The sequence below is a fragment of the Pseudomonas sp. JC1203 genome (assembly GCF_056175065.1).
In genome coordinates this window covers 167,648-280,191 of the sequence record NZ_JBWCAM010000005.1, presented here as the reverse complement: position 1 = coordinate 280,191, position 112,544 = coordinate 167,648, and the positions used below count along the sequence as shown (strand labels likewise).

Here is a 112,544-nt window from a genome sequence, read left to right as displayed (position 1 = left end):
CCAGCGGGTAGGTGCCCGCCACGCGGATGTCGGCGACCGCGCTGGAACAGCCCAGGTGCCCCGGGCGGTAGCGCCCCAGTTCCGCCAGGAAGTCCGCCAGGCGCTGATCGTTGGCAATGATGATGCCATCGGTCCAGGCCCCTTCAGCCTCGGTAACCGCGCGCACCGGGCCCAGCGTCTGTGCGGTGAACAGCACCTGCTGCCCAGCCTGCAGCGTCAGCGCCGGGTTGGTACCGGCGTGCACGCTGACCTGCCCGGCACTGACAGCCACGCGGCTGGTGCCTGCCGCCTGGCGCAACAGGAAACGGCTGTCGAGGGTGTGGATGCGGCCTTGTTCGGTCTGCGCCCAGAAGGGCCGGGCCTGCGGGTCGACGCCGGTGTGGATCTGCACTTCGCCGCGCAACAGGCGCAGCAGCCTGGCGCCGCTGTCGAACCGCACATCGATGGCAGAGTCAGTGTTCAACAGCACGCGGGTGCCGTCGGCCAGGGTCACGCGGCGCTGCTCGCCCACCGCGCTGTGGTAATCGGCGCTGAGGTTCTGCCACGCCGCCGTGTCACGGCCCGCCCACACGCCGGCACCCAGGCTTACCAGCAGCGCCAGCGCCTTGAGGGCCTGGCGGCGCTCCAGCGTGCCTGCACGCGCCATGGCGGCCAGTGTGGGTTGGGCAATGTGGGCATGGTCGGCCACCGCAGCGAAACGCACGCCGAAGGCCTCTATCCGCTGCCAGGCGCGCTCGTGGTCGGGGTGTTCAGCGCGCCATTGCTGCCAACTGGCCAGCGTTGCCGGCGGCACGGGCGGGCTCTGCAGTTCCACCATCCACTCCACGGCGCGCTCGGCGATGTGCGGCGCGACAATGCTCATGACCGCCCCCCGCTCACGCCGCAAAGAAGCATTGCACGCCCGCCTTGACGATGTAGCGCTTCACCGTGGTGACCGAAACGCCCAGCCTGGCGGCGATATCGGCGTGGCTCAAGCCATCGAGCTGCGACCAGAGGAACGCCTGGCGCACTTCCGGCGCCAGGCCATCAAGCAGGCGGTCCAGCTCCAATAGGGTTTCCAGCAGAATGGCCTGGTCTTCAAGGGACGGCATCACCTGCTCGGGCAAGCTGGCCAGCACTTCCAGGTAGGCGCGCTCCAGCTTCTGGCGGCGGAAGTGATTGCTCAGCACGCTGCGCGCCACCGTCACCAGCAAGGCCCGCGACTCGCGAACCTCGATGGGGTCAGGCTTGGCCAACAGCCGCAGGAAGGTATCGTGGGCCAGGTCGGCAGCGCTGCTGCCACAGCCCAGTTTGCGCCGCAGCCAGCCATGCAGCCAGCCGTGGTGGTCGGTGTACAGCGCCTGGATGTCGAGGGGCGGGAGGCGGTCAGTGGATGACATTGAGCAGATCCGCATATGGTAATGGTTATCATATGCGATCGTATGATGATTGCTCAAGGCCATCCCTTGGTTTGAGGTGAACCGCGTGGGTGAGGACGCAGCCTGCGGCAGCTGCTACGGGGCGGGTTTTTCGACGTTGACCATCCATGGCACACCGAACTTGTCGGTGAGCATGCCGAACCCCTGCGCCCAGAAGGTTTCGCCCCATGGCATGCGCACGGTGCCGCCCGCGCTCAGGCCATCGAACCAGGCCTTGCCCTGGCCCAGGTCATCGGTGGCGATGGACAGGGCGTAGCCGGCGTGGGGCTTTTGCTCGGGGGTGGGGTCGTCGCTCATCATCAACTGCGTGCTGCCCACCAACAGGTTGGCGTGCATGATGCCATCCGGCGGCGCAGCGGGGCAGTCGGCGCTGGTGGAGTCCTGCGGCGCTTCGCCGAAGGTCATCTTGAACTGCAGCGTGGCACCGAGCACGGCGCAGTAGAAGTCGATCGCCTGCTGGCACGTGCCCGGCAGGAATATATAGGGTTGCACGTTCATCACATGGCTCCCAGGCAGTGGCGGCGCGAGATGCGCCGCCCCGTTCAATAGTCTAGTGCCAACCTGGCCCATGGGCGGAAGATCAACGCGCTGGCGGCGGCGGCCACGCCGACGCTGGCGGCGCCGTACAGCAGCACCCAGCTGAAGCCGAGGTCGAGGGCGGCCTGGTAGGCGGCCGCCGGTACCGCCTGCCTGCCGGCAGCCACCGCCTGGGCCGCGGCCTGCAGGGTCGCCGCGTCACCCACGGCAGGCAGTGCCTGGCGCAGGCCCGCGCTGATGCCTTGCAGCAGAACCCAGCCCATCACCGCGATGTTGATGGCCAGCGAGGTCATGCGCGCGCTCATGTCCATGGCCGAGGCCATGCCCGCCTGCGCCGCAGGCACGGCGCCGGTGCTGGTGTTGGTGGCCGGGGTGTTGGTCAGGCCCAGCCCGGTGCCGGCCAGCAGGCAACCCGCGGTCATGCCGGGTACCAGCCATGCGGCATGGCCGATGGCCGCGCACATCACCAGCAGGCCTGCGCCGATCACCAGCAACCCGGAAGGGATCATCACCCCCGGGTGCAGCTTCAGCGCCAGGCGTTCAGCCAGCGGTGGCACGAACAGTGTCGGCAGGGTGTACGCCAACACCAGCAAGCCCGCCCCGCCCTGCCCCAACCCCATGCCGCCCTGGGCGTAGAGCGGCAGGTAGATCATCAGCGGCCAGAAGCTGAAGTTCATGCCGGCCGAGCCCAGCAACGCCCCCGAGAAACCGCGTATGCGGAACACCGCGAAATCCATCATCGGCTGGCGGTGGAGCTGCTGCCACACCACGAAAGCCGCGAACGCCAGCAGGCTCAACAGCAGGATCACCCCGGCCGTCACACGCGACATCTCGGGTTGCGGGCCCTGGATGATGACGTAGGTAAAACCGAACACCGCTGACGCCAGCAGCACGATGCCCAGGCTGTCCAGCTTGCCGCCCGGCACCGCCCGGCACGCTTGCACCCCTGCCCCGGCCAAGGCGCAGGCGGCTGCGGCCAGCGGCACGTGAACCAGAAACACCCACTGCCAACTGGCCAGCGCGACGATGCCGGTGCCGATGATCGGCCCCAGCCCCAGGCCTGCGCCGAACACCACGCCCCACAGGGCAAACGCCTTGCCGCGTGCGCGCGCCTGGGTGAATTGGCCCGACAAAATGGCGATCTGGCAGACCAGCATGGCACCACCGCTGGCGCCCTGCACTGCCCGCGCAGTGATCAACTGCGTAGCGCTGCCGGCCAGGCCGCAGGCCAGCGAGGCCAGCCCGAACAGGGCGACGCTGAGGATAAACAGGGTTTTGCGCCCATAGCGATCCACCAGCGCACCCACCGCCATCAGCACGGTGGTGCAGGCCAGCGTGTAGGCGTTCATGATCCATTGCAGGTCACTGAAGCGGGCGTCGAGCAGGTTTTCAAGGGTGGGCAGGATCACCGGGATACTGGAGATCTCCAGGCCAAACATCATGGCCGCCAGGCACACGGCCGCCAGCGCCTTTGTCGAATCCTTCATGCAGTAGCTTTCCATAGGCTGAACGAGTGCGGCGATGATCAGGGCCCCAAGGTTTTGTGGAAATCGGCGCGCAGGCCAGATATCGTCAACTTCATGCCAAAACACCGTCCCAGCCCACAACCCTTCAACCGCTGCCTCGTCGTGCTGGCGTACGACCAGCTGTGCACGTTCGAATTCGGCACCGCCATCGAGGCGTTCGGGCGCGACGACCCGCTGCTGAAAATGCCGCTGTATGACCTGCGCGTGGCCGCCGCCGAGCCCGGCCCGCTGCGGGCCTTCGGCGGCGTGCAGATCAGCGTCGAGGGCGGCCTGGAGCTGCTGGAGCAGGCCGGCACCATTGTCATTCCCGGCTGGCGCGACCTGGCCGAGCATGTCTGCCCCCACCTGCTGGAGGCGCTGGCGCGGGCCAGCCAACGGGGCTGCCGCATCATCACCATCTGCGCCGGCACCTTTGTGCTGGCGGCCACCGGCCTGCTGGCAGGCAAGCGCGCCACCACCCACTGGCACCATAACGAGGCGCTGGCCAAGGCTTACCCGGACGTGCTGGTGGAGCCGTCGGTGCTGTACGTGGACGAGGGTAATATTCTGACGTCGGCGGGGGCTGCGTCCGGGCTCGATGCCTGCTTGCACCTGATCCGTCGCGACTTCGGCCCGGAAGTGGCCAACCGCGCGGCGCAGCGGATGGTCACCCCGCTGCACCGGCAGGGCTGCCAGGCGCAGTACCTGGAGCAGCCGGTAGCGCCACGGCCAGCCACTAGCCTGGCGCCGCTGCTGGACCGGCTGCGCGCCAGCCCTGCCGGTGACATCAATATCGAGCACATGGCGCGCGCTGCCCACATGAGCCGCCGCACGTTCCTGCGGCGCTTTCACGATGCCACCGGTACCACGCCGGCCAACTGGCTGCTGGGCGTAAGGCTGGAGCACGCCAAGGCACTGCTGGAAACCAGCACCCTGCCCATGCCGCTGATTGCCGAACAGTGCGGCTTCGGCACCGCCGCCACCTTGCGCCACCACTTCCGCAAGCAGTTGGCCAGCAGCCCCAGCACCTACCGCAAGCAAGCCAGGCGCAACACGCCGAACCCGTAGCGGCAACTGTCTTGAAACGGCGTCGTCTGCATCGCGACTAAAGTCGGCTCCTATGCCGTACGTGGTAGGAGCCGGACGCAGCCTGCGGCAGCTGCTACGGGAGGTGTGTTTGTAGCAGCAACTGTCTTGAATTGGCGTCGTCTGCATCGCGACTAAAGTCGGCTCCTACACCGTTCATGGTAGGAGCCGGCCTTGGCCGCGATGCAGGCGATGCCCCTTCCCGTAGGGGTGTGGGGGGGGGGGCCGCCCCCCGCCGTTTCAGGCCCCCACCGGCGGGGGGCCACCCCAGCTCCCACAAGATGTAGCGGCGGCGGGGCGGCCATCCGCCGCAGGCCGCGTTCAGGTGCTGGTCAGAACGCCCAGCGGGCGTTGACCACCAGGTTGCGCGGTTCGCCGTAGGAGCCGGAGTTGAAGGTGCCCAGGCCGTCGTAGTACTTCTTGTCGAACAGGTTGTTGAGGTTCGCGCCCACGGTCAGGTGGTTGTCGACCTTGTAGTTGGCCAACAGGCCCACCACCCCGTAGTCACGCTGATGGGCCTTGGTGCCGAAGTCTTCGTTCACCGCGTAGATATCGCTCTGCCACGCCCAGTTGCCGCCCACGGTCAGGCGCTCCCAGGCGCCAGGCAGGCGGTAGGTGGTGCCCAGCTTGACCTGGTTCATCGGCTGGTTGGTCTCTACCCGGTTGCCTTGCTTGTCATGGGACTCGCGGTAGGTGTAGCCGCCAATCACGTTCCAGGCGGGCGTCAGCGCGCCGGATATTTCGGTCTCGATGCCGCGCGTGGTGGTGCCGGGAATGGCGCGGTAGATCTCGTCGCCATTGTCGGCCTCGCCCACGAACTGCGGGGTGTTTTTCTGCTTCACCTCGAACAGCGCAATGCTGGTGTTGAGCGCGCCGCCGAAGTATTCGCCCTTCAGGCCAATCTCGTAGTTGTCGCCCTGCAGCGGTTTGAGCGAGGTGCCGGCGGCAGTCTTGTAGTAGGTCTGCGGCAGGAAGATGTTGGTGTAGCTGGCGTACACCGAGTAAGTGTCGTTGAGGTCCAGCACCACGCCGGCGTACGGGGTGACCACACCGCTCTTCTGCACCCGCGCGGTGCTCTGCTCGCCGCTGGCGAAGTCGCTGGTGAAGTCGGTCTGCTTCCACCAGCTGACCCGGGTGCCCAGCAGAATCGACAACGGATCATAGGGTTTGAGCCGCACGGCGGTGTAGAAGCCGGTCTGGCTCAGGCGCGTGATGTTGTCCTGGGTGCGGTCGAGGCTGGGCTTGCCACCGGGGTTGCCGTCCCATTCGTAGATGTTGTCCACGGCTGGGGTGGCCAGTTGGTAGGTGGGGTAGTTGAGGTGGGTGTAGGCGACGCTGCTGCCCACCACCAGTTCATGCTCGCGGCCGCCCAGGGTGAAGGGCCCGGTGGCGAACACGTCGAGGTTGTCCTGGGTCTGGTAGCTGTCCAGCCGGTTTACGTACATGGACACGCCGGCGCCGGTCTGCACGTCGGGCGTGCCGCGGCTGGCCGAGCCGGAGGTGGCGTCGCGGTAGGCGTACTGGTGGCTGTACGAAGCCTTAAGGCTCCAGTCGTTGGCCAGCGCGTGCTCCACCAGGGCGGTGAAGTTGTAGTGGCTGTTGTCCAGGGTGCTCCAGCGCGCGCCGGGGTTGAACGAACGCGAGAAGTTCGTGGCCGAGCCGTCGCTGTTGAACAGTGGAATATGCCCGAAGCTGGCGCCGTCACTGTTGTTGTTCTGGTAGTCCATGCTCAGGCGCAGCAGGGTGTCTTCGCTCAGGTCCATGTCCACGGCGCCGTACAGCACGCGCTTGTCGGTCTTGTACCAGTCGATGAACGAATTGGATTTCTCGTACACGCCCACCAGCCGGCCGCGGATGTTGCCGCTGTCGGTCAGCGGCCCGGACACGTCGGCCTCGGTGCGGTAATGGTCCCAGGCCCCCGCCTCACCGTACACGTAGCCCTGGGCCTCGGCGGTGGGCCGCTTGCGCACCAGGTTCAGCGTGGCAGAGGGCGTACCGGCGCCGCTGAGCAGGCCGGTGGCCCCGCGCACCACTTCCACGCGGTCGTAGATGGCCAGGTCCAGCAGCGTGCTGGTGTATTGCTGGGACTCGTTGGCGATTTGCGTGGGAATACCGTCGTACTGGAAATTCTGGATCTGGAAGCCGCGCGAGTAGAAGGTGTAGCGCTCACTGTCGCGGTGGTTGCTGGACAGCCCGGGGGTGAACTTGACCACATCGTTCAGCGACTGCAAGTGTTGGTCGTTCATGACCTGGCGCGGTATCACCGTGACCGACTGCGGCGTCTCGCGCAGCGACAGCGCGAACTTGGTAGCGGTGTTGGTGCTGCCGGTGGTGTAGGCCCCAGTGTTTTCCGTGGTGGCGCCCAGGCCCTGGCCGTCGATGTTGGTAGCGCCCAGCTCCACCGCGTCGCCGGGCGCCGCCGGTTGCACGGTGTAACTGCCCGCCGCCGTTACCCGCAGCACCAGGCCGCTGCCGCGCAGTGCCTGCTGCATGGCCTGGTCGGCGGTCAGCTCGCCCTGGATGGCCGGCGCCGCCTTGCCGCGCACCAGCGCCGGTTCCAGCATCACGATGCGGCCACTCTGGCGGGCGATGGCGTTCAGGGTGTTGGCCAGGCTGTCGGCGCCCAGGTTGAAATGCAGCACCTGTTCGCGGCTGGCGGCAACGCTGGGGGTGGCCAGCAGCGGCAGCACTAGGGTCATGGACATGGCAGCGGCAAGGGCGTGGGGGCGGAATGTGGACACAAGGTGCTCCTGAAAAAGTCATCGTCAGGAAGGAGGTGTAACGAGCGAAAAAAACCGGACAGCCGCGGTGAATTATTTTTCAGGCGCGCCGGCTGATCAGCACCAGCCAGGGGCTGTAGCGCTCGATGCGCAACGGCAGCGACTGCGCCATGGCCGCCAGCGCCTGGTCGGGATGGTCGAGGGCAAACACGCCCTGCACGCGCAGTTGCCGCACCTGGGGGCTGACGCGGATAAAGCCCGGGCGGTAGGCGCGCAACGCCTCCACCAGGGTTTCCAGCGGCTCGTCGACGGCGCTGAAAATGCCCTCGTTCCAGTCGGCGCGGTGCGGTTGCGCGCCCAGGCCAACGATGCCGCTGGCACTGATGCGCACCGCCTGGTCGCGGGCCAACCCCTGTGACAGCGCAGCGCCCAGGCGCTGTACCTGCACCTGCGGCCCCAGGTTGACCGCCACCGTGGCCTGTTGCTCCTGGCTGACCAGCCAGCGCCCGGCCGCCGCGCTGCTGACCAGCGCCTGTGCACTGCGCACCTGCAGGGGCCGGGCTTCGCCGCGCGCCTCCACGATCAGTTCGCCACGGCGCAGCAGCACGCAGCGTTCATGCGCGTTGAAGCGCAGGTCCACGGCGCTGCAGGCGTTGAGGCGCAATTGGCTGCCGTCGGGCAGCGCGATGGTGCGCCGCTCGCCCACCCCGGTGCTGAAATCCGCCAGCCAGGTCTGGCCTTGGGGGCTGCGCGCGGCCAGCCAGCCGGCGCCACCCAACAGGCCCAGCGCGGCCACGCCACGCAGCACCGCACGGCGCGACAGCGGCGGCTCCAGCAACACTTCCAGCGCCTGGCGCGCGTGCCCCGGTGCCTGTTGATCAAGCCTGCGCAAGCGCTCGTAGGGCGCGCCGGCGCGCTCCTGCAAGCGGGCCCACGCCTGCGCGTGCGCCGGGTCGGCCGCCAGCCAGTGCTCGAAGCGGTGGCGGCGCGCGGCGTCGCCGGGCTTGGCGCGCAGGTCCACCATCCAGTCGATGGCCTGCTCGGCCGCAGGCTCCAGGCGCAGGCTCACAGCGCCAGCTCCGCCAGGTAGCACTGGCGCAGGGCCTGCTTGATGTAGCGCGTCACCGTGCGCTCGCTGACGCCCAGGCGCTGGCCGATTTCGGCATAGCCCAGGTCGTCCAGCTGGCTGTACAGAAAAGCCGCCTTCACCACTGCCGGCAGGCCGCCCAGGCTCAGTTCTATGGCCTCCAGCGCCTGCAGCAGCGCCAGGGTTTCCTCCGGCGAAGGCGCCAGCGCTTCGGGCAGCAGGCTGAGGCGCTCCAGGTAAGCCGCCTCCAGCTGCTTGCGCCGGTAGCGGTGGAAAATCAGCCGGCGGGCGATGGTGGACAGGTAGGCGCGCGGCTGCGCGATGCTGTCGGGGTCGGTGCGTGCCGCCAGCAGCTCGACGAAGGTATCGGCAGCCGTGTCCCGGGCATCCTCATGGTGGCGCAGGCGCTGGTGGATATGGCGCAACAGCCAGCGGTGGTGTTCGCTGAAGAAGCCGCTGAGGTTGGGGGCCGGGAGAATAGACACGCGTGGGCTGCCTGTTAACGATAACTATTCTCGAATACTACCTAAGCGGCCGGTGCTCCACAACAGCCGCTTCACCCTCGATTGAATAGGCCGCACGCGCCGTCACAGGGAAAGGTTGAGCTCCTGCCCCAGGTACGTCACGCGAATGGCATGCCCTGCCCCCTCCACGTCGAACGGCGCGCACATGGCACCGGTCGAGACGATGTCGCCAGCACGCAGCGTCAGCCCCTGTTCGGCTGCATGGTCGAACAGCGCCTGCAGCGAGTTCAGCGGGTCGGTGGCGGAGTCGCCGAACAGGCCCTCGGCCTTGGGCTGGCCATCGAGGTACACCACAGTTTGCTCGGGCAACGCGCGCAACACCGCAAGGTCCAGCCCCGGGCACGCCGTGGCGCCGACCACCAACGCTTCGAAGCCAACGTTGTCGGCGACGAAGCTGGGCCAGCCCACCGCCTTGCGATCCACGAACCGCGAGCGCACCAGCTCCACGGTGACGCAAGTGGCGCGGATATCCTGGGCGTCGAAGCGCTGGCCCGGTTGTGGCGCTATATCGCGGGCCAGCACGAAGGCCACCTCGCATTCCACCGTCACCGCGCCGGCGCCCGGCATGCGCAGCTGCACGCCGCTTGCGTGCAGGCGCGAACGTGCCAACTGCCCCACCAGCGGCCGCGCCAGCTGGGCGCCGCGCATGGCCGCCGGGCTGCCGACCCCCAGCTTCCAGCCGGCCCGCTCGCCGCCCGCCTGCTGGAACAGTGCTGCTTGGGCGGCATAGCCCTGGGCAAGGTCGTGGGGCCGCAATGCCGGCGGCAGGCAGGCCAGCAACGCCCCCGTGTGCCAGGCCGAAAGCAGCGTGTGCGCGGTTGCGTCGGGGTTGAACGGGGCGGTGTGCATGGCGGACTCTGTGGGTGGCTGGGTGGAAGGGCAATGGTGGCAGGCGACGACCTTACACCATTTGCCAGGGCCTTACGCCAACCGCAGCAACGCCTCCAGCACCGCGAGCACCGCGCGGCTACCCTTGGCCGCCGGCAGCGTCCAGGCGGTGATGTTCATGCCCAGTGGCACTGCCGGGTCGAGCGGCGCCACCAACTCGCCGCTGTCCAGATACCGCTGCACCAGGCTCTTGCGCCCAATCAGCACCCCTGCCCCCAGCAACGCCTGCTGCACGGCAATGGAGTACAGCGAAAAGCCCGGCCCATGGGCCACGAAGGGCGCGCCCGGCATGGCCGCGCCAGACCACACCGCCCAGTCATTCCAGCCCACGTCGGCAATGCAGCGCACGCTATTGAGGTCTGCGGGCGTGTTGATCTGCCGTGCCAGCGCCGGCACGCACACCGGCAGCAACTGCTCGGCCACCAACAGGCGCTGGCCGCGCTTGGGCCTGGCGGTATAGAACAGGCACAGGTCGAACGGGCTGCGCTTGAGGTTGGGCGCCTCGTCCACCGCCGTGACCGATATCTCGATAGGCGCCAGCAGCTCGGTCAGCAGCGGCAGCCGCGGGCTGAGCCACAGCTGCGCGACGGCCGGCGAGGTGACGATATGCACGCGCTGCGGCGCCGCCAGCCGCCGCAGGCTGCGTGCCGCTTCCTCGACGGCGTCGAACGCTTCGATGAAGCGCGCCTTCACGCTTTCGCCCAAGGCCGTGAGCCTGACCCCCTTGGCATGGCGCTCGAACAAGGCGGCGCCGCACTGGCGCTCCAACGTCTTCACCAGGGCGGCGATGGCCCCGGGCGTGACCATCAGCTCATCGGCGGCGCGGGCAAAGCCCCCCAACCGGGCGGCTGCCTCGAAGGCACGCAACGCATTGAGGGGCAGCGAGTGCTTGATCGGTGAGTGCAGTGGCATATCACGAGCCCTAGTTTTTATAGGCCTAATATTCCAGAAATCTGGCGTTGATACCAACCCCCGCGCGCATTAACGTGAAAGCAAGCCAACCCCCGTGCCTACCCTGCCAAGGAGCCCCAAATGGCCTTTAGAAGCGCGATGCATGCCCTGCGCAGGGGCGCCCAGGATGCCCTGCCACTGACCACCGGCGTGGTGCCGTTCGGGCTGATCACCGGCGTGACCGCTATCGGCCTGGGCATGACGCCCACCCATGCCATGGGCATGACGTTGCTGTTCTATTCGGGGTCGGCGCAGATGGTGGTGCTGCAGTTGCTGCAGCATGGCGCGCTGCCCATCACCATGGTGGTGACGGCGCTGGTCATCAACCTGCGCTTCCTGATGTACAGCGCCGCCATTGCCGAGCACCTGCACACCCTGCCGCGCCGGCACAAATGGCCGCTGGCCTACCTGCTGTCGGACCAGACCTTTGCCCTGTGCAGCCTGCACCTGACCACCCCCGAGGCCAGGCGGTTCGCCGCCCCTTACTACGCCGGCACCGCCCTCACCCTGTGGGCCGGCTGGAACCTGGCCGTGCTGGCGGGCGTGCTGCTGGGCACCGGCATCCCCGACACCTGGTCGCTGGGCTTCGCCATACCGCTGTCGTTCCTGGCGCTGCTGGTGCCGGGCCTTCGCAACCGTGCCTTGCTGTGGGCAGCGATGGTCGCCGGCGTGCTGGCCGTACTGGCCATTCAGTTGCCCTACAACCTCGGGCTGCTGGTGGCGTCCATCGGCGGCATTGCCGCCGGCTTGACCGTGGAGCACCTGCGCAAGCCTGCGCGCCCTTCCCTGAGAGACGACCTGGAGCAGGAAGCATCATGAGCGAACTGGCGCAGTGGACCACCTTCCTGCTGGTTGCCCTGGGGACGTTCGCCGTTCGCGTATCGTTCATCGAGTTCTACAGCAGCCTGCGGATACCGCCGCTGTTCACCCGCGCACTCACCTACGTGCCCGCAAGCGTGCTGGCTGCCCTGGTGTTGCCGGCGGTGGTGTACCAGGACAAACAGGCAGTGCTGGACTGGAGCAACCCGCAAATTCCGGCGGCCGTGGTGGCCGCGCTGGTGGCCTGGCGCACGCGCAGTACGCTGCTGACGTTGGGGGCCGGCATGGCGGCCTTGTGGCTGTTCAAGCAATTCGCCAGCTGACCGGCGGTCACGATGGCGATGCATCCACTTCGCCCCCGCCTCCGTACATTCATCACCTTCAACCGAAGGACCGAAGAATCAAGGAGACACACCATGTTTGCCTTTGCCCAACGCCTGACCGCTGCCTGCTTCGCCGTGCTGTGCCTGGTGGCTGCCCCTGTGTTCGCCGCCGACACGGTCATGGTCGGTGGCGCCGCCATGTACCCCACCAAGACTATCGTCGAGAATGCCGTCAACTCCAATGACCACACCACCCTGGTTGCCGCGGTGAAAGCTGCGGGCCTGGTGGACACCCTGAACGGCAAGGGCCCGTTCACCGTCTTCGCGCCCACCAACGAAGCCTTCGCCAAACTGCCCGCCGGCACGGTGGACACCCTGGTAAAACCTGAGCACAAGGCCGACCTGACCAAGGTTTTGACCTACCACGTGGTGGCCGGTACCCACACCGCCAGCCAATTGATGGCTGACGCCAAGAAGCATGGCGGCAAGACAATGCTGACAACCGTGCAGGGCGAACCGCTGACCGTGATGGCGCACGATGGCAAGCTGTGGGTAATGGACGCCAAGGGCGGCAAGGCCATGGTGACGATTGCCGATGTGATGCAATCGAATGGCGTGATTCACGTGGTCGATACCGTGCTGATGCCCAAATAGTGTCTGGCCGGGGGCGCCAACTGCGCGCCCCCGGTTTCCGGCGTTATTCAGCGTCGATCAAGCTGTCGGTTTTGCCGCTGCCTTTTTCCCGATCAACCTGGGCGTCCTGGTCAGAGCCAGGGTTGCCGGGCGGCGGGTCCCAGTCCACTGGGCGCTCGCCGTTGCCCTGCCTGGGCTCTGAACTGGTTTGTTCCAGGCCTGAACCATGGCCCTCGTCCGTTTCGGGCGTGTTGTCATCCGGCCCGGGGTAGGCTGCTTCTGGTCCGTTGGTGGTGTTCACCATAACGTTTACTCCCGTCTGGGGCGCAGGGTATCTGCGCATATAGGTGGGAGGGTGCGGGAACGAGGCAAGTGCCCAGGCGCCGACGGGTGGAGCACAAAATGAGGACTTGATTCATGGCGCTGGGCGTTATGAAATCTGTCGCCTACAGGCACTCGACTTCATGGAGGAAGAATTGCGCATCTACATTACCGGTGCTTCGTGTGCGGGCGTGACAACCCTGGGGCAGAACCTGGCCCCGTTGCTGGGGTTGCGCCACGTCGATGTTGATGACTACTACTGGATGCCCACGGACCCCGCCTTTACCACTAAACGGCCGATCAATGCGCGGGTGGCATTGCTGCAGCAGCACCTGGGAGGCAACGATTGGGTGCTGACTGGTTCCTGCATGAACTGGGGCGACGTGCTGATCAGCCATGCCGAGCTGATTGTATTCGTAGTCACGCCTACGCCGGTTCGCCTTGAACGCCTGGCTACCCGCGAACATCAGCGCTTTGGCGAGCGGATAGCCCCGGGGGGCGACATGCATGAAATACACGTGGCATTTCGCGAATGGGCCTCGGAGTACGACAACCCGGCCTTCTCAGGCCGCAACCGCGCGTGGCACGAGGCGTGGTTGGCCAGGCAAACGGCTCCGGTGTTACGGGTGGATGGGGCTGGGAGCGCCGAGGGTATGGCGACGGATGTGGTTCAGGCGCTAGCGAGTTTGGCCCAATAGCGTGGAGGCCGGCATGAGGTCAACAGAATCGAACCAGCCACACCTCCACTTCATCACAAGCCTGCCAGAGGGGATCGTGGATTTGGAGGCGGCAGCCATTGGTGAGGGGTTCAGGTTTCTCACGCGGCTGATCCGTGAGTGGGAGTCTGGAGCAAACCGTTTCGATGGCCCCGGCGAATGCCTGATGGCGGCGTTCGTTGGCGAACGTCTGGTCGGCATCGGTGGGCTTACCTGCGACCCGTTTGCAAGGCCTGGCATCGGCCGGCTCCGGCGGTTGTTCGTAGACGGGCCGTGCAGAGGCCAGCATATTGGCAGGTCGCTGGTTAACCAGCTGGTTGCTCATGCCGCCCAACACTTCAGCGCGGTGCGCTTGAGTACCGATACCGTCAGCGGCGCCGAATTCTATGCCGCTTGCGGCTTTCGGGCGGTATTGGATAAGCACGCCACCCACATCAAGGTGTTCGCAGCCCCCTCCACCGCTCCCCCAACCCGGTAGCAGCAACTATCTGTCGGGTTGAACACTGTGGGCATCGGGGTTCAGCCTGGCACCTGTAGGAGCGGGCCGTGCCCGCGAAGCAGGCGCCGCAGGATTTCAGGCACTGCGCGGTGAGGCCTTCGCGGCCACAGGCCGCTCCTACAAAGGGCCAGGTAGACCTGAGCGTTTGCCTGGAACCATAGAACCTCTCACAGCGGGTACCGCGATGACGTAGCAGCCGCCAGGCGGGGTCACGTCCCCCCGCACATCTCCAGAAACAAATACCATCAGAAAAGTCCTAGGAAATTTCCCACAACTTCCGTGATAATCGAATAATTAGCTTACATTTCCACGCTTGCGTCCGATTGCCCCGGTAACTAACCTCCCCCTCGCCGCTGACTGATAGCGGCCGGGTTTGGTCACCCGATGGTCAACAGACGCAACAGCGTCGCCATGTTCCTGCCCGCGCATTCGCCGGCATGATGCTTTATGGCAGCTGTGCGCGGGGCATCCTCGGATGCGCCGGGATCCTGTTGCCCCGGTTGACCAACCCTCGTATAGCTGCCACCCCTTTGTTTGGTCACATTGACTGGCGGCTCCGTTAACTCAACAGGAGCTTCATCATGGTCAAGCCAACACCCGATCCACCCTTCAGCAAAAAGCCCTCTACTGATCACCCTCTCCAATTCTGGCGTAACGCCTGATAGTTGAATCGCCGTGCACGTGGCCGCCCTGCCCCACCTACGCGCCGGGCCGCCACGCTGGTTTTTACAAAAGGATATTGAACATGAGCGAATTTCTGGAAACCGCCGCAGTGCCATTCGGCATGCGCGACTCACGGCAGCAGCCGTTTTTTAGCGTCAACGCGGGGATCAGCCTGGAGGATGCGCTGTGCCATTTGGCGCACCTGTTGCGCTGCGCATACGACTCCGCCTACGAGCTCACCGACGGCGAAGGTGTTGAAAAAGGCCTGGTGTGGTCGACGCTGCACCATATCGAGGGTGCCAAGGGGCTGGTTGATGCGCTGATTGCTGCAAGGTAAAAGAGGCACCTAGCCTGGCCTGGGGAAAGCTCGGTACAAACCCAGTGCATTTCGTGGGTCGGGTCGGGTCAGGTTGGCCTAACCCACCCGCGATTTACGAGCGAGCATATCCTGACTCGCCAACGCTACCCCCATGAACCCAACCGCCGCCCTCTGATTCCAGCCACCGCAACAGCCGAAAAAAGCCCTGCCAGTACCGACGGTGCGCAATTCACAACTTTTCGCCGTGCCTGCCGATAGCCTGAAACCACAGCCACCCAGGAAGCGGCCATGATTCCAGGATACCGTCTACGCATTTACTGCTTCATCGGCGCGGTGTTCTGCCTGGGTACCTGCTGGGCGGTGCTACCGTCCTTGGGCGACGCCTTGGCCTTGGGCCAATTCGATACCGTGACCGGACGGCGCGCCTTCAGAACCTGGGAGCACCTTGTGGCCCACGACCAGCCATGGCGCTTTACCTTGTACCTGCTGAGAGACGTTGCGCTGAGTTTGGCGAGCGGCAGCGCTGGCCTGGCCATGGCTTGGGTGGTACTGCGCGGGCGACGAGCATTCCGGCGTTGGCCGCGGGGCTTCTGAAGCCCGGTTGCGGTGTACAGGAAGGATCACTCCACGCCCGTATCAACCCCTGCCAGTATCTCCGCCAGGTTATGGAAATGCCCCTTGCCACCGTTCGCCGCTGAACTGTCAGCCGCACTGCCCGTCTGCGCCGTCAGCTCAGTGACGCAGTACCTGGCCAAGGCATCCCACGGTATTCGGACGCGCCACACATCGGCGGCTTCAGGCCACTGGCAGCCCTCTCCCCCTCAAACACCGCTCCTCAGCCACGCCCGTAGCCGCAGCCAGCGGCAGCGCCGCGCGGTAGTCGGCCTTTTAACGCCATAAGCGCCTTTCCCAAGCAACAGCTCGTAAAAAAGGCTCAGGCCTGCGCAGCGTTACTGGCTTTGCTTTGGAACATGGCGGTATCGGCCTTGAACATCAGTTCGTCGAGCAGCTCGCCATCTTCCGGATACCAGGCCACACCCAGGCTGGCGCTGACCTTGATCTGGTGGCCTTTCCAAAGCAGGGGCAGCTCGACAGCCGTGCAGATTGCCTGGGTGATTCGCTGGATATCGTGTTTGTGATGCGCGCCGTCGAGCAACAAGACAAATTCATCGCCGCCCATGCGCGCGGCGATTTCAAATTCGCGAATATGGGATCTGATGGCCGAGGCTACATGGATCAAAACGGCATCGCCCGCCTGGTGGCCAAAACGATCATTGATCTGTTTGAAGTTGTTCAAGTCGATGTAACAAAGGGCCAAATGCTCTCCACGACTCTTGGCGTCGAGCAGCTTCTGGCTGACGAAGGGAATAAAACTATTGCGATTGGGCCAGCCGCTCAGGCTGTCATAGAAGGCCAGCTTGCGGACTTCCTCCTCAGCGAGTTTGCGTAACTTGATTTCTTTGCGCAGATGGCGCTGGGCGTTCAACAGCACCAGCGTGAACAACAGGGCAAGCCCGCCGCCAATACTGATCAGGACAATCGTCTTGCGCAGCCGCTCGACGAGCTGTGGCGGGTTGGGGTCGTAAATGAAGTGTTCCAGTCCGTCGATGTTGTTGACCATGCCCAGTTCGAGGAAAGTTTCAGCCATACGTTGCCAGCGCCCCGGGTTCATATGACCAATCTCGATCAAGTCCGATTGCACCAGTGGCCGCATGGCGTGGGCTTCGAACTCCAAGTGCGCGCGGCTTTTCTCCACCGAATACTGATTGAGCAGCAGGTCGATGATTTCCTCGGGGTTATCCATCGCGTAGCGCCAGCCACGCAGCGTGGCGCGGCGGAACGCCTCGACCCGTTGGGGATGCTCATCAATCTCCGCTTGCGTGGTAAACAGGATGTCGCTGTAGAAGTCGATCCCGTAGGTGACGGGCGAGATAACGTTGTAATCCACACCGCGCTGTTTCAGGTAGAAGGGCTCGTTGGTCAGGTACGAGTTGAAGGCCGTCACTTTGCCGTTGGCCAGATCCTCAATCTGATAACTGCTGGGCAACAGCTGCAGTTTTTCGAGGGGTATACCCTCGCTGCGGAACATCGCCAGAAAATCGGCGTCGGTCTGGGCATCCATCAACATCACCGGCTTGTCGATCAGGTCGTGCACGGTGCGAACCCCTTTGTCCGTGCGAGCCAGAAGCACAGAGGGGGAATGCTGAAAAATCACCGCAAGCGCAACCAGGGGCTTTCCATGCAAGCGCGCGTAAAGCAATTCGCTGTTGGCTTCGGCATATTGCGCGCGCCCGGAAAGCACTTCTTCAACCGGAGTGATGTTGGGCCCCCCCTCGTGCAAGTGCACCTCCAACCCTTCTTCGCGGTAATAGCCCTGTGCGATGGCGGCATAATAGCCCGCGAACTGAAACTGGTGCTTCCAACGCAGCTGTACATCAATTACCTGTACGCCGTCATTGTGTTGGGTGACCGGGCTCGCCCACGCAGCCTGGGCCGAGAACAGCACCAAACACAGCAGTCGACGCAACTGCCCCGGCAGACGTCCCTGCGGCTGACTTGGGGTGTTGGAGCAGCTACGGAGGCTGGGCATAGTGGAGGGTCCGTGAATCGCGCTTATCGTTTAGCGTGCAAGGCGTGGCGCGGCATTGTGGCATCACTGATGCGGTGCCAGCAATCGCGAGCCATGGCTTTGGTCAGCAGAGCGCAATCGGCCGGAACACGCCCTTCCCGACTGATTAAAATACCCTCCCTGTAGCTGCCTCCATGCTGCCGTGCCCCATGAGCAGGCTTACCATCCAAGACACCTGCAAATATCCTCGACACTTACCAAGCGAGCCTTAACGATGCCCACGCCGCCATTCTCGCCCTATCACAGCTTGGCCAGCGATCTGCTTTCCTGTTTACCCGACCACACAAGCGATGGTTCCCATGATCTATCTCATGTTCACCGGGTGTGGTCTAACGTAAGACGCATACAAACGTGCGAGGGTGGCGATCTTGAGGTGCTGCTTGCCGCGACCCTGCTGCACGATTGCGTGGCGGTCGAGAAAGACTCGCCAATGAGGGCGAAGGCCTCGACGCTCTCGGCTGAAAAGGCAGCTTCAATCTTGACGAATCGTGGCTGGTGTTCGAGCCGAGTCGAAATGGTTGCACATGCCGTAAAAACCCACAGCTTCTCGGCAGGCTTCGAGCCTGAGACCCTGGAAGCAAAGATCCTCCAGGACAGTGACCGTCTGGACGCCATTGGCATGGCGGGCGTGGCGCGCTGCTTCTATGTTGCCGGACGCATGGGTTCGGCGCTGTATGACATCACCAATCCGACTGCTGCAGACCGAGGCTACCAAGACAAACAGTTCGCCATCGAACATTTCCACACCAAGCTGCTGACACTTGCGCACGGCTTCAAGACAGCAGAAGGCGCCCGCTTGGCCGCAATCCGCCACGCGCGACTTGAGTCGTTCCTCGCGGATTTCATGGATGAGATCGGCGGGTAATTTGCGTGGCTACTGTGCTCCGATTTTGCGTGCCTGTATGTGTGTGAATACCGAGCACCCTCTGCAGGCACAAGACTCGTACAGTCCGCATTTGTTGAAGGAGAAACCACCTATGCGTGAGCGCAACGCAGCGCGATTAATCGTTATCAGCCCGTCTCGAATGGTGGTCCGTGGAAGAATTGAGGTCCACTGAGGAGAGGATATTTCCGGAAGGGCTTATCGACATGTTCGTTCGCGCGGGTATCTGACAAGGCTGGGCATGCCGACCAGTAGCGACAACTCCGCACGTTGAACTGCATCAGCGTGAGGTCAGGCATGTGAGCGTCCCTTGCGTTGAAGCAGCCAACGGTCGCCGCTTCCGGCTGCGGATTCAACCGGTGAGCGCGGCCACTGCATCAATTTCAATCAACATTCCGTCAAGGGCCAAGCGCGGGACTGGAATCAAAGTGCAGACAGGCTTTTGCCCTTCTTTCCAAATGAGTTTTGCCTCCTTGGCCCAAGCGTGCAAGCGCTCCTCGCAATGATCGACAATCAACAGCGTGAGCTTGAATACCTGTGCAAAGCTTGCACCTCGGGACCTCAACGCCGTATCCAGGTTGGCCAGCGCCTGCCTGGTCTGTTCCGTGAAGTCTTGGGATAGCGTTCCCTGGAGGTCTTCGCCGCCTTGCCCGGCGATGTAAAGCAGCCTGGCACCTGTTGCCACTTCCGCTACGTGGGAGTAGCCATTGCAGCCAGGGTCGTACAAACCATGAGGATTGAACAGGGTAAACGCTACACGAGGTGCTTCCGGCATGGGACTTCTCCAGATAAGGTCATGGTAGTCTGCAACCTAAAGCCAAGTTGAGGTCAAGGATGCCCTTCATGAGTGAGCACAGTCGCCTGTTAAGTCCCTCCCAGGTCGCCAAGGCAGCCCGTGTAGCAGTCTCCACGCTGCATTATTACGAGCGTCAAGAGTTGATCACTGCCCAGCGCAACGCAGGCAATCAACGGGTATACCGAAATGACGTGATACGGCGAATTGCGGTGATCAAGATCGCGCAGCAAGTCGGAATCCCCCTGAAAGATATCAAGGAAAAGCTCGGGGAACTGCCATCCGATCGCGCTCCAAACGCCAGGGAGTGGGCCCGGCTTTCGACTCAATGGCGCAGCGATCTGGATAGCCGCATAGCTTCGTTAATGATGTTGCGGGACAAATTGGGTAGCTGCATAGACTGTGGGTGCCTATCCCTGGCTGCTTGCCCGCTTCGAAAAGATTGCTGATCTGGTATTCGACTGCGGTCGGCCAGAAGCTGCCAGTCAGATCATCCGATTTTCGGCACCCTGTGGCGGTAAGGAGTAAATCACCGAGTCGTATTTAGCCGCTGTACGTGTCCCTGTTACGATCCCGCCAAAGGCTTCGGCGATTAACCGACTAGCCTTATTTTCCCTTGCAACAGGATAGATGAAACCGGATGGGGCCACGTGTTCAGAGGCCCATTGCACCACCGCGCCAACAGCTTCCTTGCCAAAGCCTCGCCGATGTTTGTCCTCCCTTATCCATATCCCTAACTCCGGCGTTCGATCATTAACATTGTGCAGCCCGACCAGCCCTAAAAAGCTCGCATCGTCCAGCTGCCGAATCGCGAAAATAATATCGCTGCCATCGGCTATAGACCGTAACCACTGTGCCCACACTTGCGCGTACTCCTCGCGGGACGCCGGGGGCTCCCAGGACATGTAGCGTGTTAACGAGGTCGTGAGGCTATCGAAGGACTCGATAGCGTCCGTTTCACGGAAAGGCTGGATCGAAAGGCGTGATGTCTGGATTATGAGTGTGCGCGAATCAATGGACATAAAGCCAAACTCCCTGGCAGTGGTGCTCCGATTGGAGATAACAGTAACTTATTGCTCGTTGCTGCGGTATATCGACCAAATACTGCCTTTCCACCCCCACGTCTACGGCCCAGCCACGCGCCGTGGGGCGAAAGCAGCCCCTTGAGGCCGACCGCGACGTCCAGGTCACGGCCGAAATATCAGGTTCCGCTTCGTGGTCAAGCGCCCATGAGTACACCGGGGTCGCCTGTCCGCCAGACATTATCGACCGTCACCCGCTGAATGCCCCATTCCGTGCCGAGCCTGACCAGCTCGACGGCATAGCGGTTCTTCATGAGGTAGTGGCGAGAGGGGTCATTCTTCAGCACATGCTGCGCCTCCACCAGCGCATCCAGATGTGCCGTGTCACCCTCGAAGGCCACACGAGGATTGCTGACCGAATGGGTGGTATCGACATGCCCCAGGGCACCGAATAACGTTGCAACAATGACCTCTCGGCCTTCCAGTACAGGGAATTCAAAACCTGCCTTTGCTGCGGCAGGGCCGAAGTCGGAAACAGCATTTTCCATGAAAGCGCTGGACAGCAGTGCTGCGTCACGCAGGTCAATGCCAGCGGCAAAGCGGTAGAGAGCGTCAATGGCCGCAAGCTGGTCGGCGGTGTGTGTCTGGTAGGTAGATGGCATGAGAAACTCCGGGTAGGTAATTCGACCCACGAAAGATCGACGCAGTGCAAGCCAGGCCCTATGGCCTCAGAAGTTCGTGATCAGTGTCCCCTCAATACTCTCGGCAAACCCATCGCCGAAAACCCTGAAGGGTGTAGCGAAGCCCAACACGCGCTCGCCCTTCACCACCCGACGCGCTGCCTCCACTGCCGCCAATGGCGTGTAGGAATAGCCGTTCACGGTCTCGATCACAGACCGGGCGATTGCTCCGTCAACGCCAATGACCTCAACCACTGCACGGGCCCGATGCGCCTCCCTTTCCCCAGGCGTCGGACCATCAGGCAGTTGCGCCAGATCGCCTTCTGGAAACGCCTCACCCGAGATGTGCACGAACATCGCGATGTTCGGGATGCCGGTCGAATGCCACCCCGTCACCAGATCACCAAACGACAGCGGCACGCACAGCACCGGGCCGTCACCGAAATCGAAATGACGCGGCGTTGCATCAGGCGTAGAGACCAGTTCGCCATCCACCCTCGCAAGCACCCCTGCCCCGATGATTTCACTGACGCTCATGGCCGAGCCACGGGACATCGAACCTGGCACTTGCAGCGCGATGCTCAGCGCAAAAGGCTGTTCGACACGCCTGGCCACATGCACCGCCAGCGAATCGGTCGGTACAACGTCCCAACCCACACCGGGCAATAGCATGACCTGATGCGAAGCGGCTTCTGCGCCGAGCCGCTCGGCCAGCCGATAGACGTTGATCTCGGCCGTGATGTCCAGATAGTCGACCCTAGCCTTGATACAGGCGCGCATCAACGGCTCTGCGGTGTGCGCGAAGGGGCCGGCGAAATTGAGCAGGACAGAGATGCCGGACAACCCGCTCGCCGCATTCGCGTCGGCATCGAATACCCGAAACGGCACATCCAGTTGGGCAGCGAGTGCCGCCAGACGCACGTGATTGCGCCCAGCGAGTTCGAACTGCAGGCCCAGCGCTTTCGCCCGTTCAGCGGCCATGCGCCCGGTGTAGCCGGTGGCGCCGTAGATCAGAAGAGTGCTCATTGGACGTGCTGCCATTTCTTGTAAACGAATTCGAGGCTGTACCCGTCCGGGTCCAGCACATTGGCGGCGTAGTAGTCCGGGTCGTAGTGCAGGCGCGCACCCGGCGCGCCGTTATCGACGGCGCCCTCATCCATTGCCGCAGCGTAGGCGGCGTCCACTTCTGCCTTGCTGTTGGCGACGAAACCCACATGGGCGGCGCGCCCCGCAGTGAGCCCTTCACGTAGCCAGAAAAACATCCGGCCATGGGCGCCGAAGCCTTTGAGGTCGGGATGCCCCGGCGGGCCGTCCTTGCCGTCATAGTCCAGGCGCGCGGTGATGCCCAGCGGGGTCAAGGCCGCTTCGTAGAAACGGATGGAGCGGGTGATGTCGCTGACCGACAAAAAGACATGGTCCAGCATGGGGTAATCCTCAGATGGTGTAGCCGCCAGCGACTTCGATGGTCTGGGCATTGACCCAGGCGCCGTCCTGCGACAGCAACATGGCAATCACCCGGGCGACGTCCTGCGGTTCACCTACCCTGCCCAGCGCGGTCTGCCCCGCCAGCAAGGCCTCGAATTCATCGTTCAAGCCGCCGCCAAGCTCGGTACGGATCGCGCCGGGTGACACGGCATTGGCCCGAATCCGTCGTTCGCCAAACTCCTTGGCCATGTAACGAGTGAGCACTTCGAGCCCGCCCTTGAACGCGGCGTAAGGCGCCACGCCCGCCGTGGCGACGCGGGTGGTCGCGCTGGTGAGGTTGACGATGCTCGCGCCGTCCGCCAGCAGCGGCAGCAATGTTTGCGTGAGGAAGAACGGGCCTTTGAGATGAACATTGAACAGGCCGTCGAATTGCGCTTCGCTGACGCTGCCCAAGGGGTTGAACAGGCCATATCCGGCATTGTTGACCAAGCCACTGAGGGTGGTGAGGCCCCAGGTCTCGCGCAAGGCCAGTGCCACTGAGTCGCGGAAGCCGGCGAAGGTGGCAACATCAGACACATCAAGCTTGAGCGCAACCGCCTTGCCTCCGGCGTGCTCGATGCGCTCGACGACCGAAGCGGCTGCTTCTGGATGACTGTTATAGGTCAGGATGACGCCCATGCCCCGTTGAGCAATATGCTCGGCGGCGCTGGCCCCGATGCCGCGACTCCCTCCCGTAATGACGATAACGCTCATGTGCTGTTCCTCTGGTGTTCGAATGTGGGCCCAGCGTACTGAGCTCCCCACCCCGGAGCGCACCCGTTCCTGCTCGAAACCTGCCTGTTTCTGCTTTTTACTTGCAGCGCACCCGCATCTGCCGTCAGCATGCCCGCCATGGACAATCAACTGAACGAACTCAGATCACTTGCGGCCAAGGCTGAAAATCGGCGTACCGAAACCGGCATTCCTCGCGTGGCCATGGTCAAGGGCAAGATCCCCGAGCATATGCTGGCGGCGGTCTACGACCCGATGATCAACGTGATTCTGCAAGGCAGCAAAAGCATGACCGTGGGCGACCGCACGTTGCGGTATGACCCCGCGACCTACTTCGTCATGTCCATCGACCTGCCTGCCGTGGGCTCGGTGCACCCCGCCGAAACCGGCGAGCCGTACCTGGCCGTGAGCCTGACACTCGACCCAGCAGTGTTGTCCACGCTGTTCGCCGACCTGCCCAAACCTGCCAATCGCGTTGACGCCCACCCTGGTTTTTCAGTCGCATCAATGACCGCTGATCTCATGGACGCCTGGGTGCGGATGTTGCGGCTCATGGGTGACGCCGATGCCATCGCAGCACTTGCGCCGGTGTACGAGCGTGAAATCATCTTCCGCGTGCTTCAAGGCCCCCTTGGCTGGATGCTGCGAGAGATCGCGGCGCCCGACAGCGCGATGGCCCGTGTGAACCTCGCGGTGCAGTGGATTCGTCGCGACTTCGCCCAGACCATCGGCGTCGAGCGCCTGGCCGAGCGAGCGTCGATGAGCGTCTCGGCGTTTCATCGCCACTTCAAGGCCGTCACCAACCTGAGCCCGTTGCAGTATCAGAAACGCGTGCGCCTGCTCCAGGCCAGAACACTGATGGTGGCCAATGCGAAAAGTGTCATGGCGGCTGCTTTCGAGGTTGGCTACGAAAGCGCGACGCAGTTCAGCCGGGACTATGCGAAGGTGTTTGGGCTTCCTCCCTCGCAGGATGCGAGCAGAATCCATGGGCAAGCGCGGGTGATGGCAGGCGATTGAGCGGTATGCCGCAGTTGGTTGTGACTGACAGCTCTCGGCCAGAAGCGGCCCCCGCGAAAACATTAATGTGCAGTGGTGAACAGCACGGCAGCCCTATAATCGTCGTAACTCGCTACGGTGTCAGGGTTTTAGGGCCGTAGTGCGCAATGGGCTTATCCCCAAGCCGCCCGCGATGCGGTCAAGTTCGGTGCTGGGCAGGTGTGGCGCAGCAGACGCGACCTGTTCACTCGGTGGCCATCGCAGATCTGCCTTTATCGGATCACCGCCAAGCCGTACGAGCCTCGCCTTCCGTGGAAAGAGGGAGCTATCCAGGCAGGCTTCACGATCGGCAGAGGAGGAAAGCTGACGGCATCCGCCGCCGTTTGATACAGCGCGTGCTTCGCACACACGTTGACTACCCACATCGTTAATATCAACACAGTCCAGCGAGCCGAGCGCGCCTCCCAGTACTTGTGCGACTGAGTCCGCGTGGGCCTGGTATGTGAAAACCAAAGCCGGCAATACTAGAGCTAACTTCCAGTCCATGGGGTATCCCTCCTCCGGTAATACCCAGCATGATCCATGAGTGAGGTTCCACTTTCATGACCACAGCTCGCGGATTACAACAGTCTTTTTTCGGATAACGTCATTACAAAACCAGCTACACGCGTTTCGCGGGAATTAAGGTCCACTGAGGAGAGGGTCTTTCCGGAAGGGCTTATCGACATGCTCGTTCGCGCGGGTATCTGACTTCCGGCTGTAGATGCCTATCCCTGGCTGGCTGCCCGCGTCGAAAGGAGTGCTGATCTGGTATTCGACCGCAAGCTGTTCCAGATCAGCAGCGCCAGCCACTTCCAGATAGGTACAATTCCCACTCTAGCCTGATGAGATGGAATTCATGGATTTGTACGTGGTGCGGCATGGAGAAACCTGGGCGAATGCCGAGCAACGTTACCTGGGTTCGCTCGATCCCTCGCTTACAGAACGAGGACGTGAACAAGCTAAAGCGCTGGCCGCGAATATGCCCGCTGAACTGGACGTGCTTGTCGTGTCCCCACGGCTACGGGCAATGGAAACCGCCAGTATTCTGAACGAGAGACTCGCTCTTCCGGTGCAGATAATGGACTGCTTTCGCGAGCGTCATGTGGGGGTTTTCGAGGGGTTGACGCAGGCAGACGCAAAGGAGCGACATCCGCAGCTTTGGTCGCGGAATATAACGCGCCAATGGGCGCTTGCCCCCACTGGCGGGGAGACGATTGTTGACGTTGTGGAACGGGTCAGAGGCGGGTTGATCGAGCTGGAGTCGAGATATTCATCGAAGCGTATTCTTCTCGTTGCGCATGGCTTCGTTGCGAAGACAATCCGCGCACTGGCCAGGGGCGACTTTTCCGACTTCTACACTTGGCAGCTCTCCAACGGCAGCATGCTCGCCTTGGAAAACTTCGAACTTCCGGCAGTCGAACTGGCGACGTTACGGGCCTCGCTGCCACTGGGATGATGATGGGGGATGCTGGGGAACTCGCAGCTGGTGAGCAGGCCGCTCTCGGCCAGAAGCAACCCTACTCCGTAGCCGCTGCCGCCAGGCTGCGCTGGCCCCTGAGTACGCCAAAAATATTTCCAGCGCGGTCGAGGGCCAGCGCAGCCTGCGGCAGCGGCTACAGTGCAGAAGTTGGCCGAGCGCGTCGGGTCGCAAGAGCCCTATGGGTCGAGTCTCAATCCACCACAAACAACTTTGCACCCGTGGCAGTTGAGGAACGGTGAGCCTCAGCGTTGTCGGCAACCTGGTAGCTCATCCCGGGCGTCAGGGTGAAGGTGCGTCCGTCTTCAAGTTGGGTTTCCAGGCGGCCGTCCAGGCAGAGCAGAATGTGCCCCTTGCTACACCAGTGATCGGCCAGATAGCCAGGGCTGTACTCAACCATTCGCACTCTTGCATTGCCGAACTGGCAGGTACGCCAGAGCGCCATGCCAGTTTCGCCAGGATGAACAGTTGGTTCTATCTCCGACCAATCGGTAGTGCCAAACGGGATGTCGGTGAGTTGCATGATTATCTCAAACGAAGACTGGAGCTGAATCGTAACGAACACATGGGGCGGCGGACAGGTACAGATCAGGCTGATTTCCGAGCATTGCCTTGGCGCGCTCGAATGCCATAGCCTCTGGCTCTTGACCACCCACCATCGACGAGGCAGTGATGAACGAAGCACAAGGACGTATCGAGCTTTCCGGGCTGACATGCCGACCTGTCGGGCCAGCTGACGCCGACATGATCGCCAGGCACCGGCATACGATGTTTCTTGAAGCTGGCGGGGCCCCTGACACGTTGCGCGTCATGACTGAACACTTTCGCCCATGGCTGCAGGAGCGGCTGGATGACGGCCGGTACTACGGGTTCGCGCTCTGTGATGCTGAGCAGGCCGTTGCGAGCATTGGTCTGATGACCATCGACTGGCCGCCCCATCCATCGCACCCCACCATGGACCGGCGTGGGTACGTGCTCAATGTATTTGTCGAGCCCGCCTACCGCCGCTGCGGCTTGGCTTCAGCCTTGATGCAACTCGCCGAGGCCGAGTTTGCTGGGCGAGGCATCACCTTCGCCGTGCTGCACGCAACCGCGGTTGGCAAGCCCGTGTATGAGCAAATAGGCTGGATGGGCACCTCGGAAATGGCCAAAACCATCGGTTGACCAGGACCGTTTTCGGCCAAAAGCTGCCGAAGGCACGCGCTGCTTCCAGATGTACCGCAGCGCTAGGACGCGGCCTGGGGGCCGCTGCTGCACACGGTTTGTAGCCGCTGCCGTTAGGCTACAGGCCGTGCGCTTTGGGTTGTGGATTCACCCGACCAAACGCTTGTGCATGGGCGTGCAAGCCAGTTCAAGCCCCGAAGGCGAGGTATAGATACCGCCAACCTCCCCCTGGTAACCACACCGTCGGTAGAACGCAGTGGCATTCGGGGTCGCGTCCAGATGAATTTCAGCAAGTCCAGCCGCAAGCGCCAGTTGTTCCAGGTGCTGGAGCATGGCCTTGCCAATGCCCTGCCCCATGTACGCGGGCAGCACAAAGAGAGCGCCCAGCTCCCGGGACTGGAAATCGATCAGCCCGGTGGCGACCGCCACTTCGCCCCACCATGCAATGTGGTACTGGCGCTCCACACTAGCCCGGTACCGGTCCGTCAGCGGCACCTGCGTCCAGGCTTGAACCTGCTCTGGCGTGTAGACGGTAATACACTGGTGTCGTATGGCCTGAAGCCGGATTTCGAAAGCGACCTCGGCGTCGCTGTACCTGGCTGGGCGGATCTGCAACATGCTCGCTCTCCTTGTCATGGATGTTCATGACCGGAGCATGAAAAAGCCCCGACCATTGATGGCGGGGCTTCGGGGATGCGTGGAATTTACGCGCGCAACGCCCTATGGCCCGCCGAAGGCGGTCATCATGGGACGCATCATGGTTACGCGGCTGCAAGTAGTCATGAAAGCATCATCTGATGTTTCGGAAAGGAGTGTCAAATTTCGTGGCGCACAATAGCACCACGTCTCAGCCACATGCAGCAGCTGCCGCCAGGCTGCGCTGGCCTCGGGACATGCTGAAACTCTCCGGTGCATTCAAGGTTCAGCCCAGCGCCCGGCAGTGGCTAGCGAGCCTGTGTATGAGCAGATTGGCTGAATGGACACCTCGGAAATGGCCAAGACTATCGGCTGCCAAGGCCCGCTCTCGGCCAGAAGTCGCCATTTGGAATCAAGAGGCCATATTCAAAAAGCGTCAAGTCATCTGAGTCACGGCCGATGCTGGCGCACTGTTGGAAGCGCCCCACAGATGGCTGTCTTCCCATATCTCTGTATACCGGCACGCCTTTTGCCACACAGGCGGTTACACCAGGCACAAGGAAGCGACATGAGAGAGTGGCGTACCAACGACGATATTCACGAGATGCACCGTGAGGCAATCTGCGAAGGGGTTATTCAACATGGCCAGGCTTTATCACGTGCGCATGGCGGCTACGCGGAGCCTTTAGCGTGCATGCTGATGGATGATGACGTGCTGATTGCCGGCGTCACGGGCCGAACTGAGTTTGGCCGCCTCTTTATCAACTACCTCTGGGTAGATACCCGGTGCCGTAAACAGGGACTCGGAACCGAACTATTGCACAAGATTGAGGCGCTCGCACTGCAACGTGGTTGCCTGGAAGCACTTATCGAAACCCTTGATGAGCATGTGGCTCGGTGGTACGAGCGATGCGGCTACCAGGTGATCGCACATTTACCACAGTACTGCGGCCCCTGGGGGCGTCACACGCTGTTGAAGCCGTTGACTTCAAGTGGTTCAGCAACTCAACACCAATAGGAACTATTTGTCATGGACGGTGAAAAAAGCAGGCAATGAGCATCAGGCGTTACGCTTCTATGAAATTGCGTGGGCCCCTGAGGAATGTGGGGCGCGCTCAAGAGTCACTGGGCTGGCTTCAAAAGCTGAGTAAAGAGCATCCACACAATGCGGCACTAGCAGCCTTGGCTGCCTTTCCACCTTGATCGCTGCGGCCCAGCCACGGGGTGCTGCCGAAGGCAGGCGCTGCCCATATGTACTGCAGCGCCAGCGAACGCGGCCTGCGGCCGCTGCTACAACCCTTCAGCGGACGCTGGGGGTGCGCGGCAGCGGCGCTTTTGGCAAGCCGTTCCCCGCCGATTTCGGTCATCATGCAAGGCAGCGCCTAGCCCCTACCGAGAACAGGCAAAGAACGGTTGACCCCTCACATGACACTGCAGCAACTGACCTATTTTCTGGCAGCAATCGAGCACGGGACTTTTTCCAAGGCCGCCGAAAGCCTGCACATCGCCCAGCCCTCGCTGTCCGAGCAGATTCTGCGCCTGGAAGAGCACCTGGGCACTCACGTATTCATCCGCACCAACCGGCGCCTGGTGCTTACCGAGGCCGGGCGGCGCCTGCAGCCTTTCGCGCAGGGCATGGTCACCGCCGCCCGCCAGGGCTACGAGGCCGTGCAAGCGGTGCGTGAACTCAGTGGCGGGGTTGCCAGTTTCGGCACCTTCGGCACGGCGCACCATTATTTCCTCACCGACCTGATCGAACAATTCCGCACCCAGCACCCCGACATGCGCATCAAGATCGTGGGCTACAACTCGTCCGAGATCGCTGAGTTGGTCAGCCACGGCGAGATCGAGGCGGGCCTGGTGATGCTGCCCATCAAGCAGCAGAACCTGACCGTCAGCGAGCCGGTCTGGTCGGCGCAGGTGGGCTATATCAGCGCCAACCCCGAGCATCTGCAGGGCCCGAAAACCATCAGCGACCTGGCCACGGCGCCGCTGATCCTGACCGAGGCACGCTGGAAAACCGCCGACCCAATCCGCCGCCTGCTCGCCCAGTTGGCCGCCAAGGGCGGCGAGGTGCTGGACCCGATCATCGAGGTGGAGCACCAGGTCACCGGCTTCGAACTGGCCGCACGGGGGCTTGGGGACGTCATTGCCACCCGCCCTATCCTGCATCAGCTGGGCTTCAACGACCGCCTGGGCTGGGTGCCGATCAACCCGCCCATCTTCGAGGTATTCGGCTTCATCCACCGCCATGACACGCCCATCTCCCCGCCCACACGGGTGCTGATGAACCTGATGCGCAGCCACCTGAGTCGTATCCAGGCGTTGTATGCCCACCTGGAGTCGCAGTAGGCATAGGCTTTGCCTATACGAAGCACTTTATTTTGCCCATTCATCCGAACGCGGGCCGGTTGGATACTGACCCCACGGACGCCGACAACAGGCGCTTCCAACGTTCGATGAATGGGGAGTCAACCATGTCCACTCAATTGCAGTACTGCATCATTGGCGCGGGGGCCGCAGGCTTGGCAGCGCTGAAGACCATGACCGACGCCGGCTTCCAGGTGGACTGTTACGAGAAATCGGCGAACATCGGCGGCCACTGGAATACCGACTACGACGCACTGCACCTGATTACCCCAAAAAGCAGCTCGTGCTTCGACGGTTTCCCGATGCCCGCGGACTACCCGGTGTACCCCAGCCGCGACCAGGTCAAGGCGTACATGAACGCCTACACCGACACCTTCGGCCTGCGCGAGAAGATCACTTTCAACACCGAAGTGCGCACCATGGTACCCCTGGGCGACAACGGCGAAGCAGGCTGGCAGGTCACCCTGGCCGACGGCACCAGCAAGCGCTACGCCGGGGTGCTGGTTGCCAACGGCCATTTGTGGGACTGCAAGATCCCCGAGGTGGGTAAAGGCTTCACCGGCGTGTCCATTCACTCGGGTGAATACCGCAACGTCAAACAGGTGGAAGGCAAGGTCCTGGTGGTGGGCTTCGGCAACTCCGGTTGCGACCTGGCGGTGGACGCCGCCCAGGCGCGCCTGGACACCACCATCGTGATCCGCCGCGGCCAGCTGTTCCAGCCCAAGACCATCTTCGGCGTGCCCCGTGGCGAGCTGCCCTTCCTTGGCCAATTGCCGCCCGAACAGCAGAACATGGTCATGAACATGCTGATCATGGCCACCGTCGGCTCGCACACCAACTACCCCGGCCTGCCCGCCCCGGAAAGCTATGACCTGGACGAACAGCCGCCGGTGGTCAACACCCTGCTGCTGTACTGGATTCAGCACGGCCGCATCAAGGTGGCCCCGGGCATCGAGCACATTGAAGGCAAGACCGTCACCTTCAGCGATGGCAGCCAGGGTGACTACGACACCATCGTATGGGCGACCGGCTTCAACACCCGCCTGCCGTTCATGGACGAGAACCTGCTGCAATGGCGCGACGGTGCGCCCTTGCGCACCGCCGCCATGACCCTGCCGACCAACGTCGAAGGCCTGTTCTACATCGGCCTGGGCGCCCCGCGCGGCCCGCAATGGCCGGTGTACTGCGACCAGACCAAATTGGTTATGCGCTTCCTGAAACTGCGCGCCGCCGGCATGAATGGCCTGGCTGCCAAGTTCGCCAGGCTGCAACCGGCAGACTCGCGCATCGACATCATCAAGCGCGAATGGCTGGCCAGCTACAAGGACACCCAGAGCCAACTGGATGTCATGGAACTGTCCCTGCAACCCGCCGCCCCTATCGCTCAACTGGCCTGACTGGATTACTCATCATGACTACTGCACCTACCGCCAGCGTCATCATCACCGGCACGTCTTCCGGCATGGGCCAGGCTGTCGCCCAACGTTTCCAGGCCGAAGGCTGGCACGTGGTGGCCGTCGACGTCGCACCCAGCACCCAGGCGCCCAGCGCCCTGTTCTCCCCCGTGGTGGGTGACATCACCCGCGAAGCAGAGCTGACCAGTGCCATCGACGCCGCCCTTGATGGCAAGGCACCCTTGAAAGCCGTCATCAACGCGGCCGGGATCTTCCCGACCTCGTCGCTGGAAAGCTACAGCGACGCGCTGTACCGCAAGATCTTCGACATCAACGTGCTGGGCTCGCTGAACATCGCCCGCATCGGCACCCGGCACTTGAAGGCCGCCGGTGGCGGCGCCATCGTGTTCTTCGCTTCGGTGGATGCCTTCACGGTGTCCAAGAACCAACTGCTGTACAGCGCCTCGAAAGCCGCCGTGGTGTCCATGACCCGCTCGCTGGCGATTGAACTGGCCGACCACAACATCGTGGTCAACGCCCTGGCGCCGGGCTGGGTTGACACCGAAGGCACCCGTGCCGGTGGCCGCATCGAAGCGGCCATTGCGTCGATCCCACTCAAGCGCGCCGCCCGCGTTGACGAAATCGCCGACTGGGTGTGGCAGCTCAGCGCCAAGCCGTCCTACGTCACGGGCGAATCGCTGTGCATCGCCGGCGGTGTGTTCATGCGCTAACCCGATCGCAGGCCCCACGCGCCAAGACGTGGGCCTGCCCTTCCTCCTGACTGCTGCCTCATTACAATTATTCCAGAGGGCAAGATCATGGGCGAACTCTACGTTTCCTCAACCTCGCACGACATGTCCACCCCGCGCGCCAAGGCATCGACCTCGCGCAAACCAATGACCAAGGCCGTGGTCGGCGTGACCCTGGGCAACATGGTCGAATGGTTTGACTTTGCGTTGTACTCATCACTGGCCGGCATCATCGGCAAGACTTTCTTCCACAACGACAACCCCACCACGCAACTGCTGGCGATTTACGCAACCTTCGCCGCCGGTTTCCTCATCCGCCCCCTGGGCAGCCTGGTGTTCGGCCCCATCGGCGACAAGTACGGGCGACGCATGGCGCTGTCGCTGAGCATCTCGCTGATGGCGGTGGCCACGTTCGCCATTGCGCTGATACCCAGCTACGCCAGCATCGGCGCGTTCGCCCCGATATTGCTGATCCTGATGCGCCTGCTGCAAGGCCTGTCAACGGGCGGCGAGTACGGCGGTTCGTGCACCTTCATCGCCGAGCACGCGCCGGACAAGCGCCGCAGTTTCCTCACCAGCTGGCTGGAGTTCGGCAATATCTCCGGTTTCCTGCTGGGTGGCGCGGTGGTCAGCCTGTTCACCCTGACGCTGGGCGAAGCCACCATGGCTGACTGGGGCTGGCGCGTGCCTTTTGCCGTCGGCGGCCTGTTGGGCATGATCGCCCTGTACTTGCGCCTCGGCCTGGAAGAAACCCCGGTTTTCCAGCAAATGCAGGAAAACGAAGCCGCGCAGAAAGCCAGCGCCGGTGCCAAGGCCAGCCTCTTCACCTTGCTGTTGAATGAGTGGCCGCAACTGCTCAAGTGCATGGGCCTGGTGACGGTGTTCAACGTGACCTACTACATCATCCTGGGGTACATCCCCGGCTACCTGGAGAACGTGCTGGGCTACAGCAACAGCTTCAGCCTGAGCGTGGGCATGACCGCCACGCTGTTCATGCTGGTGCTGATCCCGGTATCCGGCCTGCTGGCGGACCGCATCGGCCGCAAGACCATGATCATCGCCGGCTGCGCCCTGCTGATCGTGCTGACCATTCCCTGCTTCATGCTGCTGCACAGCAAGTCGCTGCCGCTGTTGCTGGCTGCCTTGCTGACCTTGACCCTGGCGCAACTGTTCTTCGAAGGCGCCATGCCGGCCACGCTGACGTCGCTGTTCGGCTCACGGGTACGCTTCAGCGCCCTGGCCATCAGCTACAACATCGCCGTGTCGCTGTTTGGCGGCACCGCCCCACTGATCAATACCTGGCTGATCAACGCCACGGGCAACCAGATGATACCGGCCTGGTACCTGATCGCCGGCGCCGTGGTCGGCCTGATTTCCGTCCTGTTCGTCAAGGACTCCACCGGCAAACCTCTCCCACAATGAGACCCATGATGACTACTCCAACCTCGCGTCAAAACATTTCCTCGGGCGGCCAGTACGAATCGGTGTTCGGCTACTCACGTGCCGTGCGCGTCGGCAACCACCTGCACATCTCCGGCACCTGCGCCTCGCCGGACCACGAACACAGCAATGCCGGCGAACAGGCCAAGGCCATCCTGGCCACCGTGCGCAACGTGCTGGCCGAGGCTGGCATGAGCGTGGAAGACGTGGTGCGCACCGTGGTCTACCTGCGTGACATCAACGATGCCGCCCAGGTGGCCAAGGCCCACAGCGAAGTGTTCGACGGCATCCGCCCGGCCAGCAGCCTGATTCAGGTCGACTCCATGCTGCGCCCCTGGCAGAAGGTCGAAATCGAGACCTACGCCATCGTCGCCGACTGACCACTGCATTGCACCAGCGGCCGCGACCCCTGTCGCGGCTTTTTTTTGCCCCGTCCCTTCCCTTGAGAACGATTGAGCCGCCATGATCAAAGCTTCTGAACTCGTTGTGCAGTGCCTGGAAAACGAAGGCGTGGAGTATGTGTTCGGTATCCCCGGCGAGGAAAACCTCGACTTGCTGGACTCCCTGTCACGCTCCTCCATCCAGCTGATATTGACCCGCCACGAGCAACCCGCCGGTTTCATGGCGGCCACCTATGGGCGCCTCACCGGCAAGACCGGCGTGTGCCTGTCGACGCTGGGGCCAGGCGCCACCAACCTGGTCACAGCCGGGGCCTATGCCTACCTGGGGGGCATGCCGATGCTGATGATCACCGGGCAAAAGCCGATCAAGAAGTCCAAGCAGGGCCGGTTCCAGATACTCGACGTCTGCGGGATGATGGCGCCACTGACCAAGTACACGCACCAACTGGCCTCGGCCGACAACATCCCTTCGCGCATTCGCGAGGCCATCCGCTTGGCCGAGGACGAAAAACCTGGCTCGGTGCACCTGGAACTGCCCGAGGATATCGCCGCCGAATTCACCGACAGTACGCCCATTGCGCCAAGCCTGTGCCGCCGCCCCATTGCCGAAGAGAAAGCCGTGCGCGCGGCCGTGGCCAAGCTTGAGGCCGCACGCAGCCCGGTGCTGGTGATAGGCGCGGGCGCCAACCGCAAGATGACTGCACGCATGTTGCGTCAGCTGATCGAAAAAACCGGCATCCCCTTCATCACCACGCAAATGGGCAAAGGCGTGGTCGACGAGCGTCACCCGCGCTTCCTGGGCAACACCGCACTGTCAGCCGGTGACTTCGTGCACCGGGCGCTGGAGTCGGCGGACCTGATCGTCAACATTGGCCATGACGTGATGGAGAAGCCGCCCTTCTTCATGGTGCGTGGCGGCACCGAGGTGGTTCACATCAGCTTCCGCTCGGCCGAGGTGGACCCGGTGTACTTTCCGCAAGTAGAGGTGGTGGGTGACATCGCCAACGCCATCTGGCAGATCAAGGACAGCATCACCGTGCAGTCGACCTGGGACTTCGAGCGTCTGCTGCACATCCGCGAAGCCAACGAGGCGCACGTGGCTGAAGGCGCCGATGACCCGCGCTTCCCGGTCTACCCGCAGCGCCTGGTGGCCGACCTGCGCAGCGTGCTGCCATCCGACGGCATCGTGGCGCTGGACAATGGCGTGTACAAGATCTGGTTTGCCCGCAACTACAAGGCCTACATGCCCAACACCGTGCTGCTGGACAACGCCCTGGCCACCATGGGCGCCGGCCTGCCCTCGGCCATGGCCGCGCGCCTGGTACACCCCCATACTCCCATCGTGGCCGTGTGCGGGGATGGCGGCTTCATGATGAACAGCCAGGAAATCGAGACTGCCGTGCGGCTCAAGATGAACCTGGTGGTGGTCATTCTGCGTGACGATGGCTATGGCATGATCCGGTGGAAGCAGCAGCAGATGGGTTTCAACGACTATGGCCTGGACTACGGCAACCCGGACTTCGTGCGCTATGCCCAAAGCTACGGCGCACACGGGCACCGAGTGGCAAGCGCCGAGGCGTTCGCACCCTTGGTGCGCGAATGCCTGGGCACTCCAGGGGTGCACGTGATTGACTGCCTGGTGGATTATTCGGACAACGACCGCATTCTGCACCATGACATCAAGGTACTGAGCCGGGAGGTATAGCGCACTCCCGCCTGACGCGGCCTGGCGGCCGCTGCTACAGGGCCTATCGCAAAAACCCCGTAGCAGCTGCCGCAGGCTGCGTCAGCGGCACTCAATGCCGCTGCAGGCGGAATGCCTTGGGCGACACCCCGGCATGGCGCTTGAAGAAGCGGGTGAAGTACGCCGGGTCTTCAAAACCCAGGTCATCCGCCACCTGGCCGATGGTCAAGGGCGTGTAGATCAGCAACCGCCTGGCTTCCAGCATGATTCGCGCATGCAACACCTGCAGCGCGCTGCATCCGGTCAGCCGCTGGCACAGCAGGTTGAGGTAGGTGCCGGTAATCCCCAGTTCGCTCGCCACGGTCTCGATGCCCGGGTGCTGCCGGAAGCACTGTTCCACACGCCGCTGGAACCGCGCGAGGTAATGCTGCCCCTTGCGATTGGGCACCTGTTGCCCAGCGCCGTCAAACACCCGGCGCATCACCTGCACGAACAGGGCTTGCAGCAAGCCCCGCAGCGCGCAGTCCTTACCGTCGTCGTCAGTGACGTATTCATTGTGCAGCAACCCGAACAAGGCCTCCAGGGCGCCTGCTTGCGGCGTCCCTGCCAAGGGGTAGGCCCCACCCGGCACCTGGCGTCCACCTTGTGGGTCGAGCTGCTCCAGCACCGACTGCACCACCGCCAACGAATAGCCGTCCGCCCCGGCCTGCAGCTGGAAACCATGGATGGCCATGGCCGGTATGAACATCACGCAGGGGCCTTCGACGTGATAGTCCGCGCCCTCCAGGTGCAGGTTCAGCGAACCGCTGCGCAGGTACACAATGTGCACCAGGTCGCCGTGCCGGTGGTTAGCTATGTGCCAGCCATGCAAGCTGCTGCGCTCGCAGATGAGCTCGCAGTGCAGCACGGCATGACCGGCCCACGGTGTGGTCTCGCCGTACAGCTTGAACGTTGGAATAGCCCGCAGCAACGCTTGCGTCATGGTTGATCCGCCCCTCTTCCGTGAAGTTAGAAATTGTCCTGTTCCGTGCCGTCTTCGTCCCTTACCTGCGCCCGGCCCCGGCACAACAATGGCACCGCTAGCCTCTTCCGCCATCAGGAGCTCGACGATGACTACCCCTTCAGCAGCCTCTCCCATCAACAATGACTGGCTCGGCCTCGCCGGCAAGGTCTGCGTCGTCAACGGCGCCGCCAGCGGCATCGGCGCGGCGATCGCCACGGCGCTGGCCGAAGCCGGCGCCCATGTCGCCCTGCTGGACCGCAATGTGCAGGGCTGCGAAACACTGCAGGCAAAGCTGGCGCACTTTCCGGGCCTGCGCCTTAGCCTGGGCTGCGATATTGCCGACGAAAGCCAGGTCAGGACGGCCGCCGAAGCGGTGGCAAACGAGCTGGGCGCTTGCGGGGCGTTGGTCAACGCAGCCGGCATCCTGCGCTCGGTGAACCTGGCCGACATCGAACTGGCCGACTGGAATGCCCTGCTGGCGGTCAACCTCAACGGTTACCTGTTGTGCGCCCGCGAGTTCGGCCGTCAGATGCGCGCCCAGCACCATGGCAGCATCGTGCATATCAGCTCGATTGCGGCCCACCACCCCCAGCCTTACAGCGGTGCGTACACCCCCAGCAAGGCTGCGGTGTCGGCACTGTCCCAGCAATTGGCCGTTGAGTGGGGCCCACACGGTGTGCGCAGCAATTGCGTGGCGCCGGGGATGATTCGCACGGCCCTGACGGCGGCCTACTACGAGTACCCCGGCATCACCGAGGCCCGCGAAGGCTTTACCGCCACGCGCCGCATCGGCACCCCCGAGGACATCGCCAATGCCGTGCTGTTCCTGCTCAGCGACCGCGCCTCGTACATCAGCGGCAGCGAGGTGGCGGTCAATGGCGGCCTGGATTGCATGCTGATGGGCAAGATCCCTCGGCCCGGCTTCGCCGCCACCACCGCGTAAATCGCTACAGCAAACCCAGGGCCTTGCGGCCCTGGGCAATGGACTCAGGCGCAATGCCGGCGAACAGGTTCGCCTGGCTTTTCACCAGCCCGGTACACCGGGCAACCCCCACCATTGCCTCCAGGTATTTGAGGCCCACGGTGGAGGAGTCCACCACGGGCACCCGCGTGCCCTGCACATGGCTGTAGCCTGCGCGACGCAGCAGTGGCCCGTAATAGGCGCACCCCACCAGAATCACATCCGCACCCTCGCTGATGCACGCGTGTGCCGCTGCCTCGAAGCGGGGAATGAACTGCTGCGCAGGCGCATGGACGGCTTCGAGCAATAACTGCGCGTCGGAATAGGGCGTGATGGACCGTGCCGGCCTAGCGATGCAGCGCTCTTGCAGGCCGTAGGCGATGATGTCGCGCTCGATGGCCACGGCGGTCTTGTCCGAGACCGTGACCACCGCAAACCGTTGGCCCATGGCCAGGGCAGCCAGCATCGACTGCTCGCCCACCGAGGCTACTGGAATGTCGAGCATCTCGCGCGCTTCCCACAAGGGGTCGTTCCAGCACCCCAGGTAAACGCCGTCATACCCATCGGCCTGGGCTTGCAGCGCCGCTTCCACCATCAACACCGAGTTCAGGTGCTCGGCATACTGCGAGCGAGTGAAACCACCGCTGGTGGCCAGGAAGCGGAAGTCCAGTTGCACGTCCGCGGCAACCACAGCGCCCACACGCTCATGAATGGTCGCCCACAGGGGCTCCAGGGCCGGGTTTCGGGCCGTGGGGTGAATCCAGCACAGTTTCATCGGGCATTTCCTTTTGGCCAATAAAAACCGGCGGGCCAGCCGCCGGTCAGGGGGCGAGCCGGCTCAGGGCATGGGTTTGCCAGTGCGATCCTCCACCAGCAGTATCGCGATCAGCCCCACCACCGCGGCCGCCATCAAGTAGTAGGCCGGAATCATGGTGTCGCCGATGCGCCCGATCAGCCAGGTGTTGATCAACGGCGCAGTACCACCGAACAGCGACACCGACAGGTTGTAACTCAGCGCCAGCGCACTGAAGCGCACGGGGGCCTTGAACAGCGAGACCAGGGTGGCCCCCATGGCGCCTTCGAACAGCAGTTGCGCCAACAGCAGGCTCAGTACCGCGCCGTACACCAGCACCACGTTATGGGTTTGCAGCAACTTGAAAGCGGGGATGGCAAACACGATCAACAGCATGCAGCCCAAGGCCACCAGGCGCTTGCGCCCAACACGGTCCGCCAGCAGCCCCGAGAACGGCACCAGCACCAACATGCACAACGTACCCACCATGCCGAGCACGCTGCCAAAGCTGCTGGAGTAGGCCAGTTCATTGGTCAGATAGCCCGGGATGTAGCCCAGCACCACGTAGTAGCAGACGTTGTAAATGGCCACCAAGCCGACGCTCTTGAGCAGTTGTGGCCACTCCTCCACCAGCATCGACGCCAGGCTGCGCTTGTTGGCAGCGAGCGTGCGCTCGTTTTCCTGCATTTCCTTGAAGATCGGAGTTTCTTCAAGGTTGAGCCGCAGGTAGAGCGCGATCACCCCCAACAGCCCGCCGATCACGAAGGGAATACGCCAGCCCCAGGCACGCATGGTGTCCTCGCCCAGCGCCAGCATCAGCGCACTGACTACCGCGCCCCCCAGCAAAAAACCTGAGAGGATGCCCACCTCCAACCAACTGGTGAGGAAACTGCGGCTTTTATCCGGTGCATGCTCGGCAATGAAAATCACCGAGCCACCGTACTCCCCTCCCGTCGACAGCCCCTGCAGCATGCGCATGGCTACCAACAGGATCGGCGCCAGGATGCCGATGCTTTCGTAAGAGGGGATCAGCGCAATGCAGAAGGTGGCAACGGCCATCAGGGCGATGCTCAGGGTCAATGCCGTGCGCCGACCGAAACGGTCGCCAATGGGCCCAAACACCAGGCTGCCCAATGGCCGCATCAGGAAGCCGGCGGCGAACGTCGCATAGATGGCGATCAGTTGCGTGGTACGGCTTTCACTGTGGAAGAAGATGTCGCCAATCAGCACGGCCATTGACGAGTAGAGAGCGAAGTCGAACCACTCCACCATGTTACCGAGGGTCACGCCCAGCACGGCCTTGTTCAAGGGTTTGCTCCTGGCCTGCTGACCCTGCCGCCGGGCCAGGCCGGCGCCACTGTCCTGAGCGCCGGGTACTGCTGTATTGATACCGTTCATGGTGCACGCCTCTGAAATTATTGTAGTTCGTGGCAGTGTGAGAATCGGGTGCAAGCAAGCGATGCATCCCTGCGGCCGGAACAGCAGGATCGAGTCGTGGCTACGATCTTCTGCAAAGACGTTTCGGGCCGATAAAGCGCGCGGCATCGGTAAGCCGATTGCCCATTGTTGCGCTCTTTTTACGGTGAGATGAACGGTGTGTTTCCAGTGCCATACATAGGCGCGGCCTATAGCTGGCCGGAAGGTCAACTGGAGTGTTCTGGAGCGGTAAGCAGCCTTGAGCTGCTGCGCTTGCGGGGAGGAGTGATGAGGCTAATGGTGAGCGGCATCCCACAGGGTGCGGTTTCAAGCGGCATTGGCGGAATTCAATAAGTTGACCGAGCATGCATAGGTTTGAGCATGAGGATGGCGCGGTTCCCCGCGCCACGCTACCTATACCCAACCGGCGCTACCCCTTGCTCAAATCCACCAACGGCGTCTGCCGCACCTCGGTTTCGCGCCCACCCTGAATATCACTGACCTGCTTCAAGGCCTTGTCCACTGCCACTTTATCGGCCAACAAGCTGTAGCTGATGTGGAACTGCTTGTGTTCTTTCGGCCCAATGGTGGGTACCAGGTTCAGGGGCCGCTGGTAACGGCGGTTGTAGGAAAAACTGGTGCCCGGTTCCAGCCCCGTGACATAGCCCTGGCCCTGGGTATCGGTGTTTTTCCACAGGGAAAACACCGGCAGCGTCCGGGTGTTGAAACCGACCGCCACACCCAGGCTGCCAGCCTTGTTATGCAACACGGTCAACGTATCGCCCTTGGCATCGGCATAGGGCACCACGTTGTAAACCGTTTCGTCATAATCCTTGGTGGGGGCGCGGTAGGTTTGCCAATCGGGCAGGTCGCCCTTGGCCTTGTCGTTGAACGGCGACACCTGTTTCACCGGCGCGGCGAAACGGGCGCCCTGCTCCAGGAACGGGGTGCTGAAGTTACTGTGGTACAGCGCCTGGTACTCCTTCGCATAGTCGCCGTTGTTGGTCAGGGTATCGTTGAGGGCGAACACCACGCTGCCCGGCTCGGTGACCAGTTCGGTGGCCACCGAGAAGTCGACCTTCTTGAACGCCTGTTCCTTGAGTTCGCCACGCAGGGTGATGGCGTACGGCGGTTGCTCATCGATGTGCAGGGTGACTTTGCTTGCAGGAATATTGGCGGCGCGGCCGTGCAGGGTCAACAGCTCGCCGTTGTCGACGCCGGGGTGGCCCACCCATTCGTAGCCGCAGCGGGCGACCAGCTCATTGAAGCCTTCCAGCCAGCCCAGGCCGTCGCGGCCGTTGAGTTCGATGAAGGACGGGTTGACCACTTCCTTGACCGGCGAATCCCAGCCCATGCGCACATCGCCCACCGCGGCCTGCAACACGTTCATTCCGCGAGTCGGCACTACCGAGAGTTTCATCGTACCGTTATCGATGTCGACGATGCTGACACCCTCCTGCCGCCCGCCATGCAAGGTGCGCAGGGTGACGCTGAAGGGTTTGGCGGCTTTTACCCCCAGTTGCTGGCTGGTGACGTGCCAGTTCTGAGCGGCTTTGTCGGTGTCCAGCAGTACGTAATCCCAGGCCATGGCGTGGGGGGCAGCGGCCAGGGCGCTGAGGGCGGCAAAGAGTTTAAGCGGGGTCATGACGGGAGCCTTTCTTGGAGTTGTCCCTTTTTATAGCCTCGCAGAAACGTTTCAGCAAGCTTGGCCCCGCCAAAACCATTCAAGGCAACGGCAGTGGCCTGTCCGTAATAACGTGCTTCATCACCAAGGTCGAAGTCAGCCGCTGCACGTTCGGCAACCGGGACAACTCTTCGTCATACAAGCGCTGAAACGCCGGCAAGTCTTGCGTCACCACCATCAGCAGGTAATCGGGGTCACCAAACAAACGCTGGGCCTGCACGATGGCGGCCAGGCGCGGCAGTGCAGCCTCGAAATCCGCTACTGCCTGCTGGTGCCCTTCGCGCAAGGTGACGAACACCAACGATGAAAAGTTGAGGCCCAGCGCGGGCCCGGACAGGTGCGCCCGGTACCCCTGAATCACCCCCGCCTCTTCCAGCGCCCGCACGCGGCGGTGGCAGGGCGACAGGCTCAACCCCACCCGCTCGGCCAGCTCGGTGCTGTGCATCAGCGGCCTGAACCCCAAGGTGCTGTTGCTGTTCCTGGCCCTGCTGCCGCAGTTCACCAACCCCCTGGCCGCCTGGCCGGTGCCGGCGCAGATCGTGGCGCTGGGGCTGCTGCATGCGCTCAGCTGTGGGGTGGTGTACCTTGCGGTCGGCTTCAGCGCCCGCGCCGTGCTCGCCTCGCGGCCAGGGGTTGCCATGATGGTCAGCCGGGTGTCGGGCGCGGCCATGGTTGTGATTGCGGTGTTGCTCGCGGCTGAGCGGCTGCTGGCCTTTTCGTGACAACCAAGGGGCGTATCACCCCCTGTCCAACACCCGCGCCAGCACAAACGTCGCCACCACCGCCAACACTACCCCAGCGCCAATGGCCGGCAGCCCGCCCCACGGCACCATCGCCATTTCCAACGCAAGGTAGAACCCCAGCACCCCGACGCCGCCAATGGCGTTGCCACGGATGATCTTGCCCATTTCCTGGCGGCCGCCCTGCACGTGCGCGAACACCGCCAACGGCCAGGCGATTACCGGGATCGGTGCGAGCATGCCGCTGGCCACCGGGCCCAGCCAGGTGGCGCTGGCGGTAATGGCCAGCAACAGCAAGGTCGCCGTCAGCATGCGCATGGGGATCACCCAGCGTGGCACCTGCACCAGGCGTGCAGCGGCCGGCTGTGACGGGTTTGAGGTGACGACGATGATCGAGGCCAGCAGTATCAGCGTAACGATAACCGACACCGGCAGGCTGCCCACATGGCTCATCAGCGTGGCCATGACGCCGTAGGTGGCCAGGGCCGCCACGCAGGCCGTCGGCACGCGAACACGTTGCGCAACCAGCACGTAGGCGAGGTAGGTGGCCTGCACCGCGGCCAGCCCGGCCAATGCACCCGGAATGGCCTGCAGGGCGAAGCCATTGCCTTGTTCCAGGGTGAGGAACAACATGATCAACGCGGAGGTGACCGGCAACCCCGAGAGCAGGCCGGCGAGGCGCGTGCCCCAGCGGTTGCCGGCCAGGGAGATGGCCAGCATCAGGGTGGGGGTGACGAGCAGTTTCAGGTAGAAGGCAGTCATTGGCAGGCAGGGCAGATTCTTGGTTTTGGAGGGGGCGCCTGCCAAAAGGTGGGAGCTGGCTTTCCAGCGAGCTTTGAAGGCCCGAAAAGCTCGCTGGCAAGCCAGCTCCCACTTGTTTTGTGCAGCGCTACCGTATTGTTCATAAAACGCCAAAACACGGCGTATTGTTCATACAGCGCCTAAGCTCGGCGTGGCCATGCTAATGGAACCGCGCGGGGTGCCGACAGGTTTTTATTGCCGGCCAGGGCGTTTTATCAACGGCACTGATGTTTACTATCGAACGGGCCGCCTGTCGGGTTGCCCGGCCCGCCCCCTATAATCGCCGTCACTTTCCCCCCGCTCCTCCCGCCTGCACAGGCGGCATTCTCCCCTTGGAACCCAGTACCATGCCAAGCGCAAGCCAGGCCCCCAGCGGCCTCCCCGAACATAACCAGCAAAGCGTCGCCCAGCAGTGGCTGGCGATTCTTTCCGTCGCCGTGGGCGCCTTCGCCCTGGTGACCAGCGAATTCCTGCCGGTGGGCGTGCTCAACGACGTCGCCAGTGACCTGGGCATCAGCGCCGGCCACGCCGGCCTGATGGTGACCCTGCCCGGCATCATGGCCGCCCTCGCCGCCCCGTTGCTGTCGATCGGCATTGGTGCCATGGACCGCCGCTACCTGCTGATCGGCCTGACGCTGATCATGATCATCGCCAACGCGGTGGTGGCCTACGCCAGCGACTTCAACCTGCTGCTGTTCGGCCGCGTGCTGCTGGGCGTGAGTATCGGCGGCTTCTGGGCCACGGCCATTGCCCTCAGCGGGCGCCTGGCGCCCAAGGGCGTCGGCGTGGCGCAGGCGACGTCGATCATCATGGTGGGCGTAACCCTGGCCACCGTGCTGGGCGTGCCGGTGGGCACCTGGCTGAGTGGCCTGATGGGCTGGCGCATGACGTTCCTGGTGACCGCGCTGGTGGGCGTGCCGGTACTGTTGGCGCAGGTGTTCCTGCTGCCGCGGCTTAACCCCGACAAGGCCATCCGCGTCAGTGACCTGCCGGCGCTGTTCATCAACCCGCAAGCCCGGGTGGGCCTGATCGCCGTGTTGCTGATTGGCCTGGCACACTTTGCCGCGTACACCTACGTCGCGCCGTTCTTCAAGCAAAGCTCGGGCTTCGATGGCCCGACCATTGGCTCGCTTCTGCTGCTTTACGGCGTGGCCGGGGTGTTGGGCAATATCTTTGCCGGCTTCGCTGCCAACCGCAGCGTGCGCCACACCTTGTTGCTGGTGGCGCTGATGATCGGCGTCAGCACCGCGCTGTTCCCGCACTTCGCCACCGGCATGACCGGCGCTGCCATGCTGATTGCGCTGTGGGGCTTCGCCTTCGGCGCCTTCCCGGCGTGCGCCAGCATCTGGATGTTCGTGGTGGCGCCCAAGGATGTCGAGCGCGGCATGCCGCTGTTCGTGGCGATGTTCCAGGTGATCATTGCCGTGGGCTCGTTCTTCGGCGGGCAGATCGTCGACCAGATGGGCACTTCAGTGCTGCTCAGCCTGGCCACCGCCCTGGTGGGCGCAGGCTTTGCCACGGTGCTGGTGCTGGGGCGCAACGTCAGCAATAGCCTGGCGGCGCAGCCCGGCTGACGTGTGGCAGCAACTGTCTTGAAACCGCGTTGCAAACGACGCGATCGGAGGGCTCCGCACGCCCACGTAGCAGCTGCCGAAGGCTGCGTCCGGCGGCGGTCCTGCGTTGCTCCAGGACGCGGCCTTCGGCGGATGGCCGCCCCGCCGCTGCTACAGGTGCGATGTGCGCAGGAATTCGCGTAGCCGCTGCCGCCAGGCTGCGCTGGCCCCTGAGTTCACTGAAGGTCTCCAGCGAGGCTGAAGGCCAGCGCAGCCTGAGGCAGCGGCTACAGAGACGGATGCCGTAATCTCCGTCAAGACAGGTGCCGCTACGGGGAGTGCCGGGCCATCAATAGCCGTGAAACTCGCGAAACTTCTGTTCCTTGTGGTACTCCACCCACTCCACCACGTCGAAGGGGATGTACAGCTGCTGCCGGGCGCGTGAAATGGCGATGTACACCGCGCAGATGCGCTCGTCAAAGGCGTAGGCATCCTTGAACTTCACCGTGGTCAGCAGCTCGGGCGTCAGCAGCACACGGTTGAACTCCATGCCGCCCGCCTCCTGCGCCATCATCAGCAGGCAACCCTTGCCCGCTTGGCCCTGCAGGCGGTTCAGGCGGGTGATGTCGGCCAGGTTGAAGCCCTTTTGCAGCGCCGCTTCCACCCACAGGAATGACTCATCGTACTGGTTGGCCTCGCGCACCTGCCGCCAGTCCAGCAGCTCGCTGAAGTCTTCGTGGGCGCCCTTGTCGGTGTGGTCGAGGCTGTAGTAACCGGGCTTGAAGCGGGCGATGGCGGTGGTCATGAACAGGTGCAGGTCTTCTTGCGCTTTCTTGTCCGGCAGGCCAAAGCCACAGCGGGCCTCGTCCAGCTGCATCGCCCACTTCATGGTGTCCCAGCGCGACGCGGTCAGCACCGCACAACCTTCGGGCGGCACGAAGCCTTGCGGGTAGTGCTCCACGCCCACGTCGGCGTTGCGGGCACCCTCGAAATACACCTTGCTCTTGGCCGAGTGCCGGGAAATGAGCGGGTTCACCAGCCGCTCGACGTTGCGCCCCGAACGTACCGAATAACTGAGGTCACTGCGGCGCACTTCGCGGGTGCGCCGCACGGTCGCGCCCTTCACCTGCTGGTATTCGTCGCCAAGGGTGATGAGCACCTGCTTGCCGCGCTCGATGATTTGCAGCAGCGACGCCGGAATGTCCTGGCTTTCGTCGATCAGCACGTGGGTAAAGCGCGCCGGCACCAGGCAGTCCGCCAGGCTGGCGCGCTTGATCATCAACAGCGTGGCGAAGTCCCCCTGCCCCGCCCACGCAGGCGTGGTGTCGAGGTAGCCCCACAGGCGGCTGGAGTATTCGAGCAGCACGTTGGTGTCGACACTGCTCAGCGCCAACTGGAAATGCGGCAGGTGCGCGGCGCCCAGGCTGTAGTCCCGGGAGCTGCAATAGCGCTCCAGCACCTTGAGGCAAAGGTTGAGGGTGGCCTGGGCGTCGTAGCCACGAAACCCGAGGATGTTCAGCTCCACCGCCAGTGCCTGTTTGGTCGGCAACCGGGCGGGCTTGGCCGGCGCAGCAAACCGTGAGCGCTTCAACAGCGCATAGGCGAAGCCCTCGAACGTGGCGCCGGCTTTCCGGTCGCGCTCGCCGCCCATGTGCTGGCGCAGCACTTCGAGTTTGCTTTTGGTGCGCGCCAGCACCAGAGTGGCCTCGGGGCGCAGAAATTCCAGCAAGGCGCCCAGCAGGTGGCTCTTGCCGACGCCGGCGTAACCCTGCACATGCAGGTCTTCATCAAGGTTGGCGCGGAAGGTGCGCACCAGCTTGTCCTGGGCGTCGCTGAGCCAGCGTTCGCGGTGCCGCGGGGTGACCACGTGCTCGCGGTAAGGGTTGTTGGCCTTGTGATGGCGCACGCAGAAGCCGGCGTCCCATTCGCCGCCTGGCAACAGGTACGCCTGCGCCGCTACCTCGTCGGCCTCCAGAAAGCGCAGTGGCAGGTGCTTGATGGCATCAAGGCCGAAATACAGCTTGCCCTGGTCGAACAGCCGCTGCGCCTCGGCCAACAGCCCTGCCGGCGCCTTTGCAACGGCTGCCCAGCCGATCAGCCGGGCCAGCACCTTCTCTGCCGCCACGGGGTTGAGGTCCTTTTCCGCGGCCTGGGCCAGGTTCTGGATGACCAGCACCGCGGCCAGCTCCGGGTTGCTGAGGGACGCAAGCCCGGCCGCACCGTCGTCGGACAGCAGGCGTGCGCAGGTCTCCTCGGTGACGGGCAGGAACAGGGGGCTGGACAGGTCAAGATGTTCGGGGTGCATACACGCTCATTGCTGACAGGACGGCTTACCGCGCCAGTATGCCACTTCCCTCCGTGGCAGCTGCGGAACCGGGGAGGAAATTATCTCGACAGCGCGTTTCAACGGCACCCGCGTGTATGACGGCTATGGTGTAGGGATGAATTGATTGCTTGCGGTCACGGGCGGTCAGGGAATGACCAGGGGCACCTTACGCATGACAACGCAAACACTCACCGTCAACGGCTTGCAATTGAACGTTTCCATACGCGGCCAAGGCGCACCGCTGCTGTTGCTCAATGGCCTGGGCGGCTTGATGCCGACCTTCGACCCCCTGCGCGACGCGCTGCCGGACCACACCACCATCACCCTCGACGTGCCAGGGGTCGGCCAGTCGCAGGCGCCGCGCTGGCCGTTGCGCCTGCCCGGCCATGCCGACGTGATAGCCGAGATGCTCCGGCAGCTGGGTTTTGAACAGGTCGATGTGTTCGGCGTGAGCTGGGGCGGCGCGTTGGCCCAGGAATTCGCCCTGCGCTACCCCGGCAAGGTGCGCCGGCTGATTCTGGCGGCCACTTCGGCCGGGCCGGCGATGTTGGTGAAGCCGGCCGACATCCTCGGCTTTCTTGGCGTGAACAACGGCGGCGCACAGGGGCGTTCACGCAATTCACTGCAAACCCTGATGCGCGTCGGCGTGGCGAAAGGCATGCTCACCGCCAACCCGCGCGCCTATTACTACCAGCTAGCCGCCTTGACGGGCTGGACCAGCCTGCTGCGCTTGCACCGCCTGCGCCAGCGCACGCTGATACTGGCTGGCGACAGCGACACCCTGGTGCGGCCTTACAACGCAACGGTCCTGCGACGCGCCATTGGCGATGCGCAGGTGCATATGCTGCGGGGTGAGGGGCATTTTTTCGTGGCCACCAGCGCGGGGGAAACGGCTGAGGCCATGCGCAGGTTTCTGTACCAGGAGGGTGAGGCGTAACCCCAATGACTTCGCTTGCGCAATCGTCCGCCACCGCCCGGAATGCCCATTGGCGGCTTAGCCAAGACCATCACCCGGCGCGCCTGGGAACGGGTAGTTCGGCAACTCGATGGCGTCTGCCTTCGGCGAAAGAACTTTGCCGAAGAGGCGTTTGAAGCCCGGCAAGGTCGCCAGCCGCAGCACCGCGTGCCCTGCTGCAATGCCGAGGCGCGAATGCGGCGATGCCAGCCGGGGGGCGAATGCGGGCACGCTTTGCGCTTGCGCAACGTAGGGCCGCATCAATGCTTCGTACGCCGCAAATGCCTGGGCGTGGCGGGCGTGGCGCCCCAGTTCGCCGGCCAGCACGTAGGCACCGCTCAGGCCCAGGCTGGTGCCCATGCCACTGATGGGCGATGCACAGTAGGCGGCGTCACCCACCAGCGCTATACGCCCCTTGCTCCAGCGCGGCATTTGCACCTGGCCCACGCTTTCCAAGTAGAGGTCGGGCGTATCCGCCAACGCGGCAAGCACGCGGGGCGTCTCCCAGCCGGCGCCGGCGAACAGTTGTTCGAGCAGGGCCTTCTGTTCGCCCGGCGCAAGCTTCTCGTAGCCACTGGGCGCCTGCTGGAACGACAGGAAGGCGCGCGTGGTGCCCAGGTTGTCCGGGCGCAGGCACACGCAGCGGCCGCCTGGGATGTTGTACCAACGCATTACCTGGCCATCGCTGGGCTGCCACGGCACGGTGAAATAGGCGGTGTAGAGATTCAACGGCCGGCGCTGCACTTCGTCGCCAAACACCTGGTTGCGGGTTGTCGAACCAATGCCTTCGGCCACCAGCACCAGATCGTAGGCCTGCTCGGCCCCCTGGGCGAAACGCACATGCACCTTTTCGCCGTCATCCAACAGGCGTTCAATGCTGTCGCCAAAGCGGTAGGCGACGCGCGCCTGGCTGTGCTGGATCAACAGCTTGGCCAGCTCGCCGCGCAGAATCTCCAACTCGGCAATGGGCCCCTTGCCGTCGAAGGCATCCACGCCGATGAACGCTTTGGTGTGGTTGGCCTGGTCAACGAAGGCGATGCCCTGCTCTGCAGTGGTGTTCGCGCGGATCAGCGCCTCCAGCCCCATGCACTGCACCACCGTGCGCCCTGCGCCGCGCACGTCGATGGTTTGCCCGCCATCGCGGAACGCAGGCGCCCTCTCCACCACCGTCACGTCCATGCCTTGCCGCGCCAGCCAGTACGCCAGCGCCGGCCCGGCGATGCTTGCCCCGGTGACGAGTATTTTCTGCGTTTTCATCATGCGTCCTGGTGTTCAGGGGTGGCAGGCGCCTGGCCTGGCAGCGTGCTGCGGTAGACGCCGATCACCTGGCCAAGGAAGGCCTCGATCACCGTGCGGTCGCGGCCATCGAGCCCGCCCAGCAAGGTACTCAAGCCGGTGAGCATGGGCGAGATGTGCCGATACGCTTGCGCCACCGACGCGTGTACCGGGCACACCAGCACCCGACGCTTGTCGTCGAGCTGCCGCTGGCGCACCACGTGCCCGGCGCGCACCAGCCGGTCGATGACCTGGGTGATGCCGGCGGTGGTCACTGACAGGCGCGCGGCAAGCTCGGTGGGCGCCAGGGCGCCGTCGGTGATCATGTGCTCCAGGGCTGCCATGTCTGTCTGGTTGATGCCCAGCGTGGCGGCCAAGTGGCTGGCGGCTGCACGGGTGAGGATGGCGATCTCCTGCAGTTGCTGGCCCAGGGGGTCATGGGCGATTTGCAGGGTGCGGGGATCTTCGTTCGGGGGATGCTGCATGCGTGGGGCTGTCCGGATTCGGCGAGGGCTACGTTGCAGCAAGCTACCATATAACTAACTTGCTTAGCTAGTTGTTGCTGCCGTCGCAGCGCAACCCCTGTAGCAGTGGCCGCCAGGCCGCGTCATGGGCAGCGCAAGAAGCAATCACGACGCATGACACCAACGCATCAACCACCGCCAAATTGCCCGCGGTACGTCATGGGCGCCAACCCCACGGCCTTGCGAAACGCCGCACGAAAACTCTCTGCCGAGGCGAAACCACAACGCCCGGCGATTTGTTCGTTGCTCAGGGCACTGCTTTCCAGCAAGTCGCGCGCAAGGTTCATGCGCACTTGCAGCAGCCAGGCCTTCGGCGCCACGCCAGTGACTTGCTTGAAGCGGCGCAGAAAGGTGCGCTCGCTCATCAGCGCCTTGTCCGCCAGGTCCTTCACCGCCAACGACCGATCCAGATGCCGGCGCGCCCACTCCAGCACCGCTGCCAGTTCGTCGCGGGGCTTGAGGGCGACGGGCGCGGGTATGAACTGCATCTGCCCGCCCGGGCGCTGCGGCGCCATCACCAGGCGCCTGGCAACGGTGTTGGCGACATGGGTGCCATAGTCCCGGCCCACCAGGTGCAGGCAAGCGTCGATACCTGCGGCGCTGCCGGCGGAGGTGATCAATTGGCCGCTGTCGACGTACAGCACCTCCGGGTCCACCTCCACCTCGGGGTAGCGCGTGGCGAGTTCATCCGTGTACCGCCAGTGGGTGGTCGCACGCTTGCCGTCCAGCAGCCCAGCGGCGGCCAGCACGAACACACCAGAGCAGATCGACAGCAGCCGGGCGCCACGTTGATAGGCGCTGCACAAGGCGTCCAGCAATGCCTGCGGAGGGCGTTCGTGCCGATCACGCCAGCCCGGGATAATAATGGTGCGGGCATCCACGAGGGACGCCAGGCCGAAATCGGCCACCACCTGCATGCCGCCAGACGCGCGCATGGGGCCGGGGTCCACACCGACGATGCGATGCTGGTACCAGGGAAATTCGAACTCGGGCCGCGGCAGACCGAAGATCTCCACCGCAATGCCGAATTCGAAGGTGCACAGCCCGTCGTAGGCCAGCACGGCGACTAAACCAGGGGAATCTAACATTGGCGGAAAACTACCGTTCACTGTCGAATACGCCACTGTAGCGGCACCGGGCGGCTTCCTACAATGGGCCCACTTTCACACCAGGAGCGTTGCCCATGACCAGCTTGATCACGCAAATTCCCGCCGCCAGCCCTGCGCAGGCGCTGCTGCACTTCAGCCGGCGCATGGCCTTCGAGACCGATTGCTCCGATGTGCACCAAAGCCAGCAGCTTCGCAACCCGGGCTATGTGCTGGTCGATGTCAGGGGCAACAAAGTATTCGCCCAGGCCCACGTGCCCGGGGCGATCAATATCCCCACCCGCACCATCACTGCTGCCCGCATGGCGGAGTACCCGCCTGACACCCTCTTCGTCGTATATTGCGCCGGCCCCCACTGCAATGGCGTTCACCGGGCGGCCATTCGCCTGGCGGGCCTGGGCTACCCGGTAAAGGAAATGCTGGGGGGCGTTACCGGCTGGCTCGACGAAGGGCTGGCGTTGCACGGCACCAACGTTTCGGCCGCCGCCGATGGCGTTGCCTGCGCATGTTGAGCCGGTGCGGCGGGCACGTGCGGCGATGACATATCGCCACCCACCGAGCCCAGTGCGTAGAATTGCGGCTTTTTACGCGTATTGAACGGATGCCCAATGAGCACTGGCAAAGCCGCAGGACTTTTATTTCTCACCTCATGCCTGGCCGCGTGCAGCGTCTCGCCGCCGCGCACACCGGACGACATCTGCGGCATCTTCCGTGAAAAGGACAGCTGGTACGACGCCGCCAAGACCACCCAGCAGCGCTGGGGCGTGCCTATCCAGGTGCCGTTCGCCATCATGTACCAGGAGTCGGGGTTCCGGCAGGACGCCAGGGCGCCGCGCAAATACCTGTTGTGGATTATCCCCTGGGGCCGCGTGAGCACCGCCGCCGGCTACGCCCAGGCCAAGGACGAAGGCTGGAACGACTACCGCAAAAGCACCGGCCACAGCGGCGCCAGCCGCAAGGACTTCGACGACGCCATCGACTTCGTGGGCTGGTACATGGACAAGACCTACACCATCAATGGCGTGGCCAAGTACGACGCGTACGACCAGTACCTGAATTACCACGAGGGCTGGGGCGGCTACCGCCAGCGCACCTATGCCAGCAAGGCCTGGCTGCCGGCGGTAGCGGGCAAGGTGCAGGCCCGTTCGCAGATGTATGCGCAGCAGTATGCGGGGTGCAAGAATGATCTGGAGCGGGGGTTCTGGAGCCGGTTGTGGCGTTGGTTGTGATGGGGTGACGCGATGTGGCGGCAGCTCACTGACACCACTGGGATTCGCACGGGATACCGTCGTTATCACCGTCCATTTTGGTGCCTGGACAGTGGGTGAGGAAGAACTTTGATTCCGCGCAAGAGCTCATCTGCGAGCAGTAGGTGCGCCCATCGCAACTGAAAAGCGTCTGGGGCTGAACATGGCTACTCGCTGGGTACGAGACCGGTTGAGTCGCATTGCCAGACGCTGACGATGCAGGGGCTAACCACCCTTGAATATGCGGCGTGGCCTTCCAGGCCACGATAACCAGAATCAACGACCAGACGAATTTATGCACTGTCTCATCCTTTAACGTGCTTGTTGGCAAACCATCATCGCAAGCGAATATCTACGCTCCCAGAATGCGGCCAAGGCGCTCGCGCGCGGGTGCCGTCAACCTTTTAACCCCCATCAACCGCGCTACCTCCAGCGCAGGGTCCCCACCATCAATAAGCGCCGCGGCGATACGAAGCTCTTCAGCCGCGATCTCCTCTATCGAGCGGCTGTCTGCGTCTGAAGCGGGCACGCGGCAAGTCGACCAGGTGGCGATATCCGACTGCGAACACCAGATGAATGCTTCTTCCGCTCCCGTGACCTGCACATGATGGTGCTGCTCCGCGAGATCAAGGACACGGTCGCGGATAAGCCGCCCAGACCGTTGGAAACCATGGGCGCGAGCAACACGTTGCACCAGCACTGCATCGAGCATCGGCGCTTCCTGACGCAGTACCTCCGCAATGATCTGCTTCAAGACGGTGACATACGCCGGTTGATGAAACTGATCGGCCTCGATCAGCGCGACAAGCGAGGAAAGGTCCGCAACCCGATACTCGCCGCGTTGTGGCGTCATTGCACCGCCCGCGTTGGCTGCGCGAGCAATGCGAAGCTCGGAGGCCGCGAGGGGCTGGGCGGCAGGCTCATTCACCGCCTGCTCCGAAAGCGCCTCGTCCGTTTCACAGGCGACGGGGAAATCTATCAATACCTCGAGCGGTAGCTGATCAGCGGCCGCAACAACCCCAGGCGTCACGCGCGATGCATCCAACAGTTGGTTCAGCGAGGTATGCAGGCGTTGCAACGCCCCTTCCTTATCGACCCACCAGTCAGTGGACCACAGACGGACCAGGCTCCAGCCCAACCCGCGCAGGATGGCCGCCCGCACCTTGTCCCGGTCCCTGGCGGTTGCGGCGCTGTGGTAGGTGGCGCCATCGCACTCAATGCCTGCCAGATAATCTCCGGGACGGTCCGGGTGAACGATGCCCAGGTCAATTCGGAACCGGGACACACCAATCTGAGGGACAACCTGCCAGCCCAAACGCCTCAAACCTTGTGCCACCGCCTCCTCGAAAGGTGAGTCGTAACTACCAACCGAACCCTGCACGGCCTCGGCAAGCGCCTTGGGCCCGCGCTGGGCAAACTCGATGAAATGCTTGAGGTCCCGAACTGCGCGGGCGTTGGTGCGGTTGAGGTCGATCATGGATGGATCAAACGAGGAGAACACCAGCATCTCGCGGCGCGAGCGGGTGATTGCCACATTCAAACGCCGCCATCCACCGTCTTTGTTGAGCGGGCCAAAATTCATCGACATGGTCAGCGCACCTGCCTCCGTGGGACCATAGCCGATGCCGAGCATGATCACGTCACGCTCGTCACCTTGAACGGTCTCCAGGTTTTTGACCACCACCGGTTCCGTCCGGGTTTCCTGGAAGAACGGTTCGATTTGCGGGTATTGCGCCCGGGCGGCATCAAGCAAATCGTTGATCAGCCTTTGCTGGTCCGAGTTGAGCGTGATGATGCCGATCGTATGCCCAGCTGCGACGAACGCTGGGTCGGTCAACCGTTTTACCGTCTCTTTCACGATCGCTTCTGCTTCGGCCTGGTTATACCGGCCTTTACCCTTGGCGTAGGTGCCATCCACTCGACGCCACTCCACCGCGCTCGCGCGTGTTTCCGCTGCCGGGAAGGTGATGAGGTTGCTGTCGTAGTAGCGATGGTTGGAAAACGCAATCAGGCTTTCGTGGCGGCTGCGGTAGTGCCAACTGAGGCTGTGGCTCGGCACCCCTGCCCCCAGGCACTCGTCAAGGATGCTTTCCATGTCCTCTGCAGTATCGTCATCCGCAGCGTTCGCGCCACGGTTGAAAAAGTTGGTAGGCGGCATTTGCCGGGGGTCACCAGCAATGATGACCTGTTTGCCGCGAGCAATGGAGCCGATGGCGTCCCACGGCGCTATTTGCGAAGCCTCATCGAAGATGACGAGGTCAAACGGCGGCAGGTCTGCCGGCAGGAATTGCGCGATCGACAGCGGGCTCATCAGCATGCAAGGCGCCAGCCGGTTCAGCGCATCGCCCATCTCGATCGCCAACTGCCGAACAGGCTTGTGGCGACGGGATTTCTGTAATTCATGCTTGAGCGTCCCGAAGCCGCTGCTTTTTGCCACGTCATTCTTGGAGGGGATCTGCCCACACAATTTAGCGCGGATGTAGCGCACGGTGAGCTTGCCCAGTTCGTCATCAAGCTGACTGAACGTGGCAATGTCACTCATGTGCTCGGCAGCAACGAAGGTGCGCAACAGGGGCTCACTGTCGATACCCTGTGTTGCAAACCAATGGGCATAGGCTGTCTGGAAGGCGTCAATCGCAGCAGAAGGTGCCAAGCTGCCCTGCTCCAGTGCACTGGCGATGGAGCCCAGCCCTGCTTCGTTGGCCTGCTCTTTAACACGACACCAGTCACACCAGGCCTTCAGTTGACCTTCCTGGCTCGCGACCTTGATGGACGTATCCCGAAGGTGGCTGATGGTCGAAACAGCTTCGGTTTTTGCCACTGCCAAAGCACTGAACTGACCCGATACCTCTTCGTACCGGCTATGCGCACGCTGCAACGCGGCAGTAGCAATGCCGATCTGGGTATCCGGCCCCAAGAGTTCGTTGGCGTCCACGACCACCCGTTGGATGGCCCCACGCAACGAGATCAGCGCGTCTGGTGATTCGGCCAGCGTGCTGATGCTGCTTCGCAACTGCTCCGCCAACGTCGCGGCCTGAGCCAACCGGCCGCTGTCGCTCTTGACGCCCTGCCAGCCGGGGAGGGACTGCAGGTCAGCACCGAGGCCGTCCAGCTCGGCCAAAAGCGCCCGCTGCTGCTTGAACAACCCAAGGTCCTGGAGAGTATCCGGGAACTCGGTTGTACCGCCGAGCGCCGCCAGGCGCTTGGCAACTTTCTTTTTAGCGAGCGAAGCAAAGAACCAGAACTTGCCCGATGCCTCTTGCCAGGCTGCCTCAACCTCCTCAATCGGGACACGACGGCAAGCCTCCTCGGCGTAGCCGACCGACAGGGCTTGCTCCAACGCTTTGTATTGATCAATCAGCCCACAAGCACGACGTGCAGCACCAATACGTGCCTGAGCATCCGGCGCGAATGCGAACGCCAGATTTACTCCGTGGCATTTGACCAGCAGCGAAGCCAGCGCCGCTATGTGCTGGAAATGAACGGCCTCAGTGCGTGCCACCGATACATTGGTGAGCGCCAGCAATCGATCGCAGGCCTCGTTGAGAGCATCCAGAGCCACAGGCACATCACGCGCGCACGCTGCTATCTGTGACTGCCAGGCGTTGGACCACTGTGTTTGCGCCAGGCCCGCAAAAGCTGGGGCCAAGTCCCTGGCTGCGCCGCCATTCAGGCCGAGGCGACGCGCGAGGTCTTGCAACGTTTCATAGTGCGCCGCGTCATGCTCAGTCCCCTCCGGCCATTGCAGTCTTGGCGTGGTAGTGTCGTGGTCGCGCACCACCCGGCCAATGGCCTGGTGTAGAGAAAGGCCGTTGGCATGCCGCCGGTGCAACACTTCGACCACCTGATTCAGGCGAGAACGAAGCGTCTGTAAGCGCCCGGCTTCACGCGCCCACTCTTCAGCGGTCAATGTATCGCGAACGTCCCAGGCACGATCGAGCTGCTTGAGCACTTCAACCTTCGAGGCCTTGCTCGAATGAAGCTCAAGACAGAACTCTCCCAAGCCCTTTTCCGCCAAACGTCGATACACCACTTCCAACGCCGCGCGCTTTTCTGCCACGAACAGAACTCGGCGCCCCACCGCCAGATTTTGCGCAATCATGTTGGCGATAGTCTGCGACTTGCCTGTACCGGGAGGGCCATCGAGAACAAAACTATGGTTGCCTGCCGATGCAACAACCGCCGCCAGCTGCGATGAGTCCGCAGGCAGCGGCGTGAACAACTGCGCGGGCGTCACAGTACTATCCAGCTGCTCGGGGCGGGGAAACTCATCGCTTCCCCCCAAGCCCCCGCCACCCGCAACACGCTCCAGCAAGTGTTTGACCATGGGGCTTTGCATCAGCTGGGCGGAGTGTGCGGCGAGGTCTTTCCACATCAGGTATTTGGCAAACGAAAAGGTCCCCAACACTACGTCGGCAACCACCTCGAAACCCGGTACATCACGCACGGCGCGGCGCACCATGTTCCAGATAGCAGCAACGTCGATCCCGCTTTCATCAGCGGGTAACTCACCGTCAAGCCCTGGAATCACCAATTCAAAGTCGTGCCTCAGGAGTTCGAGCAGCGTCAGGTTGAAACGTGGTTCTTCGTCGAGCATGCTCAGCGTCACGCCCGACAGCGCACTTTTGCGCTCCAGCTTTACCGGTAACAGCACCAGCGGCGCAGAATAAGTCTTGGGATCATCTGCACTTTTCTTCCATTTCAAGAAGCCGATGGCAAGAAACAATGTGTTGGCACCACCCTCTTCGAGGTCGGTACGCGCCTTTCGATAGAGTTCGACCAAGGTGGCATCCAGTTTGGTCTTTTCCAGGCTCGCGAGCACCTCGCCACGGTCCAGGGCTTGGCGGGCTACCTCCTCCAGCAGGCTCTCCCGGTTTTGCTGTTCATACAAAGCGGCATCACGACCACCGACACCCAGATCCGGCACCGGCACCACTCTGATACGCTTGCCACCGGCCAACAGATCTTCAAGCGTTGCCGGGTCGGCACACACCAGCCGAATCCCCTTCGCACTGTCCGGAAGGTGCAAGAGGCGGTTACGCGTAGTGAGGTCGAGCAACTTGCGTTGCCACAGAACGAGCTTGCCTGCAGTGCCGACGGGTTGCACATCGACCTCGACGTCGAAGCCCGGCAGTGCTGGGGCGTCTTCCAATGTTTCGGTTTGCCGAGGCGCCTGCCCTGGGGCAACCGAAGTATCCTGCACCGGCACACTGGCAGCCAAAGGGCGAATCTTTTGCATGCGCGCGCGGTGGATATCGATCGCCATGATGAATTGTTCATCATCAAGCTGGCCTTGGGCCGTCGAAACCGCATGGCTGAAGCCCGCAAACGGCGACTGCGTCGCCAGGGTGGTTTCGAATGCGACGAGCTCCTTTAGATCGATGCGTTTACGGACCGCCGAAGCCTCATCCGTCAACAGCTGCGAGAATTCCTGGGGCTGAAGCCAGACGCCAGTGAAGGCATGCCCCTTGGTCATGATCAGCAGCGGGTTCAGCCCCGCTTGCTCCAGTGCTGCAGCAAACAGCAACGCGCTGTCCAGGCACGTGGCTACGCCGTTCTCCAAAATCTGGCTGGGCGAACGAATCTTCTGTCCTTGCTGCTCGAAGCTGGCTGGTGGAAGCGCATAGCTGAGCCTGAAGCTGCACACACCTGACCAGATTGCTGAAGCCAGCTCCCAGACCCGGGTGCGTGATTTGCCTTCATAACCATCGATGCCGTCTTTCTTGCCAGCCCTTCGCAACACCTCGGAAGCAGCCTTCAGCACACGGTCCACGGCCGGGTCGTTAGGCAGGCAGAATGCAGGCAGCAGCTCCGGCATGGCGCTCAGGCCACCCCACTCCGCCCGCGCCAGCAACTCCGTCGGCATACGCACTTCAGTGATCAATTCATCACCTTGGCATAACCGAAGGACGACTTCGGCGCCCAGACTCTCGCTCAACCCTGCCAGGTAACCGGCATTGAGTTTGATATCGCGGTCGCTGACCGTCAGGCGATCACCGGGATTAATGCGGTCAATATGCCAGGTGCGGGGTTCGACAAACTCGGGATCGGTCGTGAGGCTGAGTACAAGACCTTGTCGAGGGGCATCGCCCCCACTGCTCATATTCAGCTCGCGCAACAGAGGTACTGCGTTTTGGTGCGAGGCAAAGCCAATTTTACGGGCGATCACCGCCTCGATTTTGATGCTCATCAACGTCTCCTTGAGCTGAACGCCTGCATTCCTGGCAAAAGGAGGCGGCTCGATAACGCTGCCGAGGATACAGGGCCTGTGCGGTATTGGCACGGCTGTCGCGGGTGGCAATGCGTGGGTGAACGACCAATCCGACAGAAAACATGACAGATTTAATCGAAAGCCAATACTGTATAGACATACAGATAGCAACCAACTACATTTCTGCTCAACGATTTCCGCCCAAGCTTCATCCTTGGGCACCCCAGACGAAAAAATGGAATCCCCCGAAGCTCGGCAGGTCAATCAAGGAGAGCACATGACGACGAGAAACCAGAGGAGGCAGGCATGAGCCTTTCAATGACTATCTTCAGCATGATCGCAGCCTGGCTGGCGATTGCCTTGGCAATGCTTTGGGGCATGCTGCGTATTATCCGCCGGCGCGTACCCGTCACACGCCAGGCCGTGCAGCCAACCCGAGTGCTGCAATTTTTGGGAGCATCGCATTAACGGGCGCCGCTGCCATGCACCCCATCACACCTGATGGCCGCTATTTCGTGGTTCGGCAACAACTGTGGCGTTGCAGCAACCCCACCCTGGACGACGCAACGCGCAGCCGCCTTGTAGCCGACCTCATGACGGCCAGGCGAGCCGTTAAGGCTGCGAAAAAGGCAGGTGCGGCAAGTGACTTGTCAGCAGCGCGGGCTGCCGTGAACAAGGCAAAAATTGCGCTGGGCGAGCGAGGGCCGGTGTGGTGAAGCGACGGCAGCCCGGACTTCAACCGCCGACAGGTCGCCAACAGCCCCTATGCGCAGTGGTACGAATCGCTTGAGGTGTAGCAGCCCTAGTCATCCGTCAAACGTCGGAGAACCTTCTCACTCGCGGCTAGCCACGCGCCGCTTGACTGCTGTTGCCTGAGCACTTCCAGCCCTGCTGCCGTATAGGTGCCAGGCGTGGCAATCGCAGTGCCCAGCGCCTCAACGCTGTGCCCCGGATTGGCCTGAATAACGGCAAGGCAATCCTGCATGTTGCCCGTCACCAGTTGCAGCGCCTGTTCCGGTGCAATGCCTTGCGTCACGAGCCACTGCTGCAGGTCGTGCAAGAAGAAATAGAACCAGCCATTCATGCAGGCAGTCACCGTGGCGAGCTCGAAGTGCGCCTCGCTGTCCAGCACCACCAATGTGCCCAGACGCTTCAGCAGCGGTTCGGCCTCGGGGTTGGCGGGGGTCAATACCACGGTGGACTGATTGATCTGGGCGGCATACGAGAGCATCGCCCGCACCACCACTGCCCCATCGAACAGCGGCGCCAGCGCTGCGGTTTTCATGCCGGCAACGAGGGACACCAGCAGCACACCCGGCGGCACGCGCACCTCTTGCGCAACAAGCGCTACCGCATCCGGCCTGACACCCAGGATAAGGATATCGGCCTCATCGACAACCGACTGATTGGACGCCATGACCTGGCAGCCCCACGAGGCCGCCAGCATGGCGGCCCGCGCCTGATTACGAGGGGAAAGCCTGATTTCACCCTGGAAGCCACTGCGGCGCAGACCAATGACGAACTTCTCTGTCAACTCGCCCACGCCTAGCACGCCAATCCGCTGCATCCGCTCCTCCGTACGACAAGATTTTCGAGGTGGACCTGGCTGATCCCCCCCTCGACCATCCCCGGTATGAACGCAGCGGTCAAGCCGGCCCTAGCGGCGATGGTGGTGATGACGCTCCCACTGGCGGCGACGCTCGGCTTCCCGGCGGGCCTGCTCGCGACGCCACTCGGCTCGGCGCGCTTCTTCGCGGCGCGAATGCCAGCGGCCGTCATGGCGGTAGTGGTCGTCGTAGGCCAGCAGTGGGGCTTGCTGTTGAGCGCCCAGGCTGGCAAGGCTTGGCCAGGGGTTGGCTGGTGCTTGGGCTGGCGTTGTGTGCGCAGGTGGATGGGACTGCGGTTGGGCCAGGGGAGCCGTCATTTGGGTTGCGGAAGCACCACACGTAGTGATCAGTGCCAGCAGCGCTGCGAACATCATCGGGGGGCTGTAACATTTCATCGTTCAGGCATGCCTCTGATAAGAACTGAAATTTGGGATGGCCTTGTGACGACACACCTCCAAATGTGTCGACTACGACACGAACCTCATCAGATAGACCAGAATGAAAATAAAAGTTCTGCGCACGCCCAATAATTATCAAATTTTTCAAAGGGTTGTGCGCCTTTCCGTACCTTTAGGCCTTACCCCCTCAGCGCCGTCACGTGCTCCACATTTCCCCCTGGCGACTTAGCCATGGTTGTACAAATTAAAAGCTCGATCGATCCAAATCACATGGAAAATCCTGCCATTTTTGTATCCGACCATCGCAACTTTATCGTAGGCCCTGAAGGCGATCAGGTTCACGTCAGCTGTAAGGAAGCCAGGAAGTGCCGCCTTGATGCTCCCTTGGGCGATCTTCTCCGTACCCAATGCATGCCGACCCTGCTGACGGATCTCCTGCCAGGATAGACGGCTCAACCTTCGAAGCTTGTCCAGCATTTTGGACCGCTCCTCTTGTTGGCAATCCTGGATACACCAGCCTGGCTGCAGGAATTCGAAAGAGAAGACAGGTGGCTTCGAATCAGTATCTTGTGGCTCGGGAGGGGGGTTGCGCGGCTTTATCTTCGGAGCTTGCGGCGATCTAACCTTGATCCTCGCCATGGATCAGTTGACGAGATTTTGCTTGAAGTACTCTTGCATTTCATCGAGAGGAATCTCTCGACTCAGCGCGCCTTCCAGGTAGTTGTTCCTCCACGGATCCTCATCATGCGTTAACTGACGAAGTTGCCATGCTGAATAATGGCCGTAATTGTCGAACACCTCGTCCAGCAACTGCATTTGCTCAGGGGAAAAAACCGATGGGTCGAAGTCTCCCGCCAATGGAATTGGCTGGGCACCAAATTTGCTGAATTCGCGATAAAGGGCGGGGGCCACCGGCCCATGCATCCAGGCTTCAATTCGCTCGTCGAAAATCGGGCGCCCGAGCAACGCGAGACTAAATCCCTGAGCGTAATAGACCAGCTTTTGAACTTTCAGGTTGGACATGCCCTCACCATCCCCCGAGAGGGAAAGAAAGTAGTCAGCCACGTCTACGCATTTTGGCATTCCAAGCCCTCCTCGGTCTTCCAGACCAGAACACTGCCGGGGATAAAAATGAGGCGCGAGTCTGTCGAAGTCAAGGAGGATTGTCAAATTCACCTTGACAACTTCCTCACACAATGCATAGCAAGCTAATCGATCAGTTTAACGGGACTGGTTGCGCTATTTATTGCGCCACATCGGAGGCAACCGTACCCATATGGACAGCCTTCGTATAACGGCAAGAGAAGCGTCAGGAGGAATTGAAAAACCACGGCTAGGCAACAGGATATCGTCGCGAGCCAGAAACGAAAAAGCCCTGAATAATCAGGGCTCTAACGAAGAATGTGTGGCGGAAGCGTAGAGATTCGAACTCTAGGATAGTTGCCCATCGACGGTTTTCAAGACCGTTGCCTTAAACCACTCGGCCACGCTTCCAGCTTGTTGCGGCGTGCATAATACCCGATTGAAACACACTGTCAAACTCTCTTCATGGGCCATTGCAGCAGGTCTGTTATGATCTTTGCATCTGAACGTTTCAAACGCGGTTTTCAACCCAAAGGAGTCTCGCCATGCGCGAACAGGATTACGCAGTCAATAGCAGGCAGCAGGCCGACCAGCTAGAGGTCAGCAAGGTCCTGCGCAACACTTACGGTTTGCTCGCCATGACCCTGGCCTTCAGCGCCGTGACCGCTTACGTGTCGCAGCAGATGCACGTGGGCTACCCGAACATTTTCGTGGTGCTGATCGGCTTCTACGGCCTGTTCTTCCTCACCACCAAGCTGCGTGACTCGGCCTGGGGCCTGGTGTCCACCTTCGCCCTGACCGGTTTCATGGGTTACCTGCTGGGCCCTATCCTCAACCGTTACCTGCACATGCAGGGCGGTGCCGAGGTGGTCAGCTCGGCGTTTGCCATGACGGCGCTGGTGTTTGGCGGCCTGTCGGCCTACGTGTTGATCACCCGCAAGGACATGAGCTTCCTGGGTGGTTTCATCACCGCAGGCTTCTTCGTGCTGCTGGGTGCGACCGTTGCCGGCATGTTCTTCCAGATCAGCGGGCTGCAGCTGGCCATCAGCGCAGGCTTCGTGCTGTTCTCGTCGGCGTGCATCCTGTTCCAGACCAGCGCGATCATCCAGGGCGGTGAGCGGAACTACATCATGGCGACCATCAGCCTGTATGTTTCGATCTACAACCTGTTTGTCAGCCTGCTGCAACTGTTCGGCCTGATGAGCCGTGACGACTGATTGAGTGGTTGTGTTGAAAAAGCCCGCTTCGGCGGGCTTTTTCGTGCCCTTCAACAGCAGCGGCCGCCAGGCCGCGTCATGGCGCCGCAGGGCGGCAAAAGGGGCTGCGCAACGGTAGTGGCCTTGTGGGGTGCTTATCCGTAGAATTGCGCTCTTTTTTCGCCAAGGCCCTGCCATGACTGTTCATCAACAGCCCTCCCCGCCCCCTAGCCAAGACCTGGTGCTGGGGCTGGAAGATCGCCCCCGCCCGTTGATTGCCCTGCTGGCTGCGCTGCAGCATTTGCTGGCGATCATTGTTCCGATCGTGACGCCGGGGCTGTTGATTTGCCAGGCGCTGGGGGTGTCGCCCCATGACACCAACCTGATCGTGTCGATGTCGCTGGTCATTTCCGGTATCGCCACCTTTGTGCAGTGCAAACGCTTCGGGCCGTTTGGCGCGGGGTTGTTGATTGTGCAGGGCACCAGCTTCAACTTTGTCGGGCCGCTGATTGCCGGTGGCGCGCTGATGGTGAAGCAGGGCACGCCGGTTGAAGGCGTGATGGCAGCGATTTTCGGCGTGGTGATTGCCGGCTCGTTCGTGGAGATGGGCATTTCGCGCATCCTGCCGTTCGTGAAGCGGCTGATCACCCCGCTGGTGACCGGCATCGTGGTGCTGATGATTGGCCTGACGCTGATCAAGGTCGGCCTGATCAGCATGGGCGGTGGTTTCTCGGCCATGGCCGATGGCACGTTCGCCAACGGCGACAACCTGCTGCTGTCGGGTGTGGTACTGGCGATTATCGTGGTGCTGAACCGTGTGCCGGTGGTGTGGATGCGCAGCTGCGCCATCGTCATTGCCTTGGCGGTGGGTTACGCCCTGGCGGGTTACATGGGCCGCTTGAACTTCACTGGCATGCATGAAGCCGCGGTGTTCCAGGTGCCGGTGCCGCTGCACTTCGGCCTGGGCTTCTCGTGGGCGTTGTTCATCCCCATGCTGGTGATTTACCTGGTGACCTCGCTGGAGTCCATCGGTGACGTGACGGCCACCAGCAAGGTGTCGAAACAGCCGGTGGAAGGCCCGGTGTGGATGCAACGCATCAAGGGCGGCGTGCTGGTGAACGGCGCGAACTCGCTGCTGGCCGGCGTGTTCAACACCTTCCCAAGCTCGATCTTTGCCCAGAACAACGGCGTGATTCAGCTGACCGGCATTGCCAGCCGCCACATTGGCGTGTGGATCGCCGGCATGCTGGTGATTCTGGGGCTGTTCCCGTCGGTGGCCGGTGTGATCCAGGCCGTACCGGAGCCAGTGCTGGGTGGCGCGGCCATGGTGATGTTTGGTGCCGTGGCGGCTTCGGGCATCAATATTCTGGCGAGCATTCACCTGGACCGTCGTGCGCTGCTGATCATTGCCGTGTCCCTGGCCTTGGGCCTGGGCGTGGCGCAGGTGCCGGAGTTCCTGGCGCACATGCCGTCGGCACTGCGCAACGTGCTGGAGTCGGGCGTGGCCACCGGTGGCATCTGCGCCCTGGTGCTGAACTGGTTCCTGCCGGAACTGCGTGACAACAGCGCCCGCTGAGGCGGGTGCGGCGGGCTTTTTTCGCGTGCAGGCTTTATCATTCCGGCAGATTTGCTGATAGAGCCGCGCCATGAAGTTCGCCATCGCTGTATTTTCCCCCGCCCATGCGCCCTCCTCGCGCCGCGCCCTGCGGTTTGCCGAGGCGGCGCTGGCGGGCGGCCATGAAATCGTCCGCCTGTTCTTCTATCAGGACGGGGTACACAGCGCCTCGGGCAACGTCGTTGCCCCGCAGGATGAGCTGGACGTGGCCGCCCAATGGCGTGCCTTCATTACCGAGCGCCAGTTGGACGCGGTGGTGTGCATTGCTGCCGCCCTGCGCCGTGGCGTGCTCAACGAGGCCGAAGCCAAACGCTGGAACCGCCCCGCAGCCAACCTGCCGGCGCCGTGGGATTTGTCCGGGCTGGGGCAACTGCATGAAGCGGCCCAGCTGGCCGACCGCCTCGTGACCTTTGGAGGGCAGTGACATGGCCAAGTCCTTGTTGATTATCAGCCGCCAGGCGCCGTGGTCGGGCCCGGGCCCGCGCGAGGCGCTGGACATCGCTTTGGCTGGCGGCGCGTTCGATCTGCCGTTGGCCATGCTGTTTCTCGACGACGGCGTGTTTCAGTTGCTGCCAGGCCAGCAGCCGGCGCAGGTGCAGCAGAAAGACCTGACCGCCAACCTGCAGGCGCTGCCCATGTTTGGCGTGGACGAGCTGTTCGTGGCGGGCAGCAGCCTGCGCGAACGCGGCCTGGCCGCCGACGGCTTGAGCCTTGCCGCCGAGGTGCTGGAAGACGCCGCCGTGGCCGCCCTTGTCGACCGTTTTGATCAGGTGATTACCCTCTGATGGCTACTTTGCATGTGTTGTCCCACTCGCCTTTCGGCGACAACCGCCTGGCCAGCTGCCTGCGCCTGCTGGGTGCTGATGATGCCCTGCTGCTGACCGGCGACGCGGTGTACGCGTTGCTCAATGACAGCCTGGCGCACCTGCCAGGCCGCGTGTACGCCCTGGACGAGGATGTGCAGGCGCGCGCCATCATTAATGGCGCGGCGCAGGTGGTGGATTACCCGGGCTTTGTGCAGCTCACCCTCGATTTTGACAAGGTCAACACCTGGCTATGAGTGAACTGATTGTAGAAGGCCGTGCGATTGCGCTGGACCAGAACGGCTTTCTGGAAGATTTGACCGAGTGGTCGAAACCCGTTGCCGAAGCCTTGGCCGCGCGGGAAGACATTGCCCTGACGGCCGAACACTGGGAGGTGCTGGAGGTATTGCGCCAGTTCTACCAGGAGTACCAGCTGTCCCCGGCCACGCGGCCGCTGATCAAATATACGGCGCTGAAGCTGGGCGCCGAGAAAGGCAACAGCCCGCACCTGAACCGCCTGTTCAACGGCACTCCCGCCAAACTTGCCGCCAAGCTGGCGGGCCTGCCCAAGCCGACCAATTGCATATGACCGACTACCCCGCCCTGCTGCTGGAAACCCCTGCCGAACACCCGTTCGCCCAATTCGTTCGCGCCTTGGGCAAGGGCAAGCGCGGCGCGCGCAACCTGACCCGCGAGGAAGCCCGCGAGGCCATGGGCATGCTGCTAGATGAACAGGTGGAAGAAGCCCAGCTGGGCGCCTTCCTGATGTTGCTGCGGCATAAAGAGGAAAGCGCTGAAGAGCTGGCCGGTTTCACCGAGGCCCTGCGCGCACGCCTCAAGGCCCCCGCCCTGGCCGTGGATATCGACTGGCCCAGCTACGCCGGCAAGAAACGCCACCTGCCCTGGTACCTGCTGGCGGCCAAATGCCTGGCCGGCAACGGCGTGCGCATCCTGATGCATGGCGGTGGCGCGCACACCGCAGGCCGGCTGTACACCGAGCAACTGCTGGGCACGCTGGGCATTCCCCTGGCGCGCGGCTGGGACGCAGTGGGCACGGCGCTGGACAGCCACGGCCTGGCGTTCGCGCCGCTGGTGGACTGGGCGCCACAGCTGCAGCGCATGATCGACCTGCGCAACACCTTGGGCCTGCGCTCGCCGATCCATTCGCTGGCGCGCATTCTCAACCCGCTGGGCGCGCGCTGCGGCCTGCAGAGCATTTTCCACCCCGGCTACCAGGCGGTGCACCGCGATGCCAGCGGGCTGCTGGGCGACCACGCCATCGTGATCAAGGGCGATGGCGGCGAGATCGAGGTCAACCCCGACAGCCCCAGCCACTTGTACGGCACCACCGGCGGCCAGAGCTGGGATGAAGAGTGGCCGCAGCTGGCGGCGCAACGCCACGTGAAACCGGCCACCCTGGAGCCTGCGCACCTGCTGGCGGTGTGGCGCGGCGAGGCCGAGGACAGCTATGGCGAGATGGCGCTGATATCGACCATGGCCCTAGCCCTGCGTGGCTTGGGCCAGACCCGCGATGAAGCCTTCGCCAAGGCCCGTGAGTACTGGGCCGCCCGCGACAGATCGATTTAACCGATAGGTTCGTCGGGTTTTTTGCGCTATTTATTCGAACTGACGGCCGTACACTGGGCTCCAACGCTTATAGAGTTTGCGAGGAGTCCAGCACATGGGCCTGTTGATCGAAGGACGCTGGCATGACCAGTGGTACGAAAGCGCCAAAGATGGCGCCTTCCAGCGTGAAGCGGCCAAGCGCCGCAACTGGGTGACCGCCGACGGCCGCCCCGGCCCCAGCGGCGAAGGTGGCTTCAAGGCCGAAGCTGGCCGCTACCACTTGTACGTGTCGCTGGCCTGCCCTTGGGCGCACCGCACACTCATCGTGCGGCAGCTCAAGGGCCTGGAAAGCCTGATCGACGTGTCGGTGGTCAGCTGGCTGATGCGCGAGAACGGCTGGACCTTCGACAAAGCGCTGGGCTCCACCGGCGACAAGCTCGACGACCTGCAATACATGCACCAACGCTATACGGCCGAGACGCCGGACTACACCGGGCGCGTGACTGTGCCGGTGCTGTGGGACAAAAAGCTGGGGCGCATCGTCAGCAACGAATCGGCGGAGATCATCCGCATGTTTAACAGCGCGTTCAACGACCTGACCGGCAACACCCTGGACCTGTACTCCGAGGCGCTGCGAGGCACTATCGACGCGCTGAACGAGGCGATTTACCCGGCGGTGAACAATGGCGTGTATCGCGCAGGCTTTGCCACGTCGCAGTCAGCCTATGAGGCGGCGTTCGATGATGTGTTCGCGGAATTGGACCGGCTTGAGCGGTTGCTGGCCGAGAAGCGCTATTTGGCCGGTGAGTACCTGACCGAAGCGGATGTGCGCCTGTTTACCACGATCATTCGGTTTGACGCGGTGTACCACGGGCACTTCAAGTGCAACCTGCGGCGCATTGCCGATTACCCGAACCTGTCGAACTGGTTGCGCGAGCTGTACCAGTGGCCGGGAGTGGCGCAGACGGTGGATTTCCAGCACATCAAGCATCATTACTACGCAAGCCACGCCACCATAAACCCGACGGGGGTGGTGCCGAAGGGCCCGGCGCAGGATTTCACCGTGCCCCATGACCGCGCGCGCCTGCCCGGCAAAGGCATCGCCTGAAACCCGTAGCAGCGGCCGCAGGCCGCGTCAGGGCCCTACGCAGTGCCTCTGACGCGGCCTTCGGCCGCTGCTACAGGTGCGATGTGCGCAGGATTTCGCGTAGCAGCTGCTGAAGGCTGCGTCCGGCGGCGGTCCTGCGTTGCTCCAGGACGCGGCCTTCGGCCGCTGCTACAGATGCGATGTGCGCAGGATTTCGCGCAGCAGCTGCCGCCAGGCGGCGTCCGGCCTATGCGCGGTCCGCCCGCCCATGCGCGGCGGCTGCGGACGCGGCCTACGGCGGATGGCCGCCCCGCCGCTGAGACGGAGCCCCGTGTACCTCGTCTATCGCGTCGCCTGCATCGCGGCCAAGGCCGGCTCCTACCATGTACAGCGTAGGAGCCGACTTTAGTCGCGATGCAGACGACGCCGTTTCAAGACAGTTGCTGCTACGGGGTTAGACGGTTTGCTGGGCGCCTTCGAACCAGGCCAGCTTTTCACGCAGCTGCACCACTTCACCCACAATGACCAGCGTCGGCGCATGCACTTCATGCTCCGCCACCAACCGTGGCAGGTCAGCCAGGGTGCCGGTGAACACCCGCTGGTTGACCGTGGTGCCCTGCTGCACCAGCGCTGCCGGGGTATCGGCGGCGCGGCCGTGCTTGATCAGCTGTTCGCAGATACTCGGCAAGCCCACCAGGCCCATGTAGAACACCAGGGTCTGGGCCGGCGCCACCAGGTCTGCCCAGGGCAGGTCGCTGGTGCCGTCCTTGAGGTGGCCGGTGATGAAGCGCACCGACTGGGCGTAGTCGCGGTGGGTCAGCGGGATGCCGGCGTAGGCCGCGCAACCGCTGGCCGCGGTAATGCCCGGCACCACCTGGAACGGGATGCCATGGGCCGCCAGTTCCTCGATTTCCTCGCCACCACGGCCAAAGATGAACGGATCGCCACCCTTGAGCCGCACCACACGCTTGCCTTGCTTGGCCAGGTTCACCAGTTGCTGGTTGATCTGGTCCTGCGGCACGGCGTGGTCGGCGCGGCGCTTGCCGACGTAGATGCGCTCGGCATCGCGGCGGCACAGCTCGATGATGGCCGGGGCCACCAGGCGGTCATACAGCACCACGTCGGCCTGCTGCATCAGGCGCAAGGCCTTGAAGGTCAGGAGGTCGGGGTCGCCAGGGCCGGCACCCACCAGGTAAACCTCACCCGGCGCGTGGGGCGGCTGACCGTTGATTTTCTCTACCAGCATCTTCTCGGCTTCGGCGCCCTGCCCGGCCAGTTGGCGGTCGGCGATAGGCCCCTGGAACACCTCTTCCCAGAACGCGCGGCGCTGCTGCACGTCCGGGTAAAGGCTTTTCACCTGGGCACGAAAACGCGCGGCCAAGCCGGCCAGCTCGCCGTAGGCGGCCGGAATCCAGGCCTCCATCTTGGCGCGGATCAGGCGTGCCAGCACCGGCGCGTCGCCGCCGCTGGACACCGCCACCACCAAGGGGGAGCGGTCGACAATGGCCGGGAAGATCACGCTGCACAAGGCTGGCGCATCCACCACATTGACCGGCACGCAGCGGCGCTTGGCGTCGGCCGAGACCTGGGCGTTGAGGGCTTCGTCGTCGGTGGCGGCGATGATCAGCTGGCAACCGTCCAGGTCGCTTTCCTGATAACCGCGGCGCACCGCTTCACCGCCGCTGCCCTGGATCAGCTCATCCAGTTGCACCTCGATCTGTGGGGCGACCACGCGCAGCAGCGCGCCAGCGTCGGCCAGCAGACGCGACTTGCGCAGGGCGATCTCGCCTCCGCCCACGACCAGCACGCGGCTGCCCTTGAGCTTGTGGAACAGCGGCAGGAACTCCATTTAGCCGATGACCTCGATGCCGCCCATGTAAGGCTTCAGCACTTCCGGCACACGGATGGAACCGTCGGCCTGCTGGTAGTTTTCCAGCACGGCCACCAGGGTACGGCCCACGGCCAGGCCCGAACCGTTGAGGGTGTGTACCAGCTCCGGCTTGCCGGTTTCCGGGTTACGGAAACGCGCCTGCATGCGGCGGGCCTGGAAATCACCGGTATTGGAGCACGAGGAGATTTCGCGGTACTTGTCCTGGCTAGGGATCCACACTTCCAGGTCGTAGGTCTTCACGGCGCTGAAGCCCATGTCGCCGGTGCACAGGGCCAGCACGCGGTATGGCAGTTCCAGGGCCTGCAGCACGCGCTCGGCGTTGGCGGTCAGGCTTTCCAGGGCTTCCATGGATTTCGACGGCTCGACCACTTGCACCATCTCGACCTTGTCGAACTGGTGCTGGCGGATCATGCCGCGGGTGTCACGGCCCGATGCGCCGGCTTCGCTGCGGAAGCACGGGGTGTGCGCGACCAGCTTCAGCGGCAGTTGCTTGGCGTCGAGGATCTCGCCCGCCACGATGTTGGTCAGCGACACTTCGGCAGTCGGGATAAGGTACAGGTCGGCCTCGCCTTCGCGGCTGATCTTGAACAGGTCTTCCTCGAACTTGGGCAGCTGGCCGGTGCCCTTCAGCGCCGGGGCCTGGACCAGGTACGGGGTGTAGGCCTCTTCGTAACCGTGCTCGGTGACGTGCAGGTTGATCATGAACTGCGCCAGGGCGCGGTGCAGGCGGGCGATAGGGCCGCGCAGCAAGGCGAAACGTGCACCGGACAGCTTGGCAGCGGTCTCGAAGTCCAGCCAGCCGAACTTCTCGCCCAGGGCCACGTGGTCTTTCACTTCAAAGCCGAAGTCGGCCGGGGTGCCCCAGCGGCGCACTTCGACGTTGCCTTCTTCGTCTTCGCCGACCGGTACCGACTCGTGCGGCAGGTTGGGAATGCCCAGCACGATGGCGTCCAGTTCGGATTGCAGCTTGTCCAGCTCGGCCTTGCCTTCGGCCAGCTCGCCGGCCATGCGGTCGACGTCCGCCATCAGCGGGGCGATGTCTTCGCCGCGCTGCTTGGCCTGGCCGATGGATTTGGAGCGGGCGTTGCGCTCGGCCTGCAGTTGCTCGGTGCGGGTCTGTACGGTCTTGCGCTGGGCTTCCAGCGCTTCCAGGCGCGCCACGTCCAGGCTGAAGCCACGGGCTGCGAGGCGATCCGCGGTTTCGTGGAGCTTGGTACGCAAAATCAGGGGATCGAGCATGTCGGTCTCTCGTTATCAAATTAAGTCTTGGTCAGCCCTTGTTGCGGGCAGGACACCGGGCAGCCGACCATATTAACGGCCAGCGTACCGGGATAGAAGGGCTGTTTCCAGTTGCGTGTTGCAGAACCGGGCAAACGAGGCTGGCAGCGGGCGATCTCGGCAACACCCTGACAATCAAGACATGCGCGTAGCCTGGGGCAATGTTGAGATCGAGCGCCGCTTGCGCGGCGCGACGCAGCCTGGCGGCAGCTGCTACGCATACCCCCTGTAGCAGCGGCCGAAGCCGCGTCATGGGTGCCGCAGCCTGTTGCAACGTGCCAGCCCTTCAGGGCTTGCGACGCTGGCGCGGGCTCAGGCGGTCCAGCTGGGCCAGGTGCCTGAGCTTTTCGCCGATTTTCAGTTCCAGGCCGCGGGGCACCGGCTGGTAGTAGGCGCGCGGCTCCAGCTGTTCGGGGAAGTAGTCTTCGCCGGCAGCGTAGGCATCCGGCTCGTCGTGGGCGTAGCGGTATTCCTCGCCGTAGCCCAGTTGCTTCATCAGCTTGGTAGGAGCATTGCGCAGGTGCAGCGGCACTTCCAGCGAGCCGTACTCGGTGGCTTCGCGCATGGCCTGCTTGAAGCCCATGTACACGGCGTTGCTTTTCGGCGCGCAAGCCAGGTAGACGATGGCCTGGGCCACCGCCAGCTCGCCTTCGGGGCTGCCCAGTCGTTCCTGCACGTCCCACGCCGACAGGCACAGGCCCAAGGCCCGCGGGTCGGCGTTGCCGATGTCCTCGCTGGCCATGCGCACCACGCGCCGGGCCAGGTACAGCGGGTCGCAGCCGCCGTCGATCATGCGCGCATACCAGTACAGCGCGGCGTCGGGGTTGGAGCCGCGCACCGACTTGTGCAGCGCCGAGATCTGGTCGTAGAAGGCCTCGCCGCCCTTGTCGAAACGCCGGCGGGTGTCACCCAGCAGGCTTTGCAGCAGCTCGGTGGCGATTTCCTCGCCGTCTTCCGCCAGGTCCGAAGCGTTTTCCAGCAGGTTGAGCATGCGCCGGCCGTCACCGTCGGCGGCCGCCAGCAGCATACCGAAGGCCTCGTCGCCCAGGCGCAGTTGGCGCTTGCCCAGGCCGCGCTCTTCGGTAAGTGCGCGGTCTACCAGGCGGCGCAGCGCCGCCTCGTCCAGGCTCTTGAGCACATACACCCGGGCGCGCGACAGCAGTGCGTTGTTGAGTTCGAACGAAGGGTTTTCGGTGGTGGCGCCGATAAATATCAGCGTGCCATCTTCAACGTAGGGCAGGAAAGCGTCCTGCTGGGACTTGTTGAAACGGTGCACTTCGTCGACGAACAGAATGGTACGGCGGCCGTACTGGCCTGCCTGCTGCTTGGCCACTTCAACGGCCTGGCGAATCTCCTTGACCCCAGCCAGCACCGCCGAGACGGTCTCGAAATGGGCGTCGGAGACCTCCGCCAGCAGCCGCGCCAAGGTGGTTTTACCCACGCCGGGCGGCCCCCAGAAGATCATCGAATGCAGCGCGCCCTGCTCCAGGGCCTCGCGCAGCGGCTTGCCGCGGGCCAGCAGGTGCTCCTGGCCAACGTATTCGTCCAGGTTGCGCGCCCGCAGGCGGGCGGCCAGGGGCTGGGCGATGGGCTCACTGCGGAACAGGTCCATGACGGGCGAGGCTACCTCTTATTCCTGGATGATGTCGGTGCCCTTGGGCGCGACGAAGGTAAATTTGCTCTTGTCCACCGGGTCATTGGCTTTCACGCCGGTGAACAGGATGTTGGTGCGCTGGCCGACGCTGTCGATCAGCTGCATGTCATTGATCAGGCCCTTGCGGAACGACAGGCGCAGCGAGTCGAACAAGGTGTCCTTGGTCTTGGGCTTGAGCATGAAGTCGATCACGTCGCCCGCTTCCTTGGCGCTGATGTCGAAGCTCTGGCTGATCTTCGAGATGTCACCGGACAGCAGCAGGGCTGGGGTCTGGGTCAGGCGCTGGTCGAGCTTCTTGACGGTCAGTTGTTGCAGGTCCGGGTCGTACAGGCTGACCTTCTGGCCATCGGAGACCATGGTCTGCTCGTTTGGCGCAGCGGTGTGCCAGTAGAACAGGCCCGGGCGCTGCAGGGTCATTTCACCGGAGGTTTCCTGCAGCTGGGTGCCGCTGCCATCCAGGGTCAGTTGCGAGAAGTGCGCGGCCAGGGTCTGGGACTTTTCCAGCAACTGGGTCAGGCTTTTCACGGCGGCGTCGTCGGCGTGGGCCGGCAGCGTGGAGAAGGCCAGGGCAGAAACCAACAGCATGCGAATCAGGCGCATGGGAATCCTCGTACAAAGAATAGGACCGGCCACCGACAATTCGGCGGCCGGCAGTTCAATCAGTCGCGCATCGGCCCGGGCGCGATGACTTCGCGCGAGCCGTTGGTGTTCATCGGGGTGACCACGCCGGCCATTTCCATGGCCTCGATCATGCGCGCGGCACGGTTGTAGCCGATCTTCAGCTTGCGCTGCACCGCCGAAATGGACGCGCGGCGGCTTTCCAGGACGAAATTGACGGCTTCGTCGTACAGCGCGTCGGACTCGCTGTCTTCGTCGCCACCACCGCCACCGCCGCCATCGAAGCCGCTGCCGGCCTCTTCGACGCCGGCCAGGATGTCTTCGTTGTAGTCGGGCACGCCACGCAGCTTCCAGGCCTCCACCACGCGGTGCACTTCCTCGTCGGACACGAACGCGCCGTGCACGCGGATCGGCAGGCTGGTACCGGGCGGCATGTACAGCATGTCACCGTGGCCCAGCAGCTGTTCGGCGCCGCCCTGGTCGATGATGGTGCGGGAGTCGATCTTGCTCGACACCTGGAACGCCATGCGGGTGGGGATGTTGGCCTTGATCAGGCCGGTGATGACGTCCACCGACGGCCGCTGGGTGGCCAGGATCAGGTGGATACCGGCGGCACGGGCCTTCTGGGCGATACGGGCGATCAGTTCTTCGACCTTCTTGCCGACGATCATCATCATGTCGGCGAACTCGTCGACGATGACCACGATGGTGGGCAGAGTTTTCAGCAGCGGGGCTTCGTCGTCCATGCTCTCGCGGCGGTACAGCGGGTCAGTGAGCGGCGTGCCCTCCTCCTGCGCGTCCTTCACCTTGCGGTTGAAACCGGCCAGGTTACGCACGCCCATGGCCGCCATCAGCTTGTAGCGGCGCTCCATCTCGGCCACGCTCCAGCGCAGGGCGTTGGCGGCATCCTTCATGTCGGTGACCACTGGGCACAGCAGGTGCGGGATACCTTCGTAGATCGACAGCTCGAGCATTTTCGGGTCGATCATGATCAGCTTGGCGTCTTCGGGGCTGGACTTGAACAGGATCGACAGGATCATGGCGTTCACGCCCACCGACTTACCGGAACCGGTGGTACCGGCCACCAGCAGGTGCGGCATTTTCGCAAGGTCGGTGATGACCGGCTTGCCACCGATGTCGTGGCCCAGGGCCATGGTGACCGGCGACTTGGCCTCGTCATATTGCGGCGACGACAACACTTCGGAGAACCGCACGATCTGGCGGTCCTCATTGGGAATCTCGATGCCCACGGTGGTCTTGCCCGGAATGACCTCCACCACGCGTACGCTGGTCACGGCCAGCGAACGCGCCAGGTCCTTGGCCAGGTTGGAGATGCGGCTGACCTTGACGCCAGCGGCCGGCTGAATTTCGTAACGGGTAATGACCGGGCCGGGGTGGATGGAGTCCACCGACACCTCTACGCCGAACTCCTTCAGCTTGATTTCCAGCAGGTGGCCTACGCCCGCCAGGGATTCCGGCGAGTAGTTGACCTTCTTCTTTTCCGCAGGATCAAGGATGGAAATGGGTGGCAACGTGCCTTCCACGGCGCTGTCGACGAACAGCGGCGCCTGTTTTTCCTTCTGCACGCGCTTGCTCGGCTCTGGCGGCTTGGTCATGGCCGGGGCCGGCATGATCACCGGCGGTGCCTGCTTCTCACGCTCGGTGACGTGCTTGGCCAGCGACTGGTCGCGCTCGATGATGCGCTCGCGGGCCTTGGCTTGCTCGCGGCGGTCCGGGGTGATGGGCGCGACCACGTCGTGCACGCGCACGTCCACCTCGCGCAGCTGCGCCACCAATTGGCGACGCTCGTTGCGCGCGGCCCACCAGCGGCCGGCGGCGCCTTGCACCAGCTCCAGCAGGTCGAGGACGATCTTGCCGGTAAGGTCCATGACCTTGAACCACGACAGGTCGGTGAATACGGTCAGGCCAAAAAGGAACAGGGCGATGAACAGCAAGGTGCTGCCCTGGGCATTGAGTGCGTGATAGGCCAGGTCGCCCAGGCTTTCGCCCAGCGCGCCCCCCGCCGAGGCTGGCAGGCTGGTGGTCTTGAAATGAATGTGTGCCAGGGCTGCGCCCGACAGCACCAGGAACACCAGGCCAATCAGGCGCCAGCTGAACAGCCAGCCGCTCCACTGCCAGGGCTCATGACGCTGGCGGAAAATCTGCCAGGTCTTGACCGCCAGCAGCAACGGGAAGATGTAGGCAAAGTAGCCCAGCACCATGAACAGGATGTCGGCAGCGTAGGCACCGACGCGGCCGGCGGCGTTCTGCACGTCGTGGGCGGTGCTGGTATGGCTCCAGCCCGGGTCGGCCTGGTCGTAGGTGAGCAGCGCCATCCACAGGTACAGGCACAGGGCACCCATGGCAATCAGGGCACCTTCCTTGAGCCGGTAGTGCATTTGCTGACGCCACAGGGGCACTACGGGATTGGGTGTCGCGGTGGATTTCTTCAAAACAAGTCTTTTCCTGCGCCCTTGGGCGCCAACAACAGATGATTGACCAAACAATAAAAAATCATGCAAATGAACGGTGCATTGTACGGCTTCGGCACAGCATAGCCCAGCGCGTCCGGTGCTAAACAATTGGAGCACGCATTGCCTTTTGTGACAAAGGCTTATGCAGGGTTTTCAATTACATTCCCGAAGGTTTACGACCGCAGCATGACCGTAGAGTTGCAGGCCGGGGTTTTTATCCTGAATACTGACCTCAGCGGCTTCAAGCGCCCTCCCCTCCCCTGCCAGAAAGAACCCATGCTGACCTGGTTAAAGAAGAACGAGCTCACCTTCCCCCCGCTGGCCAAAGCCCTGCGCGAGCCCAACGGCCTGCTGGCCGCCGGTGGCGACCTGAGCGCCGAGCGGCTGGTGCAGGCGTACCGCCATGGTTGCTTCCCCTGGTACCAGGACGGCCAGCCGATACTGTGGTGGTCGCCAGACCCGCGCACCGTGCTGTTCCCCGCCGAGCTGCACGTGTCACGCAGCCTGGCCAAGGTAATTCGCCAGCAGCGCTACCGCGTCACCTTCGATACCGACTTTGCGGCGGTGATCCGCGCCTGCGCAGGCCCGCGCGCCTACGCCGACGGCACCTGGATCACCGGCAGCATGCAGGCCGCCTACATTCGCCTGCACGAGCAGGGCCTGGCGCATTCGGTAGAGGTATGGGAAGGCGAGCAACTGGTGGGCGGCCTGTATGGCCTGGCCATGGGCCGGCTGTTTTTCGGCGAATCGATGTTCAGCCATGCCGACAACGCCTCCAAGGTGGGCTTCGCCGCACTGGTACGGCACCTGCAGGCGGCCGGCTTTGCCCTGATCGACTGCCAGATGCCCACCGACCACCTGATCAGCCTGGGCGCCCGCTCCATCAGCCGCGAAGACTTCGCCTGGCACCTGCGCACCTACCTCGACCAACCCAGCATGGCGACCTGGCTTTGCTAGGCGAGTTTGTCGCGGCTGGCTTACACTTATCCAAAGGTTTCGATCCGAGGGTTGATCATGACTGAGTTGGCGCGGTTGAAGTTCTATGCCACTCAACCCCATTCGTGCAGCTACCTGCCCGAAGAGCAGGCCACCACCCTGTTCCTCGACCCCAGCCAGCCGATGGACGTGCACGTGTACGCCGACCTTTCGGAAATGGGTTTTCGGCGCAGCGGCGATCACCTGTACCGGCCGCACTGCCAGCGCTGCAACGCCTGCGTGCCGGCGCGCATCCCGGCGGCCAGCTTCAGCCCCAACCGCCAGCAGAAACGCATTCTCAAGCGCAACGCCGACATCCAGGTGACCTCGACCAAGCCTGCGTTCAGCGAGGAATATTTCGACCTGTACCAGCGCTACATCGAACAGCGCCACGCCGACGGCGACATGTACCCGCCCAGCCGTGACCAGTTTTCCACCTTCCTGGTGCGCGACCTGCCCTTCTCGCGCTTCTACGAATTCCGCCGCGACGGCCAGTTGCTTGCCGTGGCCGTCACCGACCTGCTGCCCAACGGCCTGTCGGCGGTGTACACCTTCTACGAGCCAGCCGAGGAGCGCCGCAGCCTAGGGCGCTTCGCCATCCTGTGGCAAATTGGCGAGGCGCTGCGCCTGGAGTTGGGCGCGGTGTACCTGGGCTACTGGATCAAGAACTGCAAAAAGATGAATTACAAGACCCAGTATCGCCCCATAGAACTGCTGATCAACCAGCGCTGGGTGACTCTTAACTGAAGAGTCTTGGCGTAACGCCCCTTTTTCAGGCACAATGCACGCCGCTTTTGCCTGGCGCAGTTGCACCGGGCCATTAACTGGACACCGAGGGCTTTACTGCATGTCGAAAGAAGACAGCTTCGAAATGGAAGGCACTGTCGTCGACACCCTGCCAAACACCATGTTTCGCGTGGAGTTGGAAAATGGGCACGTCGTAACCGCGCATATCTCCGGTAAGATGCGCAAGAACTACATTCGTATTCTGACCGGCGACAAGGTGCGTGTTGAATTGACGCCCTACGATTTGAGCAAAGGGCGCATCACCTACCGCGCTCGCTAAGCGACACAAACGAAAACGCCCGGCATGTGCCGGGCGTTTTTGTGTGGGCGCTGGTTTTATCCGAAATCTCGTCGCTCCCATCGCGGCCAAGGCCGGCTCCTACGACGAATGTATGTTCCCGCCGTGGCCGCGCGGGGGGTGCGGGCCGGTGCGGCCGGGGTTCGAAGTCGAAGGTCATCTCGCCGTCCTTCACATCGATGTGCACCACGCCGCCGTGCTCGGCCAGCTCGCCGAACAGGATCTCCTCGGCCAACGGCCGCTTGATCTTGTCCTGGATAAGCCGGGCCATTGGCCGGGCACCCATGGTGGCGTCGTAGCCACCGGCCGCCAGCCAGCTGCGCGCCGCATCCGACACTTCCAGCAGCACACGCTTGTCTTCGAGCTGGGCCTGCAGTTCGGTGAGGAACTTGTCGACCACGCTCTTGATGGTTTCGTGGCTGAGGCGACCGAACTGGATGATGGTATCCAGGCGGTTGCGGAACTCTGGCGTGAAGCTCTTCTTGATGACTTCCATGGCATCGGACGAATGGTCCTGGTGCGTGAAGCCAATCGAAGCGCGCGCCGCAGTCTCGGCACCGGCGTTGGTGGTCATGATCAGAATGACGTTGCGGAAGTCCGCCTTGCGCCCGTTGTTGTCGGTCAGGGTGCCGTGGTCCATCACCTGCAGCAGCAGGTTGAAGACTTCCGGGTGGGCCTTCTCGATTTCATCCAGCAGCAGCACGCAATGCGGTTGCTTGGTGATGGCCTCGGTCAGCAGGCCGCCCTGGTCGAAACCGACGTAGCCCGGAGGCGCGCCGATCAGACGGGACACGGTGTGCCGCTCCATGTATTCCGACATGTCGAAACGCACCAGCTCCACGCCCAGGGCCTTGGCCAACTGGCGCGCAGCCTCGGTCTTGCCGACGCCGGTGGGGCCTGCGAACAGGAACGAACCCACTGGCTTGTCCGGCGATTTCAGGCCTGCGCGCGACAACTTGATGGCGGTGGCCAGCGAGTCGATGGCAGCATCCTGGCCGAATACGGTCAGCTTCAGGTCGCGCTCCAGGTTGCGCAGCAGCTCCTTGTCGGAACTGGTGACGTGTTTTGGCGGAATGCGCGCGATCTTCGCGACAATGTCCTCGACCTGCGGCACTTCGATGCGTTTGACCCGGTTTTCCACCGGTTGCAGGCGCTGGTAGGCACCGGCCTCGTCGATCACGTCGATGGCCTTGTCCGGCATGTGCCGATCATTGATGTAGCGCGAGGCCAGCTCGGCAGCGGCGCGCAGGGCTTCGTCGCTGTACTCGATATTGTGGTGCTGCTCGAAACGCCCTTTCAGGCCGCGCAGGATGCCGATGGTGTCTTCCACCGAAGGCTCGCTGACGTCGACTTTCTGGAAGCGCCGCGCAAGCGCCCGGTCTTTCTCGAAGATGCCGCGGAATTCCTGGAACGTGGTGCTACCGATGCAACGGATATCACCCGAGGACAGCAGCGGCTTGAGCAGGTTGGAGGCGTCCATCACCCCGCCCGACGCTGCACCCGCACCGATGATGGTGTGGATCTCGTCGATGAACAGGATGGCCTGCGGGCGTTTTTTCAGCTCGCCGAGCAACGCCTTGAAGCGCTTCTCGAAGTCGCCGCGGTATTTGGTACCGGCCAGCAAGGCGCCCAGGTCCAGCGAATAGACGACACTGTTGGCCAGCAGGTCCGGCACCTGGTTGTCGACGATGCGCTTGGCCAGGCCTTCGGCGATGGCGGTCTTGCCCACGCCGGCCTCACCCACCAGCAGCGGGTTGTTCTTGCGGCGCCGGGCCAGGATCTGCGCGACGCGCTCCACCTCGTTCTCGCGACCGACCAGCGGGTCGATGCGGCCCTGGCGGGCGAGTTCGTTGAGATTGCTGGCATAGGCATCCAGCGGGTTGCCAGAGGAAGAAGACTCACCGCCCTCGTCGTCCTGCATATCCTGCTCACCCTCGGAATGATCACCGTGCCCAGGCACCTTGGAGATACCGTGGGCGATGTAATTGACCACATCGATGCGGGCCACGCTCTGCTGTTTAAGCAGGAACACGGCCTGGCTTTCCTGTTCGCTGAAGATGGCGACCAACACGTTGGCGCCGGTGACTTCACGCTTGCCCGAGCTCTGCACGTGGAAGACAGCACGTTGCAGCACACGCTGGAAGCCCAGGGTTGGCTGGGTTTCGCGGTCCTCGTCGTGGACGGGGATCAGCGGCGTGGTGGAGTCGATGAACTCCTGCAAGTCGTGCTTGAGTTTGTCGAGGTTTGCGCCACAAGCACGCAAAACGGTGGCGGCGGCCTCATTATCCAATAATGCCAGCAGGAGGTGCTCGACGGTCATGAACTCATGACGTTTGGAGCGTGCCTCCTTGAAGGCGAGATTGAGGGTGACTTCGAGCTCGCGGTTTAACATAGCTTCACCTCATACCCAAGTGGTCGGCGATTAACCGTCCTTCTCGATTTCACAGAGTAGCGGATGCTGGCTTTCCCTGGCGTACTGATTGACCTGCATGGCCTTTGTCTCGGCGATGTCGCGGGTGAACAATCCACATACGGCTCGCCCTTCCGTGTGGACGGCGAGCATGACCTTGGTCGCCAGCTCGCGATTAAGGTTGAAAAACACCTCGAGCACTTCGACGACGAAATCCATCGGTGTGTAGTCATCGTTAAACAAAACCACCTTATACATGGGTGGCGCCTTCAACGCCGGCTTGGCCTCTTCTACGGCCAGGCCTGCGCCTGCGGAATCGTCCTCATGCGATTCCGGGCGATCCTGATTGAATGTTAGTCGAATCTGGCTGAATGCATGCATGGAAAGAAGGTTCATGGTTGAGCGAATAGGGTTGTGTGTTGACCTTGTGACCGACTGTAAGCTCGGCCGCCGCATGACCTTGACTATCGGCAAAACGGTGTTACAAACAATAGAACCCACATTGGGGAATAAAGGTCCGCGCAGTCAACCAAATTTTTTGATCGGTCCGAATGCCGGATGAAGTGGATGATACTCCAGAGATGGAGTCCTTTGCAGAGGGATATGAGCATGGCAAACGGTAAGGTCAAGTGGTTCAACAACGCCAAGGGCTATGGCTTCATCGTTGAAGAGGGCAAAAGCGAAGACCTGTTCGCCCACTACTCGGCCATCAAGATGGATGGCTACAAGACCCTCAAGGCCGGCCAGCCTGTCAAATTCGAAATCATCCAGGGCCCCAAGGGCCTGCACGCCGTCGACATTTCCGCTGCCACCGACAGCCCCGCCCAGCACGCCGCCCCGCAGGCTGTGCAGCAGACCATCACTGCCTGACTGACACCTGTGGGAGCTGGCTTGCCAGCGAGCTTTGGGGGGCCCCCAAAAGCGCGCAGGCAAGGCAGCACCCACACGGGGGTTTTCTATTGAGGGCGAGAAAAACCGGCCAGGACGGCCGGTTTTTTTGTTGCCTGCAGTTACATATGCTTGATCAGCGCCTCGCCGAAGCCTGAACTGGACACCAGCGTGGCGCCGTCCATCAGCCGCTCGAAGTCATAGGTCACGGTCTTGGCGCCGATGGCGCCGTTGGTGCCCTTGATGATCAGGTCTGCCGCCTCGGTCCAGCCCAGGTGGCGCAGCATCATTTCCGCCGACAGAATCACCGAACCCGGGTTGACCTGGTCCTTGCCCGCGTACTTGGGCGCGGTACCGTGGGTAGCCTCGAACATGGCCACGGTGTCGGACAGGTTGGCGCCGGGGGCAATGCCGATGCCGCCCACTTCCGCCGCCAGGGCGTCGGACAGGTAGTCACCGTTGAGGTTGAGGGTGGCGATCACGTCGTATTCGGCCGGCCGCAGCAGGATCTGCTGCAACATGGCGTCGGCAATGGCGTCCTTGACGACGACGTTGCGCCCGGTTTTCGGGTTCTTGAACTGCATCCAGGGGCCACCGTTGAGCAAGGTGGCGCCGAACTCGTCGCGGGCAATTTCGTAGCCCCAGTCCTTGAAGGCGCCCTCGGTGAATTTCATGATATTGCCCTTGTGCACCAGGGTCAGCGACTTGCGGTCGTTATCCACTACATACTGCAGGGCCTTGCGCACCAGGCGCTGGGTGCCTTCCTTGGACACCGGCTTGATGCCGATGCCGCAGTCCTGGTCGAAGCGGATCTTGGTGACACCCATCTCCTCCTTGAGGAACTTGATGACTTTCTGCGCTTCCGGCGAGCCGGCCTTCCACTCGATGCCAGCGTAGATGTCCTCGGAGTTCTCGCGGAAGATCACCATGTCCACGTCGCCAGGCTTTTTCACCGGGCTGGGCACGCCTTCGAACCACACCACGGGGCGCAGGCATACATAAAGGTCGAGTTGCTGGCGCAGGGCCACGTTCAGCGAGCGGATGCCCCCCCCCACCGGCGTGGTCAGCGGGCCCTTGATGGACACCACGTAGTCTTTCACGGCGTCCAGGGTCTCCTGGGGCAGCCAGGTGTCCTGGTCATAGACCTGGGTGGCCTTCTCACCCGCGTACACTTCCATCCACGAAATCTTGCGCTTGCCGCCGTAGGCCTTGGCCACTGCGGCGTCCACCACCTTGATCATGACGGGCGTGACGTCCACGCCGATGCCATCGCCTTCAATGTACGGAATGATCGGTTGGTCAGGAACGTTGAGAGAATGGTCTGCATTGACGGTAATCTTTTCGCCAACGCCTGGTACCTGAATCTTCTGGTATCCCATGCTGGACTCCGTTTTTGTGGGTTGAACATCCTGGCTATCCCTGAGCGTAACCCACCTGCCCTAGACCGCAACCACCTGTTTGCGAGGTGAATCTGCCGAAGAGCATCATTTATCGCCCATCACCAGTGGTATACTGTCGCAGTGACCATCGAGTCACCGGGGGCCGAGGCGTCTGCAACCAGACACCAAGCCTTTGAAAACGCTTGAAAAGACCTGGTTGTACCGCAACTCGGTCGCTTGACGCTCTACTGATGCACCCCACATCATCGCGACGAATCCTCGACTTTCGGCTCATTGATCACATTGGACGAAAGCGCCTACCCTGCGCATCTCGAGATTCTGTGCACGCTTAGCAAAGAAGAGAGTTAATCCGAATATGCCCACCCGCTCAAAGATCATCTACACCTTCACCGACGAAGCTCCGGCCCTCGCCACCTATTCCCTGCTCCCTATCGTAGAGGCCTTCACCGCCTCGGCTGATATTGCCGTGGAAACCCGGGACATCTCCCTGGCCGGCCGCATCCTGTCGAGCTTCCCTGAGCAACTGAAAGCCGACCAGGTCATCGCTGACGACCTCGCCGAGCTGGGCACCCTGGCCACCACGCCGGAAGCCAACATCATCAAGCTGCCGAACATCAGCGCCTCGGTTCCCCAGCTGAAAGCCGCGATCGTCGAGCTGCAGGCTCAGGGCTTCAACATTCCGGACTACCCGGAAAACCCGGCCACCGACGCCGAGAAAGAAGCCAAGTCGCGTTACGACAAAATCAAGGGCAGCGCCGTGAACCCGGTACTGCGCGAAGGCAACTCCGACCGCCGCGCGCCGCTGTCGGTGAAGAACTACGCTCGCAAGCACCCGCACAAGATGGGCGCCTGGGCTGCCGACTCCAAGTCCCACGTGGCCCACATGAGCAACGGCGACTTCTACGGCAGCGAAAAAGCCGCACTGATCGAAACCGCTGACGCCGTGCGCATCGAACTGCTGGCCGCCGACGGTTCCACCACCGTCCTGAAGGAAAAGACTTCGGTAAAAGCCGGCGAGATCATCGACTGCGCCGTGATGAGCAAAAAGGCCCTGCGCGCCTTCATCGCCGCTGAAATCGAAGACGCCAAGGCCAAGGGCGTGCTGCTGTCGCTGCACCTGAAAGCCACCATGATGAAGGTTTCCGACCCGATCATGTTCGGCCAGGTAGTCGCCGAGTTCTATAAAGAAGCACTGGCCAAGCACGCCACCGTGCTTGAGCAGGTTGGTTTCAACCTGAACAACGGCATCGGCGACCTGTACGCCCGCATCCAGTCGCTGCCTGCCGAGCAGAAAGCGCAGATCGAAGCCGACGTGCAAGCCGTATACGCCACCCGTCCGGCGCTGGCCATGGTCAACTCCGACAAGGGCATCACCAACCTGCACGTGCCGAGCGACGTGATCGTCGACGCCTCGATGCCGGCCATGATCCGTGACTCGGGCAAGATGTGGAACGCCGAAGGCAACCTGCAGGACACCAAGGCGGTGATCCCGGACCGTTGCTACGCCACCATCTACCAGGCCACCATCGAAGACTGCAAGAAGCACGGCGCCTTCGATCCGACCACCATGGGCAGCGTGCCAAACGTTGGCCTGATGGCGCAGAAAGCCGAAGAGTACGGTTCGCACGACAAGACCTTCCACATCAAGACCGACGGCACCGTGCGCGTGGTCGATGGCAAGGGCCGCACCCTGCTGGAACAGAAAGTCGAAGCGGGCGACATCTTCCGCATGTGCCAGACCAAGGACGCGCCGATCCAGGATTGGGTCAAACTGGCCGTCAACCGTGCCCGCGCCTCCAACACCCCGGCCATCTTCTGGCTGGACCCGGCGCGCGCCCACGACGGCGTGATGATCGAGAAAGTCCAGGTCTACCTGAAAGACCACGACACCTCGGGCCTGGACATCCGCATCATGTCCCCGGTCGACGCCATGAAGTTCTCCCTGGAGCGCATCCGCAAGGGCCAGGACACCATCTCGGTGACCGGCAACGTGCTGCGCGACTACCTGACCGACCTGTTCCCGATCATGGAACTGGGCACCAGCGCCAAGATGCTGTCCATCGTGCCACTGATGAACGGCGGTGGCCTGTTCGAAACCGGCGCCGGCGGTTCGGCTCCGAAACACGTGCAGCAACTGGTGGAAGAGAACTTCCTGCGCTGGGACTCGCTGGGTGAATTCCTGGCCCTGGCCGCTTCCCTGGAACACCTGGGCGTGACCACCGACAACGCCAAGGCCAAGGTCCTGGCTGCCACCCTGGACCAGGCCACCGGCCAGTTCCTGGACAACAACAAGTCGCCATCGCGCAAAGTCGGCAACATCGACAACCGCGGCAGCCACTTCTACCTGGCGCTGTACTGGGCACAAGCCCTGGCCGCCCAGACCGAAGACGCTACCCTGCAAGCGCGCTTCGCCCCGCTGGCCGCCGCACTGACCGAACAGGAAGCGACCATCGTCGCCGAACTGAACGCCGTGCAAGGCAAGCCGGTCGACATCGCTGGCTACTACCACGCCAACGCCGAGCTGGCTGCCAAGGTCATGCGCCCAAGCGCTACCTTGAACGCCGCAATCGCGTCGCTGAAGTAAGCTAGCCCGCAGTACACGAAGCCCCGGTCATGTGCCGGGGCTTCGTGCTTTCTACAGGAGAACAATGATGCGCCCCTGGATCCCCCACGTCACCGTCGCCACCGTCATCGAGGACAACGGCCGTTTCCTGCTGGTCGAAGAACTCAAGGGCGGCCGCGCCGTGCTCAACCAGCCCGCCGGCCACCTGGAACCCGATGAAAGCCTGATAGAGGCGGCCATCCGCGAAACCCTGGAAGAAACCGGCTACGACGTCGAGTTGACCGGCGTCATTGGCATTTATTTGTATACGGCGCCCAGCAACGGCGTGACCTACCAGCGGGTGTGCTTTGCCGGCAAGCCGCTGCACCACGACCCGGAGCGCAAGCTGGACCACGGCATCATCGGGCCGCAGTGGTTGACCCGCGATGAAATCATCGAGCAGAAGCCGCGCTGGCGCAGCGAGTTGTTGTTGCAGTGCATTGATGATTACCTGGATCAGCCGCTGCACAGCCTGTCCCTGATCCGCAACTGAGCTGTCGTCATGGCACCCATACCTGTAGCAGCGGCCGCCAGGCCGCGTCCGGGCCACCACGTATCACCTTGAACAGCGCGATCGCATCACTGAAGCAAGCTGCCCCTCAACAAGGAAGCCCCGGTCATGTGCCGGGGCTTCGTTGTTGAGGGCGGTACCCAGGAAGGGTTATTGCCCCGCCAGCACGCCCAGAATACCCATACCCGACTCCCCCGTCGGATCAGTCCCATCACCCAGGAACACAATACTTCGATCTGACCTCACGATGAGCTTATCGGCGGCTGTTTGCGAAGGCAACTCATCAATCAGACGCCAGCCGGCGCCGTCTGCAAACTCAAGGTCCAGCTGACCGTCAAGCAGGAAACGTCCGACAAAACCCCAGCGGTCCCCAGCCACATACTTGGCGCCAATAGCAGTTATGGCGTGCCCATCGACCGCGACATTGTGCCACTGCCAATCTCCACCCTCTATCACCAATGGGCTCCCATTATTGAAGCTGGAATTGAGCTCACCTTCCTTGTCATAGCTCAACAGCATCGGACCATCCTCGCGCCAGCCGGCCGCCACAAAAAAATCATCCGAGAGCTTGGTCACGCCATCGAGAATGCTTGAGAGGGTTCCCATATCAAAATCCTTGAAACCTCCCACCCCATAGGACGGGTCCAACTCGCCGTCATGCCCCAGCCGCGCAGAAGTGGATCGAGTTGTAGTGCCCGCCCGTTGCGTATCTCCCGTCAGATAAATACCGTCGGCATTCACCAGAATATTTGCGGGATAAAAGTCGAGTCCCTCCCGCTTGACCACCTGGACACCGTCCGTGCCAAAATTCCAGTCGATGACACCCTGACGATCAATCACCATGAGCAAAATCTTACGGTCGTAAGACATTCCCTGAATATAAAAACGCCCCTCAAACTGCGTCCAGCGCTGGGAATAGTAGGAATGCGGCAGTTCCCGGCTATCACTACCCCTGGCTTGGGGCAACATTGACTCATCCAAGGCAAGGGAAGGTTCGCTATCACGCCCAAGCCCGGAAAAAATGCAAATGCCTTCGGTACCAAACGCTACATCCAGCTCCCCATTCATCAGATGGCACGCCACGGCAGGATAAGCGGCTGCCGGGCCCTCACCCTGCTTGTAGGTATAGCGGCCGAACACGTAAAGCCGATCTTCTGCAGGGCTGTCTCCCTCCCAATAGTGCAATGCGCTGCCCGTGCTACTCACGAACACGTCCGGCTCGTAAGATTTGAAGAAGGCTCCGCCTATCAAGCCATTGTTGCCGAAACTGGCATGCCGACCACCCTGGGCATTCAATGCCACGATGAAGTACTGCGACATCCAAATTTGATCTTTAGTGGGGTATCGGCTTCCCGACACGTAGATGATTTCATTGCGATCTGTCACCAGCCCGCCGCTTTGAACACCCTCGAAGCCTGGAAATTGCAGGTCGAGCAACTTGCCCTCGTTGAACGACGGATCCAGGTGACCTGCTCGGGTTTGATTACTCATGGTGTTTCTCCTTATCGTTGAACCGTGAGTAAATATCCGCGCGTGCTTGCCTGGATACTGACAGAAATACAACTAGCCATAAGCCACCACCCCCATAACCTAGGGCAACAGCCTGTTCCTGTTCCGCAACTGAGGTGTCGTCATGGACGCCGCCTTCGGCAGCTGCTACAGGGCCGATGGTTGTAGCAGCGGCCGCCAGGCCGCGTCCGGGCCGCCACGTATTCCCAGACATACCGGGCGCTTGGTGGTAGAATCCCGTGCTTTTCCCAGACACACACTCAATTCCTATGCGTGATTCAGCTGCTGCCCCTGAAACCCAGCGCGTCATCGTCGGCATGTCCGGCGGCGTTGATTCTTCCGTGTCCGCCCTCCTGCTGCTCGAACAGGGGTACCAGGTGGAAGGCCTGTTCATGAAGAACTGGGAAGAAGACGACGGCACCGAATACTGCACCGCCCGCGAAGACCTGGCCGACGCCCAGGCCGTGTGCGACCGTATCGGCATCAAGCTGCATACGGCCAACTTCGCCGCCGAATACTGGGACAACGTCTTCGAACATTTCCTGGAAGAGTACAAGGCCGGCCGCACGCCGAACCCCGACATCCTCTGCAACCGCGAAATCAAGTTCAAGGCTTTCCTGGACTACGCGCTGTCGCTGGGTGCCGACCTGATCGCCACCGGCCACTACGTGCGCCGTCGTGACATCGATGGCCGTACCGAGCTGCTCAAGGGCCTGGACCCGAACAAGGACCAGAGCTACTTCCTGCACGCGGTGGGCGGCGAACAGATCGCCCGCACCCTGTTCCCGGTGGGCGAGCTGGAAAAACCGGAAGTGCGCGCCATCGCCGAGAAACACGGCCTGGCCACCGCCAAGAAGAAGGATTCCACCGGTATCTGCTTCATTGGCGAGCGCCGCTTCAGCGACTTCCTCAAGCAGTACCTGCCGGCGCAGCCAGGCGAGATCCAGAACACCGAAGGTGAAGTGATCGGCCGTCACCACGGCCTGATGTACCACACCATTGGCCAGCGCCAGGGCCTGGGCATTGGCGGCCTGAAGGACGCCAGCGACGAGCCGTGGTACGTGCTGGAAAAGGACCTGGAACGCAACGTGCTGGTAGTCGGCCAGGGCAACGACCACCCGTGGCTGTTCTCCCGCGCCCTGCTGGCTTCGGAAATCTGGTGGGTGAACCCCATCGACCTGAGCAGCCCGCGCCGCCTGACCGCCAAGGTGCGCTACCGCCAGTGCGACCAGCCCTGCACGTTGGAAAAGACCGCCAGCGGCTACCGCGCGGTGTTCGACGACCCGCAGCGCGCCGTTACCCCCGGCCAGTCCGTGGTGTTCTACGACGGCGAGATCTGCCTGGGTGGCGGCGTCATTGAAGTGGCCCAGCCGTGGACCAGCAAAGGCGCCGCTGCATGAACCCCATTCAGGAGCAATTGATTGCCCTGGGCGCGGTCTTCCAGGCCGCCGTGCTGGTAGACCGCATCGCCAAGACCGGCCAGAGCACCGAGGCCGCCATGGGCTGCATGCTCGGCAGCCTGCTGATTCGCGACCCCAAGGACACCCTGGAGGTGTTCGGCGGCGACGACCTGAACCTGCGCGACGGCTACCGCGCCCTGGTCAGCGCGCTTGAGCGCGACCCGGCCAGCCTGCAACGTGAACCGCTGCGCTACGCCCTGTCGATGCTCAACCTGGAGCGTCAACTGGGCAAGCGTGACGACCTGCTGGACGTGATTGGCCGGCGGTTGCCGCAGATCCAGTCGCAGGTAGAACATTTTGGCATTACCCACGAGAACGTTATCGCCGCCAGTGGTGCGCTGTATCAGGACACCCTGAGCACCCTGCGCCAGCGGATCCAGGTGCAGGGCGACATGCGCAACCTGCAGCAGCCCAACAATGCCGCGAAAATACGCGCATTGCTGCTGGCCGGCATCCGTTCGGCGCGTTTATGGCGGCAATTGGGCGGCCACCGCTGGCAACTGGTATTCAGCCGGCGCAAGCTGCTCAAAGAACTGTATCCGATGATGCGCGGTTAACGCTCGTCACCTCACGGGCGCGGTCGGCGCTGGGCTGCCGACCTGCAATGAATTTTCATGTATGATACGCGCCCCATTTCGTTGCCCGACTGTCCGAGAACACCCCATGCAGCTTTCTTCGCTCACTGCGGTTTCCCCTGTTGACGGCCGCTACGCCGGCAAAACCCAGGCCCTGCGCCCTATTTTCAGCGAATACGGCCTGATCCGTTTCCGCGCCCTGGTTGAGGTGCGCTGGCTCCAGCGCCTGGCCGCCCACCCGCAAATCAGCGAAGTGCCGGCGTTCTCCGCCGAAGCCAACGCTATCCTCGACGCCCTGGCCGATGATTTCGCCCTCGAACACGCCGAGCGCGTGAAAGAGATCGAACGCACCACCAACCACGACGTCAAGGCCATCGAGTACCTGTTGAAAGAACAGGCTGCCAAGCTGCCGGAACTGGCCAAGGTCAGCGAGTTCATCCACTTTGCCTGCACCAGCGAGGACATCAACAACCTGTCCCACGCCCTGATGCTGCGCGAAGGCCGTGACACCGTGCTGCTGCCGCTGATGCGCCAGATCGCCGAGAACATCCGCGAACTGGCCCACCGCTTCGCCGACGTGCCGATGCTGTCGCGCACCCACGGCCAGCCGGCATCCCCGACCACCCTGGGCAAGGAACTGGCAAACGTCGTCTACCGTCTGGAGCGCCAGATCGCCCAGGTAGCCGCCGTGCCGCTGCTGGGCAAGATCAACGGCGCCGTGGGCAACTACAACGCCCACCTGTCGGCCTACGCCGACATCGACTGGGAAGCCAACGCGCGCGCCTTCATCGAAGACGAACTGGGCCTGGGCTTCAACCCCTACACCACCCAGATCGAGCCGCACGACTACATCGCCGAGCTGTTCGACGCCATCGCGCGCTTCAACACCATCCTGATCGACTTCGACCGCGATATCTGGGGCTACATCTCCCTGGGTTACTTCAAGCAGCGCACCATCGCTGGCGAAATCGGCTCTTCGACCATGCCGCACAAGGTCAACCCGATCGACTTCGAAAACTCCGAAGGCAACCTGGGTATCGCCAACGCCCTGTTCCAGCACCTGGCCAGCAAACTGCCAGTTTCGCGCTGGCAGCGTGACCTGACCGACTCCACCGTGCTGCGCAACCTGGGCGTCGGTTTCGCCCACAGCGTCATCGCCTACGAGGCGACCCTGAAGGGCATCAGCAAGCTGGAACTGAACGAAGTCCGCATCGCACAAGACCTGGACGCCTGCTGGGAAGTCCTGGCCGAGCCGATCCAGACCGTGATGCGCCGCTACAACATCGAAAACCCGTATGAAAAACTGAAAGAGTTGACCCGCGGCAAGGGCATCACCCCTGACGCGCTGCAAACTTTCATCGACGGCCTGGACATGCCAGCCGAAGCCCGCGCTGAACTGAAGAAGCTGACTCCAGCTTCCTACATCGGTAACGCCGCGGCCCAGGCCAAGCGCATCTGACGCTCCGCCCCGTCGCTACGACGCCCGGCTCAGCCGGGCGTTTTTATTCGTGACTTAAAAGCGCTCTCATTCAATAGGTTACACATGAATCCTGATACTCCTCTGCAACTGCTGGGTGGCCTGACTGCACGTGAATTCCTGCGTGATTACTGGCAGAAAAAGCCCCTGCTGATCCGTCAGGCGTTCACCGATTTCGAAAACCCGATCAGCCCCGATGAGCTGGCTGGCCTGGCCCTGGAAGAAGAAGTCGAGTCGCGCATCGTCATCGAAAACGGCGAACGCCCGTGGGAAATGCGCCGCGGCCCGTTCGAGGATGACGCCTTCAGCCAACTGCCCGAGCGCGACTGGACCCTGCTGGTGCAGGCCGTCGACCAGTTCGTGCCGGAAGTGGCCGAACTGCTGCAGCCGTTCCGCTTCCTGCCAAGCTGGCGCATCGACGACGTGATGATCAGCTACGCCGCCCCCGGTGGCAGCGTGGGCGCGCACTTCGACAACTACGACGTGTTCCTGCTGCAGGGCCATGGCAAGCGCAACTGGAAAATCGGCCAGATGTGCGATTCCGACAGCCCGCTGATCGACCACGCCGACCTGCGCATCCTGGCCGATTTCCAGCAGACCGACGAATGGGTGCTGGAGCCCGGCGACATGCTCTACCTGCCGCCGCGCCTGGCCCACTACGGCATCGCCGTGGACGACTGCATGACCTACTCGGTCGGTTTCCGCGCGCCGAGCGCCGCCGAAGTGCTGACCCACTTCACCGACTTCCTCACCCAGTTCATGCCGGACGAAGAGCGCTACACCGACGCCGACGCGACACCTGTCAACGACCCGACGCAAATCCAGCACGACGCCCTGGACCGTTTGAAGAAGCTGCTCAACGAGCACATGAACGACGAGCGCCTGCTGCTGACCTGGTTCGGCCAGTTCATGACCGAGCCACGCTACCCGGAGCTGGTTGCCGGTGAAGAGCTTGCCGAAGACGACCTGCTGGGCGGCCTGGAAGACGGCGCCATCCTGATCCGCAACCCGAGCGCGCGCCTGGCCTGGTCGGAAGTGGGCGACGACCTGCTGCTGTTCGCCAGCGGCCAGAGCCGCCTGCTGCCGGGCGAGATGCGCGAGCTGCTGAAGCTGATCTGCGCGGCCGACGCCCTGCACATCGAAAACCTGGGCCCATGGATGATTGACGAGCAAGGTCGTACACTGATCTGCGAGCTGGTCAAACAAGGAAGTCTGGGGTTTGCCGATGAATAAGATTCGCGTACGCGTGGCTGATTGGCACAAGGACATCGCCGACATTCGACGTATCCGCGAGGCCGTGTTCATTGCCGAGCAATCGGTACCACCGGAGCTGGAGTTCGACGCCGATGACGTCGACGCCGTGCACTTCCTGGCCTGCGAGGGCGACTACCCTATCGGTACCGCCCGCCTGCTGCCCGATGGCCAGATTGGCCGGGTGTCGGTGCTCAAGGACTGGCGCGGGCTGAAAGTGGGCGACGCCCTGCTGCAGGCCGCCATTACCCAGGCCGAGAACCTCGACCTCAAGCAGCAAAGCCTGAGCGCCCAGGTGCACGCCACGGCGTTCTACGAGCGCCACGGCTTCAAGGTGGTAAGCGAAGAGTTCCTCGAAGCGGGCATCCCGCACGTGGATATGGTTCGCTATAGCTAAGACACCTCCCGTAGCAGCTGCCGAAGGCTGCGTCCGGCCGCAACGCCTGTGACGCGGCCTTTCGGCCGCTGCTACGGGACCTGCGTCGCGTCACGGATTTGCGTTCCGCCCTTCTGCCATAATGTCCTCTCCAATGATGGAGACTCCGGACATGCCGTTACGCCCCCTGCTTGCCACCTGCGCCCTGCTCGCCTCGTTCACTGCCAGCGCCGCCACCGAAATCGTCCAGCTGAACAACCGCACCAGCGGTGACCTGCTGCCCGTGGCGCAGAACTTCATCGGCCATGACGGCAAGGTCAGCGCCTACGGCAACCAATTGATCGTCAACGCCGACCCGGACAAGATCCAGCAGCTGCGCGCACTCATCACCCAATTGGACGTGGCCGCCCGGCGGCTACTGATCAGCGTCGACACCAGCGACAGCAACGAAGGCGACCGCGGCGGCTATACGGTCAATAACAACAACACCCGCATCATCAACTACGGCACCACCAACCGCACCGGCGGCACCCAGCAGGTGCAGGCCACCGAAGGCACGCCGGCGCTGATCCAGGTAGGCCAGAGCGTACCCTTCACCACCGCCCAGAGCGACAGCTACGGCGGCCTGCAGACCCAGACCCAATACCGCAACGTCACCCAGGGTTTCTACGTGACCGCTAGCGTCACCGGCGAGACCGTGCACCTGAGCATCAGCACCAATAATGACCGCATGAGCCAGGAGCGTCAGGATGTAGTGAACGTGCAAAGCACCGACACACAGGTCAGCGGGCGCCTGGGCGAATGGATCACCTTGGCCGGTACCAATGAGCAAAGTACCGCGAATAACAGTGGCTACACGCGAAATTGGTCCACACAGGGCCGCAGTGACATGACCTTGCGGGTAAAAGTGGATCCACTGGACTGAAATCATGACTTGCGGGTCGTAAAATCGCCCCACCGGTCGTCGACCCACCCCTCGAAAACTGACTGCCAAGTCGCCTACGACCAAAGATGTAGTGATAGAAAAAAACCACTACAAAACATTTGACGACACAATTTGCTCTTGGCATGATGGCCTCGCTCCCGCTAATCAGGGGCCCTGGAAAGGGCCTTCGGATCGGTCTCTAACCTACCCACCTGAGCCGATTCGTGTCTGGAACGCCCACAAGGCAGCCTGACGAGATTGCGACTGGAACGAAGAAGTTGTCCCGAGGGACGGAAGCGCAATCGGCATCACGGCAAGACCTGCACGTTCGCACAACGGCAACCACGAGCCACGTGCGCCCGGGCAATCTTGGCCTGCCACCTGTCTTCCCCTCCTTCGAACGACCGTTCGATCGTCGCCTTCTCCGTCAAGCCCGTCCCAGACCTTCTAAGCTTCTGATCTGCGAGCGCCACAATGGTGTTTCTGTAAGGACAGCGCCGGCGGAGCGAGAATTTTCATTCAAACCTATGCGACGAGGTTTATCTCCATGGCACTGACACGCGAACAACAAATAGCTGCCCTCGAAAAAGACTGGGCAGAAAACCCGCGCTGGAAAGGTGTAACCCGGACCTACTCTGCTGCCGACGTTGTGCGTCTGCGCGGTTCGATCCAGCCCGAGCACACATTGGCCCGCCTGGGCGCCGAGAAGCTCTGGAACCTGGTGACCCAGGGCGCCAAGCCGTCCTTCCGTCCGGACAAGGACTTCGTCAACTGCATGGGCGCCCTCACCGGCGGCCAGGCCGTGCAACAGGTCAAGGCTGGCATCCAGGCCATCTACCTGTCCGGCTGGCAAGTGGCCGCCGACAACAACTCGGCCGAATCGATGTACCCCGACCAGTCGCTGTACCCGGTGGACTCCGTGCCGACCGTGGTCAAGCGCATCAACAACTCGTTCCGCCGCGCCGACCAGATCCAGTGGAAAGCCGGCAAGAACCCGGGCGATGACGGCTACATCGACTACTTCGCCCCGATCGTGGCCGACGCCGAAGCCGGTTTCGGCGGCGTGCTGAACGCCTACGAGCTGATGAAAAGCATGATCGAGGCAGGCGCCGCCGGCGTGCACTTCGAAGACCAGCTGGCCTCGGTGAAGAAATGTGGCCACATGGGTGGCAAGGTACTGGTGCCTACCCAGGAAGCCGTGCAGAAGCTGACCGCAGCGCGCCTGGCCGCTGACGTTGCCGGTGTGCCGACCATCATCCTGGCCCGCACCGACGCCAACGCCGCCGACCTGCTGACCTCGGACTGCGACCCGTACGACCAGCCATTCGTGACTGGCACCCGCACCCAGGAAGGCTTCTACAAGGTGCGCGCCGGCCTCGACCAGGCCATTGCCCGCGGCCTGGCCTACGCCCCGTACGCCGACCTGATCTGGTGCGAGACCGCCAAGCCGGACCTGGACGAAGCCCGTCGCTTCGCCGAGGCCATCAAGAAGGAATACCCGGACCAACTGCTGTCGTACAACTGCTCGCCGTCGTTCAACTGGAAGAAGAACCTCGACGACGCGACCATCGCCAAGTTCCAGCGCGAACTGTCGGCCATGGGCTACAAGCACCAGTTCATCACCCTGGCGGGCATCCACAACATGTGGCACAGCATGTTCAACCTGGCGCACGACTACGCCCGCAACGACATGACCGCCTACGTGAAACTGCAGGAACAGGAGTTCGCCGACGCCGCCAAGGGCTACACCTTCGTGGCGCACCAACAGGAAGTGGGCACCGGCTACTTCGACGACATGACCACCGTTATCCAGGGCGGCACCTCGTCGGTGACCGCGCTGACCGGCTCTACCGAAGAAGAGCAGTTCCATTGATGTAACGCACACGCCGTAACGAAAAAGGCCACCCCACGCAGGTGGCCTTTTTCGTTGATCCAAAGGGCACCCCTTCCCCCCGTAGCAGCTGCCGAAGGCTGCGTCATGGCCGCTGCAATGCGTGGCACCGTGACGCGGCCTGGCGGCCGCTGCTACAGGGAGCGAAGTGCGCCACCCTCATTCACTCCTTCGCCCTGCCCCACATCGACTACGCTTCTACAACCAAAGTCTTGATCCACGCCAACTTATATAGAGGGAAAATAGCGTAGAACGTACGAGTTGGTTAACGCGGACGTCAGGCTTGACATGATTTTAAGCTCTTTAAATGATATCGATTATCATTACATATAAAAAACCCATCCAGACGGGTGTAACAACGTTATAAATAAAACACCCTGCAACCCCCGGCCCGTGGGCCCCGCAGGCACTTGCAAGGTGTGTATGTGCTTAATCCTACGAATAAATTTGCTGGAGAAAATTTACTTGCCACCGCTTTACCCATAAAATCAGCGCGATAGATTCAGCTGCGACATATCGTCACTGCTTTACTACTTTTCAAGCCCAGAGATTTTTGCTCTCTGTTAAGGATTCCAGCATGCCCGATTCGACAGGACTCATGGCCCACAACTGGGGCTTTGCCATCTTCCTTTTGGGTGTCGCCGGGCTATGCGCCTTCATGCTGGGGCTCTCCGCCCTGCTGGGCAGCAAGGCCTGGGGCCGCAGCAAGAACGAACCATTCGAATCCGGCATGCTGCCGGTCGGTAGCGCCCGCCTGCGCCTTTCCGCCAAATTCTATCTGGTCGCGATGCTGTTCGTGATCTTCGATATCGAAGCCCTCTTTCTCTTTGCATGGTCTGTGTCGGTACGCGAAAGCGGCTGGGCCGGATTCGTCGAAGCACTCGTTTTCATAGCAATTCTGTTGGCAGGTCTTGTCTACCTTTGGCGAGTGGGGGCGCTCGATTGGGCTCCCGAAGGTCGCCGTAAGCGGCAAGCGAAGCTGAAACAATGAGGCTTTGGCAATGCAATACAATCTCACCAGAATCGACCCGGATGCACCCAATGACCAGTATCCGATCGGCGAACGGGAAACCGTAGCCGATCCGCTAGAGGATCAGGTCCACAAGAACATTTTCATGGGCAAGCTCTCGGACGTCCTGAGCGGTGCGGTCAACTGGGGGCGTAAAAACTCCCTGTGGCCGTACAACTTCGGTCTCTCGTGCTGCTACGTGGAAATGACCACCGCCTTCACCGCGCCCCACGACATCGCCCGCTTTGGCGCGGAAGTGATCCGGGCATCGCCGCGTCAGGCCGACTTCATGGTCATCGCCGGCACCTGCTTCGTGAAGATGGCGCCGATCATCCAGCGCCTCTACGAGCAGATGCTGGAGCCCAAGTGGGTGATCTCCATGGGTTCGTGCGCCAACTCCGGTGGCATGTACGACATTTACTCGGTCGTTCAAGGGGTGGATAAATTCCTCCCTGTGGACGTTTATGTGCCCGGCTGCCCGCCGCGCCCAGAGGCCTTCCTGCAAGGCCTGATGCTGTTGCAGGAATCGATTGGCCAAGAGCGTCGCCCGCTGTCCTGGGTCGTCGGTGATCAAGGCGTGTACCGCGCCGAGATGCCGTCGCAAAAGGAACAACGCCGCGAACAGCGTATCGCGGTCACCAACCTGCGCAGCCCCGACGAAGTCTGATCCAGCTCTTTACCCGGCACCGCCACAAAGAACCCTGGCTTCATTCTGTACGTTGACGAATAGCGACCGAGACCATGACAGCGGACACCGCTCTATATATCCCGCCTTACAAGGCTGACGACCAGGACGTGGTCGTCGAACTGAACCAGCGCTTCGGCCCCGAGGCGTTCGTCGCCCAGGAAACCCGCACCGGCATGCCGGTGCTGTGGATCGAACGCGCCAAGCTCAAGGAAGTGATGAGCTTCCTGCGCAACGTGCCCAAGCCCTACTCCATGCTGTATGACCTGCATGGCGTCGACGAGCGCCTGCGCACCCAGCGCCGCGGCCTGCCGGGCGCCGACTTCACCGTGTTCTACCACCTGATGTCGGTGGAGCGGAACAGCGACGTGATGATCAAGGTAGCGCTGCACGAAGGCGACCTGAACCTGCCCACCGTCACCGGTATCTGGCCCAACGCCAACTGGTACGAGCGTGAAGTCTGGGACATGTTCGGCATCACCTTCCAGGGCCACCCGCACCTGTCGCGCATCATGATGCCGCCCACTTGGGAAGGCCACCCGCTGCGCAAGGACTACCCGGCACGCGCCACCGAGTTCGACCCCTACAGCCTGAGCCTGGCCAAGCAGCAGCTGGAAGAGGAAGCCGCGCGTTTCCGCCCTGAAGACTGGGGCATGAAGCGTTCGGGCACCAACGAGGACTACATGTTCCTCAACCTGGGCCCCAACCACCCTTCGGCCCACGGTGCGTTCCGCATCATCCTGCAGCTGGACGGCGAAGAGATCGTCGACTGCGTGCCCGACATCGGCTACCACCACCGTGGCGCCGAGAAAATGGCCGAGCGCCAGTCCTGGCACAGCTTCATCCCCTACACCGACCGCATCGACTACCTGGGCGGGGTGATGAACAACCTGCCCTACGTGCTGGCGGTAGAAAAACTGGCGGGCATCAAGGTGCCACAGAAGGTCGACACCATCCGCATCATGATGGCCGAGTTCTTCCGTATCACCAGCCACCTGCTGTTCCTGGGTACCTACATCCAGGACGTGGGCGCCATGACCCCGGTGTTCTTCACCTTCACCGACCGCCAGAAGGCGTACACGGTGATCGAGGCCATCACCGGTTTCCGCCTGCACCCGGCCTGGTACCGCATTGGTGGCGTGGCCCACGACCTGCCGCGCGGCTGGGACAAGCTGGTCAAGGACTTCGTCGAATGGCTGCCCAAGCGCCTCGACGAATACACCAAGGCCGCCCTGCAGAACAGCATTCTCAAGGGCCGTACCATCGGCGTTGCCGCCTACAACACCAAGGAAGCCCTTGAGTGGGGCGTCACCGGTGCCGGCCTGCGTTCCACCGGTTGCGACTTCGACCTGCGCAAGGCACGCCCGTACTCGGGCTACGAGAACTTCGAGTTCGAAGTGCCGCTGGCCCACAACGGCGATGCCTATGACCGCTGCATGGTGCGCGTGGAAGAAATGCGCCAGAGCATCAAGATCATCGACCAGTGCATGCGCAACATGCCCGAAGGCCCGTACAAGGCGGACCACCCGCTGACCACGCCGCCGCCCAAGGAGCGCACGCTGCAGCACATCGAAACCTTGATCACGCACTTCCTGCAGGTTTCGTGGGGCCCGGTCATGCCGGCCAACGAGTCCTTCCAGATGATCGAAGCGACCAAGGGCATCAACAGTTATTACCTGACGAGCGACGGCGGCACCATGAGCTACCGTACCCGGATCCGCACCCCAAGCTACCCGCACCTGCAGCAGATCCCTTCGGTGATCAAAGGCAGCATGGTCGCGGACTTGATCGCGTACCTGGGTAGTATCGACTTCGTTATGGCCGACGTGGACCGCTAAGCATGAACAGCACGCTTATCCAGACTGACCGTTTCGCCCTGAGCGAAACCGAGCGCTCGGCCATCGAGCACGAGCTGCACCACTACGAGGACCCGCGCGCGGCGTCCATCGAAGCCCTGAAAATCGTGCAGAAGGAGCGCGGCTGGGTGCCCGACGGCGCCCTGTACGCCATTGGCGAGATCCTCGGCATCCCGGCCAGCGACGTCGAAGGCGTGGCCACCTTCTACAGCCAGATCTTCCGCCAGCCAGTGGGCCGCCACATCATTCGCGTGTGCGACAGCATGGTCTGCTACATCGGCGGCCACGAATCGGTCGTCAGCGAGATCCAGAGCAAGCTGGGCATCGGCCTCGGCCAGACCACCGCAGACGGCCGCTTCACCCTGTTGCCGGTGTGCTGCCTGGGCAACTGCGACAAAGCCCCGGCGCTGATGATCGACGACGACACCTTCGGTGACGTGCAGCCAGCCGGCGTTGCCAAACTGCTGGAGGGCTACGTATGACCCTGACTTCCTTCGGGCCGGCCAACCGCATTGCGCGGACCCCGGAAACCCACCCGCTGACCTGGCGCCTGCGTGACGACGCCGAACCGGTATGGTTCGACGAGTACGTGGCAAAGGACGGCTACGCCGCTGCGCGCAAGGCGTTCGCCGACCTGTCCCAGGACGAGATCGTGCAGACGGTGAAAGACTCCGGCCTCAAAGGCCGTGGCGGTGCGGGCTTCCCCACCGGCGTCAAATGGGGCCTGATGCCCAAAGACGAATCCATGAACATCCGCTACCTGCTGTGCAACGCGGATGAAATGGAGCCCAACACCTGGAAAGACCGCATGCTGATGGAGCAACTGCCCCATCTGCTGGTGGAAGGCATGCTCATCAGCGCCCGCGCGCTGAAGGCCTACCGTGGCTACATCTTCCTGCGCGGCGAGTACGTGACCGCCGCCAAGCACCTCAACCGTGCGGTGGAAGAAGCCAAGGCCGCCGGCCTTCTGGGCAAGAACATCTTGGGCTCGGGCTTCGACTTCGAGCTGTTCGTGCACACCGGTGCCGGCCGCTACATCTGCGGTGAAGAAACCGCGCTGATCAACTCCCTGGAAGGCCGCCGCGCCAACCCACGCTCCAAGCCGCCGTTCCCGGCCGCCGTGGGCGTGTGGGGCAAGCCGACCTGCGTGAACAACGTGGAAACCCTGTGCAACGTGCCGGCCATCGTCGGCAACGGCGTGGACTGGTACAAGTCGCTGGCCCGCGAAGGCAGCGAAGACGCCGGCACCAAGCTGATGGGCTTCAGCGGCAAGGTCAAGAACCCCGGCCTGTGGGAACTGCCGTTCGGCATCCCGGCCCGCGAGCTGTTCGAAGACTACGCCGGCGGCATGCGCGACGGCTACAAGCTCAAGTGCTGGCAGCCAGGCGGCGCCGGTACCGGCTTCCTGCTGCCCGAACACCTGGACGCGCAAATGTACGCCGGCGGCATCGGCAAGGTCGGCACCCGCATGGGTACGGGCCTGGCCATGGCCGTGGACGACAAGGTCAACATGGTGTCGCTGCTGCGCAACATGGAAGAGTTCTTCGCCCGCGAATCGTGCGGCTTCTGCACCCCGTGCCGCGACGGCCTGCCGTGGAGCGTCAAGCTCCTGCGCGCCCTCGAGAATGGCCAGGGCCAGCAGGGCGACATCGAGACGCTGCTGGGCCTGGTGGGTTTCCTTGGCCCAGGCAAGACCTTCTGTGCCCACGCACCCGGTGCCGTGGAGCCCTTGGGCAGCGCGATCAAATACTTCCGCCCGGAATTCGAGGCTGGCATCGCCGCAAGCAGCGGCCTGCGCCCGGACCTGGCGCGCCCGATCCAGGTCGGCGCATAACAAGACACAAAAGCCGGTGGTCCGTGCCACCGGCTGCCCGCGCCCTGCCCGCCGTTGACGGGCCGCGTGCGAGCACACAGCTTTCCATTAGCCACGCCCGCCCACGCGGGCCAACGAAGAACTTTGAACCATGGCCACTATCCACGTAGACGGCAAAGCGCTCGAAGTCGATGGCGCAGACAACCTGTTACAGGCCTGTCTGTCGCTTGGCCTCGACATCCCTTATTTCTGCTGGCACCCCGCACTGGGTAGCGTTGGTGCCTGTCGCCAGTGCGCGGTCAAGCAATACACCGACGAGAACGACACCCGTGGTCGCATCGTCATGTCGTGCATGACCCCTGCCACCGACAACACCTGGATCTCCATCGAAGACGAGGAGTCCAAGGCGTTCCGCGCCAGTGTGGTCGAATGGCTGATGACCAACCACCCGCACGACTGCCCGGTGTGCGAGGAAGGCGGCCACTGCCACCTGCAGGACATGACCGTGATGACCGGTCACAACGAGCGGCGCTACCGCTTCACCAAGCGCACGCACCAGAACCAGGAACTCGGCCCGTTCATCGCCCACGAGATGAACCGCTGCATCGCCTGCTACCGCTGCGTCCGCTTCTACAAGGACTACGCCGGCGGCACCGACCTGGGCGTATACGGCGCCCACGACAACGTGTACTTCGGCCGCGTTGAAGACGGCGTGCTGGAAAGCGAGTTCTCCGGCAACCTCACCGAGGTCTGCCCGACCGGTGTGTTCACCGACAAGACCCACTCCGAGCGCTACAACCGCAAGTGGGACATGCAGTTCGCCCCCAGCATCTGCCACGGCTGCAGCAGCGGCTGCAACATCAGCCCCGGCGAGCGTTACGGCGAACTGCGCCGCGTGGAGAACCGCTACAACGGTTCGGTCAACCACTACTTCCTGTGCGACCGCGGCCGTTTCGGCTACGGCTACGTGAACCGCAAGGACCGCCCGCGCCAGCCGCTGCTGGGCCAGCAGAAGCTGGGCCTGGACGCTGCCCTGGACAAGGCCGCCGAGCTGCTGCGCGGCCGCAACATCGTCGGTATCGGTTCGCCGCGCGCCAGCCTTGAAAGCAACTTCGCCCTGCTGGAACTGGTGGGTGGCGAGCACTTCTACAGCGGTATCGAAGCCGCTGAACTGGGCCGTATTCGCCTGGTGCTGGACGTGCTGAAGAACAGCCCGCTGCCGATCCCGAGCCTGCGCGAAGTGGAAGACCACGACGCTGTATTCGTGCTAGGCGAAGACCTCACCCAGACCGCCGCGCGCATGGCCCTGGCCCTGCGCCAATCGGTCAAGGGCAAGGCCGTGGAGATGGCCGACGGCATGCGCGTACAGCCCTGGCTGGACGCAGCGGTCAAGAATATCGGCCAGCACGCCCTGCACCCGCTGTTCATCGCCAGCCTGACCGACACCAAGCTCGATGACGTGGCCGAGGAATGCGTACACGCAGCGCCTGAAGACCTGGCGCGCATCGGTTTCGCCGTGGCCCACGCCCTGGACGCCAGCGCCCCTGCCGTTGCCGGCCTGGACGCCGAAGCCCTGGAGCTGGCGCAACGCATCGCCGATGCCCTGCTGAAGGCCAAGCGCCCGCTGATCGTGTCCGGCACCTCGCTGGGCAGCAACGCCCTGATCGAGGCCGCCGCCAACATTGCCAAGGCGCTGAACCTGGCCGGCAAGCAAGGCTCGCTGAGCCTGGTGGTACCCGAGGCCAACAGCCTGGGCCTGGCCATGCTGGGTGGCGAGTCGGTTGACGCTGCGCTGGACGCGGTGATCGACGGCCGTGCCGATGCCCTGGTCATCCTCGAAAACGACCTGTACACCCGCCTGCCGGCCGCCAAGGTCGATGCTGCCCTGGCCGCCGCCAAGGTAGTGATCGTCGCTGACCACCAGCAGACCGCCACCGCCGACCGCGCCCACCTGGTGCTGCCAGCGGCCAGCTTCGCCGAAGGCGACGGTACCTTGATCAGCCAGGAAGGCCGCGCCCAGCGCTTCTTCCAGGTGTTCGACCCGGCGTACCTGGACTCAAGCAACCTGATCCACGAAGGCTGGCGCTGGCTGCATGCCCTGCGCAGCACGCTTTTGGACCGTCAGGTCGATTACACCCTGCTGGACCAGGTGACCCAGGCCGTGGCCAACAGCAAGCCGGCACTTGCGCGTATCGTCGAGGCCGCACCGTCGGCGGCGTTCCGCATCAAGGGCCTGAAGCTTGCCCGTGAACCGCTGCGCTACAGCGGCCGCACGGCTATGCGCGCCAACATCAGCGTGCACGAGCCGCGCACCCCGCAAGACAAGGACACCGCGTTCGCCTTCTCCATGGAAGGCTACTCGGGCTCCGTCGAGCCGCGCCAGCAGGTGCCGTTCGCCTGGTCGCCGGGCTGGAACTCGCCACAGGCCTGGAACAAGTTCCAGGACGAGGTCGGTGGCCACCTGCGCGCAGGCGACCCGGGCACCCGCCTGATCGAAACCCAGGGCGACAGCCTGAACTGGTTCAGCGCCATCCCGGGTGCCTTCGCCCCGGCCCGTGGCACATGGACCGCCGTGCCTGTGCACCACCTGTTCGGCTCCGAGGAAAACTCGTCCCGCGCAGCGCCGGTACAGGAACGCATCCAGGCCGCCTACGTCAGCCTGGCCAAGTCGGAAGCCGACCGCCTGGGCGTCAACGACGGCGCGCTGCTGAGCCTGAACGTCGCGGGCGTGGCCCTGCGCCTGCCGCTGCGCATCAATGAAGAACTCGGCGCGGGCCTGGTGGCCCTGCCCGCAGGCTTCGCCGGCATTCCGCCAGCGTTCGCCGGCGCTACCGTCGACGGCCTGCAGGAGGCAGCACAATGACCTGGTTCACCCCTGAAGTGATCGACATCATCATTGCTGTCGTGAAGGCCTTGGTGATCATGCTGGCCGTGGTGGTCTGCGGCGCGTTGCTCAGCTTCGTCGAACGTCGCCTGCTGGGCTGGTGGCAGGACCGCTACGGTCCGAACCGTGTCGGCCCGTTCGGCATGTTCCAGATCGCCGCCGACATGCTGAAGATGTTCTTCAAGGAAGACTGGAACCCACCGTTCGTCGACCGGGTGATCTTCACCCTGGCGCCGGTGGTGGCCATGAGTGCCTTGCTGATCGCCTTCGCCATCATCCCGCTGACCCCTACCTGGGGCATCGCCGACCTGAACATCGGCCTGCTGTTCTTCTTCGCCATGGCGGGGCTTTCGGTGTACGCGGTGCTGTTCGCCGGCTGGTCGTCGAACAACAAGTACGCCCTGCTCGGCAGCCTGCGGGCGTCGGCGCAGACCGTGTCGTACGAAGTGTTCATGGGCCTGGCGCTGATGGGCATCGTGGCGCAGGTGGGCTCGTTCAACATGCGCGACATCGTTGAATACCAGTCCCAGCACCTGTGGTTCATCATTCCGCAGTTCTTCGGCTTCTGCACCTTCTTCGTCGCCGGCGTGGCAGTGACTCACCGTCACCCCTTCGACCAACCGGAAGCGGAGCAGGAACTGGCCGACGGCTACCACATCGAATACGCCGGCATGAAATGGGGCATGTTCTTCGTCGGCGAGTACATCGGCATCATCATGATCTCGGCGCTGCTGGTGACCCTGTTCTTCGGTGGCTGGCACGGCCCGTTCGATATCCTGCCGCAGCTGTCGTTCCTGTGGTTCGCGCTCAAGACCGCGTTCTTCATCATGATCTTCATCCTGCTGCGCGCCTCGATTCCGCGCCCACGGTATGACCAGGTGATGGATTTCAGCTGGAAATTCTGCTTGCCGCTGACCCTGATCAATTTGCTGGTGACCGCTGCGCTCGTGTTGTTGAACACGCCAGCTGTTGCGGCCCAGTGAGGATTTGACCCATGTTCAAATATATTGGTGACGTCATTAAGGGTACTGGTACCCAGCTGCGCAGCCTGGTGATGATTTTCGGCCATGGCTTCCGCAAGCGTGACACCCTGCAGTACCCCGAAGAAGCCGTGTACCTGCCGCCGCGCTACCGCGGCCGCATCGTGCTGACCCGCGACCCCGACGGCGAAGAGCGCTGCGTGGCGTGCAACCTGTGCGCCGTGGCCTGCCCGGTGGGTTGCATCTCGCTGCAGAAGGCCGAGACCGAAGACGGCCGCTGGTACCCGGACTTCTTCCGCATCAACTTCTCCCGCTGCATTTTCTGCGGCCTGTGCGAGGAAGCGTGCCCGACCACCGCGATCCAGCTGACCCCGGATTTCGAAATGGCCGAGTTCAAGCGTCAGGACCTGGTGTACGAGAAAGAAGATCTGCTGATCTCCGGCCCCGGCAAGAACCCTGACTACAACTTCTATCGCGTTGCAGGGATGGCCGTTGCCGGCAAGCCGAAAGGCGCCGCGCAGAACGAAGCCGAGCCGATCAACGTGAAGAGCTTGCTCCCTTAAGGAAGAAAGATGGAATTCGCTTTCTATTTCGCAGCCGGAGTCGCCGTGGTGTCCACCTTCAGGGTGATCACCAACACCAACCCCGTGCACGCGCTGCTGTACCTGATCATCTCGCTGATTGCCGTGTCCATGACCTTCTTCAGCCTGGGCGCGCCGTTTGCCGGTGTGCTGGAAGTGATCGTCTACGCCGGCGCCATCATGGTGCTGTTCGTCTTCGTGGTGATGATGCTCAACCTGGGCCCGGCCTCGGTGCTGCAGGAACGTGGCTGGTTCAAGCCGGGTATCTGGGCAGGCCCCATTTTCCTCGCTGGCATGCTGCTGTTCGAACTGCTGTACGTGCTGTTCGCCGAGCCTTCGGGCGCGGCCATCGGCCAGCAGACCGTGGACGCCAAGGCCGTGGGCGTAAGCCTGTTCGGCCCCTACCTGCTGGTGGTGGAACTGGCCTCGATGCTGCTGCTGGCGGCCGTGGTCACCGCCTTCCACCTGGGCCGCAACGAGGCGAAGGAGTAACTCATGTCATCTATTCCCCTGGAACATGGTCTCGCAGTAGCCGGTGTGCTGTTCTGCCTGGGCCTGATGGGCGTGTTGGTACGCCGCAACATTCTGTTCGTATTGATGAGCCTGGAAATCATGATGAACGCCACTGCGCTGGCGTTCGTCGTGGCCGGTGCACGCTGGGCGCAGCCGGATGGACAGATCATGTTCATCCTGGTCATCACCCTGGCAGCCGCCGAGGCCAGCATTGGCCTGGCGATTTTGCTGCAGCTGTACCGCCGCTTCCACACGCTTGATATCGACGCTGCCAGTGAGATGCGCGGATGAACCTAATCTTCCTGACTTTCGTATTCCCCCTGATCGGCTTCCTGCTGCTGTCGTTCTCGCGCGGGCGGTTTTCCGAGAACCTCTCGGCGCTGATCGGCGTGGGCTCCATCGGCCTGTCGGCGATTGTCGCCGCCTGGGTCATCTGGCAGTTCAACGTCAGCCCGCCTGAAGCAGGCCACTACACCCTGGTGCTGTGGCGCTGGATGTCGGTAGATGGCTTCGAACCCAACTTCGCCCTGTACGTCGACGGCCTGTCGGTGACCATGCTGGGCGTGGTGGTGGGCGTGGGCTTCCTGATCCACCTGTTCGCGTCCTGGTACATGCGCGGTGAAGAGGGCTACTCGCGCTTCTTCTCGTACACCAACCTGTTCATCGCCAGCATGCTGTTCCTGGTACTGGCCGACAACCTGCTGTTCCTGTACTTCGGCTGGGAAGGCGTGGGCCTGTGCAGCTACCTGCTGATCGGTTTCTACTACAGCAACCGCGCCAACGGCAACGCCGCACTGAAAGCGTTCATCGTTACCCGTATCGGTGACGTGTTCATGGCCATCGGCCTGTTCATCCTGTTCCAGCAGTTGGGCACGCTGAATATCCAGGAACTGATGGTGCGTGCCCCTGCGCACTTCAAGGTCGGCGACTTCTGGATTGTGTTCGCTACCCTGATGCTGCTGGGCGGCGCGGTCGGTAAATCGGCCCAGCTGCCGCTGCAGACCTGGCTGGCAGACGCCATGGCCGGCCCGACTCCGGTGTCGGCACTGATCCACGCCGCCACCATGGTAACCGCGGGCGTGTACCTGATTGCCCGTACCCACGGCCTGTTCGCCCTGGCGCCGGATATCCTGCACCTGGTGGGCATCGTCGGCGGCGTGACCCTGGTACTGGCCGGCTTCGCAGCCCTGGTGCAGACCGACATCAAGCGTATCCTCGCCTACTCCACCATGAGCCAGATCGGCTACATGTTCCTGGCCCTGGGCGTTGGCGCCTGGGAAGGCGCGATCTTCCACCTGATGACCCACGCCTTCTTCAAGGCCCTGCTGTTCCTTGCCTCGGGTGCGGTGATCGTTGGCTGCCACCACGAGCAGAACATCTTCAAGATGGGCGGCCTGTGGAAGAAACTGCCGCTGGCCTACGCCTGCTTCATCGTTGGTGGCGCGGCGCTGTCGGCCCTGCCGATCCTGACCGTGGGCTTCTACTCCAAGGACGAGATCCTCTGGGAAGCCTTCGCCAGCGGCCACACCTACCTGCTGTACGCAGGCCTGGTGGGCGCGTTCATGACCTCGATCTACACCTTCCGCCTGATCTTCATCGCCTTCCACGGCGAGGCCAAGACCGACGCCCACCCCGGCCACGGTATTTCCCATTGGCTGCCGCTGGGCGTGCTGATCGTGCTGTCGACCTTCGTTGGCGCCTGGATCCACCCACCACTGGCGGGCGTGCTGCCGGAAAGCGTCGGCCATGCCGGCGGCGAAGCCAAGCACAGCCTGGAAATTGCCTCGGGCGCCATCGCCCTGGCCGGTATCCTGCTGTCGGCCCTGCTGTTCCTGGGCAAGCGCCGCGTGGCCACCGCCATCGCCAACAGCAGCCTTGGCCGCGTGCTGTCGGCCTGGTGGTTCGCCGCCTGGGGCTTCGACTGGATCTACGACAAACTGTTCGTCAAACCGTACCTGGCTATCAGCCATATGCTGCGCAAAGACCCCGTGGACCAGACCATCGGCCTGATCCCGCGCATGGCCAAAGGCGGCAACAATGCCATGAGCCGTACCGAAACGGGCCAGCTGCGCTGGTACGCCGCCTCCATCGCCGCCGGTGCCGTATTGGTACTGGGCGCCGTTGTACTGGCTGCGGTCTGACTATGAACCTTGCGACTTTGCGAAAGGAATTGAGCCCGTCATGATTTTGCCCTGGCTGATCCTGATCCCCTTTATCGGCGGCCTTCTGTGCTGGCTGGGTGAGCGCTCCGGCGCCACCCTGCCACGCTGGATCGCGTTGCTGACCATGTCCCTGGAACTCGCCCTCGGCCTCTGGCTGTGGGCCCATGGCGACTACCACCTGGCCCCTGCCCCGGGCGCCGCTCCTGTCTGGGCCTACGAATTCAAGGTCCAGTGGATCGAGCGCTTCGGCATCAGCGTGCACCTGGGCCTGGATGGCCTGTCACTGCTGATGATCTTGCTGACCGGCCTGCTCGGCGTGCTGTCGGTGCTGTGTTCCTGGAAAGAGATCCAGCGCCACGTCGGCTTCTTCCACCTCAACCTGATGTGGATCCTGGGCGGCGTGGTCGGGGTGTTCCTGGCCCTGGACCTGTTCCTGTTCTTCTTCTTCTGGGAAATGATGCTGGTGCCGATGTACTTCCTCATCGCGCTCTGGGGTCACAGCTCGGCAGACGGCAAGAAGACCCGGATCTACGCGGCGACCAAGTTCTTCATCTTCACCCAGGCCAGCGGCCTGATCATGCTGGTGGCGATCCTGGGCCTGGTGTTGTTCAACTACAACAACACCGGCGTGCTGACCTTCAACTACAGCGACCTGCTGAAGGCCAACCTGCCACACGGCGTGGAATACATCCTGATGCTGGGCTTTTTCATCGCGTTCGCGGTGAAGCTGCCGGTGGTGCCGTTCCACTCCTGGCTGCCGGACGCCCACGCCCAGGCACCTACCGCAGGTTCGGTCGACCTGGCCGGTATTCTGCTGAAGACCGCGGCCTACGGCCTGCTGCGCTTCGCCCTGCCGCTGTTCCCGCACGCCTCGGCGGAGTTCGCGCCGATTGCCATGACCCTGGGCCTGGTCGGCATCTTCTACGGCGCCTTCCTGGCGTTCGCGCAGACCGACATCAAGCGCCTGATCGCGTTCTCCAGTGTGTCGCACATGGGCTTCGTGCTGATCGGCATCTACTCGGGTTCGCAACAGGCGCTGCAGGGCGCGGTGGTCCAGATGCTCGCGCACGGCCTGTCGGCTGCCGCGCTGTTTATCCTCAGCGGCCAGCTGTATGAGCGCCTGCACACCCGTGACATGCGTGAAATGGGCGGCCTGTGGTCGCGCATCGCCTACCTGCCGGCCATCAGCCTGTTCTTCGCGGCAGCGTCGCTGGGCCTGCCGGGCACCGGCAACTTCGTCGGCGAGTTCCTGATCCTGATCGGCAGCTTCCCGATTGCCCCGGTGGTGATCATCATCGCCACCAGCGGCCTGGTGTTCGGCTCCGTGTACTCGCTGATCATGATCCACCGCGCCTACTTCGGCCCGTCGAAATCCGACGCGATCCTGGCCGGCATGGACAACCGCGAACTGATCATGGTGCTGGGCCTTGCCGCCCTGCTGGTACTGCTTGGCGTCTACCCGCAACCGTTCCTGGACACCTCGGCCGCCACCATGGCCGGTGTGCAGCAGTGGTTCGGCACCGCTTTCACTCAACTCGCTTCGGCCCGGTAAGAGCGCTATGGACCTGACCCTTCAACACTTTATCGCGCTTGCACCGCTGCTGATCACCAGCCTCACCGTTGTCGTGGTGATGCTGGCGATTGCCTGGCGGCGCAATCACTCGCAAACCTTTCTGCTGTCGGTGGCGGGGCTGAACATTGCCCTGCTGTCGGTGTTGCCGGCACTGAAGGTGTCGCCCATCAGCGTCACCTCGCTGATCCAGATCGACCACTTCGCCTGCCTGTACATTGCCTTGATCCTGGTGGCCACGCTTGCGTGCGTGACCCTGGCCCACGCCTACCTGGGTGATGGCGGCTCGGGTTACCCGGGCAACCGCGAAGAGCTGTACCTGCTGATTTTGATGGCCGCCGCCGGCGGCATGGTCCTGGTCAGCGCGCAGCACCTGTCGAGCCTGTTCATCGGCCTGGAACTGCTGTCGGTGCCGACCTACGGCCTGATCGCCTATGCGTTCTTCAACAAGCGTTCGCTGGAAGCCGGCATCAAGTACATGGTGCTGTCGGCCGCAGGTTCCGCCTTCCTGCTGTTCGGCATGGCGCTGCTGTATGCCGACGCCGGCAGCCTGCAGTTCGCTGAAATTGGCCGCGCCCTGGCAGCCACCGGCAAGCCGAGCAGCCTGGCGGCCCTGGGCCTGGGCATGATGTTCGTCGGCCTGGCGTTCAAGCTGTCGCTGGTACCCTTCCACCTGTGGACCCCGGACGTCTACGAAGGCGCCCCGGCGCCGGTGGCGGCCTTTCTGGCCACCGCCAGCAAGGTCGCGGTGTTCGCCGTTGTGGTGCGTCTGTTCCAGCTGTCGCCTGCGGCCAGCAGCGGCGTGCTGACCACTGTGCTGGAAGTGATTGCGGTAGCCTCGATCATCATCGGCAACCTGCTGGCGGTGACCCAGACCAACCTCAAGCGCCTGCTGGGTTTCAGCTCCATCGCCCACTTCGGCTACCTGCTGATCGCGCTGGTGGCCAGCAAGGGCCTGGCGCTGGAAGCCATCGGCGTGTACCTGGTGACCTACGTGATCACCAGCCTTGGCGCCTTCGGCGTGATTACCCTGATGTCCTCGCCGTACAACGGCCGTGACGCCGACGCCCTGTACGAATACCGCGGCCTGTTCTGGCGCCGCCCGTACCTGACCGCCGTGCTGACCGTGATGATGCTGTCCCTGGCCGGCATCCCGCTGACCGCCGGCTTCATCGGCAAGTTCTACATCATCGCCACCGGCGTCGAATCGCACCTGTGGTGGCTGACCGGCGCCCTGGTGATCGGTAGCGCCATCGGCGTGTTCTACTACCTGCGCGTGATGGTCACCCTGTACCTGATCGAGCCGACCCTGCGTCGTCACGATGCACCGTTCAACTGGGAACAGCGTACCGGTGGCGTAATGCTGCTGGCCATCGCCATCCTGGCATTCGCGCTGGGTGTGTACCCGCAGCCGCTGCTGGACCTGGTGCAGCATGCAGGGTTTCAGCTGATTGGTTGATTGAAACCTGGTTGTACAAGACACCCCGCCCTCGTGCGGGGTGTTTTGTTTTTCCCCACGCAATCCTGTAGCCGCTGCCGCCAGGCTGCGGCTACGCGATTGCGGTGGGGCTGGCAGGTGCATGCCTTGGGGTTTGCAGTGATCTTGAGACCGCGCGCCGCCCGCGCGGCGCTTCGGGGGCAGAGCCCCCTCCCACATCTGTTTCGGGCCAGTTCTGTCTGTGAGATCAGCTGGTACGCCCTGGATTTGTGTCGCGCCGCTCTGCGCCAGGCGCTACAGTTGGGTGAGTCCTTTTTCTCCGTTCAAGGCCCCCTGTCGATGACCAAACCCTTCCCTCTGCTGTTGCTCGCCGTCGCTCTGCTAGCCGCCTGTTCCAGCGCCCCCAAAGCCCCCACCGCCGAGCAACTGGCGCAGGCCGAAGCCGCCAACCTGCGCACCGACGCCGACATGACGCTGGTGCTGGACAAGCTGGCCAACCTCAACCCGCAACCCATCGAGACACTGGACGTGGGCACCGCGCGCGTGCAGCCCACCCTGGCCGATGCCGCCAAGGCGGTGCTGGCGGACCAGGGCGTTAGCGGGGATGTGCCTGGGGTAACGGCGTACGACCGCAACGTGCCCGGCGCCGCAGGGCAGATTCCGGCCACGGTCTATACGCCGGAGGGCGGTGGCTTCAAGCCGGTGATCCTGTACTTCCACGGCGGTGGCTGGGTGCTGGCAGACCGCAAGGTGTATGACAGCTCGGCCCGGGCCCTGGCCAAGCTGGCCGATGCCGTGGTGGTGTCCATCGACTACCGCCGTGCCCCCGAGAACCGCTTCCCGGCCGCCGCCGATGACGGCGTGGCGGTGTACCGCTGGTTGACCCACTACGCCCGCGCCGTGGGCGGTGACCCCATGCACCTGGCCCTGGCCGGTGAAAGTGCTGGCGGCAACCTGGCCCTGGCCACCGCCATCAGTGCGCATGAGCAAGGCCTGGCCGCGCCCAAGCACGTGTTGGCGGTTTACCCGGTGACCCAGACCGGGAGCGACACCGAGTCCTACAGCAGGTACGCCCACGCCAAGCCATTGAACGCGGCAATGATGCCGTGGTTCTTCAACCAACTGCTCAGCGACCCGGCGCAGAGGCAGGACCCGCGTCTGGACGTGCTGCATGCCAACCTGCAGGGCTTGCCACCGGTGACGCTGATCAACGCCGAGGTCGACCCGCTGCGTGACGATGGCGCGTTGATGGAGACCGCGTTGAAGGCCGCCGGTGTGAATGTGGAACGGCGCGTGTACAGCGGCGTCACCCATGAATTCTTCGGGCTGGGCAACCTGGTGCAGAAATCGGCGCAGGCCCAGGCCTACGCCGGCGAGCGCCTGACCGCCGACCTGCACCGCGCAACCTCCAACACCCCCGACACCCTGGCCCCGTAGCAGCTGCCGCAGGCTGCGTCCAGCGCCAGCACCGTACCGCGCCCGGACGCGGCCTTGCGGCCGCTGCTACAGATCACTCCGCCGCATCCACGTAGCAGCTGCCGCAGGCTGCGTCCAGCGCCAGCACCGTACCGCGCCCGGACGCGGCCTTGCGGCCGCTGCTACAGATCACTCCGCCGCATCCACGTAGCAGCTGCCGCAGGCTGCGTCCGGCGCCAACACCGTAGCCCGCCCGGACGCGGCCTTGCGGCCACTGCTACAGATCACTCCGCCGCATCCACGTAGCAGCTGCCGCAGGCTGCGTCCACCGCCAACACCGTAGCCCGCCCAGACACGGCCTTGCGGCCGCTGCTACAGGCCTTCCGCGTGCACAAAGCAGAGTTTATTGCCCTCGGGGTCACGGCAATAGGCACCGTAGTAGTCGGCTGAATACTGCGGTCGCAGGCCCGGGGCGCCTTCATCCTGCCCGCCCATCTGCAGGGCTGTCGTCCACGCTGCTTCAACCTGCGCGCGGCTGCCCGCAGCAAAGCTGACCTGCACGCCATTGCCCCAGGTGGCCGGCAGCCCATTGAACGGTTCCTGCACGAAAAACTGCGGCCAGCGCCGCCCTGGAATCTGCCAGCCGGCACCCGGCGGCCCGCCGTCGTTGTCATCGGGCATGCGTTCGAACCCCAGTTCATGCAGCACGGCGTCATAGAACGCCGCCAACCGCGGCAAATCGCGGGCACCCAGTTGAATGTGGCTGTACATGGCTCGTCCTCTTTTTCATCCTGCATGACAAAAAACTCAGCCCCGTCGCAATGGCCCAAGGCCGGTTTAAACTCGGCAACACCCCTTCATTGCACGAGCGCC

Annotated in this window: 104 protein-coding genes, 1 tRNA gene and 3 pseudogenes (1 of these 108 cut by a window edge); 62 read left to right on the top strand and 46 right to left on the bottom strand. The window is 62.9% G+C overall.

Annotated elements, in window-relative coordinates; genetic code table 11:
• The 4 genes from AC0SZ7_RS10515 to AC0SZ7_RS10500 form a co-directional block, all read right to left on the bottom strand.
• Positions 1-862, bottom strand: the 5' portion of a protein-coding gene (locus tag AC0SZ7_RS10515) for a FecR domain-containing protein (protein ID WP_475504341.1). Its footprint begins 107 nt before the window's first position; the window shows 862 of its 969 coding nt (coding positions 1-862); it begins with the start codon at positions 860-862; its stop codon lies beyond the left edge, outside the window.
• Positions 863-875: 13 nt separating this feature from the next.
• Entirely contained in the window at positions 876-1,379 is a 504-nt protein-coding gene (locus AC0SZ7_RS10510; RefSeq protein WP_475504340.1) for a sigma-70 family RNA polymerase sigma factor, read from the bottom strand.
• Positions 1,380-1,493: 114 nt separating this feature from the next.
• Complete coding sequence (yjdN, locus tag AC0SZ7_RS10505) at positions 1,494-1,916, bottom strand: VOC family metalloprotein YjdN (RefSeq protein ID WP_475504339.1); 423 nt, start codon at positions 1,914-1,916, stop codon at positions 1,494-1,496.
• A 44-nt stretch (positions 1,917-1,960) separates the two neighbouring features.
• A complete protein-coding gene (locus tag AC0SZ7_RS10500; protein WP_475504338.1) occupies positions 1,961-3,442 on the bottom strand; it encodes an MFS transporter in 1,482 nt (493 codons plus the stop codon).
• 93 nt (positions 3,443-3,535) lie between these two features.
• Between AC0SZ7_RS10500 and ftrA (AC0SZ7_RS10495) the strand changes: the two genes are divergently transcribed.
• The gene (gene ftrA / locus AC0SZ7_RS10495; protein WP_475504337.1) at positions 3,536-4,528 is read left to right on the top strand and encodes a transcriptional regulator FtrA; all 993 of its coding nucleotides are present in this window, start codon (positions 3,536-3,538) and stop codon (positions 4,526-4,528) included.
• Between the two features lie 350 nt (positions 4,529-4,878).
• On the opposite strand, the gene AC0SZ7_RS10490 is transcribed toward ftrA (AC0SZ7_RS10495), so the two are convergent.
• From AC0SZ7_RS10490 to AC0SZ7_RS10470, 5 genes are all read right to left on the bottom strand, one after another.
• Entirely contained in the window at positions 4,879-7,287 is a 2,409-nt protein-coding gene (locus AC0SZ7_RS10490; RefSeq protein ID WP_475504336.1) for a TonB-dependent siderophore receptor, read from the bottom strand.
• A gap of 79 nt (positions 7,288-7,366) precedes the next feature.
• The gene (locus AC0SZ7_RS10485; RefSeq protein ID WP_475504335.1) at positions 7,367-8,335 is read right to left on the bottom strand and encodes a FecR family protein; all 969 of its coding nucleotides are present in this window, start codon (positions 8,333-8,335) and stop codon (positions 7,367-7,369) included.
• A complete protein-coding gene (locus AC0SZ7_RS10480; protein WP_475504334.1) occupies positions 8,332-8,838 on the bottom strand; it encodes a sigma-70 family RNA polymerase sigma factor in 507 nt (168 codons plus the stop codon). The genes AC0SZ7_RS10485 and AC0SZ7_RS10480 overlap by 4 nt, the downstream gene beginning before the upstream one ends.
• Positions 8,839-8,940: 102 nt before the next feature.
• Positions 8,941-9,726, bottom strand: coding sequence for a 2-keto-4-pentenoate hydratase (locus AC0SZ7_RS10475; protein WP_475504333.1), 786 nt, complete (start codon positions 9,724-9,726; stop codon positions 8,941-8,943).
• Positions 9,727-9,798: 72 nt separating this feature from the next.
• The gene (locus tag AC0SZ7_RS10470) at positions 9,799-10,677 is read right to left on the bottom strand and encodes a LysR family transcriptional regulator (RefSeq protein ID WP_475504332.1); all 879 of its coding nucleotides are present in this window, start codon (positions 10,675-10,677) and stop codon (positions 9,799-9,801) included.
• Positions 10,678-10,797: 120 nt separating this feature from the next.
• On the opposite strand from AC0SZ7_RS10470, the gene AC0SZ7_RS10465 reads away from it, so the two are divergent.
• The 3 genes from AC0SZ7_RS10465 (at position 10,798) to AC0SZ7_RS10455 (ending at position 12,512) form a co-directional block, all read left to right on the top strand.
• Positions 10,798-11,535 carry an AzlC family ABC transporter permease gene (locus AC0SZ7_RS10465; RefSeq protein WP_475504331.1) on the top strand — a complete coding sequence of 246 codons (738 nt, stop codon included), beginning with the start codon at positions 10,798-10,800 and terminating at the stop codon, positions 11,533-11,535.
• Positions 11,532-11,858, top strand: a complete 327-nt coding sequence (locus tag AC0SZ7_RS10460) for an AzlD domain-containing protein (RefSeq protein WP_475504330.1) — start codon at positions 11,532-11,534, stop codon at positions 11,856-11,858. Before AC0SZ7_RS10465 ends, AC0SZ7_RS10460 begins: the two co-directional genes overlap by 4 nt.
• Before the next feature lie 93 nt (positions 11,859-11,951).
• On the top strand, positions 11,952-12,512 hold the full coding sequence (locus AC0SZ7_RS10455) for a fasciclin domain-containing protein (protein WP_475504329.1): 561 nt from the start codon (positions 11,952-11,954) through the stop codon (positions 12,510-12,512).
• 43 nt (positions 12,513-12,555) lie between these two features.
• Here AC0SZ7_RS10455 and AC0SZ7_RS10450 read toward each other — a convergent pair whose 3' ends face one another.
• Complete coding sequence (locus tag AC0SZ7_RS10450) at positions 12,556-12,795, bottom strand: hypothetical protein (RefSeq protein WP_475504328.1); 240 nt, start codon at positions 12,793-12,795, stop codon at positions 12,556-12,558.
• A gap of 172 nt (positions 12,796-12,967) precedes the next feature.
• Here AC0SZ7_RS10450 and AC0SZ7_RS10445 point away from each other — a divergent pair, with 172 nt between their 5' ends.
• The 3 genes from AC0SZ7_RS10445 to AC0SZ7_RS10435 all read left to right on the top strand — a co-directional run bounded on the left by AC0SZ7_RS10445 (position 12,968) and on the right by AC0SZ7_RS10435 (position 15,027).
• Positions 12,968-13,510, top strand: coding sequence for a P-loop NTPase family protein (locus AC0SZ7_RS10445; protein ID WP_475504376.1), 543 nt, complete (start codon positions 12,968-12,970; stop codon positions 13,508-13,510).
• A 13-nt stretch (positions 13,511-13,523) separates the two neighbouring features.
• Positions 13,524-14,006 (top strand): GNAT family N-acetyltransferase, encoded by a 483-nt coding sequence (locus AC0SZ7_RS10440; RefSeq protein ID WP_475504327.1) that lies wholly within the window; start codon positions 13,524-13,526, stop codon positions 14,004-14,006.
• Between the two features lie 766 nt (positions 14,007-14,772).
• Positions 14,773-15,027, top strand: coding sequence for a DUF3077 domain-containing protein (locus AC0SZ7_RS10435; RefSeq protein WP_475504326.1), 255 nt, complete (start codon positions 14,773-14,775; stop codon positions 15,025-15,027).
• Between the two features lie 916 nt (positions 15,028-15,943).
• On the opposite strand, the gene AC0SZ7_RS10430 is transcribed toward AC0SZ7_RS10435, so the two are convergent.
• A complete protein-coding gene (locus AC0SZ7_RS10430; RefSeq protein WP_475504325.1) occupies positions 15,944-17,599 on the bottom strand; it encodes an ABC transporter substrate-binding protein in 1,656 nt (551 codons plus the stop codon).
• Positions 17,600-17,852: 253 nt separating this feature from the next.
• Between AC0SZ7_RS10430 and AC0SZ7_RS10425 the strand changes: the two genes are divergently transcribed.
• A complete protein-coding gene (locus AC0SZ7_RS10425; protein ID WP_475504324.1) occupies positions 17,853-18,503 on the top strand; it encodes an HD domain-containing protein in 651 nt (216 codons plus the stop codon).
• Positions 18,504-18,873: 370 nt separating this feature from the next.
• Here AC0SZ7_RS10425 and AC0SZ7_RS10420 read toward each other — a convergent pair whose 3' ends face one another.
• Positions 18,874-19,296: a RidA family protein gene (locus tag AC0SZ7_RS10420; protein WP_475504323.1), complete on the bottom strand. Its 423-nt coding sequence runs from the start codon at positions 19,294-19,296 to the stop codon at positions 18,874-18,876.
• Positions 19,297-19,364: 68 nt separating this feature from the next.
• Here AC0SZ7_RS10420 and soxR point away from each other — a divergent pair, with 68 nt between their 5' ends.
• Entirely contained in the window at positions 19,365-19,763 is a 399-nt protein-coding gene (gene soxR / locus AC0SZ7_RS10415; protein WP_475504322.1) for a redox-sensitive transcriptional activator SoxR, read from the top strand.
• A gap of 36 nt (positions 19,764-19,799) precedes the next feature.
• Here the strand turns inward: soxR and AC0SZ7_RS10410 are convergent, their stop codons facing one another.
• The 5 genes from AC0SZ7_RS10410 to AC0SZ7_RS10390 form a co-directional block, all read right to left on the bottom strand.
• On the bottom strand, positions 19,800-20,336 hold the full coding sequence (locus tag AC0SZ7_RS10410; protein ID WP_475504321.1) for a GNAT family N-acetyltransferase: 537 nt from the start codon (positions 20,334-20,336) through the stop codon (positions 19,800-19,802).
• Between the two features lie 197 nt (positions 20,337-20,533).
• A complete protein-coding gene (locus AC0SZ7_RS10405) occupies positions 20,534-20,998 on the bottom strand; it encodes a nuclear transport factor 2 family protein (RefSeq protein ID WP_475504320.1) in 465 nt (154 codons plus the stop codon).
• Between the two features lie 66 nt (positions 20,999-21,064).
• Positions 21,065-22,042 (bottom strand): saccharopine dehydrogenase family protein, encoded by a 978-nt coding sequence (locus tag AC0SZ7_RS10400; protein ID WP_475504319.1) that lies wholly within the window; start codon positions 22,040-22,042, stop codon positions 21,065-21,067.
• Positions 22,039-22,440: a VOC family protein gene (locus tag AC0SZ7_RS10395; RefSeq protein ID WP_475504318.1), complete on the bottom strand. Its 402-nt coding sequence runs from the start codon at positions 22,438-22,440 to the stop codon at positions 22,039-22,041. The genes AC0SZ7_RS10400 and AC0SZ7_RS10395 overlap by 4 nt, the downstream gene beginning before the upstream one ends.
• Before the next feature lie 10 nt (positions 22,441-22,450).
• Positions 22,451-23,194, bottom strand: a complete 744-nt coding sequence (locus AC0SZ7_RS10390; RefSeq protein ID WP_475504317.1) for an SDR family NAD(P)-dependent oxidoreductase — start codon at positions 23,192-23,194, stop codon at positions 22,451-22,453.
• Between the two features lie 138 nt (positions 23,195-23,332).
• On the opposite strand from AC0SZ7_RS10390, the gene AC0SZ7_RS10385 reads away from it, so the two are divergent.
• The gene (locus AC0SZ7_RS10385) at positions 23,333-24,229 is read left to right on the top strand and encodes an AraC family transcriptional regulator (protein WP_475504316.1); all 897 of its coding nucleotides are present in this window, start codon (positions 23,333-23,335) and stop codon (positions 24,227-24,229) included.
• 877 nt (positions 24,230-25,106) lie between these two features.
• Positions 25,107-25,706 (top strand): histidine phosphatase family protein, encoded by a 600-nt coding sequence (locus AC0SZ7_RS10380; protein ID WP_475504315.1) that lies wholly within the window; start codon positions 25,107-25,109, stop codon positions 25,704-25,706.
• 214 nt (positions 25,707-25,920) lie between these two features.
• Here AC0SZ7_RS10380 and AC0SZ7_RS10375 read toward each other — a convergent pair whose 3' ends face one another.
• Positions 25,921-26,250, bottom strand: a complete 330-nt coding sequence (locus AC0SZ7_RS10375; RefSeq protein ID WP_475504314.1) for a DHCW motif cupin fold protein — start codon at positions 26,248-26,250, stop codon at positions 25,921-25,923.
• Between the two features lie 149 nt (positions 26,251-26,399).
• Here AC0SZ7_RS10375 and AC0SZ7_RS10370 point away from each other — a divergent pair, with 149 nt between their 5' ends.
• Positions 26,400-26,891: a GNAT family N-acetyltransferase gene (locus AC0SZ7_RS10370; RefSeq protein WP_475504313.1), complete on the top strand. Its 492-nt coding sequence runs from the start codon at positions 26,400-26,402 to the stop codon at positions 26,889-26,891.
• A 147-nt stretch (positions 26,892-27,038) separates the two neighbouring features.
• Here the strand turns inward: AC0SZ7_RS10370 and AC0SZ7_RS10365 are convergent, their stop codons facing one another.
• Positions 27,039-27,509 carry a GNAT family N-acetyltransferase gene (locus AC0SZ7_RS10365; RefSeq protein ID WP_475504312.1) on the bottom strand — a complete coding sequence of 157 codons (471 nt, stop codon included), beginning with the start codon at positions 27,507-27,509 and terminating at the stop codon, positions 27,039-27,041.
• A 586-nt stretch (positions 27,510-28,095) separates the two neighbouring features.
• Between AC0SZ7_RS10365 and AC0SZ7_RS10360 the strand changes: the two genes are divergently transcribed.
• From AC0SZ7_RS10360 to AC0SZ7_RS10330, 7 genes are all read left to right on the top strand, one after another.
• The gene (locus AC0SZ7_RS10360; RefSeq protein WP_475504311.1) at positions 28,096-28,545 is read left to right on the top strand and encodes a GNAT family N-acetyltransferase; all 450 of its coding nucleotides are present in this window, start codon (positions 28,096-28,098) and stop codon (positions 28,543-28,545) included.
• A gap of 407 nt (positions 28,546-28,952) precedes the next feature.
• Positions 28,953-29,879: a LysR family transcriptional regulator gene (locus AC0SZ7_RS10355; RefSeq protein ID WP_475504310.1), complete on the top strand. Its 927-nt coding sequence runs from the start codon at positions 28,953-28,955 to the stop codon at positions 29,877-29,879.
• A gap of 125 nt (positions 29,880-30,004) precedes the next feature.
• Positions 30,005-31,294: a flavin-containing monooxygenase gene (locus tag AC0SZ7_RS10350; RefSeq protein WP_475504309.1), complete on the top strand. Its 1,290-nt coding sequence runs from the start codon at positions 30,005-30,007 to the stop codon at positions 31,292-31,294.
• 14 nt (positions 31,295-31,308) lie between these two features.
• On the top strand, positions 31,309-32,022 hold the full coding sequence (locus AC0SZ7_RS10345) for an SDR family NAD(P)-dependent oxidoreductase (RefSeq protein WP_475504308.1): 714 nt from the start codon (positions 31,309-31,311) through the stop codon (positions 32,020-32,022).
• A gap of 87 nt (positions 32,023-32,109) precedes the next feature.
• Positions 32,110-33,462, top strand: coding sequence for an MFS transporter (locus tag AC0SZ7_RS10340; protein WP_475504307.1), 1,353 nt, complete (start codon positions 32,110-32,112; stop codon positions 33,460-33,462).
• Between the two features lie 8 nt (positions 33,463-33,470).
• Positions 33,471-33,860: a Rid family hydrolase gene (locus tag AC0SZ7_RS10335; protein WP_475504306.1), complete on the top strand. Its 390-nt coding sequence runs from the start codon at positions 33,471-33,473 to the stop codon at positions 33,858-33,860.
• Between the two features lie 82 nt (positions 33,861-33,942).
• Positions 33,943-35,586 (top strand): acetolactate synthase large subunit, encoded by a 1,644-nt coding sequence (locus AC0SZ7_RS10330; RefSeq protein WP_475504305.1) that lies wholly within the window; start codon positions 33,943-33,945, stop codon positions 35,584-35,586.
• 91 nt (positions 35,587-35,677) lie between these two features.
• On the opposite strand, the gene AC0SZ7_RS10325 is transcribed toward AC0SZ7_RS10330, so the two are convergent.
• Complete coding sequence (locus AC0SZ7_RS10325; protein ID WP_475504304.1) at positions 35,678-36,547, bottom strand: helix-turn-helix domain-containing protein; 870 nt, start codon at positions 36,545-36,547, stop codon at positions 35,678-35,680.
• A gap of 127 nt (positions 36,548-36,674) precedes the next feature.
• On the opposite strand from AC0SZ7_RS10325, the gene AC0SZ7_RS10320 reads away from it, so the two are divergent.
• Positions 36,675-37,511 (top strand): SDR family NAD(P)-dependent oxidoreductase, encoded by an 837-nt coding sequence (locus tag AC0SZ7_RS10320; RefSeq protein WP_475504303.1) that lies wholly within the window; start codon positions 36,675-36,677, stop codon positions 37,509-37,511.
• Positions 37,512-37,515: 4 nt separating this feature from the next.
• Here AC0SZ7_RS10320 and AC0SZ7_RS10315 read toward each other — a convergent pair whose 3' ends face one another.
• From AC0SZ7_RS10315 to AC0SZ7_RS10300, 4 genes are all read right to left on the bottom strand, one after another.
• Complete coding sequence (locus AC0SZ7_RS10315) at positions 37,516-38,304, bottom strand: aspartate/glutamate racemase family protein (protein ID WP_475504302.1); 789 nt, start codon at positions 38,302-38,304, stop codon at positions 37,516-37,518.
• 63 nt (positions 38,305-38,367) lie between these two features.
• Positions 38,368-39,720, bottom strand: coding sequence for an MFS transporter (locus AC0SZ7_RS10310; protein WP_475504301.1), 1,353 nt, complete (start codon positions 39,718-39,720; stop codon positions 38,368-38,370).
• A 448-nt stretch (positions 39,721-40,168) separates the two neighbouring features.
• Positions 40,169-41,383: an aldose 1-epimerase family protein gene (locus AC0SZ7_RS10305; RefSeq protein ID WP_475504300.1), complete on the bottom strand. Its 1,215-nt coding sequence runs from the start codon at positions 41,381-41,383 to the stop codon at positions 40,169-40,171.
• Between the two features lie 79 nt (positions 41,384-41,462).
• The gene (locus tag AC0SZ7_RS10300; RefSeq protein WP_475504299.1) at positions 41,463-41,867 is read right to left on the bottom strand and encodes an Lrp/AsnC family transcriptional regulator; all 405 of its coding nucleotides are present in this window, start codon (positions 41,865-41,867) and stop codon (positions 41,463-41,465) included.
• On the opposite strand from AC0SZ7_RS10300, the pseudogene AC0SZ7_RS10295 reads away from it, so the two are divergent.
• A pseudogene (locus AC0SZ7_RS10295) lies at positions 41,860-42,144 on the top strand (LysE family transporter); the annotation flags it as partial. The gene AC0SZ7_RS10300 and the pseudogene AC0SZ7_RS10295 sit on opposite strands and share 8 nt — an antisense overlap.
• 15 nt (positions 42,145-42,159) lie before the next feature.
• Here AC0SZ7_RS10295 and AC0SZ7_RS10290 read toward each other — a convergent pair.
• Positions 42,160-42,924 carry a hypothetical protein gene (locus AC0SZ7_RS10290; protein WP_475504298.1) on the bottom strand — a complete coding sequence of 255 codons (765 nt, stop codon included), beginning with the start codon at positions 42,922-42,924 and terminating at the stop codon, positions 42,160-42,162.
• A 386-nt stretch (positions 42,925-43,310) separates the two neighbouring features.
• Here AC0SZ7_RS10290 and AC0SZ7_RS10285 point away from each other — a divergent pair, with 386 nt between their 5' ends.
• Entirely contained in the window at positions 43,311-44,537 is a 1,227-nt protein-coding gene (locus AC0SZ7_RS10285; protein WP_475504297.1) for an MFS transporter, read from the top strand.
• A 328-nt stretch (positions 44,538-44,865) separates the two neighbouring features.
• Here the strand turns inward: AC0SZ7_RS10285 and AC0SZ7_RS10280 are convergent, their stop codons facing one another.
• Positions 44,866-46,821, bottom strand: coding sequence for a hypothetical protein (locus AC0SZ7_RS10280; protein ID WP_475504296.1), 1,956 nt, complete (start codon positions 46,819-46,821; stop codon positions 44,866-44,868).
• Positions 46,822-47,014: 193 nt separating this feature from the next.
• Here AC0SZ7_RS10280 and AC0SZ7_RS10275 point away from each other — a divergent pair, with 193 nt between their 5' ends.
• Entirely contained in the window at positions 47,015-47,779 is a 765-nt protein-coding gene (locus AC0SZ7_RS10275; RefSeq protein ID WP_475504295.1) for an alpha/beta fold hydrolase, read from the top strand.
• A 57-nt stretch (positions 47,780-47,836) separates the two neighbouring features.
• Here AC0SZ7_RS10275 and AC0SZ7_RS10270 read toward each other — a convergent pair whose 3' ends face one another.
• The 3 genes from AC0SZ7_RS10270 to ftrA (AC0SZ7_RS10260) form a co-directional block, all read right to left on the bottom strand.
• A complete protein-coding gene (locus AC0SZ7_RS10270) occupies positions 47,837-49,054 on the bottom strand; it encodes an FAD-dependent monooxygenase (protein ID WP_475504294.1) in 1,218 nt (405 codons plus the stop codon).
• Entirely contained in the window at positions 49,054-49,557 is a 504-nt protein-coding gene (locus tag AC0SZ7_RS10265) for a MarR family winged helix-turn-helix transcriptional regulator (protein WP_475504293.1), read from the bottom strand. Before AC0SZ7_RS10265 ends, AC0SZ7_RS10270 begins: the two co-directional genes overlap by 1 nt.
• A gap of 167 nt (positions 49,558-49,724) precedes the next feature.
• Entirely contained in the window at positions 49,725-50,684 is a 960-nt protein-coding gene (gene ftrA, locus AC0SZ7_RS10260; RefSeq protein WP_475504292.1) for a transcriptional regulator FtrA, read from the bottom strand.
• 95 nt (positions 50,685-50,779) lie between these two features.
• Between ftrA (AC0SZ7_RS10260) and AC0SZ7_RS10255 the strand changes: the two genes are divergently transcribed.
• Both AC0SZ7_RS10255 and AC0SZ7_RS10250 read left to right on the top strand, forming a co-directional pair.
• Positions 50,780-51,214 carry a rhodanese-like domain-containing protein gene (locus AC0SZ7_RS10255; RefSeq protein WP_475504291.1) on the top strand — a complete coding sequence of 145 codons (435 nt, stop codon included), beginning with the start codon at positions 50,780-50,782 and terminating at the stop codon, positions 51,212-51,214.
• Positions 51,215-51,310: 96 nt separating this feature from the next.
• Complete coding sequence (locus tag AC0SZ7_RS10250; RefSeq protein ID WP_475504290.1) at positions 51,311-51,931, top strand: transglycosylase SLT domain-containing protein; 621 nt, start codon at positions 51,311-51,313, stop codon at positions 51,929-51,931.
• Positions 51,932-51,956: 25 nt separating this feature from the next.
• Here AC0SZ7_RS10250 and AC0SZ7_RS10245 read toward each other — a convergent pair whose 3' ends face one another.
• Positions 51,957-52,229, bottom strand: a complete 273-nt coding sequence (locus AC0SZ7_RS10245; RefSeq protein ID WP_475504375.1) for an excalibur calcium-binding domain-containing protein — start codon at positions 52,227-52,229, stop codon at positions 51,957-51,959.
• 72 nt (positions 52,230-52,301) lie between these two features.
• Positions 52,302-58,139 carry a DUF3320 domain-containing protein gene (locus tag AC0SZ7_RS10240; RefSeq protein WP_475504289.1) on the bottom strand — a complete coding sequence of 1,946 codons (5,838 nt, stop codon included), beginning with the start codon at positions 58,137-58,139 and terminating at the stop codon, positions 52,302-52,304.
• Between the two features lie 327 nt (positions 58,140-58,466).
• Here AC0SZ7_RS10240 and AC0SZ7_RS10235 point away from each other — a divergent pair, with 327 nt between their 5' ends.
• Positions 58,467-58,628, top strand: a complete 162-nt coding sequence (locus AC0SZ7_RS10235; protein ID WP_475504288.1) for a hypothetical protein — start codon at positions 58,467-58,469, stop codon at positions 58,626-58,628.
• Positions 58,629-58,642: 14 nt separating this feature from the next.
• Positions 58,643-58,957: pseudogene (locus AC0SZ7_RS10230) on the top strand (hypothetical protein).
• Positions 58,958-58,962: 5 nt separating this feature from the next.
• Here AC0SZ7_RS10230 and AC0SZ7_RS10225 read toward each other — a convergent pair.
• From AC0SZ7_RS10225 to AC0SZ7_RS10205, 5 genes are all read right to left on the bottom strand, one after another.
• Complete coding sequence (locus AC0SZ7_RS10225) at positions 58,963-59,727, bottom strand: NAD(P)-binding domain-containing protein (RefSeq protein WP_475504287.1); 765 nt, start codon at positions 59,725-59,727, stop codon at positions 58,963-58,965.
• A gap of 90 nt (positions 59,728-59,817) precedes the next feature.
• Positions 59,818-60,084, bottom strand: coding sequence for a hypothetical protein (locus tag AC0SZ7_RS10220; RefSeq protein WP_475504286.1), 267 nt, complete (start codon positions 60,082-60,084; stop codon positions 59,818-59,820).
• A gap of 306 nt (positions 60,085-60,390) precedes the next feature.
• Entirely contained in the window at positions 60,391-60,642 is a 252-nt protein-coding gene (locus tag AC0SZ7_RS10215) for a hypothetical protein (protein ID WP_475504285.1), read from the bottom strand.
• Between the two features lie 165 nt (positions 60,643-60,807).
• The gene (locus AC0SZ7_RS10210; RefSeq protein WP_475504284.1) at positions 60,808-61,188 is read right to left on the bottom strand and encodes a Panacea domain-containing protein; all 381 of its coding nucleotides are present in this window, start codon (positions 61,186-61,188) and stop codon (positions 60,808-60,810) included.
• 383 nt (positions 61,189-61,571) lie between these two features.
• Positions 61,572-61,659: transfer RNA gene (locus tag AC0SZ7_RS10205), tRNA-Ser, on the bottom strand.
• 134 nt (positions 61,660-61,793) lie between these two features.
• On the opposite strand from AC0SZ7_RS10205, the gene AC0SZ7_RS10200 reads away from it, so the two are divergent.
• The 8 genes from AC0SZ7_RS10200 (at position 61,794) to AC0SZ7_RS10165 (ending at position 67,536) form a co-directional block, all read left to right on the top strand.
• On the top strand, positions 61,794-62,465 hold the full coding sequence (locus AC0SZ7_RS10200) for a Bax inhibitor-1/YccA family protein (protein ID WP_475504283.1): 672 nt from the start codon (positions 61,794-61,796) through the stop codon (positions 62,463-62,465).
• Positions 62,466-62,640: 175 nt separating this feature from the next.
• Entirely contained in the window at positions 62,641-64,020 is a 1,380-nt protein-coding gene (locus AC0SZ7_RS10195; protein WP_475504282.1) for a nucleobase:cation symporter-2 family protein, read from the top strand.
• Positions 64,021-64,090: 70 nt separating this feature from the next.
• Entirely contained in the window at positions 64,091-64,483 is a 393-nt protein-coding gene (gene tusD, locus AC0SZ7_RS10190) for a sulfurtransferase complex subunit TusD (protein ID WP_475504281.1), read from the top strand.
• A gap of 1 nt (position 64,484) precedes the next feature.
• Positions 64,485-64,844 (top strand): sulfurtransferase complex subunit TusC, encoded by a 360-nt coding sequence (gene tusC, locus AC0SZ7_RS10185; protein ID WP_475504280.1) that lies wholly within the window; start codon positions 64,485-64,487, stop codon positions 64,842-64,844.
• Complete coding sequence (tusB, locus tag AC0SZ7_RS10180) at positions 64,844-65,119, top strand: sulfurtransferase complex subunit TusB (RefSeq protein ID WP_475504279.1); 276 nt, start codon at positions 64,844-64,846, stop codon at positions 65,117-65,119. The genes tusC and tusB overlap by 1 nt, the downstream gene beginning before the upstream one ends.
• On the top strand, positions 65,116-65,451 hold the full coding sequence (locus tag AC0SZ7_RS10175; protein ID WP_475504278.1) for a TusE/DsrC/DsvC family sulfur relay protein: 336 nt from the start codon (positions 65,116-65,118) through the stop codon (positions 65,449-65,451). The genes tusB and AC0SZ7_RS10175 overlap by 4 nt, the downstream gene beginning before the upstream one ends.
• The gene (locus AC0SZ7_RS10170; RefSeq protein ID WP_475504277.1) at positions 65,448-66,449 is read left to right on the top strand and encodes a glycosyl transferase family protein; all 1,002 of its coding nucleotides are present in this window, start codon (positions 65,448-65,450) and stop codon (positions 66,447-66,449) included. The genes AC0SZ7_RS10175 and AC0SZ7_RS10170 overlap by 4 nt, the downstream gene beginning before the upstream one ends.
• Positions 66,450-66,543: 94 nt before the next feature.
• Positions 66,544-67,536 carry a glutathione S-transferase family protein gene (locus AC0SZ7_RS10165; protein ID WP_475504276.1) on the top strand — a complete coding sequence of 331 codons (993 nt, stop codon included), beginning with the start codon at positions 66,544-66,546 and terminating at the stop codon, positions 67,534-67,536.
• 433 nt (positions 67,537-67,969) lie between these two features.
• On the opposite strand, the gene cysG is transcribed toward AC0SZ7_RS10165, so the two are convergent.
• The 5 genes from cysG to ftsK all read right to left on the bottom strand — a co-directional run bounded on the left by cysG (position 67,970) and on the right by ftsK (position 75,409).
• Entirely contained in the window at positions 67,970-69,364 is a 1,395-nt protein-coding gene (gene cysG / locus AC0SZ7_RS10160) for a siroheme synthase CysG (RefSeq protein ID WP_475504275.1), read from the bottom strand.
• Entirely contained in the window at positions 69,365-70,645 is a 1,281-nt protein-coding gene (gene serS / locus AC0SZ7_RS10155) for a serine--tRNA ligase (protein WP_475504274.1), read from the bottom strand.
• A gap of 325 nt (positions 70,646-70,970) precedes the next feature.
• Positions 70,971-72,296 (bottom strand): replication-associated recombination protein A, encoded by a 1,326-nt coding sequence (locus AC0SZ7_RS10150; RefSeq protein ID WP_475504273.1) that lies wholly within the window; start codon positions 72,294-72,296, stop codon positions 70,971-70,973.
• A gap of 18 nt (positions 72,297-72,314) precedes the next feature.
• Positions 72,315-72,938, bottom strand: a complete 624-nt coding sequence (gene lolA, locus AC0SZ7_RS10145) for an outer membrane lipoprotein periplasmic chaperone LolA (RefSeq protein ID WP_475504272.1) — start codon at positions 72,936-72,938, stop codon at positions 72,315-72,317.
• Positions 72,939-72,997: 59 nt separating this feature from the next.
• Positions 72,998-75,409 carry a DNA translocase FtsK gene (ftsK, locus tag AC0SZ7_RS10140; RefSeq protein WP_475504271.1) on the bottom strand — a complete coding sequence of 804 codons (2,412 nt, stop codon included), beginning with the start codon at positions 75,407-75,409 and terminating at the stop codon, positions 72,998-73,000.
• 297 nt (positions 75,410-75,706) lie between these two features.
• On the opposite strand from ftsK, the gene aat reads away from it, so the two are divergent.
• The 3 genes from aat (at position 75,707) to infA (ending at position 77,471) form a co-directional block, all read left to right on the top strand.
• Entirely contained in the window at positions 75,707-76,387 is a 681-nt protein-coding gene (gene aat / locus AC0SZ7_RS10135) for a leucyl/phenylalanyl-tRNA--protein transferase (protein ID WP_475504270.1), read from the top strand.
• A 57-nt stretch (positions 76,388-76,444) separates the two neighbouring features.
• Positions 76,445-77,152, top strand: coding sequence for an arginyltransferase (locus AC0SZ7_RS10130; protein WP_475504269.1), 708 nt, complete (start codon positions 76,445-76,447; stop codon positions 77,150-77,152).
• A gap of 100 nt (positions 77,153-77,252) precedes the next feature.
• Positions 77,253-77,471 carry a translation initiation factor IF-1 gene (gene infA, locus AC0SZ7_RS10125; RefSeq protein ID WP_002553999.1) on the top strand — a complete coding sequence of 73 codons (219 nt, stop codon included), beginning with the start codon at positions 77,253-77,255 and terminating at the stop codon, positions 77,469-77,471.
• A 139-nt stretch (positions 77,472-77,610) separates the two neighbouring features.
• On the opposite strand, the pseudogene clpA reads toward infA, so the two are convergent.
• Both clpA and clpS read right to left on the bottom strand, forming a co-directional pair.
• Positions 77,611-79,881 (bottom strand): annotated as a pseudogene (clpA, locus tag AC0SZ7_RS10120) (ATP-dependent Clp protease ATP-binding subunit ClpA); the annotation flags it as partial.
• Between the two features lie 30 nt (positions 79,882-79,911).
• Positions 79,912-80,280, bottom strand: a complete 369-nt coding sequence (gene clpS, locus AC0SZ7_RS10115; RefSeq protein WP_475504268.1) for an ATP-dependent Clp protease adapter ClpS — start codon at positions 80,278-80,280, stop codon at positions 79,912-79,914.
• 228 nt (positions 80,281-80,508) lie between these two features.
• Here clpS and cspD point away from each other — a divergent pair, with 228 nt between their 5' ends.
• The gene (cspD, locus tag AC0SZ7_RS10110) at positions 80,509-80,769 is read left to right on the top strand and encodes a cold shock domain-containing protein CspD (protein ID WP_475504267.1); all 261 of its coding nucleotides are present in this window, start codon (positions 80,509-80,511) and stop codon (positions 80,767-80,769) included.
• Positions 80,770-80,909: 140 nt separating this feature from the next.
• On the opposite strand, the gene icd is transcribed toward cspD, so the two are convergent.
• The gene (gene icd, locus AC0SZ7_RS10105) at positions 80,910-82,166 is read right to left on the bottom strand and encodes an NADP-dependent isocitrate dehydrogenase (protein ID WP_475504266.1); all 1,257 of its coding nucleotides are present in this window, start codon (positions 82,164-82,166) and stop codon (positions 80,910-80,912) included.
• Positions 82,167-82,542: 376 nt separating this feature from the next.
• Here icd and AC0SZ7_RS10100 point away from each other — a divergent pair, with 376 nt between their 5' ends.
• Positions 82,543-84,771, top strand: a complete 2,229-nt coding sequence (locus tag AC0SZ7_RS10100) for an NADP-dependent isocitrate dehydrogenase (protein WP_475504265.1) — start codon at positions 82,543-82,545, stop codon at positions 84,769-84,771.
• Positions 84,772-84,838: 67 nt separating this feature from the next.
• Positions 84,839-85,282 carry an NUDIX hydrolase gene (locus tag AC0SZ7_RS10095; RefSeq protein ID WP_475504264.1) on the top strand — a complete coding sequence of 148 codons (444 nt, stop codon included), beginning with the start codon at positions 84,839-84,841 and terminating at the stop codon, positions 85,280-85,282.
• Positions 85,283-85,450: 168 nt separating this feature from the next.
• On the opposite strand, the gene AC0SZ7_RS10090 is transcribed toward AC0SZ7_RS10095, so the two are convergent.
• A complete protein-coding gene (locus tag AC0SZ7_RS10090; protein ID WP_475504263.1) occupies positions 85,451-86,791 on the bottom strand; it encodes a hypothetical protein in 1,341 nt (446 codons plus the stop codon).
• Positions 86,792-87,078: 287 nt separating this feature from the next.
• On the opposite strand from AC0SZ7_RS10090, the gene mnmA reads away from it, so the two are divergent.
• The 21 genes from mnmA (at position 87,079) to AC0SZ7_RS09985 (ending at position 111,692) form a co-directional block, all read left to right on the top strand.
• On the top strand, positions 87,079-88,209 hold the full coding sequence (gene mnmA, locus AC0SZ7_RS10085; protein WP_475504262.1) for a tRNA 2-thiouridine(34) synthase MnmA: 1,131 nt from the start codon (positions 87,079-87,081) through the stop codon (positions 88,207-88,209).
• A complete protein-coding gene (hflD, locus tag AC0SZ7_RS10080) occupies positions 88,206-88,826 on the top strand; it encodes a high frequency lysogenization protein HflD (protein WP_475504261.1) in 621 nt (206 codons plus the stop codon). Before mnmA ends, hflD begins: the two co-directional genes overlap by 4 nt.
• A gap of 106 nt (positions 88,827-88,932) precedes the next feature.
• Entirely contained in the window at positions 88,933-90,303 is a 1,371-nt protein-coding gene (gene purB, locus AC0SZ7_RS10075) for an adenylosuccinate lyase (protein ID WP_475504260.1), read from the top strand.
• 84 nt (positions 90,304-90,387) lie between these two features.
• A complete protein-coding gene (locus tag AC0SZ7_RS10070) occupies positions 90,388-91,554 on the top strand; it encodes a ribosomal protein uL16 3-hydroxylase (RefSeq protein ID WP_475504259.1) in 1,167 nt (388 codons plus the stop codon).
• Entirely contained in the window at positions 91,547-91,969 is a 423-nt protein-coding gene (locus AC0SZ7_RS10065) for a GNAT family N-acetyltransferase (protein ID WP_475504258.1), read from the top strand. Before AC0SZ7_RS10070 ends, AC0SZ7_RS10065 begins: the two co-directional genes overlap by 8 nt.
• Positions 91,970-92,120: 151 nt before the next feature.
• Positions 92,121-92,873 (top strand): secretin N-terminal domain-containing protein, encoded by a 753-nt coding sequence (locus tag AC0SZ7_RS10060; RefSeq protein WP_475504257.1) that lies wholly within the window; start codon positions 92,121-92,123, stop codon positions 92,871-92,873.
• A gap of 547 nt (positions 92,874-93,420) precedes the next feature.
• Positions 93,421-94,746 carry an isocitrate lyase gene (gene aceA / locus AC0SZ7_RS10055; protein WP_416425234.1) on the top strand — a complete coding sequence of 442 codons (1,326 nt, stop codon included), beginning with the start codon at positions 93,421-93,423 and terminating at the stop codon, positions 94,744-94,746.
• 595 nt (positions 94,747-95,341) lie between these two features.
• Positions 95,342-95,755, top strand: coding sequence for an NADH-quinone oxidoreductase subunit A (locus AC0SZ7_RS10050; protein ID WP_008369061.1), 414 nt, complete (start codon positions 95,342-95,344; stop codon positions 95,753-95,755).
• Between the two features lie 10 nt (positions 95,756-95,765).
• Positions 95,766-96,440, top strand: a complete 675-nt coding sequence (locus AC0SZ7_RS10045; protein WP_158156576.1) for a NuoB/complex I 20 kDa subunit family protein — start codon at positions 95,766-95,768, stop codon at positions 96,438-96,440.
• A gap of 74 nt (positions 96,441-96,514) precedes the next feature.
• A complete protein-coding gene (nuoC, locus tag AC0SZ7_RS10040) occupies positions 96,515-98,296 on the top strand; it encodes an NADH-quinone oxidoreductase subunit C/D (protein WP_475504256.1) in 1,782 nt (593 codons plus the stop codon).
• A 2-nt stretch (positions 98,297-98,298) separates the two neighbouring features.
• Positions 98,299-98,796 (top strand): NADH-quinone oxidoreductase subunit NuoE, encoded by a 498-nt coding sequence (gene nuoE / locus AC0SZ7_RS10035; RefSeq protein WP_007970445.1) that lies wholly within the window; start codon positions 98,299-98,301, stop codon positions 98,794-98,796.
• Positions 98,793-100,148 carry an NADH-quinone oxidoreductase subunit NuoF gene (gene nuoF, locus AC0SZ7_RS10030; protein ID WP_475504255.1) on the top strand — a complete coding sequence of 452 codons (1,356 nt, stop codon included), beginning with the start codon at positions 98,793-98,795 and terminating at the stop codon, positions 100,146-100,148. The genes nuoE and nuoF overlap by 4 nt, the downstream gene beginning before the upstream one ends.
• Before the next feature lie 130 nt (positions 100,149-100,278).
• Positions 100,279-102,990 carry an NADH-quinone oxidoreductase subunit NuoG gene (gene nuoG / locus AC0SZ7_RS10025; protein WP_475504254.1) on the top strand — a complete coding sequence of 904 codons (2,712 nt, stop codon included), beginning with the start codon at positions 100,279-100,281 and terminating at the stop codon, positions 102,988-102,990.
• Positions 102,987-103,994 (top strand): NADH-quinone oxidoreductase subunit NuoH, encoded by a 1,008-nt coding sequence (nuoH, locus tag AC0SZ7_RS10020; protein ID WP_475504253.1) that lies wholly within the window; start codon positions 102,987-102,989, stop codon positions 103,992-103,994. The genes nuoG and nuoH overlap by 4 nt, the downstream gene beginning before the upstream one ends.
• Before the next feature lie 11 nt (positions 103,995-104,005).
• Complete coding sequence (gene nuoI, locus AC0SZ7_RS10015; protein WP_475504252.1) at positions 104,006-104,554, top strand: NADH-quinone oxidoreductase subunit NuoI; 549 nt, start codon at positions 104,006-104,008, stop codon at positions 104,552-104,554.
• A 9-nt stretch (positions 104,555-104,563) separates the two neighbouring features.
• On the top strand, positions 104,564-105,064 hold the full coding sequence (gene nuoJ / locus AC0SZ7_RS10010) for an NADH-quinone oxidoreductase subunit J (RefSeq protein ID WP_475504251.1): 501 nt from the start codon (positions 104,564-104,566) through the stop codon (positions 105,062-105,064).
• 3 nt (positions 105,065-105,067) lie between these two features.
• Entirely contained in the window at positions 105,068-105,376 is a 309-nt protein-coding gene (gene nuoK, locus AC0SZ7_RS10005; RefSeq protein WP_008369052.1) for an NADH-quinone oxidoreductase subunit NuoK, read from the top strand.
• Positions 105,373-107,226, top strand: coding sequence for an NADH-quinone oxidoreductase subunit L (gene nuoL / locus AC0SZ7_RS10000; RefSeq protein WP_475504250.1), 1,854 nt, complete (start codon positions 105,373-105,375; stop codon positions 107,224-107,226). The genes nuoK and nuoL overlap by 4 nt, the downstream gene beginning before the upstream one ends.
• Positions 107,227-107,266: 40 nt before the next feature.
• Positions 107,267-108,799, top strand: coding sequence for an NADH-quinone oxidoreductase subunit M (gene nuoM / locus AC0SZ7_RS09995; protein ID WP_475504249.1), 1,533 nt, complete (start codon positions 107,267-107,269; stop codon positions 108,797-108,799).
• A 7-nt stretch (positions 108,800-108,806) separates the two neighbouring features.
• Complete coding sequence (gene nuoN, locus AC0SZ7_RS09990; RefSeq protein ID WP_475504248.1) at positions 108,807-110,276, top strand: NADH-quinone oxidoreductase subunit NuoN; 1,470 nt, start codon at positions 108,807-108,809, stop codon at positions 110,274-110,276.
• Positions 110,277-110,594: 318 nt separating this feature from the next.
• Positions 110,595-111,692, top strand: a complete 1,098-nt coding sequence (locus tag AC0SZ7_RS09985) for an alpha/beta hydrolase (protein ID WP_475504247.1) — start codon at positions 110,595-110,597, stop codon at positions 111,690-111,692.
• A 351-nt stretch (positions 111,693-112,043) separates the two neighbouring features.
• Here AC0SZ7_RS09985 and AC0SZ7_RS09980 read toward each other — a convergent pair whose 3' ends face one another.
• Positions 112,044-112,442 carry a VOC family protein gene (locus AC0SZ7_RS09980; protein WP_475504246.1) on the bottom strand — a complete coding sequence of 133 codons (399 nt, stop codon included), beginning with the start codon at positions 112,440-112,442 and terminating at the stop codon, positions 112,044-112,046.
• Positions 112,443-112,544: the final 102 nt, after the last annotated feature.

What these genes read in the sequence shown, in the direction of transcription:
- nuoJ (WP_475504251.1), top strand. Translation starts at nt 104,564, where the DNA reads ATGGAATTCGCTTTCTATTTCGCAGCCGGAGTCGCCGTGGTGTCCACC.
- nuoK (WP_008369052.1), top strand. Translation starts at nt 105,068, where the DNA reads ATGTCATCTATTCCCCTGGAACATGGTCTCGCAGTAGCCGGTGTGCTG.
- nuoL (WP_475504250.1), top strand. Translation starts at nt 105,373, where the DNA reads ATGAACCTAATCTTCCTGACTTTCGTATTCCCCCTGATCGGCTTCCTG.
- mnmA (WP_475504262.1), top strand. Translation starts at nt 87,079, where the DNA reads ATGCGTGATTCAGCTGCTGCCCCTGAAACCCAGCGCGTCATCGTCGGC.
- lolA (WP_475504272.1), bottom strand. Translation starts at nt 72,938, where the DNA reads ATGCGCCTGATTCGCATGCTGTTGGTTTCTGCCCTGGCCTTCTCCACG.
- AC0SZ7_RS10235 (WP_475504288.1), top strand. Translation starts at nt 58,467, where the DNA reads ATGAGCCTTTCAATGACTATCTTCAGCATGATCGCAGCCTGGCTGGCG.
- AC0SZ7_RS10320 (WP_475504303.1), top strand. Translation starts at nt 36,675, where the DNA reads ATGACTACCCCTTCAGCAGCCTCTCCCATCAACAATGACTGGCTCGGC.
- clpS (WP_475504268.1), bottom strand. Translation starts at nt 80,280, where the DNA reads ATGCATGCATTCAGCCAGATTCGACTAACATTCAATCAGGATCGCCCG.
- AC0SZ7_RS10045 (WP_158156576.1), top strand. Translation starts at nt 95,766, where the DNA reads ATGCAATACAATCTCACCAGAATCGACCCGGATGCACCCAATGACCAG.
- cspD (WP_475504267.1), top strand. Translation starts at nt 80,509, where the DNA reads ATGGCAAACGGTAAGGTCAAGTGGTTCAACAACGCCAAGGGCTATGGC.
- AC0SZ7_RS10275 (WP_475504295.1), top strand. Translation starts at nt 47,015, where the DNA reads ATGACAACGCAAACACTCACCGTCAACGGCTTGCAATTGAACGTTTCC.
- AC0SZ7_RS10290 (WP_475504298.1), bottom strand. Translation starts at nt 42,924, where the DNA reads ATGACTGCCTTCTACCTGAAACTGCTCGTCACCCCCACCCTGATGCTG.
- AC0SZ7_RS10340 (WP_475504307.1), top strand. Translation starts at nt 32,110, where the DNA reads ATGGGCGAACTCTACGTTTCCTCAACCTCGCACGACATGTCCACCCCG.
- AC0SZ7_RS09985 (WP_475504247.1), top strand. Translation starts at nt 110,595, where the DNA reads ATGACCAAACCCTTCCCTCTGCTGTTGCTCGCCGTCGCTCTGCTAGCC.
- AC0SZ7_RS10355 (WP_475504310.1), top strand. Translation starts at nt 28,953, where the DNA reads ATGACACTGCAGCAACTGACCTATTTTCTGGCAGCAATCGAGCACGGG.
- AC0SZ7_RS10070 (WP_475504259.1), top strand. Translation starts at nt 90,388, where the DNA reads ATGAATCCTGATACTCCTCTGCAACTGCTGGGTGGCCTGACTGCACGT.
- AC0SZ7_RS10240 (WP_475504289.1), bottom strand. Translation starts at nt 58,139, where the DNA reads ATGAGCATCAAAATCGAGGCGGTGATCGCCCGTAAAATTGGCTTTGCC.
- AC0SZ7_RS10345 (WP_475504308.1), top strand. Translation starts at nt 31,309, where the DNA reads ATGACTACTGCACCTACCGCCAGCGTCATCATCACCGGCACGTCTTCC.
- infA (WP_002553999.1), top strand. Translation starts at nt 77,253, where the DNA reads ATGTCGAAAGAAGACAGCTTCGAAATGGAAGGCACTGTCGTCGACACC.
- AC0SZ7_RS10425 (WP_475504324.1), top strand. Translation starts at nt 17,853, where the DNA reads ATGCCCACGCCGCCATTCTCGCCCTATCACAGCTTGGCCAGCGATCTG.
- AC0SZ7_RS10225 (WP_475504287.1), bottom strand. Translation starts at nt 59,727, where the DNA reads ATGCAGCGGATTGGCGTGCTAGGCGTGGGCGAGTTGACAGAGAAGTTC.
- AC0SZ7_RS10440 (WP_475504327.1), top strand. Translation starts at nt 13,524, where the DNA reads ATGAGGTCAACAGAATCGAACCAGCCACACCTCCACTTCATCACAAGC.
- AC0SZ7_RS10390 (WP_475504317.1), bottom strand. Translation starts at nt 23,194, where the DNA reads ATGAGCGTTATCGTCATTACGGGAGGGAGTCGCGGCATCGGGGCCAGC.
- AC0SZ7_RS10510 (WP_475504340.1), bottom strand. Translation starts at nt 1,379, where the DNA reads ATGTCATCCACTGACCGCCTCCCGCCCCTCGACATCCAGGCGCTGTAC.
- ftrA (WP_475504337.1), top strand. Translation starts at nt 3,536, where the DNA reads ATGCCAAAACACCGTCCCAGCCCACAACCCTTCAACCGCTGCCTCGTC.
- AC0SZ7_RS10090 (WP_475504263.1), bottom strand. Translation starts at nt 86,791, where the DNA reads ATGAGTAATCAAACCCGAGCAGGTCACCTGGATCCGTCGTTCAACGAG.
- AC0SZ7_RS10310 (WP_475504301.1), bottom strand. Translation starts at nt 39,720, where the DNA reads ATGAACGGTATCAATACAGCAGTACCCGGCGCTCAGGACAGTGGCGCC.
- AC0SZ7_RS10315 (WP_475504302.1), bottom strand. Translation starts at nt 38,304, where the DNA reads ATGAAACTGTGCTGGATTCACCCCACGGCCCGAAACCCGGCCCTGGAG.
- purB (WP_475504260.1), top strand. Translation starts at nt 88,933, where the DNA reads ATGCAGCTTTCTTCGCTCACTGCGGTTTCCCCTGTTGACGGCCGCTAC.
- AC0SZ7_RS10170 (WP_475504277.1), top strand. Translation starts at nt 65,448, where the DNA reads ATGACCGACTACCCCGCCCTGCTGCTGGAAACCCCTGCCGAACACCCG.
- AC0SZ7_RS10465 (WP_475504331.1), top strand. Translation starts at nt 10,798, where the DNA reads ATGGCCTTTAGAAGCGCGATGCATGCCCTGCGCAGGGGCGCCCAGGAT.
- AC0SZ7_RS10195 (WP_475504282.1), top strand. Translation starts at nt 62,641, where the DNA reads ATGACTGTTCATCAACAGCCCTCCCCGCCCCCTAGCCAAGACCTGGTG.
- nuoG (WP_475504254.1), top strand. Translation starts at nt 100,279, where the DNA reads ATGGCCACTATCCACGTAGACGGCAAAGCGCTCGAAGTCGATGGCGCA.
- AC0SZ7_RS10265 (WP_475504293.1), bottom strand. Translation starts at nt 49,557, where the DNA reads ATGCAGCATCCCCCGAACGAAGATCCCCGCACCCTGCAAATCGCCCAT.
- AC0SZ7_RS10450 (WP_475504328.1), bottom strand. Translation starts at nt 12,795, where the DNA reads ATGGTGAACACCACCAACGGACCAGAAGCAGCCTACCCCGGGCCGGAT.
- AC0SZ7_RS10130 (WP_475504269.1), top strand. Translation starts at nt 76,445, where the DNA reads ATGACTGAGTTGGCGCGGTTGAAGTTCTATGCCACTCAACCCCATTCG.
- nuoE (WP_007970445.1), top strand. Translation starts at nt 98,299, where the DNA reads ATGAACAGCACGCTTATCCAGACTGACCGTTTCGCCCTGAGCGAAACC.
- AC0SZ7_RS10370 (WP_475504313.1), top strand. Translation starts at nt 26,400, where the DNA reads ATGAACGAAGCACAAGGACGTATCGAGCTTTCCGGGCTGACATGCCGA.
- AC0SZ7_RS10460 (WP_475504330.1), top strand. Translation starts at nt 11,532, where the DNA reads ATGAGCGAACTGGCGCAGTGGACCACCTTCCTGCTGGTTGCCCTGGGG.
- nuoH (WP_475504253.1), top strand. Translation starts at nt 102,987, where the DNA reads ATGACCTGGTTCACCCCTGAAGTGATCGACATCATCATTGCTGTCGTG.
- AC0SZ7_RS10215 (WP_475504285.1), bottom strand. Translation starts at nt 60,642, where the DNA reads ATGCTGGACAAGCTTCGAAGGTTGAGCCGTCTATCCTGGCAGGAGATC.
- AC0SZ7_RS10395 (WP_475504318.1), bottom strand. Translation starts at nt 22,440, where the DNA reads ATGCTGGACCATGTCTTTTTGTCGGTCAGCGACATCACCCGCTCCATC.
- AC0SZ7_RS10250 (WP_475504290.1), top strand. Translation starts at nt 51,311, where the DNA reads ATGAGCACTGGCAAAGCCGCAGGACTTTTATTTCTCACCTCATGCCTG.
- aat (WP_475504270.1), top strand. Translation starts at nt 75,707, where the DNA reads ATGCTGACCTGGTTAAAGAAGAACGAGCTCACCTTCCCCCCGCTGGCC.
- AC0SZ7_RS10360 (WP_475504311.1), top strand. Translation starts at nt 28,096, where the DNA reads ATGAGAGAGTGGCGTACCAACGACGATATTCACGAGATGCACCGTGAG.
- cysG (WP_475504275.1), bottom strand. Translation starts at nt 69,364, where the DNA reads ATGGAGTTCCTGCCGCTGTTCCACAAGCTCAAGGGCAGCCGCGTGCTG.
- AC0SZ7_RS10100 (WP_475504265.1), top strand. Translation starts at nt 82,543, where the DNA reads ATGCCCACCCGCTCAAAGATCATCTACACCTTCACCGACGAAGCTCCG.
- hflD (WP_475504261.1), top strand. Translation starts at nt 88,206, where the DNA reads ATGAACCCCATTCAGGAGCAATTGATTGCCCTGGGCGCGGTCTTCCAG.
- AC0SZ7_RS10270 (WP_475504294.1), bottom strand. Translation starts at nt 49,054, where the DNA reads ATGAAAACGCAGAAAATACTCGTCACCGGGGCAAGCATCGCCGGGCCG.
- AC0SZ7_RS10285 (WP_475504297.1), top strand. Translation starts at nt 43,311, where the DNA reads ATGCCAAGCGCAAGCCAGGCCCCCAGCGGCCTCCCCGAACATAACCAG.
- nuoM (WP_475504249.1), top strand. Translation starts at nt 107,267, where the DNA reads ATGATTTTGCCCTGGCTGATCCTGATCCCCTTTATCGGCGGCCTTCTG.
- AC0SZ7_RS10050 (WP_008369061.1), top strand. Translation starts at nt 95,342, where the DNA reads ATGCCCGATTCGACAGGACTCATGGCCCACAACTGGGGCTTTGCCATC.
- nuoI (WP_475504252.1), top strand. Translation starts at nt 104,006, where the DNA reads ATGTTCAAATATATTGGTGACGTCATTAAGGGTACTGGTACCCAGCTG.
- AC0SZ7_RS10335 (WP_475504306.1), top strand. Translation starts at nt 33,471, where the DNA reads ATGACTACTCCAACCTCGCGTCAAAACATTTCCTCGGGCGGCCAGTAC.
- AC0SZ7_RS10165 (WP_475504276.1), top strand. Translation starts at nt 66,544, where the DNA reads ATGGGCCTGTTGATCGAAGGACGCTGGCATGACCAGTGGTACGAAAGC.
- AC0SZ7_RS10470 (WP_475504332.1), bottom strand. Translation starts at nt 10,677, where the DNA reads ATGCCACTGCACTCACCGATCAAGCACTCGCTGCCCCTCAATGCGTTG.
- AC0SZ7_RS10150 (WP_475504273.1), bottom strand. Translation starts at nt 72,296, where the DNA reads ATGGACCTGTTCCGCAGTGAGCCCATCGCCCAGCCCCTGGCCGCCCGC.
- AC0SZ7_RS10405 (WP_475504320.1), bottom strand. Translation starts at nt 20,998, where the DNA reads ATGCCATCTACCTACCAGACACACACCGCCGACCAGCTTGCGGCCATT.
- tusC (WP_475504280.1), top strand. Translation starts at nt 64,485, where the DNA reads ATGGCCAAGTCCTTGTTGATTATCAGCCGCCAGGCGCCGTGGTCGGGC.
- AC0SZ7_RS10420 (WP_475504323.1), bottom strand. Translation starts at nt 19,296, where the DNA reads ATGCCGGAAGCACCTCGTGTAGCGTTTACCCTGTTCAATCCTCATGGT.
- AC0SZ7_RS10400 (WP_475504319.1), bottom strand. Translation starts at nt 22,042, where the DNA reads ATGAGCACTCTTCTGATCTACGGCGCCACCGGCTACACCGGGCGCATG.
- nuoF (WP_475504255.1), top strand. Translation starts at nt 98,793, where the DNA reads ATGACCCTGACTTCCTTCGGGCCGGCCAACCGCATTGCGCGGACCCCG.
- aceA (WP_416425234.1), top strand. Translation starts at nt 93,421, where the DNA reads ATGGCACTGACACGCGAACAACAAATAGCTGCCCTCGAAAAAGACTGG.
- AC0SZ7_RS10210 (WP_475504284.1), bottom strand. Translation starts at nt 61,188, where the DNA reads ATGTCCAACCTGAAAGTTCAAAAGCTGGTCTATTACGCTCAGGGATTT.
- tusD (WP_475504281.1), top strand. Translation starts at nt 64,091, where the DNA reads ATGAAGTTCGCCATCGCTGTATTTTCCCCCGCCCATGCGCCCTCCTCG.
- AC0SZ7_RS10435 (WP_475504326.1), top strand. Translation starts at nt 14,773, where the DNA reads ATGAGCGAATTTCTGGAAACCGCCGCAGTGCCATTCGGCATGCGCGAC.
- AC0SZ7_RS10500 (WP_475504338.1), bottom strand. Translation starts at nt 3,442, where the DNA reads ATGAAGGATTCGACAAAGGCGCTGGCGGCCGTGTGCCTGGCGGCCATG.
- AC0SZ7_RS10330 (WP_475504305.1), top strand. Translation starts at nt 33,943, where the DNA reads ATGATCAAAGCTTCTGAACTCGTTGTGCAGTGCCTGGAAAACGAAGGC.
- AC0SZ7_RS10220 (WP_475504286.1), bottom strand. Translation starts at nt 60,084, where the DNA reads ATGACGGCTCCCCTGGCCCAACCGCAGTCCCATCCACCTGCGCACACA.
- AC0SZ7_RS10200 (WP_475504283.1), top strand. Translation starts at nt 61,794, where the DNA reads ATGCGCGAACAGGATTACGCAGTCAATAGCAGGCAGCAGGCCGACCAG.
- AC0SZ7_RS10060 (WP_475504257.1), top strand. Translation starts at nt 92,121, where the DNA reads ATGCCGTTACGCCCCCTGCTTGCCACCTGCGCCCTGCTCGCCTCGTTC.
- AC0SZ7_RS10300 (WP_475504299.1), bottom strand. Translation starts at nt 41,867, where the DNA reads ATGCACAGCACCGAGCTGGCCGAGCGGGTGGGGTTGAGCCTGTCGCCC.
- AC0SZ7_RS10350 (WP_475504309.1), top strand. Translation starts at nt 30,005, where the DNA reads ATGTCCACTCAATTGCAGTACTGCATCATTGGCGCGGGGGCCGCAGGC.
- AC0SZ7_RS10255 (WP_475504291.1), top strand. Translation starts at nt 50,780, where the DNA reads ATGACCAGCTTGATCACGCAAATTCCCGCCGCCAGCCCTGCGCAGGCG.
- tusB (WP_475504279.1), top strand. Translation starts at nt 64,844, where the DNA reads ATGGCTACTTTGCATGTGTTGTCCCACTCGCCTTTCGGCGACAACCGC.
- AC0SZ7_RS10365 (WP_475504312.1), bottom strand. Translation starts at nt 27,509, where the DNA reads ATGTTGCAGATCCGCCCAGCCAGGTACAGCGACGCCGAGGTCGCTTTC.
- AC0SZ7_RS10065 (WP_475504258.1), top strand. Translation starts at nt 91,547, where the DNA reads ATGAATAAGATTCGCGTACGCGTGGCTGATTGGCACAAGGACATCGCC.
- AC0SZ7_RS10375 (WP_475504314.1), bottom strand. Translation starts at nt 26,250, where the DNA reads ATGCAACTCACCGACATCCCGTTTGGCACTACCGATTGGTCGGAGATA.
- ftrA (WP_475504292.1), bottom strand. Translation starts at nt 50,684, where the DNA reads ATGTTAGATTCCCCTGGTTTAGTCGCCGTGCTGGCCTACGACGGGCTG.
- AC0SZ7_RS10175 (WP_475504278.1), top strand. Translation starts at nt 65,116, where the DNA reads ATGAGTGAACTGATTGTAGAAGGCCGTGCGATTGCGCTGGACCAGAAC.
- AC0SZ7_RS10410 (WP_475504321.1), bottom strand. Translation starts at nt 20,336, where the DNA reads ATGTCCATTGATTCGCGCACACTCATAATCCAGACATCACGCCTTTCG.
- AC0SZ7_RS10455 (WP_475504329.1), top strand. Translation starts at nt 11,952, where the DNA reads ATGTTTGCCTTTGCCCAACGCCTGACCGCTGCCTGCTTCGCCGTGCTG.
- AC0SZ7_RS10380 (WP_475504315.1), top strand. Translation starts at nt 25,107, where the DNA reads ATGGATTTGTACGTGGTGCGGCATGGAGAAACCTGGGCGAATGCCGAG.
- soxR (WP_475504322.1), top strand. Translation starts at nt 19,365, where the DNA reads ATGAGTGAGCACAGTCGCCTGTTAAGTCCCTCCCAGGTCGCCAAGGCA.
- icd (WP_475504266.1), bottom strand. Translation starts at nt 82,166, where the DNA reads ATGGGATACCAGAAGATTCAGGTACCAGGCGTTGGCGAAAAGATTACC.
- AC0SZ7_RS10325 (WP_475504304.1), bottom strand. Translation starts at nt 36,547, where the DNA reads ATGACGCAAGCGTTGCTGCGGGCTATTCCAACGTTCAAGCTGTACGGC.
- AC0SZ7_RS09980 (WP_475504246.1), bottom strand. Translation starts at nt 112,442, where the DNA reads ATGTACAGCCACATTCAACTGGGTGCCCGCGATTTGCCGCGGTTGGCG.
- AC0SZ7_RS10305 (WP_475504300.1), bottom strand. Translation starts at nt 41,383, where the DNA reads ATGACCCCGCTTAAACTCTTTGCCGCCCTCAGCGCCCTGGCCGCTGCC.
- serS (WP_475504274.1), bottom strand. Translation starts at nt 70,645, where the DNA reads ATGCTCGATCCCCTGATTTTGCGTACCAAGCTCCACGAAACCGCGGAT.
- nuoN (WP_475504248.1), top strand. Translation starts at nt 108,807, where the DNA reads ATGGACCTGACCCTTCAACACTTTATCGCGCTTGCACCGCTGCTGATC.
- AC0SZ7_RS10095 (WP_475504264.1), top strand. Translation starts at nt 84,839, where the DNA reads ATGCGCCCCTGGATCCCCCACGTCACCGTCGCCACCGTCATCGAGGAC.
- nuoC (WP_475504256.1), top strand. Translation starts at nt 96,515, where the DNA reads ATGACAGCGGACACCGCTCTATATATCCCGCCTTACAAGGCTGACGAC.
- AC0SZ7_RS10475 (WP_475504333.1), bottom strand. Translation starts at nt 9,726, where the DNA reads ATGCACACCGCCCCGTTCAACCCCGACGCAACCGCGCACACGCTGCTT.
- AC0SZ7_RS10280 (WP_475504296.1), bottom strand. Translation starts at nt 46,821, where the DNA reads ATGCACCCCGAACATCTTGACCTGTCCAGCCCCCTGTTCCTGCCCGTC.
- AC0SZ7_RS10430 (WP_475504325.1), bottom strand. Translation starts at nt 17,599, where the DNA reads ATGCCCAGCCTCCGTAGCTGCTCCAACACCCCAAGTCAGCCGCAGGGA.
- yjdN (WP_475504339.1), bottom strand. Translation starts at nt 1,916, where the DNA reads ATGAACGTGCAACCCTATATATTCCTGCCGGGCACGTGCCAGCAGGCG.
- AC0SZ7_RS10385 (WP_475504316.1), top strand. Translation starts at nt 23,333, where the DNA reads ATGGACAATCAACTGAACGAACTCAGATCACTTGCGGCCAAGGCTGAA.